Source organism: Nocardiopsis sp. EMB25 (genome assembly GCF_026797795.1).
Lineage (GTDB): Bacteria > Actinomycetota > Actinomycetes > Streptosporangiales > Streptosporangiaceae > Nocardiopsis > Nocardiopsis lucentensis.
In genome coordinates, this window is sequence record NZ_JAMTDN010000001.1 from 4,028,566 (window position 1) to 4,141,358 (window position 112,793).

The window sequence follows — 112,793 nt, forward strand, 5'->3', positions numbered from 1 at the left end:
GGATCCAGTGCGGGTCGTAGATGGTGTCCGCGCCCGGCCACGGCAGCAGCGCGGGAACCCCGCCCGAGGCGGCGCACTCCGCGGGCGCCAGGTGGAACGACTCGTCGTCGCTGGTGGAGAGCATGAACCCGACCCGCCGCAGCCAGGTGGCCACGTCCGGACCGAACGGATCGAAGACCACGGCCTGCGCGAGCCGCTCGTCGCGCTGGATCCGCCGGTAGACGCCCTCGAAGTAGGCGCGTTCCTCGGGCCGGTTCCAGATCCACCAGTAGTCCCACGGCTGCTTGGTCTTGATCGACAGCGTGTACCGAGGGTCCATCCGCCGCAGTTCCGCGAGTACGTCCAGCCCGCGGTCCAGGCGCTTGCGCGAGGGCGCGATCCCGATCATGCCCAGGGAGTACTCCGCGCCCGCGAGCTTGGGACGGCGCAGCTGTTCGTCGTCCACCCAGTTGGGCAGCACGACCACCTTGTCGGCGGGCCAGCCGGTGATCTCACGGGTCAGGTCGGCGTAGTGCGGGCTGACGCACACCACGGCGTCCACCTTGTCGATGTCGAGTCTGCGCGGCCACTCGGCGTAGAGCTCGAACCGGTGCAGGCGTACGACCAGCCGCTGGTCGGGGCGTTTCCACTTGGCGTAGAACAGCGCGTTGGGACCGCACCACTCGCAGATCACCACGTCCGCCCACCCGGCCAGCTCGCGGGAGCGGTACTGGTCGTGGGTGCTCAGGCCCTCCCACTGGTCGATCCGCACCTCGAGCCCGGGCAGTGAGTCGAGGTAGTCGGCCAGGCGGGTGAAGAACTTCAGGTCGTGCCCGGCCACGACCACCTTGAGCGGGCGCTCCGGGTCGGTCCCGGCGGGCGCGGGCGGGAGCGCCTCGGTCAGGCAGCGGCGCAGCCGCTCGGCGGCGCGCTCCAGGGTGTGGTCGGCCGCGGCCCGACGGCAGCGCTCGGCCGCGTCCGCGTAGACGGAGCGGTCGGCGTGGGCCCGGGCCACGACGGCGGCGACCGAGTCCACCCCCGTGCCCGCGAAGAGGGGGTAGTCCCCGCCCAGCATGGCCTCGTGCATCGGGGTGCGGTTGAGGACCACCGGCAGGCCGAGCGCGCCCAGTTCGAGGACCTTGGTGGACAGTTCGAGGCTGGCGTCCATGGACGGGTCGCGCCAGGAGAGCCCGAAGTCGCACTCGGCGGCCTGACGGAGCGCGTCAGCGCGCGACATGCCGCCGCGCCAGTCCACGCCGTCGGTGTCCTCCAGGCCCCTGCGCATGCGCTTGGCCCAGTCGGCCGGGTCGGAGTGGATCTTGTCGCCGATCATCACCACCTCGGCCTCCACGCCGAGCCGTGACAGCTCGCCCGGAAGCTCGGTCATTTCCAGGGTGTTCCACCTGGGCGCGAACTTGCCCGTGTAGGCGAGACGGGCGCGGGCGTGCACCTCTCCGTCCGAGCGGACGTCGTCGGGGACCACGACCACGGGTGGGAACAGGACCGAGCGCCCGCAGGCGGCGGGCACCGACGACTCCAGGAAGGCCCGCAGTTCCTCGGTCTGGCAGAGCAGGAACCGGGAGGCCAGTGCGATCTCGGTCAGCTCCGCGGTGGCGGTGGCGGTGAACTCCGCGACGCCGTGCGGGAAGTCGGTGAGGTAGGTCCACAGCCGACCGGACAGGGACTCCTCCTGCGCGGCCAGCCCCGCCAGGCGCCTGCCCCGCACCACCACGAGGTCGAACCGCCTACGCTCGTCCTGGCCGGTGATCAGGGTGACGGCCTGTTCGGGGGTGAGCCCCCTGGGCCCGAGGTCGGGCAGAAGCTTGTCCTCATAGGGCCGCAGCAGCCGGACGCCGGGCACGTCCGTCAGGGGCGCGGTCAGCCGGTCGGTGCGCACGGGCGCCTTCAGAAGGAGGGTGACCTCGCATCCGGCGGCGGCCAGGGCCTGCGCCATCGACTGCGCCCAGACCGCGGAACCGTCGATGATGTTGAGGTCCACGTCCCCGTACAGGAGTGCGCGCGGAGGAGGTGTACTCACGTTCTTCCCTTCGGATGCTTTCGGGTTGCCCGTGCGGGGCGGTCGGCGCGGTCGGGGGTCAACCGACGGCGCCGGTCTGGGCGGCGGAGTGGGAGGACCCGTCGCCGCCGGGGCCGGCTCCGGTGCCGTGGTCCGGGCCCAGGGCGAGGAGACGGCTGCCGCGGCGGTTCCACTCCCTGGGGCGCCAGCCGCGGCGGAGGAGTTCGGTCCGGGCCAGCTCCGGGGTGATGGCGCTGACGAACACGTACTGCTGGCCGCCGCTGTCCGGACGGTCGAAGAACCCGCGCTCCCCCGCCCCCGTGAGCGGGTCGTCGGTGTCCGGCCCGGTGTCCGCCGTCCCGACCGCGTCGGCGCCGGAGCACTCGGCGGCGCACACGAGGTCGACGAGCCGGTGATCGCCGAGCGGTCCGGTCCACGGGTGTGCCCAAGGGGACGTGGCGCGCTCGGCCAGGGCGGCCCACCGCTGGTGGGAGAGCCCGCCGTGCGTGTCACCCGGGACCCGGTCGACCTCCCGGGTGAGCTCCTCGGGGGTGTCGGGCGCGCTGACGCGGACGGTGCGCACGGTCACGCCCTCCGACCGAAGCCGCTTGACCCCCGTCAACTTGGCGGCCGTGCCGGGGACGACGACCTCGGCGGGACGGAGCCGGGCGGTGAGCAGGTCGGTGGCGAGCTGGTCGGCGTCGGCCTCCCCCGCCGGGTCGGCGAGGACGGCCACGGCGCGGCCGCGCAGCGGCAGGTCGGTTCCGGCGGTGCCGGAGGCGAAGTCGAGCCCCTCCAGGACCGCGGACAGGCGGACCGGGGTGGCCTCGTCGAGGAACACCCGGCGCAGGAGTTCGCGCTGCTCCGGGCCCGTGGGCCGCTCGGCGCGCAGGCGCGGCACGGACACCGCCAGGTCCTCGCCCGTGGGGCGGGGCAGCGGGGAGTGGGTGACCACGCGGGCGCCGCAGGCCCAGGCCCGTCGGCGGAGGCCGTCGGTGTCCGGCGAGGTCTCGGGAACCACCGCGACGTTGGCCGCGCGCAGGGCGTCGGGCAGGTCGGCGGCGTCGACGTCGACGACGCGCACTCCGAGGTCGGTGAGGACGTCCGGGACGGGTTCGTCGCGCGCGGCCCGGACGTAGACCGCCGCGGGGCCGGGCGCGAGTTCGGCGGCGACCGGGTTGAACAGGTGGAGGGGGACTCCGGCGTCGCCCGTGTGGACGCGGTCGAAGCCGAGTCCGCGTAGGGCGGGGGGCGCCGGCGCGTCGTCGAGCAGGACGGCGGGGATGCCGCGGGCCGCGGCCGACTCCAGGACCCAGTGCAGGGCGCGGGTGCGGTCGGTGGCGGCGGGGTCGCCCACGTGTGCCCAGGGCGAGCCGGGGGCGGCGGCCGAGGCGGACACCAGGACGAGGTCGACGTCGACGCCGTCCATGACGATCTGTGCGTCGTGCGGACGCAGCGGGACCGTGCGCACGTACGGGTCGATGGCGGACTGGATGGCCGGGCCGACGACGGTGGCGGCGATGAGCCGGTCCTCGCGACCGCCCACGACTCCGGTGAGCAGCCGGGCCTCCTGGCGTTCGGCGTCGAAGGAGCGGACCGGCTCGCTGGCGGGGCGGCGGCGCTCGCTGTGGTTGGTCTGGCCGCTGCGGCGCCAGAGGCGGTAGAGATCGCGCGGGAGGCGGACCAGGGAACGGCCGGGCTTCTTGGCGGCCGCGGTGAGGGCGCGGCCGACCTGGAGGGAGGTCGAGCCCTCCACGGCGGCCAGACGTGCGCGCGCCTCCTGGAGCTGGGCCTCGCGTTCGGCCAGCGCCTGCTTGAGCTGCTCGGTCTGGCTCTGTTCACGCCGTTTCACGGTCTGCCACCTCGTGTTCTGATCGGATCGGCGTCGCCGCCGCGTCCATCGGGGGCCTGGGGGCTGGAACGGTCGGACGGCGCCGGGGGCGTGCGCCGGGCCGGGCGTGGGCGCCCGTGGTCGGATGCGTGGCGGACCCCGTGTGACGTCTGGGTGGTGTGGGGATCGGCCGGTGGAAGTCTGACATGGTGATCACCTCGTCCACTGGGTGAGGATGGCGGCGATCCGCTCTCCGGCGCGGCCGTCCCACAGCGGCGGGACGTCGTCGCCGAGCCGGTCGGGGCCGCGCCCGTCCAGGGCCTTGCCGAGGGCCTGGAGGAGGTCGTCCTCGGTGACGAGCTGGTTGGTCCCGTGGGTGATGGTGACCGGCCGTTCGGTGTTGGGGCGCAGGGTGAGGCAGGGAACGCCGAGGATGGTCGTCTCCTCCTGCACGCCGCCGGAGTCGGTGACCACGGCCGCGGCGCCGCGGGTGAGCGCCACGAAGTCGAGGTAGCCGAGCGGTTCGAGGAGGCGGACACGCGGGTGGTCGCCGAGCCCGGCCCGGTCGAAGGCGGCCTTGCCGCGCGGGTGCACGGGCATGACCACGTCGGTGGTGTCGGCGATCTCGTGCAGGCGGGCGACCAGGCGCGCCACCGTGTCGGGGTCGTCGACGTTGGCGGGCCGGTGCAACGTGGCCGCCACGTAGCGCTCGGGCAGGTCGAGGCGGGCGCGCAGCGCGTCGGCGTCGAAGCGGTCGAGGTTGGCCAGGAGGGTGTCGATCATGGGGTTGCCGACCAGGTGGACGCGGCTGGGCGGGACGCCCTCCGCCGCCAGGTGGCCGACCGCCTCCGGGCTCGTGGCGAAGCACAGGTCGCTGAGCTGGTCGGTGACGCGGCGGTTGATCTCCTCCGGCATCGTGTCGTCGAAGGACCGCAGCCCGGCCTCCACGTGCGCGACGGGGATGCGCAGCTTGGCGGCGACCAGGGCGGCGGCCACCGTGGAGTTGACGTCGCCGTAGACGACGACCATGCCGGGCCGGCGTTCGGTGAACTCCTTCTCCAGGCCGACCATGAGCGCGGCGGTCTGGGCGGCGTGCGAGCCCGAGCCCACGCCGAGGTCGACGTCGGGGGTGGGCAGGCCCAGGTCGCGGAAGAAGACGGCGGACATGCGGTCGTCGTAGTGCTGCCCGGTGTGGACGACCGCCTGGTGCGCGCCGCGACCGCGCAGAGCCGAGACGACGGGCGCGGCCTTGACGAAGTTGGGCCGTGCCCCGACCACGTGCACGATCCCGGTGTCCTGACTCCCGAGGGGAGCGCTCGATGCCACGTCTCTCACGTTTCCTTCTGTTGGGGTGGTGTGCCCACCGAGGGGGTTGGTGGGGCGGATCCGACCTGGTGGAGGTCGCTGTGACCGGTGCGGGTCCGGGACGGTCCGACCGGTTCCTTGCCCGAGCCGTCCCGTCCGTGTCGCCGTGGTGTCACCACCTGGTCACGTCCGCGTGGTTGTGTGACTGACCGTGCATGACACCCAGACTTCCGAATCCCACGTCCCGCGTCCGCGCGCCCGCTGGGTGCGAGCGGTGACGTTCACCGTCACGTTGGCCTGGCGACACCTGCGGTCCGATCCCGCGCGGTTGCCGCTGCTGGCGCTGCGGTTGGCGCCCGGTCCGCTGCGGCGCGCGATCCGGGCCGCGGCCACCCGGTTGGGCGGCCTGGCACGGGCCTACGCGCTCTGGGACCGGGGCCTGCGCGGGGAGGCGCGCGCGGCGGTGCTCACCGCCGCGGAGGGCGCCTCCCCCCGCCGCGTCGGCCGGCTGGTGTCCGCCAGCCTGGCCGCAGGTGACGCGGACACCGCACGTGAGCTGGTCGGACAGCTCCCGGAGGGTCCGCGCCGAGACGCGGCGGAGTATCGGACGGCCCTGGCGACAGGACGCGCTGTTCCCGCGTCCCCGTCCACATCGCCCGACCATCACGGGATCACGTTAACCCGTGGTCACCGAACGCGGCCCGACGACACGGTGAACGCTCGGCGACCGGCACGCCCCGCCGGTGAACGGTGGCGTGTGGCCGAGGACCCGTCCACGCCCGGGGCGGGGCTGCGGGTGCTGCATCTGGTCACCAACGCGCTACCCCATACCAACGCGGGGTACACGCAGCGCACCCACCGCATCGCCACCGCGCAGCGGGAGGCGGGGATGGACGTGCACGTGGTCACCCGGGCCGGATACCCGCTCACCAAGGGGGTCGCCGACCCGCGCACGCTGGTGCGGGTGGACGGGATCCCCTACCACCGGCTGCTGCCGTGGACGGCGCCCGCCGACCCGCGGGCGGAGCTGGAGGCCGGACTGCGGTTGGCGGAGCCGCTGGTGGAGGCGTTGCGGCCGAACGTGCTGCACGCGGCGAGCAACCACCACAACGCGCGGTTGGCGCTGGAGTTGGGCCGCAGGTACGGACTGCCGGTGGTGTACGAGGTACGCGGCTTCCTGGAGGAGTCCTGGCTCTCGCGAGATCCGTCGCGGAGCGTGTCGGACGCCTTCTACCAGGCCGAACGGGCGAGCGAGACGGAGTGCATGCTGGCCGCCGACCTGGTGGTGACGCTGGGCGAGACGATGCGCGCGGATATCGAGGCCCGGGGGGTGCCGCGCGAGCGACTGCTGGTGGTACCCAACGCGGTGGACGCGTCCTTCCTCGATCCGCTTCCACCGCGCGAGGAGGTGCGCGAGGCGCTGGGGATCGGCGCGAACGAGTACGTGGTCGGCACGACGACCAGCTGTTTCGGTTACGAGGGCCTGGACGTCCTGTTGGACGCGGTGGCGCTGATGCGGGAGCGCGGGGAGGGGGCGCACGCCCTGGTGGTCGGTGACGGGCCGGAGCTGCCCGCGCTGCGCGCCCGCGCCGAGGCGGCGGGGCTGGAGGGGGCGGCGCACTTCCCCGGGCGCGTGCCCGCGGGGGACGTACGCCGGTACCACGCGGCGCTGGACGTGTTCGTGGTGCCGCGTCGGGACGACCGGGTGTGTCGTCTGGTGACACCGCTCAAACCCGTGGAGGCTATGGCCGGAGGACTTCCCGTTGTGGCGAGTGAGTTGCCTGCGTTGCAAGAGATTGTGGAACCGGGAGTGACTGGTGAGTTAATTCCGGCTGGCGAATCGGCGGGGCTCGCCGATGTGCTGACAAAACTCGCTTACAGTCAGGAAAAGCGCGTTTCGTACGGTCTCGCTGGCCGGAACCGCGTCGGCACCGATCGGACCTGGGCGGAAGCCGCATACCGCTACAACCGGGCGTACCGGGCTCTTATCCGGAAATTGTCCGAACCAGGCCAGATCCCGTAACCGGGAACGACATCTGCCTACACTCGGATGCCCCACCTTCCCTCCCCAGGCTGTCCCCGAAACAGTGCGCCCGTTCACCCAACGAATGCGAGTGTGACCGCGAAGTGGATGCCGCAGCCTCCAACCCAGTCTCCATTCCCGAGCAGTCCTCCGGCGGAACCAGCGACCTCGTCATCCTGGGCCTCGGCTACGTCGGCCTGCCCCTGGCGGCCGAAGCCGTGTCCGCCGGGTTGCGGGTGGTCGGCCTCGACGTGAACGAGGGCGTCGTCGCCGGACTCAACGGCGGCGTGTCGCACGTGGACGACCTCGCCGACGAGGACGTCGCGGCGATGCGCGACGGCGGGTTCACCGCGACCACGGACGCCTCGTGCCTGGCCCGGACACGGGTGATCGTCATCTGCGTGCCGACCCCGCTCTCCCCCGAGGGCGGCCCCGACCTGGGCGCGGTCACCTCCGCGGCCACGTCCATCGCCACGCACCTGACGCCGGGGACCCTGGTCATCCTCGAGTCGACCACCTACCCGGGCACCACCGAGGAGGTCGTCCGGCCGTTGCTGGAGGAGTCCGGCCTGGTCGCCGGAGCCGACTTCCACCTGGCCTTCTCGCCCGAGCGGATCGACCCGGGCAACCCGACCTTCGGCGTGGCCAACACCCCCAAGGTGGTCGGCGGCCTCACCGAGGAGTGCGGGGCGGCCGCGGCGGAGTTCTACGGGCGCTTCGTGGAGACCGTCGTCCGGGCGCGCGGCACGCGCGAGGCGGAGATGGCCAAGCTGCTGGAGAACACCTACCGGCACGTCAACATCGCCTTGGTCAACGAGATGGCCATCTTCTGCCAGGAGCTGGGCGTGGACCTGTGGGACGCCATCGCCGCGGCCTCGACCAAGCCGTTCGGCTTCCAGGCCTTCTACCCGGGGCCGGGTGTGGGCGGCCACTGCATCCCGATCGACCCGAACTACCTGTCGTACAAGGTCAAGACGCTGGGCTACCCGTTCCGATTCGTGGAGCTGGCCCAGGAGATCAACGGCCGGATGCCCTCCTACGTCACCCAGCGGGCGCAGGAGCTGCTCAACGAGTCGGGGCTGGCGCTGTCCCGGTCGAAGGTGCTGCTGCTGGGCGTCACCTACAAGGCCGACATCGCCGACCAGCGAGAGTCCCCGGCGCGTCCGGTGGCCCGCAAGCTCGCGGCCAAGGGCGCCACGCTGACCTACCACGACCCGCACGTGGAGGCGTGGGAGGTCGATGGAGCGGACATCCCCCGGGCCACCGACCTGGACCAGGCACTGGCCGAGGCCGACCTGACCATCCTGTTGACCGACCACGGCGAGTACCGGCCCAAGCGGTTGTCGGAGTACGCGCGGCTGCTGCTGGACACCCGGGGCGTGCTCCGGCGCTCGGAACCCGAGGCCGACACCGAGGTGCCCGCGCAGGCCCGCCGGTCCGTCGAGCGCGAGGGGCTGCGGGTGCTCTGAGCGCACCGGGGTCCGCCCGAGGGGCACGTCGACCACGAACCCACCGCGGTTCATCGGCGTGCCCCTTGTCGTTCATCTTCGGACCATGCAAGGTTCACCCGTTTACCCCCTTGTGTCCACCGTGGTTTATTCGCACCGTTTCCGCTGGTGATTACCGTGTCGGACAGCTGGTACCGCGCATATGAGGCGGATCATCGCTGTAGACGGACCCGACCGGTGACACTCGTAGGTGATGTTCGATGCACGCACTCGTGGCCACGGTGGTCCACCATCCCGAGGACGCCCGGATCCTGCACCGGCAGATCCGCGCCCTCCTCGACGCGGGACACCATGTGACCTACGTCGCCCCATTCCGGGAGTGCGGCGTCACACCGTGGGGCGAGGTCGACTCGGTCGACGTGCCCCGGGCGGTCGGCCGTGAGCGGCTGACGGCCCTGCGCGCGGCGCGCACGGTACTCGCCGAGCACGCGCCCCGCGCTGACCTCCTGCTCTTCCACGATCCCGAACTCATGCTGGCGCTGCCCTCGCGGCGCCCCGCGACGGTGTGGGACGTGCATGAGGACACCGCGGCGGCCATCCTGACCAAGCCGTGGGTGCCTGGGCCGGTGCGCCGACCGCTCGGCGCGGTGGTCCGCGCCCTCGAACGGCGGGCCGAGCGCCGGATGCGGCTGCTCCTGGCCGAGGAGGGGTACCGGTCGCGGTTCCGGTACGACCACCCTGTCGTGCCCAACACGACCGAGGTACCGGTGGAGCCCGCGCGGGAACCGGGCGACGACCGGGTGGTGTACCTGGGGCACGTCTCGGTGGCGCGCGGAGCGCACGAGCTGGTCGAACTGGGACGAAGGCTGCGCCCCCGAGGCGTCCGGCTGGAGGTGATCGGCGGCGCGGACGCGGGTGTGCGGCCGCTGCTGCGCCAGGCCCAGCAGGACGGCGACCTCCAGTGGTACGGGTTCGTGCCCAACGACCGGGCGCTACGGATCTGCGCGGGGGCGACGGCCGGGGTGAGCCTGCTGCACGACACACCGAACTACCGGCACTCGATGCCGACGAAGGTCGTGGAGTACATGGCGCACGGCCTACCGGTGGTGACGACCGCCAACCCGATGGCGAAGGACCTGGTCACGGGGCGCCCCGAGGGCGACGCGGGCCTGGTGGTACCGTTCGGCGACGTGGACGCGGCGACGGAGGCCGTGCTGCGGCTGCGCCGGGACGCGGACCTGCGGCGGCGGATGGCGCGCACGGGACACGAGATCGCGCGGACCTCCTACCACTGGCCGGTCCAGGCGCGGATGTTCGTCAAGCGACTGGAGGAGTGGGCGGACGCCTCCACCCCTGACGTGCCGGAGGTCCCGAGGCAGCGGGTCCGACGCCGTCTCGCGCCGAGCGAGTGACCGCGACCACATTTAGTCGCACAGGAAATATCTTCCTGGATAACAATGTTGGTGCTCCCGAAAGACCGTTCCGGTGGCCACACCGGCGACGCCCGCAGAGCACGACAGAGGTTATGACATGAACGAGGCGCTGGTTCTCGACAAGGCGACCCAGGACCTGCTGTTCCGGTCCGCCCGCACCGCCAACACCTTCACCGACGAGCCCGTGACCGACGAGCAGGTCCGCGCCATCCACGACCTCGTCAAGTTCGGCCCGACCGCGATGAACAACCAGCCCCTGCGGGTCACCGCCGTGCGCTCCCCCGAAGCCCGCGAGCGCCTGGTCAAGCACATGGCGGGCAACAACGCCCCCAAGACCTCCACCGCACCGCTGTCCCTCATCCTGTCCGCGGACACCGACTTCCACGACCGGCTGCCCAACGTCTTCCCGGTGCTGCCGGGCGCCCGGGACATGTTCACCGGCGACGACGAGAGCCGGGCGAGGATCGCGGAGCAGAACGCCTTCCTCCAGGCCGCGTACCTGATCATCGGCGTGCGCGCCGCCGGTCTGGCCGCTGGGCCGATGGTCGGGTTCGACGCCGAGGGCGTGCGCAGGGAGTTCTTCGGCGAGGACTCGCCGCTGCGCCCGGTCGTGGTGATGAACGTCGGCAAGCCCGGCCCGGACGCGTGGTTCGACCGCCTTCCGCGCCTGGACTACGAGGACGTCGTCACCGAGGTCTGATCGCGAGAGCGACGGGGGCCGGACGCCGGGAAGGACGCCCGGCCCCCTCGTCGGCCGACCTCGGAACCGGACCCCGTCAGGACGCCTCGGTCCCGGACCCGAACACCCGGAGCCGCCGCGCCGTCATCCCTCCGGAGGCGGACCGTGACGGAACGGGTACGGACGGCGAGGCTCGACCGGCTCCCTCGGCAGGGGAGCCCGGAGGTCGCGCACCACGAAGAAGGTCATGAGCGCCGACAACGCGGTGATGACCACCGCGACGAAGCAGATCGCCGTGAGCGCCACCATCGAAACCGCCCCCTCCGCCGTCATGTCGGCACCGCGCCCGGTGTCGTGGCCCCACGATGGCACGGTCCGCGGACGGGGCGCCGTCGGGCTCCCGGTCCGGCCTCAGATGACCGGCGGGCGCCCCGCGCGCGTCATCCGCCAGGCGGTCGACCACCGGATCGGCGTGCGCGGCCCCGCGTCCTCGCGCCACCCCTCGCGGAAGCCGCCGAACCACGACCGCAGCGCCGCCCGGTCGCGCTCGCGCAGCACCGTCAGCCCGACCCAGGTCCCCAGGTAGGCGAAGGCCAGCGGCCACGGAAGGTTGCGGCGGGCCAGCCACACCCGGTTGCGGGCGTTGAGCCGGTAGAAGTTCTCGTGCCGGGTCGGCGCCACCGCCGGGTGGTACATGACCGCTTCGGCGTCGTACTCGATCGTGTAGCCCGCGTCCATGATCCGCCAGGCCAGGTCGGTCTCCTCGTGGGCGTAGAAGAACTCGCCCGGCAGACCGCCGCCCTCCTCGAACGCGGTGCGCCGGATCGCGCACGCGCCCCCCAGGAAGGTGGTCACCACACTCGACTTGCGGGAGTCACCCACCCGGAGCCGGGGCACGTGGCGTCGCTGGTCGGGGCCCCCGTCCGGGTCGGCGATCCGGAAGGACAGCGCGCCCAGCTCCGGGGCCGCGGCGAACCGCTCCCGCACGTGCCGGGCCAGGTCGGTCGAGCGGTACCATCCGTCGTCGTCCAGGAACAGCACGACGTCGCCCTTGGTCGCGCGCACCCCGTGGTTGCGGCCCTCGGGGATGCCCACGTTCTCCGGCAGCCGCACCGTCGTGACGCCCTCGGGCAGCTCGGGCAGGTCCGCGCCGTTGCCGACCACGACCACCTCGACGTCCGCGCCCTCCTGCTCGAACACACTGGTGATCGCCCTGCGCAGCTCAGCGGGGCGGTTGCCCATGGTGAGCAGGACACAGGACAGCGTGGGCTGGATGGGACCGGACACCTCGGGACGGCTCCGTTCGGCTCGCGGCGCTCGGGAGCCCTCCTCCGCGGACGCGCCGGAGACCGGTGAGGACGGGATCACGGATGTGGCCATGCTTGCGACCGTTCAGTGGACGATGGACTTCGAGCAGGTTGACTCACGCCAACATTCGCACGAACAGACTAACGAGAGAATAAGAGAAAGGTGTACGGGGCCGTGACGCGGGCAACACACACGGCCCCGTATGTGACAGTAACGTCACTGACGCGTTATTCCAGGCGTCGCGAGGCGACCACGCTCACGAAGTGGGCGAAACTCATCACCACGCCCACGACCGCGCACGCGACCACGAGCACCCGGGTCGCGGCCAGGTCGCCGAGGAAGGCGTCCGCGACCGCCGCCACCACGACCAGCAGCGACAGTTCGACCGCCTGGATCACGCGGTGGACCTTCAGCGCGGAGGCCAGCCGCCGGGCCAGGCTCAGCCCGGACGAGCGCGGACGCATCGCCTCGGCCGTGACCTCCTCCGGCAGCCCCGCCTTGGCCCGGGCCACCACGACATTGTCCGTCTCGGCCTTGATCAGCGCGACACCGATCGCCGCGGCCATCCCGAGGATGACCCAGCCGCCCGGCTCGAACTCACCCTGGGCACGCACGCCCAGGCCGATGAGCAGGGCGATCTCCGACACGTAGTGGCCGATCCGGTCCAGGTAGATCCCCGCCACGCTGGTCCGCCCCGTGTACCGGGCGACCTCGCCGTCGGAGCAGTCCAACAGGAGGTAGACCTGCACCAGCAGGGCCGCGAGGATCGCCGACCACAGCCCGCCGAAGGCCACGACCACCCCGGCCAGGACACCGAACACCATCATCAGGTAGGTGATCGGGTTCGGCGGGACGCGGAGCCGGACGAACAGCGTGCTCAGGTAGGGCGAGACGTCCCGCATGTAGTAGCGGCCGGCCCAGTGCTCCTCGTTGACACGCTCCTTGATCCCCGCGGGCTGACCGCCCGCGCGGACCTCAGCGACCGACGGCTTCGACATAGTCCGCGACACTCCGCTTGATCTCGTCCTCGGAGAGGTTCAGGTGTTCAAGGATGGTGAAGCGGCCGGGACGCGTGCCCGGGGCGTGGACGACGGCGCGCACGAAGGCCTCCTCGTCGAGCCCCACGTCGGTGGGGAGGATCGGCAGCTGGTGGCGGAGCAGGCAGGAGCGGATCTCCTCCAGCCGCCGCTGCGACCAGCCCAGATGGCGCACCCGCAGGAAGGACGCGTACAGCGCGCCCAGCCCGGCGAGCTCGCCGTGGTTGCTGGTCCCCGGGTAGAGCTGGGTGACGGCGTGCAGGATCTCGTGGCACGCACCGCTGGCCGGGCGGCTGGACCCGGCCACCGACATCGCCATCCCGGACAGCACCAGGCCCTCGGCGAGCACGGCGAGGAAGGCGTCGGACTCGATCGAGTCGGGGCGGTGCAGGACCGCCTCGGCCGCGACCCGGGCGAAGGTGACCGCCATGCCGTCGACCGGCTCGTCGGCGACCCGGCCCGCCAGCTCCCAGTCCTCGATGGCCGAGATGTTGCTGACCACGTCGCCGATACCGGAGCGGACCAGGTGCGCGGGGGCGGCCTGGACGTAGTCGACGTCGATGACCACGGCGATGGGCATGGTCACGCCGATGGACGGCTTGCCGCCCTCGTGTTCGAGGGAACTGACCGGGGAGGCGATCCCGTCGTGCGCCAGGTTGGTGGCCACGGCGACCATGGGGATGCCCGCCATGGTCGCGGCGAACTTGGTCACGTCGATGGTCTTGCCGCCGCCGATGCCCGCGACCGCCTCGTAGGCGCCCGACCGCAGCTTCTTGCCGAGATCGGTGGCGGCGTCCACGGTGCCCTCGTCGACCTGGAACACCTCGCACTGGGGCAGGTCGAGGTCAGCGGCGATGTGCGCGCCCTGCCCCGGACCGACCGCGACCGCGATGCGGCCCTCGGTGGCGATCCGACGGTCGGCGAGCACGGACCCGAGGGAGGCGATGGCCCCCCGGCGCACGTCGATCGCCAGGGGGGAGGGGAGCATTCGCGCTAGTAGCGGCACGCGATCTCCCTCGCCTTGGCCAGGTCGTCGTGGTTGTCGACCTCGACCCACTGGACGTCGCCGATCGGGGCCACGGAGATCTTCTCGCCGCGGTTGACGAGCTCCTGGTAGCCGTCCTCGTAGTACAGCTGCGGGTCGCGCTCCCAGGTGGCCTTGAGCGCGTCGGCCAGGCGGGCGTCGAGCGAACCCTCGATGAGGGTGGCGCCGATGTACTCGCCCGCGGCGGTGGCCGGGTCCATCAGCTTGGTGATGGTCTTGATGTGGCCGCCCTCGTCGAGGGTCACCTTCATCTCCTCGTCGGCCAGATTTTTCACGTTGTCCACCGCGAGGAGGAGTTCCGGACCCCGCGCGGCGAGTAGCGTTTCCTCGACACTCACGGGGTGCACCGTGTCACCGTTGACGAGGAGGACGCCCTCGGAGAAGAACTCGCGTGCGGTCCACAGGGAGTAGGCGTTGTTCCACTCCTCGGCCTTGTCGTTGTAGCTGAGGGTGATCTTGACGCCGTGGCGCTCCTCCAGCGCCTCCTTCCGCTCCTCCACGGCCTCCGCACGGTAACCGACCACCACGACGACGTCGGTGAGCCCGGCGGCGGCGAGGTTGCGCAGCGAGATGTCCATGATGGTCGTCTCGCCGTCGACGGGCACCAGGGCCTTGGGCAGGGTGTCGGTGTAGGGGCGCAGACGCCGTCCCGCGCCTGCGGCGAGAACCATTCCGAGCATGAGGGCGTGTTCCTCCTTAGTTCGGGGAGACGCCTCACGCCTCCCCGTTCGTTCCGGCGGCCGGTCGGCCCCCGTCCTCGTGGCCGGGTGGGGTCGTCCGAGGACCTCCCCGGTCCGTGTCGCCTCCGCGGGGGAACGCGTCGGCGGTCGTGCAGACCTCGGTCACGGGTGTCGCGCACCAGGAGCGCACGGCTTCGCGGACGAGCAGCACCACCAGGTATCCGGCGAGTGCCCCGTAGGCGGGTCCGAGCACGTGGAACGCGCCGCCGACCGCGATGACGAGCATCCGCCCGTCCCATCCGAGCGCCGCCCCGCGCACCCATGCGGGCCGTGCGACGCCGACGGAGGGACGTGCGACGTCGTCACGGTGGTGGCAGACGACCACCATCAAGAGTACGAACACCAGGGGACCGGGTACACCGGACGCCAGCCCCAGAACCGTCAGGTACCCGTACTCGGTGACGCGGAGGACGGGCGGCACGAGCCAGTCGAAGCGCCCGTCGTGCGGGTGCCCCGAGGCCAGACCGGACAGTAGCAGGGCAGCGACCGGTGCGAACAGGGTAATGCCTGCCAGCTGTCCCCGAACCGCCACGAGCAGTGTCGCGACGACGAGCAGTCCGGTGAGCGCCGGGAGCAGGGGCGCGACGGCCCCCGGGGCGACCCGACCGAGCAGCGCGCAGACGTGACTGTCGTCACGTAGCGCCCTCAGGTCGGGGACGGCGGCGCGCAGACGCTCGCGCGGCGCTCCGTCGGTGGCGTCCGCGAGTCGTTCGGTCACTTGCCCGCCTCCCGGGCGGTGGGGTCGACGAGTTCCCCGGTCACGGCCAGGGCGCAGCCGACGATGAGGGTGAGGAAGGCGACCCGCGCGTCCCAGGCCGTGGCCGCGACCGCGATGACCAGGAAGCGCGTGGGCTGGGTGAAGACCATGACCCGGCGGATCGCGATCGGCAGGGGCGCCCCCGCGGTGCGCGGGGGCCGGGTGTCGTGGTGTTCGGGGCCGTCGGACCGCGTGCGGTGGTCCGGGTCCTCCGTGGCGGTCGCCCGGGCGGACGCGTCGCCGAGCAGGCGCCCGGTGAGGCGCGGGTCGTTCTCCCGGGGCTCCCGGCGCGGAGGCGGCACGAGGCCGGCCGTGAGCCCGCCGCGGCCGTCGGTTCCGCCGTTCGAACCCGGTGTGGAACCCTCGCCTTCGAGGGCGGCCTCCAGCCCGTGTCCGGGCGCGGCGGGCGCCGAACGGGCCACCAGGAACGCGTCCCGCAGCGCCAGGGCGATGAGCGCTCCGGCGGCCCACCCCCAGGCGCCCTGGACGCCCTCGGCGACCGCGCCGAGGGTGAGGCCGACGTAGACGACGTACTCGCGCAGCTGGCCGAGCATCGCGGCCACCCACATGGTGAGCGCGTCGCGGCGGTCGGCGCGGATGCGCGCACGGACGGCGTCGCAGAACAGCACGGCGCCGAGGAAGGCGGATCCGACGAGGCATCCCAGGGTGTCGGCCTGGGAGAACCAGACCGCCGCCGCGAGCGCCGCCAGGACGCTGATCCGTGTCACCCCGGACCGGGTGACGCTCCTGCGTTCCAACATCCGCGCGGTCGACCGCGCCACCGTGCCCTTGGCCATGGTCGTGCCTCCTCCAGCAGTACTGGGAGCCACCGTTTCTCACGGAGAGTAACCAATCAACCACTGACACGCACATAGCGCCTGTAAGACGTGGCGAGGCCCGAGCGGCCTCGTTTCGGGCATGCCCGGACAGACACGAGCGCACCACCGAAACAGGTCGGAGGTGCGCTCATCGCCGCGAAGACGGCCGTCGGGGGACGTCGGGCGGTCAGGCCGCCTGGCCGCCCGTGGGGCCTTCGCCGTCCTCGCGCCCGGCCTCGGCCGCGCGCTTCTTCTCCGCCTCGCGCTTCTTGCGCTCGGCGATCTCGACCTTGGTGTCCTCGTTGTAGGCGTCCAGGGCCGCCTCGATGTCGGTGTCCAGGGCGAGCCCGCCGCCCTTGATGTACAGGCCCCGGTTGCAGAACCTGCGCAGGTCCTTCTCACTGTGGGAGACCAGGACCATGGTGCGCTGGTTGGCCAGCATCCGGTCGATCGCCTCGTAGCACTTGCGTTTGAACGCCTTGTCGCCGACCGCGAGCACCTCGTCGACGAGCATGATCGGGTGCTCCAGCTGGGAGATCAGGGCGAAACCGAGCCGGACCTTCATCCCGCTGGAGTAGTGGCGCACCGGGGAGTCGATGAACTTCGGCTTGATCTCGGCGAAGTCGACGATCTCCTCGAAGCGCTCGTCGATCTCCTTCTCCGACATGCCGTGCAGCGAACCGACCAGATACACGTTCTCGCGACCGGTCAGGTTGTCGTTGAACCCGGCGCGCAGCTCCAGCAGCGGCGCGACCTTGCCGCGCACGTGGACCTCGCCCTCGTCGGGCATGAGCACCCCGGCGATGAGCTTGAGCAGGGTCGACTTGCCGGTGCCGTTCTTGCCGACGATGCCCACGCAGTCACCGCGGGCGACCTCGAAGGAGACGTCGCGCAGGGGCCAGAACTCGTCGCCCTCGGCGTTGGGGTCGCGCTTGGACCCGTGGATGAACATCTCACGCAGGCTGCGCTTGCGGCGCCGGTTCACGGCGAAGCTCACGCCGAGCCCCTTGGCCTCGATGACCGGTCCGCCGGTGCCCTCGGCGCCGTAGGTGGTCTGCGCCATCACAACTCCTTCAGGACGGACATCTCCAGGCGGCGGAACGTCCAGTATCCGATGATCAGCATCAGGACGGAACCCACCACCGAAGAGGTCAACGCCAGGGCGGTCGGCGTGAGTTCCTCGAACCCAGCGAACCACACCGTCCGGTGCATCTGGAAGATCCCCATCAGGGGGTTGAGCTGGAAGACCGTCGCCGCCCAACCCGGAACGTCCTCCGAGTCCAGCACCATGGCGGCGGGGAAGAGGATCGCCGACCCGTAGAAGAGCAGACGCGTGAGGATGCGCGTCAGGCGCTCCACGTCGCGCAGCAGGACGTTGACCGAGGACAGGAACAGGGTGACGCCGAGGCCGAACATGAACGTCAGCACGACCGCCAGCGGCAGCCACAGGAGCAGGCCCTCGACCGAGGGGCGCCCGCCGAGCGCGAACACGAAGACCAGCAGGACGGGCCAGGTCAGCAGGTACTCGACGAACTTGGTTCCCACCGTCGCCAGGGGGAAGATCTCCCGCGGCACCTTCATCGTGGTGATCAGCTTGGAGTGCGTGATCATCGCCCGGGGGGCCTCGCCGAGGATCTGACCGAACGTCGTCCACGGCAGGATGCCCGCGACCAGGAACAGCAGGAAACCGCCGTAGGCCCCGGCGTCGTCCGGCATTCCCCGGTTCGCCTCGAGGATGACGCCGAAGACGAAGAAGTAGACCAAGGTCATGGCCATGGGTTCCAGCATCGTCCAGGCGTACCCGAGTACGGACTGCTGGTACTTGACCTTCAGGTCGCGCCGGACCAGGAGGCCGACGACCTTCCGGTGCTCCCAGACGGCCAGCGTCCTTGACGCCACCGCCACCTCCAAGGGTTGATTCACGTCCGGGTGCCGAAGGTCTCCGGACGGGCGTGTAGGTACTCACCTGCGCGCACCGGGCCGACATTCGCGGTCCCGCCCTCACCGGCCCACGGCACGGTGGGGGCGTGTCCGAGCGAGTGGGGGATGTCGCGGACCGCGCCCGGCCTCGCGACCGTGTCAGAGATGAGGAGGTCCGGGCCGGGCACGCCATACAGGCGTCCATAGGGTACCGCCGGGAACGACGGGTCGGACCACCGGCCGGGTGCGCATCGCAGGTGTCCGGTAGGGCATGCTCGGTGGATGCTACCCGTCGCGAGCGGCGTATCCAGTGCGGCTCTCGCAAGGCCGAAGAGGGAGTAAGGGTGGGGGTCCTTTCGACTGATGAGAACGCCGCGAGAGTTGTGCTGGGGCGTCGCGCAGCAGGGTGTGTATCCGCTGAGCATGCCCTAAGGTCGGCGACTGGATTCCCCGTACGCGCTCCCCTAGCGCGCGCACGCGTCCCGAGAAAGGCGAAGAGATGTCCGCAGCTCCGCGCGTGATCGCCGCGGTCCTGGCCGGAGGGGTGGGCTCGCGCATGGGCGCGGCCACGCCCAAACAGCTGCTCCCGCTGGCGGGACGGCCCATCATCGAGCACTCGGTCGCCGCCTTCGAGGCCTGTCCCGAGGTGGACGAGATCGTCGTCCTGATGGTCGCCGAGCACGTGGGCCGGGTGGAGGACATCGTCGCCGGCGCCGGGTTCACCAAGGTCAGCCGGGTACTGCCGGGCGGCGCCACCCGGACCGAGACCTCCTACGCCGCTCTGACGGCGATGGCGTCGGCCGCCGACACCGACCTGGCCCTGCTGCACGACGCGGCGCGGCCGCTGCTGCGCCCGGCCACGGTCACCGCGTGCGTGTCGGCACTGGGTGAGGCGGGCGCGGTCGGAGTGGCCGTGCCCAGCACGGACACGACCGTGCGGGTGGCCCCCGGCCGGACCGGCGGGGAGGCGATCGTGTCCGTCCCCCCGCGCGCCGAGCTGCGGCGGATGCAGACCCCGCAGGGGTTCCGGCTGGGTGTGCTCCGCCGCGCCTACGAGCTGGCGATGGCCGATCCCGGGTTGGTCGCCACCGACGACTGCGGGGTGGTGCTGCGGTATCTGCCCGAGGAGGAGGTCCGGATCGTGCCGGGTGACGAGGGCAACATCAAGGTGACCAACCCGGGCGACGTCGAGATCGCCGAGACCCTGCTGCGTCGGACCGGCGCCCGGGCCGGGAGCGCCGGCGAGGAGGCGGCGCGATGAGCGGGCTGTTCACGCCGACCGAGGTGATCGGCCACCGGGGCGCCGGGCGCGGCGTGGTCGACGGGGCCGCCGAGAACTCTCCGGCCTCCTACGCGGCGGCGGCCGGGGCCGGGGCCGACTGGGTGGAGATCGACGTGCGGCGCACGGCCGACGACGCCCTCGTCCTGTACCACGACGCGTCCCTGGCCGACGGGCGGGCGATCGTGGACCTGACCGCCGAGGAGTGCGCGCGGGCGGGGCTGGCCGGTCTCGAGGAGGGGCTGGCGGCGATCCCGTCCGGGGTGGGTGTGGACGTGGACGTCAAGTCGGTGATGGAGGACGCGGTCGACGCGCCGTCGCGCCGCACGGTGGCGCTCCTGCTCCCCCACCTGCGTCGGGAGGCCCGACGGCGCCGCGTGTTCGTGTGCTCCTTCGACCCCGGCGTCCTGCTCGCCGTGCGTGAGGGCGCTCCGGAGGTGCCGACGGCGTGGATGCCCTATGTGCGCAACCCGCTGGACCAGGCGGTGGCGGGAGCCGCGGGGATGGGCTGCCCGATCGTGGCGATCGACGCGCGCTCGCTCGGCCGGACCGGGGACGCGCCGCGGCCCGGCCGTCGTTCGGTGGCCCACACCGTCGACCTGGCGCACCGCGCCGGGCTGGAGGTGGTCTCGTGGTGCCCGGACCCGGTGGACGCGGCCCTGTTCGCCGAGGCGGGGATGGACGCCGTCGTGGTGGACGACGTGCCCGGAACGGTGTCGGCGCTCAAGGCGGCCGCGCAGGACTGACCGGGCGGGACGGGGTGAGCGCGCCCCGCATCGGAACGCCCGTGCCCCCGCCCGGCCCGGGGCTCAGGAGCTCGTCGCGCGCGACGCCCGCGCGGTGCGCGAGTCGGCGCCGAGCCCGGGCGGGCTGGTGATGAACCCGACCCCCCAGGACATGTGCATCGTCGCGAGGGCCAGCGGGATCATCGGCACGCTGGCGGCGGGCAGCCCCTTGGCGAGCGGCACCGACGCCGCCGTGACCAGGGCCAGGTAGGCGGCGGGCACGAGGAACAGCGGCCACCAGAACACGCCGCCGACCAGCCCGGCGACGATCCCGGCCACCGCGACGGGCGGGGCGAGGTAGCGCAGGTTGATCGTGCCCTTGTGCTGGCGGGCGACCACGCGCCGCCAGCGCCCGTAGTGGAAGTACTGCTTGGCCAACAGGCGCACGTTGCGCCTGGGGCGGTAGGAGACCCGCATGCGCGGCTGGAACCACACCGTTCCGCCGCTGACGCGGATGCGGTGGTTCATCTCCCAGTCCTGGGCGCGCAGGAACGCCTCGTCGTAGCCGCCGACCCGGTCGAGCGCCGACCGCTGGAAGACGCCCAGGTAGACGGTGTCCGCCGGACCGCCCTCGCCCCCGGTGTGGAAGCGCGCGTTGCCCACACCCACCTTGGAGGTCATCGCCGCCGCGACGGCCCTCTCCCACGGCGTGGTCCCCTCCGCGGCCATGATTCCGCCGACGTTGTCCGCCCCCGTCTCCCGCAACGTCTCCACGGCCACCCGCAGGTAGTCCGACGGCATCATCGCGTGCCCGTCGATACGGGCCACGATGTCGTGGCTGGAGGCGCCGATGGCGGCGTTGAGCCCGGCCGGGGTCCTCCCGGTGGGGTTGTCCACCACCTTGACCCGGGGGTCGGCGGCGGCGATCCCGTCGGCGACCTCGCGGGTGCGGTCGGCGGAGGGACCCACGCCCAGCACGACCTCGAGTTCTCCCGGGTACTCCTGGGCGAGGACGTGCTCCACCGCGGCGGCGAGGTGGCGCTCTTCGTTGAGGACGGGCATGACGACGGAGACTGGCGGCCAGGACACGGGCACTTCCCAAGGTCAAGACGTGTCGGGACTGGGGGTACGCGCGTCAACGGTACTGCACGCCCGGGGTCCGCTCCGCCGACCGCTTCCGGGGCCCGCAGGACCGGCCGCCGCGCCCGGAGGTTTCGGCCCGTTCATTCCGCCGTGAACGGTTCCCGCCCCGGCCGCGTCACACCCAAACGGGAGAACAACACGCCGGGGGTTGACATCCCGCGCCCTTCGGCGGATCGGGTGACAACCTAAGGATGATGGACACCGCTGCACGGGTGGGACGGGGACACCGATGAGCGACGACAACGCCGGTCGGCAGGGACCGCCGAAGGAGTTCCGGCGCAAGCGTTCCCAACCGCTCCCGCCCGACCAGCGCCGTTCGCCCCGGTCCGGCCGGGTGACGGTGCCCCCGGCCGCCGTGCGCCGCCGCCGGACCGGTCTGATGGTCATGGGGGCGCTGTCGACGCTGGTCCTGTTGGCCTCCGGCACGTCGTGGGCGATCACGGGGTGGATGTCCGGGGCGCTCAACCGCTTCGACGTGTTCGGAGCGCTCTCCGAGGACGGCCGTCCCCAAAGCGGCTCCGGCGGGCTCACCTTCCTGGTGATCGGTTCCGACGCGCGCGGGGAGATGAGCCGGGAGAACCAGGACGCGCTGAGCGTGGGCTCCGCGCCGGGCCGCCGGTCCGACGTCATCATGCTGGTGCGCGTCAACGACGACCGCGACCGCGTCAGCGTGGTCGGCATCCCCCGCGACTCGTGGGTCGACATCCCCGGCGAGGGCGAGGACAAGATCAACGCCGCCTACGCCTACGGGGGGCCGACGATGACCGTCCGGACCGTGGAGGCCCTGACGGACGTGCGCGTCGACCACTACGTCGAGGTGGACTTCGAGGGCTTCGTGGACGTGGTGGACGCCCTCGGCGGCATCGAGGTGTGCCTGCCCGAGGCGATCGACGACCCCAAGGCCCACCTGGACATGGCGGCGGGCACGCACGAGGTCGACGGCGCCGAGGCGCTGGCCTTCGCCCGTACCCGCGCCACCGCGCGCGGCGACCTGGACCGGATCGACCGCCAACAGCAGGTGCTGTCCGCCATGCTCGACCGGGCGATGAGCACCGAGACCCTCACCGACCCCGCGCGTCTGGCCGCGTTCCTGGAGAGCGCGCTGTCGTCGGTCACCGTCGACGAGGGGCTGGACGGGAGCTCGCTCAACGAGCTGGCGTACCAGTTGCGCGACCTGGACCTGGAGGAGGTCACGTTCACCCAGGTGCCCATCGCCGACATGAACCACTGGACTCCGCGCGGGGACGTCGCACTGCTGTGGGACGAGCCCGCGGCGCGCGACCTGTTCGCCGACGTCCGTGCCGACCGTCCCATCCGCGAGGGGGAACCGTCCGCGGACGCCTCCCCCGAACCGCCGGACCCGTCCGACATCCGGATCAGCGTGTTCAACGGGACCGCCACCCCGGGCCTGGGCGCGCGGACGGACCGCAACCTCGGCCAGGTCGGGTTCGACGTCATCACCCCGGCGGCCAACTGGGACCGCCGCGACCTGGCCACCACGCAGATCCGCCACGCCCCCGGGGACGAGGCCGAGGCGGAGTTCGTCTCCGGGGTCTTCCCCGGTTCGGAACTGGTGGAGGACCGTGCCCTGGAGGACGAGGTCCAGGTCGTCCTCGGCTTCAACTACACGACGTTCAACGCCCCCGAGCTCCCGGAGCCCACGCCGGAGGAGACTTCGGCGGAGGACGGTCCGCTGGCCACGACGACCGCCCGGGAGAACATCTGCGGGTGAGCCCCGAAGGAAGGTGACCCGTGCTCCGTCGTGTCCGCCGCGACGGCGTCGACGGCGTTCGCTGGGAGGGCGACGGCGCGGAGCCCGGCCGGGAGGGGCCCGCGGGGCACCCGAGGCCCGCTGTGACCGACACCATCGGGGCGGAGCTGCGGGCCCTCGACGACGACGGCCGCTGACGCCTTCCTCGTCCGGCCCGGCGGACCACCGAACCCGACCCGGTGCATATCGCCCGCTTCGCACCGGTAACCTGTGCGCCTGACTGTTCACGCCCTGTTGGGGCACACGCCACACCCCGGCGCGTAGGGTGATGCGACCCCAATGCAGCACCCGTCGGTCCCAATGTCCGTTTTCTGCCCCCACCCGGGGTGCTGACCACATCAAACGGGCACAACCAGCACACGAGCGCGAACGGCAAGCACGGAAGGACTCCACCAGTGGTCGAAGCGGAACGAATGCGCGTCTCGGTCATCGGCACCGGCTACCTCGGCGCCACGACGGCGGCCTGCCTCTCGGAGATGGGCTTCGAGGTTCTCGGACTCGACGTCGACGAGGCCAAGATCGACCTGCTCCGCTCCGGTCGCGTCCCCTTCTACGAGCCCGGACTCGACGAGCTGCTCACCGCGAACCTGCGGACCGGTCGACTGTCCTTCACGACCTCCTACGCCGAGGCCGCCGAGTTCGCCGACCTCCACCTCATCTGCGTGGGCACGCCCCAGCGCGACGACTCGGGGGCGGCCGACCTCACCTACGTCCACTCCGCGATCGACCGGCTCGCCCCCCACCTGACCCGCCCCACGGTGGTCGTCGGCCGCTCCACCGTTCCCGTCGGCACCGCCGCGACCCTCACCGCCCGCCTGCGCGAGCTCGCCCCGGTCGGCGAGGAGGCCGAGCTCGGCTGGAGCCCGGAGTTCCTGCGGGAGGGCTTCGGCGTGGAGGACACGCTGCGGCCCAACCGGATCGTGATCGGCACCGACTCCCCGCGCGTGGAGAAGGCCGTCCGCGAACTGTGGCGGCAACAGGTCGACGACGGCGTCCCCTTCCTGGTGACCGACCTCCAGACCGCCGAGCTGGTCAAGGTGTCGGCCAACGCCTTCCTGGCCACGAAGATCTCCTTCATCAACGCCATGGCCGAGGTGTCCGAGGCGGCCGGCGCCGACGTCATCCAGCTGGCCGAGGCGCTCTCCCACGACGACCGCATCGGCGGCAAGTTCCTCGGCCCGGGCCTCGGCTTCGGCGGTGGCTGCCTGCCCAAGGACATCCGCGCGTTCATGGCGCGCGCCGACGAGCTCGGCGTGGAGCCCGCCCTGTCCTTCCTGCGCGAGGTGGACGCGATCAACCAGCGCCGCCGGGCACGGACGATCGACATCGCGCGGCAGCTCATCGGCGACGGTTTCGCCGGGCGTACGGTGACGGTCCTGGGCGCCGCGTTCAAACCCAACTCCGACGACATCCGCGACTCGCCCGCCCTGGACGTGGCCTCGACCATCGCCTCGCTGGGCGCACAGGTGACGGTGTACGACCCCGCCGCGCTGGACCGGGCCCGCGAGGCCCACCCGGAGCTGCGGTACGCCCCCTCGATGCTGGAGGCGGCGCGCGGCGCCGACGTGGTCCTGCTGCTCACGGAGTGGGCGGAGTTCCGCGAGGCCAACCCGGACGAGCTGGCCGAGGTGGTGGCCGCCAAGCGGATCGTGGACGGCCGCAACGCGCTCGACCCGACCTACTGGCGCGCCTCGGGATGGACCTACCGGGCCCTCGGGCGCCAGTAGCCCACCCGCCCCCGTCACCCCGGTCGACGCCTGACAGCACCCCCTTCCCCCTCCCCGCCTTTTCCGGACACCCCTTCATCGAGGCGCCGCGACCGGCCGGTCCCATCGGATCAGCCGGTCGTTCTCCTCCCTTTCCGTGCGTTCCTCCTCCCGCCGGGATCCCCCGTGGTTCACTACTTTCCGTAGTGTTTCCGTGACGCCCGGCGCTGTCTGGGCGTCCGAGCATCGAACGGAGCCCGATGGTGAAGATCGCACCGGTGGTCGGCACGGCCGTCGCCCTCCTCCTGGTCGGGGCGCCCGCCGCCCACGGGGAGACCGCTCCGGAGCGGCCCGTGCCGGCGGCCGCACGGGAGTGTCCGCCGCTCGACCCGCCGCCCGCTCCCGGGGACCTGGAGACGTACGTGTGCGGCGACCGCCGCCTGGGGCCGGCGGAGCTGCCCGAGGAGGGGCCGGTCGCCGTCCTGGTCAAGGGGTACGAACCGCTCGGCGGCCTGTCCCCCGTCGAGTTCCTGGACCGGTGGTGGGTGGAGGACCAGGTGGACCCGGAGACCGGCGAGACCTGGAGCGGCTGGGACTACCCCGAGCACAACGGCTTCGTGGTGGTGGACGGCGAACCGGTCAACGAGCTCCGGACACTCGAACCCGGGGCGATGCTCGACCGCTTCGGCTCCCCGTGGGGCACGTTCATGGCCCCGGCGGGTGACCCGTACCAGGCGCGTGCCCTGCCGCCGGACTCCCTCAACACCTGGCCGGACGGCCCCGAGCACAACTACAACTGCTACGCGGTCACGACCGGGATCACCGCCCTGGTGGGACCGATCGCCCCGCACTTCGAGCAGCCCGGTGGCGGTGAACAGCTGCTCGTGCCCGCCGAGGAGATCCCGGAGAGGGGCGGCGACGGGTTCGTTGCGGTGAACGAACTGCTGGAGTGGGACTACCTGGAGCGGCGCCCGGCCGAGGAGTGCGTGCCGAACGACCGGTACTACCTGGCGGGCTGACCCCGTACGGGCGGGGTGCGCCGGGGCCTCAGACCCCGCGCGCCTCCCGCCCGCCCGCCTCGGCCGCGACGGCCGGGGACCGCGCCTCCTCGCCGATCCCGGCGGGCAGCCGCCACAGGGCGACCAGCGCCAGCAGCGCGACCCCGGCCAGGGCCAATGCCCCGGTCATGGCGCTCGCCGAGAGCCCGCTCGTGTAGGCCGCGAAGGCGGTGTCCAGCAGCTCCCCCGCCTCGGGAGCCGCCAGTTCGCCGGCCGCGGCCACGGCTCCGGTGACGGTCTCCGTCGCGGCGGATCCGGCCTCCGGCGACTCCTGTTCCATCGTCGCGCGGTAGATCGCCGTGGACACCGTGCCGAGGGTCGCGATGCCCAGCGCGGCGCCGAGTTCGTGGCTGGTCTCGGAGATGCCCGCCGCCGACCCCGCGCGCTCCGGCGGCGCGGTGGCCAGGACCAGCGTGTTGGCGATGGTCGACACGACCCCGACGCCGAGCGTGACCACCGTGTATCCGCCGACGAACACCGGCAGGCCGGTGTCGGGACCGACCGACCCGACGATCGCGAACCCGGCCGCCGACGTCAGCAGGCCCGCCGAGACCAAGGGCGCCGGGCGGACCCGTCCGGCCAGCGCGCCCGCCCCGGCCGCGCCCAGGAAGGTACCGACGAAGGTCGGCAGCGCCCACAGAGCGGCGGCCAGCGGGCTGAGGCCGTGCACGGTCTGGAGGAAGGTGAAGGTGAGCAGCCCCAGTCCGGCGGCGGCGAAGGAGACCACGGCGCCCCCGCTGACGGCGGCGGCGAAGGCGGGCCTGGCCAGCAGGGAGAGGTCGATCAACGGGTGCTTCGCGCTCCGCTGGCGCCACGCGAACAGCGCGAGGAACGCCGCTCCCGCCCCGAGGGAGGCCAGGGCCGGGGCGTCGGCGCCGTGCTCGGCGAACCGCTTGAGCGCGTAGACGAGGCCGAGGACCGCGACGAGCGAGGCGCCCGCGCCGAACAGGTCGAAGGAGGCCGAACCGGGGTCGCGGGATTCGGGGACGGTCCACGGAGCCGCCGCGAGCAGGAGGAGCATGAAGGGCAGGTTGACGAGGAAGACCGAACCCCAGGGGAGGAACTCCATGAGGACGCCGCCGAGGATCGGCCCGGCGACGGCCCCTCCGGTGAACGCGACCGTCCACAGCCCGACCGCGAGTCGGCGCCGCGCCCCGTCGGTGAACAGCGCGCGGATGAGGGAGAGCGTGGAGGGGGCGAGGGTCGCGGCGGCCGCCCCCAGCAGGACCCGACCCGCGATGAACAGTGCGGGTGAGGAGGCCAGCGCCACCAGTGCGGAGGCCGCCCCGAACAGCGCCGCACCGCTGAGCAGCAGGCGGCGACGGCCGATCCGGTCGCCGAGGGAGCCCATGGTGACGAGCAGCCCGGCCATGACGAAGCCGTAGACGTCCATCATCCACAGCCACTGGGATCCGGTGGGGTCGAGGTCCTCGGCGATGGCCGGGGCGGCGACGAAGAGCACCGAGATGTCCATGGACACCAGCAGCGCGGGTATCAGCAACAGGATCAGCCCCACCCAGGTGCGGGCGGCGGGTCGGTCGTGGGTGCGCATGGCGATGATCGTACGTACGTCAAAATAGTCCGTCAATACGTACGTCCGTTCACATCGGTGGAAACCCGATCCTCCCCACCGGCCGGAGTCCAGCGATACGTACGTACGTCCTCCTGCTACCCTCCCCGCATGAGCCAACGCGAGGACCTGCTGGAAGGCGCGAAGAAGTGCCTGGTCGAGAAGGGCTACAGCCGCACGACGGCACGCGACATCGCCGCCGCGTCAGGGGCCCATCTGGCCTCCATCGGCTACCACTTCGGCTCCAAGGACAACCTCATGAACACCGCCGTGCTGGAGGCGGCCAGCGAGTGGGGCGACACCTTCGAGGCCGCCGTGCGCACGGCTGAGGCGAGGAATCCGCACGACCGGGCGCGGGCGCTCTTCGAGGCGCTGTTCGGCACCATCCCCGACCGCAGGCCGATGCTGCTGGCGAGCGTGCAGGCGGTCGCCCAGGCCCAGTTCGACCCCGACATCCGCGAGCGGCTCGACGCGGGGTACGCCCAGGCGCGCCTGTCCATGGCGGCCATCGTCCTCGGGGTCCCGGAGGAGGAGGTGGACGAGCACGCCGCCGCCTCCCTCGGCTCGGTCGTGTACAGCCTGGTCAGCGGGTACGTGCTCCAGGCCGTGATCGACCCCGGCTCCCTGCCCACCGTCGACCAGGCCCTGGCCGGTCTGCGGACCCTCGCACCGGAACCCGGTGGGAACTGACCTTCGCACCGGCCTCGCGGACGGGGAGCGAACCACGCCCGCGAGGAGGACACGGGGATCCGCCCCGCCCGCGGCTCCGGCGAAGCGGGTGCCCGGCATCCGGAGAACCCGCCTCGCCGGACCGGGCTCAGGCGGTCACCTGGGTGATGCGGATACGGTTGCCGAACGGGTCGCGAAGGCCGCAGTCGATGCCGTACGGGCGCTCGGTGGGCTCCTCGGTGAACTCGACGCCGCGCTCCAGCAGCGTCTCGTGGGTCTTGGGGTGCCGTTAACGAACATGACACCAGCCGCAAACGTGACCGAACCTCACTGGTCGACGGTGAGCGCGTTCAGGGCGGCGGCCTTGTCGGCGTCGGTGGGCAGGGCGTAGCGGCGAGTGGTGTTGATGTCAGCGTGGCCCATCAGCTCGGCGACGGTCACCAGGTCGACCGGCTCCTTGGCCAGGTCGCCGCGCCCCCGGACCAGGTCGGTGCCGAAGGTGTAGCGCAGCACGTGCGGCCCGAACGGCTCCCCGTTGTCTGAAGGGCCGATCCCCGCCGTCGCGCCCAGCTCGCACACCGCGGTGTTCGCCGCCCGGGTCGACAGAGCCCCGCCGTCGCGGTTGCGCACCAGTGGCCCCGAGGCCGGTCCGCCGAGTTCGCCCAGGAGGCGTTCCAGGGAGGTACGAACTTCGGCGTGCAGCGGGACGGTGCGGTCCTTGCCACCGAACTTCCCCTTGCCGCGCACCCGCACGGTGCCGGGGGTCGAGGAGGATTACTACAGGATTTGGCGGTAGCGACGATCCGAAGCTGACAGCATGGGTTCACTGAATGTGAAGGAGGGCCCGTGCCGAGCCCGAAGTTCCGAAGGCTGGAGATCACCCGCCGCTACACCCTGCCCACCCAGGCCGACCTCGAAGCCGCGGTCAGCAACCTTCCTGCGGACGAGTAACCCTGTGGGCCCTTAGCGCGGGTTTTCGTTCCGATGTTCCTCGACCCCCTGATCCGTGACCTCGGACCGCCCCCAGAAGCTACTCACCGGTTACTTGTCCTGTTGCCGGGCATTCGGGAGAACTGGGCCTCGTAGGCGGTTTTCTCCCGGGATCGGTCCTCGGGCAGGCGCCCTGGGTCGATGCCGAGCTGGTCGGCGACGAAGGCCACCGCCCGCTCGGGAACGCTGGTGGGATGGTCCGGGCTGGAACACCCCGAGCATGCGGACCGTGCCCCACTGCACGGCCCATCCCAGCCGGGTGGCGGGAGTGCGTTTGCTTGAGGCCAAGGCCAGCGCATCGGGGGTGAGGCGGAAGCACTGTTCCAGGTCGCCCACCGACAGCTTCTCGGGGAAGCGGCCGTAGCGGGCGATCTGCTCATTGGAGAGGGCCACCGGCCCTCACCCCGCGAAGCAGGCACTCGGCCCCCGGCTTGGTCTTTGAGGGTCCCGCCGGATTTGGCTCCGAAACGATTCAGTAGCCCGACCCCACCGGCACCCCTCCAACAGACGGCCTGCTCTCTTTCCGGTGCGTTTCACCGGGCCCCGTTCGCTCCCGGGGCGCTGGCGGGTGCCTGCTCGTGCGGAGAAGTATCCCGCGGGGCGCTCGATGGTTCGGCGCCTGTGCCCGGCGGGAACTGCGGCGGGTTCATCAGCGTGCCCCTGTGCAGGTAGCCGCGTGCCTGGTTGTGCTCGTTGATCGCCTCCTCCCACCACTGAGCGGACTGCCAGAGCGCCCTGAGCTGTGCAGTCTCACTCCTGGCCTGCGCGGTAGGGGGCGGCCCTACTGGTGCGGGCGAGGGCGCCTGAACCGGCGGAGTAGGCGCAGTTGGCGCGGGAGCCGGGTGGCTGGGGGCGTCGGAGGTAGGGGTGCGCGAGGGCGCCTTCGGTCCCGTGCGGGCTTTGACGGGGGGCACGGAGGAGTCCTGCTCGACCGTGCCGTCGGGGTGGATGATCAGTGGCCAGACGCCGTCAGGATCGGTGGTGGTGGCCTTGACCGGGCGGCCGATCTTGTCCGCGGTGGCGGAGATCGTCGCGACGATGCGGGTGCGGACGTCGTTGATACCCTCGCCGGTGATCGGATGGGAGATGCCGTTGATGCTCACCTCCCCCGTCGCATCGTCGGCGATCTGCGCCGTGATTTTGGGGAATGCTGGAATCCTCTTGTGGTCGATTGACGGACTATTCATGGATTGGCCTGGCTCCCGCTGGTTCCGGGGTTATGGGTGGTGGGATACGTGGATGTGGTCATAGTGATCGGTCGTCAGATCTCCTGTGGCGTATAGCGGATTCCAGCGCTTTACTGTTTCCCAACTGCCCACGGGATCACCATATCCTGGGTTCCAGATATGGCCCTCGTAGATGATGTACTTGATTTTGAGAACTTCATGATGCTGGATCAGCCAATTGATGACCTCGATGGCTTGCTGATGCATTTCAGGGGTTGGGATCTTCCCTTGGGCTGCGGTGGCGACCATGTAGTCGCAGGCGAGTCCCTTGGGGTGGTCCATTGGTGGGATCTCCCACGGCCGCGGGTGATAGCACCCGACGCCACCGGGCCAGTTGATGCCGAACTCGGTCTGGATCGCCGCGTACCCTCGACATGTGGATGTCTCGAGTCTGGCGTGGGCCACGGGTGCGCACTGGTCGCTGATCTGCGGGGCCCCTCCCCCGCTGATGGCAGCGCAGGACTGGGAGGCGGCGTAATTGTCGGGCACTCCGGGCAGGTCGATCCCGGCCAAGGCGTTGAAGACCTCCTCAGCCTCATCCCAGTACGACTCGTAGTGGTAGGGGTCAGCATTGACCTGCACCGCGTGCGCGATGAGACTCATTTGGCGGGCGACGACGTCTTCGTCCCCGATGGCCTCCTCCTCGTCGACCTCCATGAGCGCGAGAAAGAAGTTCGTCGCGCTGATGGTGGGGTCCATCCGGTCCTCAAGCGACCCCCAGGCTCCGTTGTCTCGCTGCTGAAACAAGCCGCGAGAGTCGGGCCCGGCAGCATCACCCGTGTCTAGAACTCGTAGCGCGGACTCTCCCATGGCCGTCATCACGCCGATCTTCTGATCACGCGCGTCCAGATTCAGGGCCGCCCCTGCGTTGATGATGTACGCGGCGTTGAGGAGCTGCTCGTCGTAGTAGCCTGCGACGTTGCCCTCGGGCAGAGAGTCGGTGTCGATCATGACTCCTGGCCCCCCCGCCCCCGGAACACAGCCGTCACCTGGGCTGACCATCAGCACCAGCATCATCAAGCACCCGGCGAACACCGCGAGGGGCGCGCAGCCGGTGGCCAGGAGTCCAACCCCCAGACCCTTGGAATCGGACATGCGAGTACAGTCCTCCAGGTCATTTGTCACGAAGTGCGGTGTTCACCCTGATTGGGCGCGCTCAGTCTAGAGAGCCTGCGCCCGGTGCATCGCGGAACCAGGTGCCACCTGCGTGGTGAAACATGCGCTGATGTCGGTATTCTTCGCATGTTCTGTGCCACCAGTGACAAAACAGGTCGCACAGCGGCCGGTGCGGCTGGTGGGGTGGTTGGTCACATCCCAATGACACCCTTCGGGTGCCGCATGTCCTGGTGCCGCTCTCGTGCTGTGGAGGGACACAGCACAACGATGTTGAAAGGAGGGTGGTTGCGTCATGGTGGAGAACAACCCGTGGTTGACCTCGGCAAATGCTGATAACGACGGTGTTGAAGCTGAACCGGTGGAAGTCGTTTCAGGGCCTGCGCACCCCAGTGGCCCCACTGCCCCACAGGCTGGGATCACTGCTTCCGGGGCTCTCCTTCCTCGGCGTCCGGTGACGGTTCCGGCGCGGCTGTGGTGGGTCGGCGTGCACGGAGGAGCGGGCGAACGCACCCTGGCCGCGCTGCTGGAGGGCAGCCGTGCGGCCGTTCATGCGTGGCCGGAAGTGGCCATTTCGGTCACCTTCCGTCCGCAGGCGGTGTTGGTCGCACGCACGCACGCACGTGGTCTCCTGGCGGCACAGGCAGCCGCCACGGAGTGGGCCTCCGGCTACAGCGGCGTGGACCTACTGGGCTTGGTCCTCATTGCTGACGCGCCTGGGCGGCTTCCCCGCCCGCTCAGGGACTTGGCCAAACTCGTCTCTGGTGGTGTTCCTCGTGTGTGGAACGTGCCCTGGATCGAGGCCTGGCGTCTGGGAGAGTCCCCGACCTTGGACGCCGCGCCCAAACCCGTACGTGCGATGATCTCCGACCTCGCTGATCTCGCGCCAATAGTGGAGTAGAAAGAAACCCCTGATGATTGCCGAAATGCTCCCCCAGGCTGCCCAAGTGGCCGCCGACTCCTTTTATCTTGCTGATGCACAGCCGTCCGCTCCCGGCGTCGTGCCCGACCCTGGGACCGGGTCCGCTCCTCCCGGATTCGAGGGATTCATCACCCTGCTGGAGTGGACCAAATGGATCAGCCTGGGCATCTGCGTGGTGGGCCTCATGATCGCGGGCGCCACCATGGCCATCAACTCCCGCCGCGGTGAAGGCGGAGAGCACCTTGGCAAGCTCGGCATGGTGCTCGGCGGCGTGGTCGTGATTTCCGCAGCCGCGTCGATCATCAGCTTCCTCGTGACCGGTGGAGAACCCGCTTAACAAAGGAAGAGGCGCAAGATCATGGCTTATGATGAGCGCAAAAGCGACCATCCCTTTGCGTCAAAGACCTTTATCGCTTCGGCCGGAGTCGTGGGTCTGATTGCTGTCTTGGGGATCGGCGTGACCGGAATCATCCTGTGGCCGGATAGCGAAGAGGAAGCAGCACCCTCGGCGACGGCTTCCCCTACCTCCGACCCTGTCCCGGAAACCCAGACCGCGCCAGCTGAAGGTGCAAGCATGTGCGGCCTGCCCGGCAGCGATGAGACCGAAATCCAGGAAGCCCCCACCGACGTCGAGTGGGAGTTCGTCGGCAGTACGCAGGCGCCCTCTCATCCGGACGCGGGCCCTGGGCTCATCGCTGACAACGGGTTCCGCCAGTGCTACGCCCACTCCCCCGCCGGGGCTCTGGTGGCCGCCGCCAACGTTTTGGCGATGGGGACCGACCCCGACCTCGTCCAGGACCTGAACGAGGAACTGGTCGCTGAAGGGCCTGGGCGCGAGGCGGCACTGGAGTCTCTCGAAGAGAACGGGCCCTTCGATGACACCGGGCTGCGCATGTCCATCGCCGGATTCCAGGTCGTGGGATACGGGCCCGTCTCAGCTCGTGTCGACCTGGCAGTGGAAGCCAGCAACGGAGTATTCGCGTCCGTGACGACTGACCTGAAATGGGAGGAGGGAGACTGGAAGGTCGAACTCCGCCCAGACGGTCAGCCCATCATCCCTGTGGCCCAGATCCAGGACGCCTCCGGACACATCCCTTGGTTCGCGGAGGGCTGAGATGTTGCCGACCGATGCGGCTGAGGAAGGCTGCGAGTGGTATCAGCCGATCTGCAACATGGGGGCGTTCGGCGAAACCGTCGTCGGCAACGCCGTGGAGAACCTCGCCTCAGCCGTCATGGAAGGTGTGGGAACCACGGTCGGGATCATGGCCACCCAGTGGGTCTTCGTAGGCACCTTCGATCTGACCAGCGGTGGCCGCGTTGACGGAGCGGTGGCCGAAGGCGAGATCGTCGATATCCGGGAACCGCCTCCTGCCGCTCGTCCCTCTGGCCTCGAAGAACTCCTGGGGTACGCCGCCTGGATCTCACTGGGTATCTGCGTCCTGGCGCTGATCTTCCTTGGCGCGATGATGGCACTGAACCAGCGCCGGGGTGAGGGGGCGGGCCACGTCAGCAAGATTGGCCTCGTCCTGTTCGCGACGGTGCTGATCTCGGCCGCCTCGGGCATCGTCACAGGAGTGTTGCCCTCGACCGGACCTGAGAACGCTTCTCGCCCGGTGGAGTTCCTGCAAAGCTCCCTGTGGTGGTACATGGGCGCGGCCGCGGTGCTGTCGGTCATCATCGGGGCGGTGCGCATGGTGTGGGAACAGCGCGCCGAACCCGGCAAGGAACTACTCAAGTCGCTGATGACACTGGTGGTCGTGACCGGAACCGGGGTCGCCGGGATCGGCGCGGCGATGGGTGCTGCTGACGGGTTCGCCCGGTGGATCATCCTGGAGTCGACGGATGCCGACTTCGGCGAAGCGATTACCAGCATGCTGGTCGTTGATGCCGCCACGACCGGCGGCATCGGCGCGTTCCTGGCGATCTTCGTCGGTATCTTCATCATTTTCTTCTCGATGTTGCAGATGATCCTCATGATCGTCCGGGTGGGGATGGTCGTGATCCTCGCGGGTGTCTTCCCGCTGGCCGCGTCCTTCACCAACACCGAGATGGGCAAGCAGTGGTTCAAGAAGTGCATCGGCTGGCTCATCGCGTGGATTCTCTACAAACCGGCCGCGGCCATCATCTACGCCGCCGCGTTTCAGCTCGTGGGAGGTAACGACCTCTTCTACAGCGAGGATGAGACCGGTCTGATGGGCGTCCTGGTCGGCGTGACGATGATGCTCATCAGCCTGATCGCGATGCCCGCCCTGATGAAGTTCGTGGCCCCGATGGCCTCTCTCGGTGCGGGCGGTGTCGGAGGCGCTATGGCCGGAGCCGCGAGCCTGGTCGGCGGCAAGATGGCCGACGGGGCGATGAAGCTTGGTCAGGACCAGGCCAACACCGGAACCAGCGGTGGCGGTGAGGCACCCACAGGTGGTCCACCGGGCGCAGACGACGCCGCAGGGGAAGGGTCAGGAGCCGAACCGGCCCCTGCTGACACCACGACCGAACCGGCCCCCGCGGACCCAGGCCAGGGCAACGGAACCGAGAGTCCCGCTAACGATGGCCCAGACGCAACCGGTCCCGAGGGCGCTGGAGGCACCGAAGCCATGGGAGCCGACGCCTCGACGGCGGCGACGGGTGGTGTCCCGGTCACGGAGCTTGCCGATCGAGCACAGGCACCGGCCGAGGGTGCGAAGAGCGACATGGCGGGGGCAGTGAACGACGGGACGGACTCCTGATGGCAACTGAGACACACACGCCGCGCACGTACGGCAACTGGCGCAAACCCACCTCCCCCGGGCTGATGGGGCTCGGGTCGCTGGGCACCATGCTCCTGCTCGGCGGGCTGATCTTCATGGTGTTCGTCGTCATGGCCGCGGGCCTGGCGGCCGGGATCGTGGTCGGTGCCTCCTTGGGGGGCATGCTGCTGGTGCTGCTGGTCAAGGACAAGCACGACCGCAACCTGCTCTCCCGCATGGCTGACCGGGTGGGCTGGTGGAACACTCGCTCGGCCGGATCGCACCTGTACCGGTCCGGGCCGCTGGGGCGCACCGCCTGGGGCACCTTCCAACTGCCCGGACTGGCCGCACCCTCACGGTTGAGCGAGCACACCGACTCCTACGGGCGCCGCTTCGCCCTGATCTACGTGCCCTTCACCGGCCACTACACGGTCGTGCTGGGCACCGAACCCGACGGGGCGGCGCTGGTGGACTCCGAACAGATCGACATCTGGGTCGCCGGATGGGGGCGCTGGCTGGCCAACCTCGGCGACGAACCGGGGATCGAGGCCGCCTCGGTCACCATTGAGACCGCCCCCGACACTGGTACCCGGTTGCGCCGGGAGGTCACTACCCACATCGACCCGGACGCACCCGAGTTCGCCAAGGCCATGCTCAACGAAGCGGTCAACCGGTACCCGGCCGGGTCCTCCACGGTCAAGGCCTACGTCGCCGTCACCTTCTCCGCCTCCGCCCGCTCCGGGGGCAAGCGCCGCAAACCCGAAGAGATGGGGCGCGAGCTTGCCGCCCGGCTGCCCGGCCTGACCCAAGGGCTCGGCTCCACCGGCGCAGGAGCTGCCCACCCCCTCACGGCCCAGGAGCTGTGCGAGGTCGTTCGTATCGCCTACGACCCGGCATCGGCCGTGTTGATCGAGGAAGCCCACGCCGCCGGACAGGTGCCGGAACTGACCTGGCCGGACGTGGGCCCCACCGCGCACGAAGCGTCCTGGGGCTCCTACGTCCACGACGGGGCGCTGTCGGTGTCGTGGTCGATGACCGCCGCCCCGCGCGGCAACGTCCAGTCCGGCATCCTCTCTCGCCTGCTGGCGCCGCACCGCGACATCGCACGCAAGCGCATCGCACTGCTCTACCGCCCCTTGGATGCCGCACGCGCCGCGGGCCTGGTGGAGGCCGACCTGCGAGCGGCGGAGTTTCGCCAGACCTCGAGCAGCAAACCGTCGGCCCGCGATGCGTTGGCCACCCGCCAGGCTCGCGCGACCGCCGCAGAGGAGGCTGCCGGGGCGGGCCTGGTCAACTTCGGCATGGTGGTCACCGCCACCGTGCTGGACTCCGACAAGAAGCCGGACGCCGTCGCGGCGATCGACAACCTCTCAGCGACCGCCCGACTGCGGCTGCGTCTCGTCCATGGCGCCCAGGACAGCGCGTTCGCCGCGGCGCTCCCGCTTGGCCTGGTGCTGCCCAAGCACCTGAAGGTGCCCGTCGAACTCAGAGAGCAGCTGTGATGGCCAAGAACGACAAGAAGAAAGCAGCGAAGAAGGAGAAGCAGCCCAAGGGCCCGTCGGTGCGCCGTCCAGGCCCGCGCGGCTGGGCAGGCCGCGGCGGCGGCATGGCGACCATGGTGCAGATGGCCGAGGAGTGGCGCGGCACCACCGTGCAGGTGTGCGGTTTGTGGCCGTTCGCCGTCGGTACCGGTACCCCGATGATCGGGGTACCGATCGGCCGCAACCTCCAGTCCGGCGCCACCCTGTGCTGTGACCCCATCTCCTGGTTCCAGCGCGCCAAGCTGATCTCGAACCCGTCAGCGTTCGTGCTCGGCAAACCCGGCCTGGGCAAGTCCACGATCGTGCGACGGATGGCCACCGGACTGGCCGGGTACGGGGTGCAACCCCTGGTCCTTGGGGACTTGAAACCCGACTACGTCGACCTCATCGAAGCACTCGGCGGACAGGTCATCTCCTTGGGCCGCGGCCGCGGTCACCTGAACATCCTCGATCCCGGAGACGCCAGCGCGGCCGCCCAACGCCTCACTGGCAAGGCCCGTAGCCAGGTCATCGCCGACGCCCACGGGCGCCGCCACACTATGGTCTCGGCCCTGCTGACCATCATGCGCGCCGCCCCACCCACCGACCGGGAGGAAACCATCCTGGACCGGGCGCTGAAGGTCCTGGACGACCGCCACGACGGCGTCCCCATCCTGGCCGACCTGCTCAAGGTCATTCAGGACGCCCCGGACGAGGTACGCCACGTCGCCCTCGACCGCGGCTCCCTCGACCGCTACCGCGAGATCACCGAAGGTCTCGAAGCCTCCCTGATCGGCCTGGTCGGCGGCGGCCGGTTGGGCGAGACCTTCGCCCAGCACACCACCACCCCCATGCACCGCGACCGCCCTGTGGTGTTCGACGTGTCCGCGATCGACGATTCGGAGACCGACCTCCAGGCCGCCGTGCTGCTGGCGTGCTGGTCGGCGGGGTTCGGCACCATCAACGTCGCCAACGCCCTGGCCGACGCCGGGCTGGAGCCCAGAAGGCACTACTTCGTCATCCTGGACGAGCTGTGGCGGGCCCTGCGCGCGGGGAAGGGCATGGTCGACCGGGTCGACGCCCTGACCCGCCTCAACCGGCAGCGGGGTGTGGGGATGGCGATGATCTCCCACACCATGAGCGACCTGATGTCTCTGACGGCCGAAGAGGACAGGATGAAGGCCAAGGGGTTCGTCGAGCGCTCCGGCATGGTGATCTGCGGCGGCCTGCCCTCAGCGGAGATGCCGATGCTCAACACCGCCATCCCCTTCTCCCGCGCCGAACAGCGCATGCTCATCGGTTGGCAGGACCCGCCCGCCTGGGACTCGGCCACCGGCGCGGAAGCCGCCCCGCCCGGGCGCGGCAAGTTCCTCGTCAAGGTCGGCGGGCGCCCCGGTATCCCGGTCCAGGTCCAACTCACCTCCGTGGAGAAGAGCATCAACGACACCAACAAGCTCTGGCACGAGACGTCCCGCGTCTCCCAGCGCGTCGATCAGGAGACGGTCGCGTGAGCAACCAGTCCAACCGGCGCAAACGCGGCCCGAGCGCGACCAGCCCCGAAAACATCATGCTCTGGTGCGGACTGATCCTGTTGGCCTTGCTGGTGGCGGGCACCTGGGTTCCCCTGCACGTGAGCAACCTGATCACCGGTGGCTCCCAGGATCTGCCGCTGGACCCCTTCGGTCTGTTGCTCGGTCTGTTCTTCGGCTCCCTCTTTTGGACCGGCGCCGCCACCGGCGTCCTGATCGGCCTCCTCGTCCTGGCCGCGGGGATCGCGACCCTGATCGTGTGGTTCGTGCGCCGCCGCGGTCACAAGCGCACCCGCGTCGACGCCTCGGCCGCCTACATGGGGCGCGGCCAGGACCTGGCCGCGCTCACCGAAGCGGGCGCCTCGGCCACCGCCGAGCGCCTGGGTGTGAAGGACTCCCCCGGCGTTCCGATCGGCCGCACCGTGGCCGGAAAGCAGATGCTGTACGGGTCCTGGGAGGACATGCACGTCGACATCTGGGGGCCGCGCACCGGAAAGACCACCTCCCGGGGCGTGCCCGCCATCATGTCCGCGCCCGGCGCGGTCCTGGTCACCTCCAACAAACGCGACATCCTCGACGCCACCCGCGGCCCCCGCGCCGGCAAGGGCCTGGTGTGGCCCTTCGACCCCCAGCAGATCGCGCTGGAAGAGCCCTCCTGGTGGTGGAACCCGTTGAGCTATGTGACCGACGAGGTCAAGGCCGCCCAGCTGGCCGGGCACTTCGCTGCCGGGTCACGCGAAGCCGGTGCCCGCTCAGACGCCTACTTCGACGGCGAGGGGCGCAACCTGCTTGCCAATCTGCTGCTTGCGGCCGCGCTGGACTCCCGGCCCATCACCGGTGTCTACACCTGGCTGACCCGCCCCACTGATGACACCGCCGTGCACATCCTCACCGAGCACGGCTTCCCCCTTCAGGCCGACGGGTTGTCGGGCATCATCGAGGCCCCCGACAAACAGCGTGCGGGCGTGTTTGGCACCGCCATGCAGATGGCCTCCTGCATGACCAACCGGCGTATCGCCCCCTGGATCACCCGCACCGGGCCCGACGACACACGCCCGCACTTCGACCCCCACGAGTTCGTCCGTGAGGGCACGGGCACCCTCTACAGCCTGTCCAAGGAAGGAGCCGGAACCGCCGGGCCGCTGGTGACCGCGCTGACCGTCGCCGTGGTGGAGGCCGCCGAAGAACTCGCGGCCACCATGCCCGGCGGGCGCCTGTCCAACCCCATGCTGGGCGTCCTCGACGAGGTCGCCAACGTGTGCAAGTGGTCTGAACTGCCCGCCATGTACTCCCACTACGGGTCGCGCGGCATCGTCCTCATGGCGATCCTCCAGTCCTGGTCTCAGGGCGTGGAGGTGTGGGGTCAGGAGGGCATGCGCAAGCTCTGGTCGGCCTCCAACATCAAGGTCTACGGCGGCGGCGTGTCCGAGACCCAGTTCTTGCAGGAGCTGTCCCAGCTCATCGGTGACTACGACCGCGAAGCGGTCTCGGCCAGCGTTAGCCGGGACGGGCGTTCCACCAGCCACCAGCTCACCAGTCAGGCCGCGATGGACGTCGCCGACCTGGGCGCGATCCCCCGTGGCCGGGCGGTGGTCATCGCTTCCGGAGCGCCACCGACCCTGATTGAGACCGTGCCCTGGATGCAGGGCACGCACGCCGACGCCATCAAGAAGTCCATCGCTGACCACGAACCCGGGGGAATCCGGTGACGATCGACACCGACGACCAGAGCTATCAGGACGCGCTGGCCGACATGATGGCCTTCGTCGAAGGCACGCCCGCCGACAGCGACCCAGCACCGTCACCACCGGCCGCACCCGACCCGGGCGGGTGGGAGGACGACGACGAAGCCGACGCTGAGCTGTACTACGGGTCGGTGGACGAGTTCGTCCGCGAGGTCATCCTCCCCATGTACCGGCGCAAGGTCGGCGCTCGCGGCTCCCGCCGCTGGTCGGCCGAATGGTGGCGCTCGGCAGAAGCGGTCTCCCGTCTGGAAGCCCTGTGGCGGTCTTGGGAGAACCTGCGTCTGGACGGCGCCACCGGCATGAGCACCTGGTGGCGCGACCACGCCGACTACCAGATGAACATCCTCTTCGACCCGGACGGCCCGTTCGGGCGTAGCGAAGACGAGAACAAGCCCGGCGCCCCCCTGCCGTATACCCCGCCGCCGCCGGGGCTGTTCACCGACGCCCGCAATGACCGCTGACTTGGAGGCCAGGTGAACGAGTCCGACGGCATCGACGAGGCGCTCGGCCGGAGCCTGCGCGGGATGATGCAGCTGGCCGAACAGAACGGGCGCCAGTGGTCCGAGGTCCTCCGGCGGATGCGCGAGATCGCCCGCCTCCGCCAGGAGGAGGCCGCGCGCCGGGCTGAAGCCCGAGCCCGTTACCAGGCCGCATGGGAGAAGGCTCAGGAGAAGCTCGCCGTGGTCGACGACCCCGAGTGGTGGGACCAGGCCACCCCGGAGCAGATCGCGGAGGTCTATGAGGTCGCGGTCAGCTGGCGTGAGCACGAGGTGGAAGCCGCCCGCGTCGACGACGTGATCTACGACGAGGTCCTGGAACGCTACGACCACGACCTGCGCACCCCCTCTGCCGAGCAGGTCCGCGAGGACCTGGAGAAGATTGAGGCGCAGCGCAAGGAACAGGAGCAGGAGTCCGACGCCGAGCGCGGTGAGGAAGGCTCGCTCGTACCGGAGCCCGAGGCCAAGGAAGAAGCTAAGGCAGAGGCGGCCGAGACCAACCCGCCCACCTGGGACTCCGAGGAACGTCGCACGCTGGTCGAACAACAGATGCGCGATGAGGGCGTCGCCCCCGAGCTTGTCGAGACCCGCATGCGAGTGGACAGGATGAATGCCACGCACCCGCGCGATGCCATCCAGGGCAAGCATGCGGCCACCCGGCTGCGCGGCCCCCGCGGCCGCTCCCGAACCCGACAGGCCGAAAGCGCCATGGGTCGCTGAACCCCACACAGCAGGGTGGGCCACCCCGGAGAACGGGGTGGCCCACCCTGCTGTTTCACGGGATGCCACCGGCCAATACCCCGATTGCCTGCTGACCCTCGTCTGCCATGGGACAGAGTCAAACAAAACCCCCTAAACGGTGTTCGGATCATGGAGGCTTGGGCTGGCCGGAACCGACCATAGGTGTCTAACGTTCGATGTCAGGACCCTTTTCTCTGCCCTGGCGGTGCTCAGAAGAAGCTGTAGGAAGTGCGGAGGGCGACGTGCGGATCGTGGGAGGTGCCGCCCCCTGCTGTGCTCGTCTCACCGCTTCCACGGCGTCCTCTGGCAAGCTGGGACTGCTTTTCCCTGCGTCCCGCAGCGCTGTGAAGAACTGCGTTTTCTCCGCAGCATCGGCATGGAGAAACTCTTCGGGGTGATGTGGCAGATCTGCGTTGGGGGCACCTCGCTCCCCGGCCATGAACACCACCTTCTGCACTTTCTGCCACTGCTCATGCTCGGCGAGCCTGTCCGCGTCGCCCGCGTAGGCGACCTGGGCCACCCGGTCGGCCCGTTCGTGCAGGGCCAGCATCGTGGGGGCGGTGACCGCGTTCAATTCGTCGCGATTGAGGAGATGTTTAGAGTATTGCCAATACTGCGACAGCCACATCCGCGCATCATCGTGACTGAAGGGCACGCGGCCGTCACCACGGATCTCCTGTAAGACCTGGCTTGCCTGTGGTTTCTGCTCCCATCGGCCATCAGAGGCTCGCTCGTTATTGTAGTGAATGACACCGTCCCGATCGGTGACGATGATCCGATCTACATCAGCGCAGGTCTCCAATACCTCTACCGAACGTGGCAATTGATCGAATGAGAAATCGTGGAACTCAGCATCGGACCACCGGGCCTTCTCGGGCGGCTGGCTCAGATATCGACCGACCAGGTCTAAGCAACTGCGATCGGAGGGGGTAGCCACGACTACGGACTCGACCTCAAACCCACGATGAACCTGGACCGTGGCACCATCTTCTCTAGTGGTGTCAACCGGTTTGGACAACTCCTCTGCGTATTTGAGTAGGTACTCGGGCCGACTGTAGGTGTTCTCGATGATCAGCCCATAGCCTTTGGCGTGAGCGTAGTTGCGGGTCATGTCGGACCATGCATACATCGCCTGTGCGGTATGTTCCAGCATCGCATGCGGATCATTCCGCATAATCTCGTCTAGATCTGGATGGAAAAGTCGGAATTCATCCGGCTTGATTTCAGCGATATTCCCACCATGGCGGTCCATGATTCCGTGAAAGGCGCTCGACTTACCCGCTCCGGTCTGTCCTCCTAGGAGCACCACGACTGGCTTGTCTCCGGGGGGCACCGGATCGACGTCCCCGAACACCAGGTCCTTGATGTACTCGTCGAAGATCTCCTGGAGCCGCTCCGGGCGCACCTCGTAAGGGGGCGGCATCGCTCAGGCCTCCCGCAGCTGGTCGATCTCTCCCTGGAGTTGCTGAATCAAGGCGATTATTTCGCCGCGACTCAGGTCGTGATTGCTCTTGATCCTCCAGGCTCGCTTCATCTGCTGCTTCGCCTCCTCCTTGACTTCGGGGGTGGTGGCGGCTTCAGCCACCCGCATGTATGCGGCTGCGGCGCGGGTGGCGGTCTCTCGGAGGGCCTCGAAGATCACTGCCTCGGGGGTTTCCGGGTCGTTCAGGGTGATGTTGTCCACGGTCGTCTCCTCTTGTTGGGGGGCGCGGATGCGCAGTGTCTTTCCGTCATGTGCCGCGTACTCTCCGGGCGCGATGAGTTCGCCGTCGGCCAGGGCGATGCCGGTCAGGTCGAGTTCGGTGAACGCCAGCACAGGCAGGCGGCGGATGAGCGCAGCGGCTGTGGTCTGATCCACCAACACTGCCAACAGGTTCTTGTGGTGGGTCAGCCCTTGGGGGCCCTCGGCGGCAGCCCGGATGCGGGTTGCTCCCCAGTGAGCACGGGCTTCACGTACTCCCTGCTCGCTCACGGATGCCAGTCCGGCCTCGACCAGCAGGCCGGGTGAGACCAGGGCCCCGTCGGGGGTCCCACTGTCGGTGATGACGAGGATGCCCCCGGTCTCGCTCACCCATGCCATGCGGCTGCCCAAGGTGTCGCGAACCTGGTCCGACGGCAAGTACTGCACAGGTTTCTCGGTTCGGCTGTCCATTTCACCCCCCTTATTGCGTTCCTTAGCCTACACAAAAAAGTGTAGGTTAAGGTATACATTTTGTCGAGGGGCAACCTAGGTTGAAGAACAACCGCCTACGAGCCACGTAGTCGCAGCAAGTGGAGGAGCCGCCCATGACGACGTCCAACAGTGCACGCATCACTCTTTTGGTGTGCGGGTTGGCCACGTTCGTTGGGCACCCCTTCCGATTCAGGGACCGTCGACGAAGAGCGGTTCTTCCACGGCTGCTGGACTGAAACTTCGGGGCTGGCGGCTCGGCAACGGCAGCCCTCTCCAGGCCGCAACCTGGGTCTGGCACACTCGCCCGGGTCCCCGCCCCACCTGCGTCCGCTCATCTGGTGGAGGTCGGCAATCGATTGGTTGGTATTCATCCTTGTTTAACGGCTGATCTCACTCTGCGTGGTTGTCGAGGGCGTAGTGAGACCACGGGCTTCCCGTCTCGGCCGCCAGGGCGGTGATGTGAACGTGGTGGTAACCGAGCATCCGGGCAACGACCGGTACCGGGGCCTGGGGGGGCGAGCTGGCGGATGGCCGCGGTGCGCCTGGTGAAGGTCGGGAGCCCCTTCTTGCGCATCCGGTGAGCGAACGTGCTGGTGTCCATGGGCTGTCCGGCTCGGCGCCCGGGGAAGAGCCAGCGCGCCCCGGGCTTGGTCGCGGTGGTCAGGTTCGGCCTCCGGGCGGCGAAGTCGCGCAGCAGGTCGGCGAACGGCTCGGGGACCGGGGCTGGCGGGTCGCCGAACCGGATGCTGAGACGTTTGTCCTCTTCGACCAAGTCGTCGAGGGTGAGCCGACAGATCCGGCTGAGTGGTTGGGCGAAGAGCAGCGCCAGCACCACGACCACCCGGTCCATCAGATCCAGCTCCTCGTCCTCGACCGCCCGGCGCAGCAACTGCATCCGCTTGTCGTGGCCGATGGGGGCTGGGTTCGCCGTGTTGCGGTGCGGGATGAGCAGCCGCGGCATCAGGCGTGAGGTCATGGTCCAGCGCAGGAATTTCTGGGCGGGGCGGCGGGTGCGGAACAGGATCGCGTTGATGACCTTGCGGTGGTCGGCCCACTTCTTGCCTTTGGGGGCATCGTCGGGCATGAGCGGGGCGAGCAGGGCCCACTCGGCATCGGTGAGTTCATGACGTCCGGGCACGTTCACCAAGCCTGCCAGGGCAGACCCTGCTCCACTCCCACTTCCAAAAAACAGGGCCTACTGAGTTTTTCGTTAGTTCTTCGGGTATGAGGGGATTGGTCGTGCGAGCATCACGGCATGCCCCTCACAACCGAGCCCCCTGCTTCTGAGGAAGCCGTCCCGCCGCTGACCCGCCCGCAGCTGGCCGAGGCCCGGCGTATGCGCGCAGCCGAACTCTTTGACCAAGGCGACCATTCCCAGGCCGAGATCGCCCGGATGCTCGGCGTCTGCGCGGACAGTGTCCGGCGCGGGAAACGCCTGTGGGAACAGGGCGGGGTGGCGGCGCTGCGTCGTCGCCCGCCTACGGGGCGGCCTCCCAAGTTGGCCGAGGAGCAGGTGAAGCAGGTCCGTGCCGCCTTGGAGCAGGGCGCCCAGGCCCACGGGTTCGCCTCCGAGTTGTGGACCTTGGAGCGGGTGGGGCTGGTGGTCGAGCGCGTGACGGGGGTGGAGTTGGCCCCTGCGTCGGTATGGCGGCTACTGACCGTGCGGTTGGACTGGAGCCTGCAACGACCCCAGCGCACGGCCGCCGAGCGCGACGAGTCTGAGATCGCCCGGTGGGTGGCGCACGAGTGGCCACGCATCAAAAGGGGGCACTGAAGAATCGGGCATGGATCGTGTTCTTCGACGAATCGGGCATCTCGCTGCTGCCCCAGGTGCGCCGCGCCTACGCACCCCGCGGCCGCACCCCCACCCTGACCCACCGGTTGAACTGGAAACGCGCCTCGATGGCCGCCGCGTTGGGATACCACGCCGCCGAGGCCGGACGCGGGGCCCGGTTGTGCTTCGACCTGCGTCCGGGCAGCTATGACGCCGACGCGCTGATCGCGGTACTCGAACAGCTCAAACGCTTCTACGAGGGCGAGCGGGTGGTGCTGGTCTGGGACGGGTTGAGCGCGCACTGGAGCCGGGCCATGCGCGCCTGGGTGGCAGACCAGGACTGGCTCACCCTGGAGCGTCTGCCCGCCTACGCCCCCGAACTCAACCCCGTGGAGATGCTGTGGTCGGCCATCAAGGCGCGGGAGTTGGCCAACGTGGCCGGTGACCACCTGGCCGACGTCGCCGACGCAGCAGAACAAGGCATCAACCGCATCTGCGCGGACGAGCGGCTCGCGTGGTCCTTCCTGACCCACACCGGCCTGGAGATCCACCCCTCATACCCGAAGAACTAACGAAAAACTCAGTAACTACCCGGCCTTGGGGAAACTCCCAACGTTCGTACTCAGGGCGGCCTGGGACCTGCCCCACCTGTTTCCCGATCTGAACCTGGGGTTGGGCGAGGTCAACCAGCTGGCCGGGATCGCCTCCCTGGCGGTGGCGGTGGCCACCGGGGCCGTGACGGTGTGGGCGGTGCTCCACCCACCCAACCCCCACACCCCGAAGGCCCCAGCGGGTGGGGGCGCGGGCAACACGATCACCGGTGCCCCCTCCGGGACCACCGTGCAGGCCCACACCGTCGAGGGCGGGGTCGGCAACACCACCCACCACAGTGGGGGCGGGGACCATATCGACTTCTCCGACGGCACCTTCCACGACAAGGTCGTCGGAAAGCACGAGGAACACCACCACCGTCCCGACACCCCGGATGACACGGGCCGCTGATGACCGACCCCACCCCCCGCGACCACGTCGACTTCTCCGGCGGCACGTTCCACGGCCCCGTTACCGGCAAGCACCAGGAGCACCGTTACCACGGGCCTCGTCGCCCTGGTGACACGGACCACCGATGACCGAACCCACTCCCCGACCAGATGCCAGTGTGCCTGGTGCGCGTAACACCATCGAGGGTGACCCGTCGGGCACTACAGCCCAGGCCGGGGTCATCCACGGCGGGGTGGGCAACCACACGACCACGATCGTCAACCAGGGTCCCGCCGCGGTGAGGGCGTTGTTCGCGGTGCCGGCCCCACCGGATGGGTTCACCGGACGGGCCGAGCAGCTCCAGGAGGTGCTGGACCGTCTCACCCCCACGGGTACGGGCGCGGTCGGGGATCGACCACCGCGGGGGTCGGGTGCGGTGGTGGTGTCGGCTCTGGCGGGGATGGGCGGGGTGGGTAAGACCGCTCTGGCGTTGCAGGCCGCCGCGGTGGCGGCGGGGCGGGGGTGGTTCTGCGCCCAGTTGTTCGTGGACCTGCACGGCTACACCCCCCACACCCCACCCGTCGAAGCCTCCGCTGCCCTGGACGCCTTGTTGCGGCAGGTGGGGGTGGATCCCGACGACATCCCCACGCACCTGGAGGAGCGGGCGGCGTTCTACCGGGCGGCGCTCCACGCCCTGGCCCAGGCCGACGAACGGCGTCGTCCGGTGTTGGTGGTGGCCGACAACGCCCACAGCCTGGACCAGATCGAACCCCTCCTGCCCGGGCCCGGTGGGCACCGGTTGGTGGTGACCTCCTGCGAACGGTTGACCGTCAACGGCCACCAATCCCTGACCCTGGACACCCTGGACGAGAACGAGGCCGTCGAACCTGCCGGTCCACCCGCAGGGGGTTGGGCACCGTGATGTGCCACGACACCCTGACCTGACCGGGTTCACCCTCCTGAGGATACTGTGACTTTGGTCATATTTCAGGGGAGTTCGAGCGGATGCGGACACTGACACGCTGGCGTCTGGGCTTCCTAGAATGGGATTCGTTTTTTGCAGAATAAAACAACTTGGGCCACAAAAAGCGACAGAAGGCCCTGAAGTCGCAAAATAGACAAGGCTCCACTTGCCCACGCGTGGAATAAATCGATTGAAAATTAACGCTGTTCGGTTTTTGTGTGCTTGTGAAGCGATGCATATCGACTGTTCTCCCTGCGCATGCGGTGGTATTCCTTGAAACGTCATGCCCTTGCCATAAAAAGGAAACGGAGGTTCAACGGGATGGCGAAGAAACAAAGGAGTGTCCGTATCCGCCGAATGCTGGCCGCGGGGGCGGCTTCCGTCCTGGGGGCGGCGCTCCTGACGGCGGCACCGGCTCCGGCCGCAGCGGCCGGATGCTACGACCAGGGCTGCAACGGTGAAGACCCTTACGCCATGGGGTGCGTGAACGACGCGGTCATGGTGAGCCTGGACTACGTCCAGACCAGCACCGGCACCGGGCGAGCCGAGCACTGGCACTCGCCGGCATGCATGGCCGACTGGGCCACGACCCGGATCTACTCCGGGCCGACCGACAACGCCTGGGCGGGTATCCAGCAGGCCCCCTGGGGCGTGGGTGCCCTGTATGGCCAGTACTCCGACACCACTCGCTACGACCTGTACACCTACCCCTGGGTAGTTACGCCCCTCCTGCCCGGTTCGCAGGTTAACTGCGCGGCCGGGACCGTGACCAACAACGGGTCCGAGCCCTACGCCTACCCGGCCTGCGCCTGAGGCCGATCACCACCGGGCCCGGCGCGCACCGCGTGCCGGGCCCGCCCCCTACCCGAAGGAGGGACACATGGAGCCCGGAGCGGAAGGCCAGGGTGAAAAGCAGAGCCAGAAAGGACAGGACCAAGGCGGGGGCGCTGCGTCTGCACACAGCAGCGGCGTAGTAGCGGCTGCCAAATGGGGTGCGATCGCGGCTATCGTGGCGGCGCTCCTGGGGGCGGTGGGTGTTCTGGGACCGCCGGTGGTCGAGGCCCTGGTGACGAAGTGGGAGGAGACCCCGAACCCCGCACCGAGCGGCACGCCGACCCCTTCGCCGGAGGTCTCCTCCCCCGTCCCCGTCACGGACACCCCCGATGATCCACCACCTGCGCCGGAGCCGGTTGGCTATGACTGTTCACCGGTCCCGGGCCGGGAGACGGTGCTGGCCACCGTGGTCTACACCGAGGGCTTGGGGCTCAACGCGTTCTGCGGGCCGGCGAACTCCTACCCGCGCGCGCAGCCGAGCAACTACCCCGAGTCGGAGACCCTCACCATCGTCTGCCAGGTCCGCGATGGCCAGTCCGTGGACGACACCGACGACGTCCCGGGCCGGTACACCGGCGCATGGGCGGTGTGGAACAAGCTCTCCAACGGGGCGTGGGTGTCGGACCTGTACGTGGACACCCCCAAGGTCGAGGGCGACACCCCACCCGAGGGCATCCCCCTGTGCGAGGACGTATAGAACTCTGAGCCGACGCGCGGGTCCGTCCCCGGCAGGCCGGGGACGGACCCGCGCGTCGGCCGGGGTCGAGGAGGATTACTACAGGATTTAGCGGTAGAGCCGTGACCTGAGTGACGGTTCGGTGACGGGGCCGATTTGCCCAGTTCGCGGCCCCTACGTTCGTGGCCATGCCGCATGAGTACCTCTCCGACGACCAGATCACCCGCTACGGCCGCTTCCCAACGAGCTGTCGGTGGCTGACCTGGAACAGTGCTTCCGCTTGACCCCTGACGCCCTCATCTGGCCCGCAGCAAACGCACCCCCGCCACCCAGCTCGGTTGGGCGGTGCAGTGGGGCACCGCGCGCATGCTCGGCGTCTTCCAGGCCGACCACCCCACTCGGGTGCCCGGACGAGCGGTGGCCTTCGTCGCAGACCAGCTCGACGTCGACCCCGGGGTCCTTCCCGACTACCGCGTCAGGGGCCCATCTGGCCTCCATCGGCTACCACTTCGGCTCCAAGGACAACCTCATGAACACCGCCGTGCTGGAGGCGGCCAGCGAGTGGGGCGACACCTTCGAGGCCGCCGTGCGCACGGCTGAGGCGAGGAATCCGCACGACCGGGCGCGGGCACTCTTCGAGGCGCTGTTCGGCACCATCCCCGACCGCAGGCCGATGCTGCTGGCGAGCGTGCAGGCGGTCGCCCAGGCCCAGTTCGACCCCGACATCCGCGAGCGGCTCGACGCGGGGTACGCCCAGGCGCGCCTGTCCATGGCGGCCATCGTCCTCGGGGTCCCGGAGGAGGAGGTGAACGAGCACACCGCCGCCTCCCTCGGCTCGGTCGTGTACAGCCTGGTCAGCGGGTACGTGCTCCAGGCCGTGATCGACCCCGGCTCCCTGCCCACCGTCGACCAGGCCCTGGCCGGTCTGCGGACCCTCGCACCGGAACCCGGTGGGAACTGACCTTCGCACCGGCCTCGCGGACGGGGAGCGAACCACGCCCGCGAGGAGGACACGGGGATCCGCCCCGCCCGCGGCTCCGGCGAAGCGGGTGCCCGGCATCCGGAGAACCCGCCTCGCCGGACCGGGCTCAGGCGGTCACCTGGGTGATGCGGATACGGTTGCCGAACGGGTCGCGAAGGCCGCAGTCGATGCCGTACGGGCGCTCGGTGGGCTCCTCGGTGAACTCGACGCCGCGCTCCAGCAGCGTCTCGTGGGTCTTGCGGCAGTCATCCGTCGTCAGGATGAACCAGCCGCCGATCGCGCCCTTGGTCACCAGGTCGCGGACCTGCTCCGCCGTCTCCTCGGACATCCCCGGGCCGCCCGGCCTCTCCAGCAGGATCTCCCGCTCGGGCTGGCCGGGGACACGGACGGTCAGCCACCGCATGGCCCCGAAGTCGATATCGGCGCCGACCTCCAGGCCGAGCTTGCCCACGTAGAAGTCGAGGGCCTCGTCCTGGTCGAGGACGAACATCTGTGAGTGCGTGATCGCGTTGAACATGTGTACGACTGTAGTGAGCAGGCCTGGAGAAGACTTATCCGAAACCGCTCAGTCGTCGGCCGGCGCTGAGGGCGCCCGACTCGGTCGCGCCCACGCCATCGTGAAGCACGTCGGCACGACCGGGGCCGCCGCCTCCCGCCGGAACTCCCTCGGTGACGTCCCGACGATGGCGCTGAACGTGCGGCTGAACGTCCCCAGGCTCCCGAAGCCGACCTCGAAGCAGATGTCGGTCACGCTGCGGTCGGTCGCGCGCAGCAGGAACATCGCGCGCTCGACGCGGCGGCGCTGGAGGTAGCGGTGCGGGCTCTCCCCGAAGGTGGCCCGGAAGGTGCGTGAGAAGTGCGCCTCGGACACGTGGGCGATCCGCGCCAGGGCCGGAACGTCCAGGGGCTGCGCGTAGGCGCGGTCCATCGCGTCCCGTGCCCGGAGCATGCGGCGGTTGCTGTCCTCCACTGCGCGGTTCATGCGACCATCATGCCCCCGCGCCCGCTGTGCCCACGCCGCCCCGTTCCCCGCACTCGACGCGGACGACGAGACGGCCGCCCGGGGCAGGACCCGAACGGCCGTCATCACGTGGTCGGTCCGCCGATCGGCACCGGCCGGTCAGCGCCCGAGGCCGAACCCGGCGGGCTTGCCGTCCTCGGCGACCTCCCGGCGCAGCCGCTCGCCCTTGGCGTAGGCCTGGGACCTGAGCCCCTCCTGGAACCGGGCCATCCGCTCGGACAGCTCCGGGTCACCGGCGGCCAGCATGCGCACGGCCAGCAGGCCGGCGTTGCGGGCGGCGCCCACCGCCACGGTCGCCACCGGCACTCCCGCGGGCATCTGCACGATCGACAGCAGCGAGTCCATGCCGTCCAGGTACTTGAGCGGTACCGGGACGCCCACCACCGGGAGGGTCGTCACCGACGCGAGCATGCCCGGCAGGTGGGCCGCGCCGCCCGCTCCGGCGATGATCACCTTCAGGCCGCGGTCGGCCGCCTCCGTCCCGTACTGGATCATCTCGTGCGGCATCCGGTGCGCGGAGACGACGTCGGCCTCGAAGGGGACGTCGAACTCCCGCAGAGCGTCCGCGGCCTCACGCATCACCGGCCAGTCGGAGTCCGATCCCATCACGATCCCCACGGCGGGGCCCCGCCCGTTGGCGCTGTCGGTCACTGGTCGTCTCCTCGAAGGTAGTCGGCGGCGTCGCGGGCGCGCTCCAGGAGGTCCCGGTAGTCGTCGCCCGTGACGGTGACGTGCCCGATCTTGCGGCCCGGACGCACGTCCTTGCCGTAGAAGTGCACCTTCACCTCGGGGTCCTTGGCCATGACGTGCAGATAGCGGCGGTAGACCTCGGGGTCCCCACCGCCCAGCAGGTTGGCCATGACGGTGTAGGGGGCCGTGGTGCGCGGGGCGCCCAGCGGCAGGTTCAGCACCGCGCGCAGGTGCTGCTCGAACTGGGACGTACGGGCGCCCTCGATGGTCCAGTGGCCGGAGTTGTGCGGGCGCATCGCCAGCTCGTTGACGACCACGCCGTCCGCGGTCTCGAACAGCTCCACGGCCAGGACGCCCGTGACGTCCAGGGCGTGCGCGATCTCGATCGCCAACTCCTGGGCCCGGGTGGCCTTCTCCTCGTCGAGGCCGGGAGCGGGGGCGATCACCTCGTGGCAGATGCCGCCGCGCTGCACGGTCTCCACGACCGGGTACACCGCGACCTGCCCGTGCGGGGAGCGGGCCACCTGGACGGCCAGCTCCCGGGAGAAGGCCACCTTCTCCTCCACCAGCAACGGGACCTCCTCCTGGACAGCGCGGTCGACGACCTTCGCGGCCTCCGCGGGGCCGTCGACGATCCACACGCCCTTGCCGTCGTAGCCGCCGCGCGCCGCCTTGAGCACGACCGGCCAGCCCGTGTCCTCGGCGAAGGCGCTCACGTGGTCGGCGGTGGTGACCGGACGCCAGCGCGGGGAGGGCGCGCCGAGTTCGGCCATCCGGGTGCGCATGCGCAGCTTGTCCTGCGCGAAGCGGAGGGCGTCGCGGCCCGGGCGCAGCAGGCCGCCCGCCTCCTCCACGGCGCGCAGGACGGGTTCGGGTACGTGTTCGTGGTCGAAGGTCACCACGTCGCAGGCCTTGGCGAAGGCCAGGACGTCGTCCAGCCCCCGGTCGTCCCCCAGGGTGACGTCACCGCAGACCAGGGCGGCGCTGTCGGTCGGGCTGGCGGCCAGGACCGAGAAGTCCACTCCCAGTCCGATGCCCGCTTGGTGAGTCATCCGGGAAAGTTGTCCGCCTCCCACCATTCCGACACGGGGGACAGTGCGGTTACGCTCGCTCACAGTTCCTCAACTCATGCTCGTCCACCGCGGTGACGGGACGGCTCCGCGCGATGCGGAACCTGGCCGTTTCGGCTCGGAACCCGCGGCCGGGGTCCTGCTCCAGTCCCCGGCTAGAGTCTAGGGCGTGCCCGCTCCGTGCCCCGAGGGCCCACCCCCGCCCCAGGTGAGCGGCCCGCCGGGCCGGGACACGAGACGAGCAGACCCCCAGACCGACGGGAGATCCAGTCCGTGCGTGAGTTCCTCCAGCGGCGCCCCCGGGTCGCCAGGCTCACCGCCGAGGTGGGCCGGTTCGGCTCCGTGGGGGCCATCGCCTACGTGGTCCAACTCGGTGTGACCAACCTCCTGTGGGGGGTCGGCACGGACCCCCTCGCCGGCCAGGTGGTCGGCACCGCGTGCGCGATCGCGATCGCGTTCGTCGGCAACCGGTTCTGGACCTACCGGGACCGGGCGCGCACGGGGTACGCGCGCGAGACGGTGCTGTTCCTGGTGATGAACGGGGTGGGGATGCTCCTCCAGCTCGGCTGCCAGGGTTTCGCGGTGTACGTGCTGGCGTTGGAGGGCCAACTGGCGCACAACGTCGCGGGGAACGTCGTCGGTGTCGGGCTGGGCACGCTGTTCCGGTTCTGGTCCTACCGGACGTGGGTGTTCCCGCCTCAGGAGCCGATCGTGTGGGAGGGCTCCGACGAGGCGGTGCGGAGCCGGGCCTCGAGCCCGTCGGGTGCGGATCCGGCACGGAACCCGAACCTCTGACGGTTCCCCTCCTCGGCGACGCGCGCCGTGGTGAGGAACCGGATCGTCGGTCCCGGGTGCGACACTGACCGCGTACCCGACGACCCCACAGCGGAGAACCGATGACGACGGACCCACGCCCCGCGACCACCGCGACCGCCGGCATCGTGCGGGGGGTGCGCGACGACCAGCTCACGTACCCCACCCCGTGTACCGGTATGACCGTCGGCGCGCTCCTGGACCACCTCGACGGCCTGTGCGCGGCCTTCACCGCGGCGGCGGTCAAGGAGTTCGGCGCGGCCGACGACGCTCCCCCGGTCCCGGACGCGTCACGGCTGGCCCCGGGCTGGCGCACGCGGATCCCCGCCCGGCTCGACGGACTGGCGCACGCGTGGCTCCGGGAGGCGGCCTGGACCGGCATGACGCGGGCGGGCGGTCTCGACTTCCCGGCCGCGGACGCCGGAGCCGTCGCGGTCGACGAGGTCCTCATCCACGGCTGGGACCTGGCCGTCGCGACCGGTCAGGCCTTTCCCGGTGACGATCCCGCGCTGGCGGAGGCGGTGCGGACGGCCCACGGCTGGGCGCGGTCGGTCGTGGCCGACAACCCCGAGGGCACTCCCGGCCTGTTCGGGCCGCCGGTGGTCGTGGCGGACGACGCGTCCCTGTTCGAACGGTTGCTCGGGTTGACCGGCCGGGACCCCTCCTGGCGCCCGGACGGCGGCTGAGCCCCGGCACCGGCGCCGCCCGCTGAGCGGGTGCCCTCAGGCCCGCGCGACCGCGCTCGTCCGGCGCAGACCGGCGCGCCGGGCGAACCACGTCACCGTCAGGGCGTAGCTGACCATCACCCCCACCGCGAGGGCCAGCCCGAACGGTCCGCCCATCCCCGGCGGTCCGGCACCGATCACGACCCCCGTGCCGATCGCCGCCGTCCGTCCCTCCAGCACGCACAGGACGAGCTGGACGAGGCCGTTGACCAGGTGCAGCCCGATCGCCGCCTCCAGGCCTCCGGTGCGCCAGGTCAGCCACGCCGTGCTGGTTCCCATGACGGTGAGCGTCGCCGTGGTCCACACGTCGCCGGGGTAGGCGGAGGCGTACAGGGCGGCGAACAGGGTCCCGCTCGCGAGGATCGCCGGGGCGGGCGAGCGCAGCACCCGGGCCACGGCCCGGTCTCCGCCGGGGCCGTGGGCGGGCGCGCCCAGTGAACCGACCCACTGCATGACCAGGCCCCGCAGGGTGACCTCCTCGGCCACCGACTGGAAGGGCACCAGCAGCAGGATGACGAGGATCGACACCGACACCGCCGCCACCTCGGCCCCGCTGGACGCGCCGCCGGACATCGTCCCCGTCCGGAAGTCGTCCGACAGCGACAGGTAGAGCAGCACGCTCACGGCGACGGGGGCCACGGCCAGGGCCACGCAGCGCCCCAGCCACGGCCACCTCATCCGCCCCTCGACCGACATCAGCGTGCCCACGCGGCGCCACTGCACCACCCGTACGACGAGCAGCACGATCGGGATGAGCAGCGCGGCCGAGACCAGGCCGATCGCCAGGCTCGCGATCTCCCCCACCCGGACCGAACCCGTACCGAGTCCGCCGCCCTCGGCGAGGGCGACGATCGTCAACGCCAGGGCGACGGCGACCCAGAGGAAGAACAACAGGAACGCCAGGACCAGGAGCGACAGGGGCGGCACCCACCAGCGGTATCGCGAACCGCGCGCGAGTCTGTGATAGGGCTCACCCTCCGGCGCCTCGGCGGGGGCGAACCCGCTGGTCCGCACCGGTCGGGGCGGCGGCCAGGCCCAGACCGCGGGATCCGGGTTGACCGCCGGGTGCCCTCCCGGGGGCGTCAACCGCCCTCCCCCAGGCGGTCCCGCCCAGGTCTGCTCATGGGTCCACGCACCATCAGCCCGCCCCTCCGGCCCCTCAGGGGCGGCGGGCCAGGACGAACCAGGCGGTGGTGGCGCATTTCCCATGGTGCGCAGAGACTACTATCCGGGCTTGTATTGCCAGCGTTAAGGGCACGCCGTTAACGCCTGGTCACGGTATGGACCGACCCTTCCGGACCCCTGTTCGACACCCCTCGGGCCGGCCCCGCCCGAACCCGCGCGCCCCGCCGTCGCCCCGGAATAGGTCCGTGGCCGCCCCCCGTTGCAACGGATGGCAGGTGGGAGAGACGCCACAGGCCAAGATCCCGTTCCGCTGACCTACGATTGGGTACATGTCCTCCACACCATCCACCGAGCAGGTGCACAAGGCCCTGGCCACGGTGCAAGACCCGGAGATCCGCCGCCCCATCACCGACCTCGGCATGGTCAAGAGCGTCGACATCGCCGACGACGGTGCCGTGCGCGTCGGCATCTATCTCACGGTGGCCGGTTGCCCCATGAAGGGCCGTATCGAGAAGGACGTGACCGAAGCGGTGACCAAGGTCGCCGGGGTCACCTCCGTCGCGGTCGAACTCGACGTGATGAGCGACGAGCAGCGCAAGGAACTCCAGACCAAGCTCCGCGGCGGCCAGGCGGAGAAGGAGATCCCCTTCGCCAAGCCGAACTCCCTGACCAGGGTCTTCGCCGTCGCCTCGGGCAAGGGCGGGGTCGGCAAGTCGTCCGTGACCGTCAACCTCGCCGCCGCCATGGCCGCCCAGGGCCACAAGGTCGGCGTGGTCGACGCCGACATCTACGGCCACTCGGTGCCGCGCATGCTCGGCGCGTCGGACTTCCCGACCAAGGTCGAGGACATGATCCTCCCGCCGACCGCGCACGACATCAAGGTCATCTCGGTCGGCATGTTCACCCAGGGGAACCAGCCGGTCGTGTGGCGCGGCCCCATGCTGCACCGCGCGCTCCAGCAGTTCCTCTCCGACGTCTTCTGGGGCGACCTCGACGTCCTGCTGATGGACCTGCCCCCGGGCACCGGTGACATCGCCATCTCCGTCGCGCAGCTCCTGCCGTCGGCCGAGCTCCTCGTGGTGACCACTCCGCAGCAGGCCGCCGCCGAGGTCGCCGAGCGCGCGGGCGCCATCACCGCCCAGACGCACCAGCGCATCGCCGGTGTCATCGAGAACATGTCGTACTTCGTCCCGCCGGAGGGCGGCGAACCGCTGCACCTGTTCGGCGAGGGCGGCGGTCGAACCGTGTCCGAGGCGCTGACCAAGACACTCGGCACCGACATCCCGTTGCTGGGCCAGGTTCCTCTGGACACCCGCCTGCGTGAGGGCGGCGACGAGGGCAAGCCCCTCGTCCTGACCGACCCCGACGCCGAGGCCAGCACGGTGATCTCGTCGATCGCCGAGAACCTGGTCGGCAAGCCGCGCGGGCTGGCCGGTATGCAGCTGGGCATCTCTCCCGCCGGTCGCTGATCCGTGCTCGTTCTGGGCCCGCCGCTTCGCTTCGGCCCGTGTTCGGGCGACCGTTCCCGGAGGCCGGACCGCTCCGGCTGGTGAACGGCCGGGCCGCGGGCACGACGGCGGCGCTCCGTGGAAGTGGGCGACGTGGAAGGAGGCCCCGGAACCGCGTTCCGGGGCCTCCCGTCGTCTCCGTGTTCCTCGGCCGGGCGTCAGTCGTTGGAGGAGCCGAGCACGATCGTGGCCGTCTCCTGGCCGCCGTCGCGCTCGTAGACGACGTCGATCTCGTCTCCTGGGGAGCGGTCGCGCAGCATGGCGAGCAGCTCCTGCCCGGAGTTCACCCGGCGCCCGTCGAAGGACGTGATCACGTCGCCCGGTTCCAGACCCGCCTCGTCGGCCGGGCCGCCGTCCTCCACCGCGCCGGAGCCGTCCGCGATGACCGCGCCCGCCGTGGGGCTCTGGAGGTCGAGTTCCACACCGATGTCGGCGTAGGCGGTCGACTCGTTGCCGATGAGCCGCTCGACCACGCTCTGCGCCTCGGAGGACGGGATCGCGAAGCCCAGGCCGATGTTGCCGGACCCCTCGCCCATGGAGCCGCCCATGGTGACGATCATCGAGTTGACCCCGATCACCCGCCCCTCGAGGTCGACCAGCGGTCCCCCGGAGTTGCCCGGGTTGATCGCGGCGTCGGTCTGGAGCGCGTAGAACCGGCTGGCGTTCTCCCCCTCGGGGCTGACCGGCCGGTCGGTGGCGCTGATGATGCCCTGGGTGACCGTGCCCGCCAAGCCCAGGGGCGCCCCGATCGCGATGACCTCGTCGCCCACGATGACCTCCTCCGAGTCACCGAACTCCAGCGGCTCGACGTCGATCGGGTCCGCCAGGGACAGCACCGCGAGGTCGGAGCTGGGGTCGGCGCCGACGATGGTCGCGTCGGACAGGCTTCCGTCGCTGTACTCGATCTGGATGCCGTCCTCCTCCAGCACCGAGGACACGTGGTCGTTGGTGACCACGTAGTCTCCCTCGATGACGAAACCCGAGCCGCCTCCGGGCACGCTGGGGTTGGCGCTGCCGATGTACACGACGCTGGGGCTCACACGTTGGGCGACGCCCGCGATGGTGTCGGGGTCGCGCTGGGGTGCCTCGGGCGGCGGCTCGTTCATGACGGGCCCCTCGTCCTCGGGCGCGGCCTCCTGACCGGACGCCGGACTGAACAGTGAGCCCGCGACCCCGCCCGCGCCACCGGCGATGAGGGCCACGACGAGCATGCCGGACAGCGCCATCCACACGGGCACGCCGCGCCTGCGCCTCTCGGTCCCGAACTGCCGCGGAACCTGGCCACCCGTCGGGCCCGGTTGGGCCAGGACCTGCTGGGTGTGGAACTGCTGTCCCTGGGGCTGCTGAGCCGTGGTGGCGAACTGCGGGGGCTGGTTCGGCTGCGCCTGTCCTGCCTGTTGACCGTGTGCCCCCTGTGATCCCTGTGCCACCTGCTGCTGAACCTGGGGCGTCTGCTGGTGGGTCATCCGCGTCGCCTGGACGGGCTGGGGCTCGATCTGGCCGGTGCCGCCCGGTGAGGGCCGGCCGTACGGATGCGCGGCGGCCGGGTCTTGCTGGATCCGTCGCGGTGCCGGGTTCGGCGGGGTTGCGGATGGGTCTCCCGGGCCTGGGGACGGGGTGGGGTTCATGGGATCTCCGCTGCCGGGGGGCGAGGGCTGGGGGGAGGCGTTGCCGTGGCCGGGGGGACCGGCCGTCTGTCGGGGGGCCGCGGTCGCGGTGGGAGCGCGCGCGGGCGGGCAGGCACCGGCGAGAGCGCCCTCCTCCCGGTTCGCGTGCTCGGGGTGGGTGGGGGACCGGTGGTCCCCGGGGACCGGGGGCGGAGTGGCCGGAACCGGCCACTGGGGGAGCTCCGCAGGTTCCTGGCCCGAGGCGGACACCACGCTGTGCCCGCCCGGATCGGGGGGTGTGCCGCCGCTCGGCGGGGTGGCCGCGTCCGGCCCTGCCCCCCGCGCCGAACGGCCATAGTCCTCGCTCAAGACCTGCTCCGTACGTCTGTGTGGTCGGGGTCGGCGCACGGCGCGTCCGGGTGGGCGTCAGGGGAGCCCCCACCTGGACAGACCGCGCTGCACTCTGGCCCAGAACCCGGAGCCCTCGGGCTCCGGCAGCGCGGTCACCGCGGAGGAGGCCAGACCTGCGGGTGCGTCCGCGAGAACCGTGAAGACGAACCCGTCGGACTGCCACACGCTCTGGTACTGACCGACGTCACCGCCGAAGATCGTGTCATGTTGTGTTGTGACGTCACTTCCCCCCGTTCCGGTTCCGGCGTATCCGTCACGAAGTGTGGAGGGATGTTCCGTTCCCAGCTTCCCACGCTGAGTGAAGACGGACACCTGGGACAGACCATCCGAATAGATGGCGTGCACGACACGTTGCTCTCCCAGGTACGTCGACCTGGCGTCCACCAGCCGCAGGTTCCACGTGAGGTGTTCGGGGAGGCACCAGCCGCGTTCGCGCAGCCCGTCCCGTTCGGGGACGGTCAGGGCGTCGCCCCAGGGCTCACCGCCGACGGCCTCCTCCGGCCAGTCGCCCTCGCCGAGGCGCACGTCGGTCAGCCGCGAACCGAGCGCGACCGCGCCGGACTCCGTGTGGACGGTGCGTCCGACGAGGACGCCGGTCTCGTCGTCCACCCAGAACCGACCCGCGACGGAGCCGTCCGAGCGGCCGGCCTCGACCAGTCTGACCGGGCGGCCGCCCAGCTCGGCCGGACCCTCGTCGGTGACACGGTAGGTGTCCTCCAGCATGCGCAGCAGTCGGTCGTCGAGTGACTGCAGAGCCGAGGAGTCGCGCACGACGAAGGCGTCCTCGTGGTCGTCGAGGGGCGCGAGCGCGATCCCCTCCCCCGGACGGTTCACCAGGCGCAGACGGACCTCCCGACCGGTGTCACCGCCGTCCGCGCGGTTCCCGGCGGCGGCCCCCGAGACCGTGCGCACCGCCGTGTAGGCGAGTTCGTCGTCGGCCTCCGCGGCGCGCCGCAGCACCGGCATCCCGTCGTCGACGCCCTCGGCGGGCACCCCGGAGGAGTCGGGGTGCGTCGCGGCGGTCAGGCACAGGACACACAGAGCCACCAGGACCACCAGGGTCACCGGTACGGAGAACGGACGGGAGGAGGGCTCCTCCGCGCTCACCGGGTGGTGTGGGTCCGGCCGGTCGGGTTCGGCTCCCCGATGGTCTGGGACTGGCCGTCCAGGGTCGCGAGGGCCTCGGCCCCCTCCGGCTGCGGCTCCGTGGTCGAGGGCCCGACCACGGGCATGTTCCGGCTGGTCACCGCGTGTTCGACCGCGTAGTCGGCGAGCCGGGGTTCGACGACCGGGGTCTGGTCGTCATCCCCTCCGGCGACGAAGGCCGAGCCGAGCAGGGCCGTCACCACCGCTACCCCGGCGAAGGCGTAGCGGCCGCCCGGGATGGGCGGGAACAGGTGGGCGAGACGCTCGGCACCGCGACGGCGCGCGGGCCTGGCCTCGGCCCCGGTCTCCGGGGCGGCGGTCGTCCGTGCGCCGGAGGGACGCGTCGCCACCGCGCCGGGATCGGCCGCCACGGGACCGGAATCACCCGCCTCCGCGGCGAACGGACCGCCGAGGGGATGGCCGCCCAGGGGGTGGCCGCCGAGCGGCCGGGAGGATCCGAGGGGCGGACGCTGACCGAACCCGGCTCCACCGGGCGGCGGCCCCGGACGGCCCCGGTCGTCCGTGGAACCCCCGGTGTCCCGGGACAGGCTGGTCAGGCGGCCCAGGAAGTCGTGGTCCGGCTCGGGCTCACCGAGGCCGGTCAGGCGCCTTTTGAGTCTGCGCATCATGTCGGCCTCGAACCGGCACGACTCGCACTTGGCGAGGTGGATCAGGGCGCGCTCGTGCTCAGCCTGGCCGAGTTCGCCGTCGACGAGCGCGGAGAGCCGCTCTCCGAGATGGTCCATGCTCACTCCGCCTCCCCGTTGGTCGCGTGTGCGCCGCGTGCCTCCGTCTCGGCGGCCAGCGCCCGCCGGTGTTCCAGGGCACGGCGCAGCTGGGCTCGGCCCCGGTGGATGCGGCTGCGGACGGTGCCGAGCTTGACGTCGAGCGTCGCGGCGATCTCCTCGTAGGAGAGGCCCTCGATGTCGCACAGGACCACGGGAGCGCGGAACTCGGCGGGCAGGGCGTCCAGGGCGCTCTGGACGTCGGCGTCGAAGTGCCGGTCCTCGTAGCGCTGGGCGGGGGAGGGCTCCCGGCCCTCCAGGCGCTCGTCGGCGTTGTCGGCCAACCCCTCGAAGCGGATGCGCGCCTTGCGGCGCGCCGTGTCGAGGAAGAGGTTCGTGGTGATGCGGTGGAGCCAACCCTCGAAGGTTCCGGGGGTGTAGTTGGCCAGGGAGCGGAACACCCGGATGAAGACCTCCTGGGTGAGGTCCTCGGCGTCGTGCTTGTTACCGGTGAGCCGGTAGGCGAGCCGATACACCCGGGGCGAGTGGACCCGGACGACCTCTTCCCAGCTCGGGGGTTCCCATGCCTCGAATTCCACGGCTGGGCCGGTCTCTGGCACCGCTGCTCCCTTCATCCCTTCGAAGCGACGCACGAGGCCTGGTCGGGGGAAGGTGGTTCGTGGCGGTCAACGTGCGTTCCTCCCGATTCAACGCCGGGAGACGCCTGTTAAGTTCCCGCGGCCACGCTCGGAGTTCGCGCCGGATCAGGCTAATCTTGCGCCAGGGACGTGATCCGATCGCGAAGAACACACCACGGTGTGTGACATATCGCTGGTCAGGGAGTCCGACCACAACGTGACCACCGCAGCGGGAGGCCGTCATCACGAGCACGGATCAGAGCGCGGCCCGGATCACCTGGGTCCGCACCGAGCAGAACCGGTTCGCCCAGGACGCCGTGGGGGACGGTCCCCTGGCTGACGCCTACGCGGTGGCGAGCCGGTCGTCGGCCCCGCCGGTGGATCCGATCACGGGGGCGGCGCTGCGCTTCCTGGCCGCCGCCATCGGGGCGCGGTCGGCCGTCGAGGTCGGCACCGGGTGCGGTGTGTCCGGGGTGTGGCTCCTGCGGGGCATGGCCCCGGACTCGATCCTGACGACCGTGGACACCGACGCCGAGTACCAGAACCACGCCCGCGCGGTGTTCGGCGGGGAGGGGTTCGGCACCGGCCGGGCACGGCTCATCCGCGGGCGGGCGCTGGAGGTGTTGCCACGGCTCACCGACGGCGGGTACGACCTCGTCTTCGTGGACGCCGACCGAGAGGCCTACCTCCACTACCTGGACGAGGCCCGGCGCCTGCTGCGCCCGGGCGGTGTGATGGTGTTCCACGGATCCCTGACCGCCTCCGCCGAGCCGGACGGACCGCTGCGCGTGCCCGACCCCGCCGAGACCGTCGCCCGCGAGCTGGTCCAGCGGGTACGGGAGGACGGGGCGCTGGTGCCGCTGCTGATGCCCGTGGGTGAGGGGCTGCTGGCCGCCATCCGCCCCTGAGGCCGACCCGCGGCCGCGTCCGTCCGCGTCGTCGGGAGGGCGCGTTCGGGGCTCCCCGAGCCGTGGCCGCCCCGACCGATCCGTCGTCCGCCCCACTCTTTCCGCCGTCCGGGAACCCGGGAGCCGTCGGAGTCGACCGTCGTGCCGAGGTTCCAGCGGACCCCGGGGACGCGAGGCCCCCGGGCACGACGGAAGGCGGACACGATGCGAGCACGAACCCGGCTGCGGCGGACCCGGTGTGTGGGCCGGACGGGGACCGGCGGACCTGCGGACCGGATCCGGTTCGCGGCGCTGTTGGCGGCCGGAGCCCTGACGCTCTCGGCCTGCTCGACAGGCTCGGTCGGCGGCGTCCCCGATCCGGCGAGCGGGTCCGGGGAGAACGGGTGCCCCCGGCTGCCCGAACCGACCGGGCCGCCGGAGCGCGTGGTCACCATGGACGGCGGGTCCGCCGCGATCCTGCGTGAACTGGGCGTGGCCGACTCGGTCGTCGGTACCGCCGCCCCGGACTTCTTCACCGCCTTCCCCGAGGAGGACCGCGCCGAGTTGGAGCGCGTCCCCGTCATCGACGAGGGCGTCGGCAACCGCGAGGCGGTCATCGCCGCCGAGCCCGACCTGGTCATGGGCGTCTCCCCGTACCAGTTCGGGGCCTTCGACGGCACGCCCACCCCCCAAGAACTGACCGAGGCGGGCATCGCGGGCCTCACCGCCTGCGACACCCCCGGCGCCACCACCGACCTGGCGGACACCTTCGCGTTCGTCGAGCGCGCCGCCGAGGTCTTCGGTGTGCCGGAGCGCGGCGCGGAGCTGGTGGATCGGATGCGCGAGGACGTGGACGCCGCCGCCGCGCTGGCCGCCGACGCCGACCGCCCCGTCCGCGTACTGGCCGTGTCCGTCGTCCCCGGCGCGGGGCAGGGTGTGTCCACGCTCGGCGCGACCGGCACCGCCAACGGGGTGATCACGCTCGCCGGGGGCGAGAACGTCGCGGGTGACGTGGAGCAGGTGGTCACGGACCTCTCGGAGGAACAGGTGGTCAGCCGTGACCCGGAGGCCGTCCTCGTCCTGACCGGTTTCTCCGACCTGCCCGAGGAGGAGCTGGTCGAGGCCCTGCTCGGCTCCCCCGCCGTCGCGGGGTCGACGGCGGTGCGTGAGGAGCGGTTCGTGGTCATGCCGCAGTCGGTGGTGACCTCGCCCAGCGTGCTCAACGCCGAGGCGGTACGGACCCTGGCCGAGACCCTGCACGGTGAGGGGGACGCCCGGTGGTGACGTCCCGTGCTCGGGGGCGGGCCCGAGACCGTGGCCGGGACCGTTCCGGAGCCTCCGGCCGCGCGCCCGGTGGACGCCGTGTGCCCCTCGGCCACCGCGTCCCCCTGGCCCCGCTGTTGGCCGGGCTCACCGTCGTGCTCACGGTGTCCTGTCTGCCCGCGATCGGCGTCGGGTCGGTCGACGTACCACCGATGACGGTGGTGCGCGTCCTGGCCGACCGCCTCGCCGCCCTCGCGGGCGCTGACGGCGTCCCGGGGAACGGGCCGGTCCCGGAGGCGGAGGACTTCATCGTGTGGCGGCTGCGCGCTCCACGCGTGTTCCAGGCCGTGTTCGTGGGCGCGGGACTGGCGGTCGCGGGCGCGGTCGTGCAGGCCCTGGTGCGCAACCCCGTGGCCGACCCGCACATCCTCGGCCTGTCCTCGGGGGCCAGTGTGGGCGCCGTCCTGCTGATGACCACCCTCGGCTCGGCGGCGCTGGGCGCTCTGGCGCTCCCCCTCGCGGCGTTCGCCGGTGCGCTCGTGGCCGGGCTACTGGTGTTCGCCGTCGCCCGCACGCGCGGAACCCTCGAACCGCTGCGCCTGATCCTGGTCGGCGTGGCGATCGGCCAGCTCCTCGGGGGCGTCACGTCGTTCCTGGTGCTGCGCGCGCAGTCGGGCGACGCCCAGCAGCAGGTCCTGTTCTGGCTGCTCGGCAGCCTGTCCGGGGCGCGGTGGTCGTCGGCGCTGGTGTGCGCGGCGGCGGTGCTGGCGCTGTCGGCGCTGCTCACCGCCCGGGCGGGATCCCTCAACGTCCTGGTGCTGGGTTCGGAGGGCGCGGCGTCTCTGGGTGTGGACGCCGATCGCTCCCGGGCACGGCTGTTCGCGGCCGCCGCCCTGCTGACGGGGACGACCGTGGCCGTGGCCGGCGCCATCGGGTTCGTGGGACTGGTGGTCCCCAACCTCGCCCGGCTCCTCGTCGGAGCCGACCATCGCAGGGTGCTGCCGGTGTGCGCGCTGTCGGGCGCGCTGATGCTCGTGTGGGCCGACCTGGCCGCGCGCACGGTGCTGCGCCCCACCGAACTGCCCATCGGCGTCCTGACCGCCGTCGTCGGGGTGCCGTTCTTCGTCGCCGCCCTGCGCGGGGCGCGGGGCGCGACCGCCGGACAGGCGTGAGGAGGAGGAACCGTGAGGCTGCGCCTGAACGGTGTGACCGCCGGGTGGACCGACGTGCCCGCGGTGCGCGGGGTCGACGTCGACGTCGCGGACGGAACACTGACCGCGCTCGTCGGGCCCAACGGGAGCGGGAAGTCGACGCTTCTGAAGACCGTCTACCGAGCGCTACGGCCGATCGGGGGTGATCTGGTACTGGGCGGGGACGACCTGCTCGGGCTGTCCCGTCGGGAGGCGGCGCGCCGGGTGGGGGTGCTCGGACAGGACCAGCACGGCGGGTTCGACCTCACCGCCGAGCAGGCCGTCGCCCTCGGCCGGACACCGCACCTGGGGCCGTTCGGGGTCATGGGGCCCGACGACCGGGAGGCGGTGGCGTCCGCCCTGTCCAGGACGGGGTGCGGGGAGCTGGCGCGGCGGCCGCTGTCGACGCTCTCCGGCGGGGAACGGCAGCGGGTGCTCCTGGCCCGTGCGCTGGCGCAGCGGCCCCGGTTGCTCGTGCTCGACGAGCCGACCAACCACCTCGACCCGCGCCACCAGTTCGAGGTCCTGGAGCTGGTGGCGGGGATGGGCACGACCGTCGTGGCGGCCCTGCACACACTGGACCTGGCCGCCTGCTACGCGGACACGGTGGTCGCGATGCTCGGGGGCCGTGTGGTGGCGGCGGGGCCGCCGACGGAGGTGTTCGCCCCGGAGGTGCTCCACGAGGTGTTCGGTGTGGACGGCACGCTGGTCGACGATCCGGTGACCGGCCGCCCCCGACTCATCACCCGTCCCCTGGGGCCCGAGAAGGGTCACCGTTCGGGCGCCGGCGGGGTTCTCGAAGGTCGAGACCGCGCCGGCGGCGTCCGTTGAGGGTGGTGGCGGGGACGGGCGGGCCGAAGCCAAGCGGCGGGCCCGAGGGCGGCACCGCCGCTAGCGGGAGGCGAGCCAGCGCAGCAGGGCCCGTGTGGAGAACGCGGTTCCACCCTTGCTGAGGATGCCGTCCTCCCTCATGGATCGGCCCGGACCGGCGATGTCCAGGTGGGCCCAGGGCACGTCGCCGGTGAACTCGCGGAGGAACAGGGCGGCCTCGGTCGCGCCCGCCGGGCCGAAGTCCCTGCCCCGGGTGCCGATGTTGGCGAGGTCGGCCACCCGGGACTCCGTGGTCTCGGTGTAGGCGTCGGTGAGCGGCATGCGCCACAACGGCTCGCCCGAGTCCCGGCCCGCTCGCTCCAGCTCGGCGGCGACGGTGTCGTCGTCGCTGTAGAGGGCGCCCGTGCCGGTGCCGAGCGCGACCTTGGCCGCGCCGGTCAGCGTCGCCACGTCCACCAGGAGGTCGGGGGCGAGCTCGGAGACCGCGTAGCCGATGGCGTCGGCCAGGACCAGGCGGCCCTCGGCGTCGGTGTTGAGGACCTCCACGGTCGTGCCCGAGTAGGTGGTCAGCACGTCGCCGACCCGGGTGGCGCTTCCGGAGAAGGCGTTCTCCGCCAGGGGCAGCAGACCGGTGACCCGGACCGACGCGCCGACCGAGGCCAGCGCCGACAGCACGGCGAGCACGACCGCCGAACCGCTCATGTCGGTCTTCATGAGCATCATGTTGTCGTTGGGCTTCAGCGACAGGCCGCCGGTGTCGAACGTGATGCCCTTGCCGACCAGCACCACGTGCTCGGTCGGATTCTGCGGTGTGTAGGAGAGCTGGACCAGTCGCGGCGGCCGCGAGGAGCCCTGGCCCACGCCCAGGATGGCGCCGAAGCCCGCCTCGGCGAGGGCGTCCTCGTCCCAGACCCGTACCTGGAGGCCCTTCTCCGCGGCGACCTCTCGGGCGCGGGCGGCCATCCACTCCGGGTCCTTGGCCAGGGAGGGGGTGTTGATCAGGTCGCGGGCCAGTGCGGTGGCCCCGGCGAGGTCGGCGCCGCGGCGCAGGGCGTCCGCGAGGTCCCCGCCACCGTCACCCACCACGTCGACGGCCTCGGCCGGGCGCTTGTCCTCGGGCGTCTCACCCGTCTTCATGCTGAACGTGTACGAGGCGAGCAGAACGCCCTCGGCGAAGGCGGTCGCCGCCTCGGTGTCCGAGCCCGGCCAGGCCAGGGCCACACGGCTGCGGCCCCTGGCCGCCCGGGACAGGGCCGCTCCGGCCTTCCGGAGGTCGTCGGGCGATCCCGACCCCACTCCCAGAAGCGCCAGCCGCGCCAGGCCCTCGTCCCGGGACACCGGGAACTGGACGAGCTCGCCGGACTTGCCGGTGAGCGAGTAGTGCGTGAACAGGTCGGTGAGCGGCGCGGGGAGGTCCCCGCCCAATCCGCTCTCGGCCACCCCTTCGGCCGCCTTGGGTCCGTCGTCCGCGAACACGGGAAGGACCAGCAGGTCCGCGGTGGATTCGGCGAGGTTTCCCGCTCGGGACTGGATCTGCGTGGCGAAGGGCACCGGCTGCTCACAATCGTTCACTCAGTTGGGAGGTGTACAACCTCGGGGGTCGTCAGGGGTCTCCGGCCCGGGGTGGGGGTCACGGGCACGGAACGTCATGGCCAGGGCGTGTCCTAGCCGACGACTCCCTTGAGCGCGTCCCGGAGCTCGACCGCCTCGTCCGGTGTCAGTTCGACGACCAGGCGTCCGCCGCCCTCCAGGGGGACTCGCATGATGATGCCGCGACCCTCCTTGGTGACCTCCATCGGCCCGTCGCTGGTCCTCGGCTTCATCGCCGCCATGCCATTCCCCTTTCTAGATGTTCCTCGCAGGTGGCCGGGGCCGACCCACGGCACCGGCGCCGATCCGACGAGACGGTTCGGTTCCGGAACCGTGGGCCGGGTCCGTGTGACTCGCGCCCGCGTGAGGACAGGGACGTGAACCACTCCTCGACCATTATCTCGGAGGTTGGCCCCGGTGTGTGCGCCAGGCGAAGGCCGCGCGAACGCGCGGGCGTCCACCGGCGAGGAATCGTTGGTCAGTAAAGGTTATATCGGTCCTGACCGAATTCCGATGTGAGCGTGGGTGGCCGAACCCTCTCCTGCCCCGGCGCGTCCGGTCGAAACAGGGATCCGGCGATATCGCCGCGGCCGGGGGCCTCCTCCGGGACGGGTCAGTCCATCGCCCCCGTGGAGGTCATCCGGGTCCCCTCGTCCGTGACGGAGGACCACTCGGCCATCAGGCCGTCGTCGTCCGGCCACAGGGTCAGCTCCGCCTCGTCGACGCAGCGGTCCTCGGGGTCGGCGAGCTCGGTGTAGGCGTACACGACGCGGTCGCCGTCACGCGCGGACAGCTCCAGCGTCCCCGAGCAGTTGAAGGTCGTCCAGGCGGTACCGCCGCGCTCGGCTCCCTCCTCGACGCGGACCTCGGCGTGCCAGTCGGCGACGTGCTCGCCCTCGGTGTCGACCTGGGTCATCTCACCCGCCCAGGATCCGACGAACCGCTCCAGGTGCGCGGCCTCCTCCGCCGCGTCGGATTCGTCGCCCCCCGTGAGGGCCCACGCGGTGGCGATGCCGCCCGCGAGCACGAGGACCGCCGCCACCACGCCGGACACGACGGTGATCCGGCGGCGGCGTCTGAGGGTGTTGCGGGTCGATCGGGGGGGTTGCCACAGGGACATCTGGCGGACGGGGGTGGGAGAACCGTTGCTCCCGCCCTCGGGTCCCGGATCGAGATCGGCTGCTGTGTCCATCCTCGCCATCCTGACCAAAACTCCGCCCGCTCCGGTGGAACGGGGGGTACGTGTGTACAGCGAACGAGAATAGGGCACCGAAAACCGACGCGGCGGACGACGACGGGACGTCGGCTGTGACACACGACATATCCGATGCCCGGGGGTCCTACTCCGAGGGGCGCCACCGGACCGCGGACAAGCGGTGTCAGCCCTGGCCGGAGGTGGTGGGGGCACTCTCCGCCGACGCGTCGACACCGTCCTCGACCACGCCGTCCGGGGCGGTGGCCTCCGCGGATCTCTCCGGGGCGTAGGCGTCGCCGGGCAGGCGCTGACCGTCAGTGGGACCGTGCCCCTCGGGGACGTACGGGGCGTCGAGCCGGGCGAGCCGCCACTCCAGGTCCTCGATCCGCGCCTCACGTTCGCGCAGGGTGGCGGTGAGGCGCGCGAGGAGTTCGTCGACGGCACGGACGTGGTAGCCCCACAACGACAGGGGCAACAGGAGCCGACCGAGGTCGGCCGACCCGACCGGGCGGTCGGCGGGCAGGTCCAACGGGGGGTAGTCGGCCTCGAAACGGGCGAGCTGACCACCCTTGCCGAGCACGACGTAGACGACGCCGACGAGCACGGCCAGGGCAGCGGCACCGACCAGGATCATGATGAAGACAGGCACGGTTAGATGCTCCCACGCCCACCCGTCACCCGCCACCACCTGTGGACGACCGCTTCGCGAAGGAGCACAGGCCCACCCTCAACCGACGCCTCACGGCGCAGCACCACCCACTTCGTCACCCGCCACCACCTGTGGACGACCGCTTCGCGAAGGAGCACAGGCCCACCCTCAACCGACGCCTCACGGCGCAGCACCACCCACTTCGTCACCCGCCACCACCCGTGGACGACCGCTTCGCGGGAGCGCTCAGCTGGCGCCCGGCGGGACCTCGCCGTTGCGCTGGGCGATGTCCAGGTGCGACTTGCGGATGATGTCGACGATCTCGTCGGGGTCGTCGGTCAGCTGGAGCAGCTCCGTGTCCGCCGGGCTGATCAGGTTGTTCTCCAGCAGGCGGGACTCGACCCACTCGTACAGGCCGCCCCAGAACTCCGTACCGGCCAGGACCACGGGGAAACGCGTCACCTTGTTGGTCTGGACGAGGGTGATCGCCTCGAACAGCTCGTCCAGCGTCCCGAACCCGCCGGGCAGCACCACGAAGGCCTGCGCGTACTTCACGAACATCGTCTTGCGGACGAAGAAGTACCGGAAGGTCATCCCCACGTCGATGTACGGGTTGAGGGACTGCTCGAACGGCAGCTCGATCCCCAGCCCGACGGACATGCCGCCCGCCTCCTGGGCGCCCTTGTTCGCGGCCTCCATCATCCCCGGACCGCCACCGGTGATCGTGGCGTATCCGGCCTCGGCCAGCCTGGCGCCGACCTTCACACCGAGCGCGTAGTGGTCGCTGTCCGGCTTCACCCGGGCCGACCCGAACACGCTCACCGCCGACGGCAGCTCGGACAGCAGGCCGAACCCCTCGACGAACTCCGACTGGATGCGCAGCACCCGCCAGGGATCCGTGTGGACCCAGTCCGTCGGCCCCCGCTGATCCAGCAGGCGCTGGTCAGTGGTGGTCTGGGGGATGGCCCGCCCCCGGTACGTCAGCGGACCCGCGTGCCGAATGTGTTCCTCTTCCGTCATGCTCGTAAAGCTATCCGAGCAGGAGCGGATCGCGCCTGAACCGCACGTGTACCCGCGGTGACCGGAAGCGGCCGATTCGCCCCCCGGGCACCTCGAATCCCCTGGTCGCGTGCGGCGGACACCCACGACCGGTGACACTCCGTCAGCGCGAGCCGCCGAGCCAGGCGACCATCCGCTCCTCGGCCTCACGGATCCTCGCGATCTCGGCGTACTCGTCCCTGGTGTGGGCCAGCAGCGGGTCGCCGGGGCCGTAGTTCACGGCGGGGACCCCCAACTCGGAGAAACGCGACACGTCGGTCCACCCGAGCTTGGCGCGCGCCCGCCCCTCCCCCACCGCGGCGACGAACGCGGCGGCGGACGGGTCGTCCAGCCCGGGACGCGCCGGGGCGGCGGCGTCGGTCACCATGACCTCGAAGCCGTCGAACACCTCGCGCAGGTGCGCCTCGGCGTCCGCGACGGACAGGTCCGGGGCGAAGCGGTAGTTGACCGTGACAGCGCACTCGTCGGGGATGACGTTGCCCGCGACACCTCCCTCGACGGCCACCGCGTTGAGCCCCTCGTGGAAGCGCAGCCCCTCCACCTCCGGCTCGCGCGGGGTGTAGGCGCGCAGGACGTCGAGGACCGCCCCGGCGCCGTGGATCGCGTTCTCCCCCATCCAGGACCGGGCGCTGTGCGCGCGCTTGCCCCGGGTCACGACCCGCACGCGCATCGTGCCCTGGCAGCCGCCCTCGATGACACCGTCCGTCGGCTCCATGAGGATGGCGAAATCACCCGCCAACCACTCGGGGTGGTGCAGCGCCAGACGGCGGAGGCCGTTGCGGGAGGCGTCGACCTCCTCGTTGTCGTAGAACACGTACGTGACGTCGTGCACCGGTTCGGTGACCAGCGCGGCGAGCTTGAGCTGGACCGCGACCCCGGCCTTCATGTCGGAGGTGCCGCAGCCGTACAGGCGACCGCCGTCCACGTGTGAGGGGACGTTGTCGACGATGGGGACGGTGTCGATGTGACCGGCGATCACGACCCGGCGCGGACGGCCCAGGTCGGTCCGGGCGACGATCGCGTCACCGTCGCGGGAGACCTTGAGGTGCGGCAGGTCGGACAGGGCCCGCTCGACCGCGTCCGCCAGGATCCGCTCGTCACCGCTCTCGGAACGGATGTCCACGACGGCGGCGGTCAGGTCCGCCACGTCGGAGGTCAGGTCCAGCATCGTCTCGCCCCGTTCAGGTCGTCGTCCGTCGCTCGCGCCGCACCGCGTTCCCGGACGCGTACGCGCCGTCCAGCCTAGACAAACACGAAGCGCCCCCCGAACCGTGTGGGAGGGCGCTTCGGGAGTCGCGCGTGCGTCAGGCGTTGACGCCGTGCTCGCGGAGCAGGTCGTTCAGCGCGAGCTTGTCGTGCTCCTGCCCCTTCTCCAGTCGCTTGAGCACCAGCAGGACGGGCATACCGAAGTCGCCGCCCGGGAAACTCTTGACGCGGTTGGCGGTCACGCAGACCGACCAGGCCGGGGCCTCGCCGCGGGGCAGCTCCTCACCGGTCTCGGCGTCGAAGACGCGCGTGGAGGAGGTGAGGATGGTACCCGCGCCGAGCTTGGCGCCGGTGCGCACCCGTGCGCCCTCGACGACCATGCTGCGGGAGCCGAGGAAGGCGTCGTCCTCGATGATGACCGGGGAGGCCTGCGGCGGCTCCAGGACACCGCCGACGCCGACACCGCCGGACAGGTGGACGTTCTCGCCGACCTGGGCGCAGGAGCCCACGGTCGCCCACGTGTCCACCATGGTGCCGGAGCCGACGTGGGCGCCGATGTTGGTGAAGGACGGCATGAGCACGACGCCCGGGGCCAGGTAGGAGCCCCAGCGGGCGATCGCGCCCGCGACGACGCGGACACCGTCGAAGCGGGTCTTCAGCGGCATGCGGTCGTGGTGGTAGAAGTCGCCGACGTGCGACTCCTTCATGTCCAGGACCTTGAAGCCGAGCAGGATGGAGCGCTTGGCGCGCTCGTCGACCACGACCTCGTCGGTGCTGGGGTCGACGAAGGCGACGCGCGCCTTGCCCTCGTCGATCTGGTCGATCGCGCCGATGATGGTCTCGCGCGCGTCGGTGTGGCCGGGGGTGAGTTCGGAGCGCTGCTCCCAGAGTTCGTCGATCTGGTCCGGCAGCGGGCTTGTGTACGAGCTGGTCATGTGCACCCACGTTAGCGGGTTGGGGAGAGGACACCGCTGAGGCCCCGTCCCGTACGCCGCGGACCACCCTGCGTGACGCTCCGTGCAGGACCGTACCGGCGACTACAATGCGGCCGAGGCGCGCGACGCGCCCCACGCGCCGCACATATGACCCCCCGTCCCGTGCGACGTGCTCCACCCGTCACCGACCCGTTGGTTCGCCCGTGCCCAGTAAGCGTCGGAAAATCTCCGCGTTCGTCAAGATCCTCCTGGCCCTGTTCCTCGTGTGCGGCGCCCTCGTGGCCGGGGGCTACTACGTGCTGACCACGGTCGAGCCGCTGGACACCGTCGAGGAGGCGCCGGACCCTGCCTGCCGCCTGGACCTGGCACAGGGTGAGTACGTCCTCGAGCCCGAGCAGGCGGTGAACGCCGCCACGGTCGGAGGGGTGGCGTTCAGCCGCGACCTGCCGGAGGAGGCCGTCACGGTGGCGTACGCGACCGTGTGGCAGGAGTCCACCTTCTACAACCTGGAGTTCGGCGACCGCGACTCGGTGGGCCTGTTCCAGCAGCGGCCGTCGCAGGACTGGGGCGACCCTGAGCAGATCCTCGACCCGGTGTACGCCAGCGGCGCGTTCTACGACGCGCTTGCGGACATCGGCGGCTGGGAGGAGCTGCCCGTGTTCGAAGCGGCCCAGGCGGTGCAGCGCAGCGCCGACGGCTACGCCTACGACCAGCACGAGACCCTGTCGAAGGACATGGCCGAGGCGTTCACCGGCGCCCTGGGCCCGGCGATGACCTGCTGGCACGACACCGCCAACCTGGCGTCCACGCGGACCGCGGACGTCACGGGCGCGGAAGCGGAGATGGCCCGCGTGTTCGGCACCGACCCGGCTGAGCTGCCCGTGGCGGAGGACCCGAGCACGGGTGACCTGGGATGGGCGATGGCGCTCTGGGCGGTCGCCCACGCGGAGGAGTACGGGCTCACCTCGGTGACCTACGGCGACCAGCGTTGGCGTGCCTCCGACGGGCTCGACGACGCCGAGGCGTGGACCACCGTCGACGACGGTACCGACACCGAGGGCCGCGTCGTCCTTGACTAGTGCTGTGGCCGGAAACGTTCGTCCGGGTCAGTGATCGGTGTCAGGGTTGACCGCAACACCAGCAGTCGACCCTGGGAGCCGCGGTGTCCGCACCCCTCAAAGCCCGCAGACTCACCGATCCTGAGGGCCAAAAACTGCAACGCATCGTCCGCCGGGGCAGCACCAACACAGTCCGCTACCGGCGGGCGATGATCATCCTGGCCTCGGCCAGCGGCAACACCGTCCCCGTCATCGCCCGCCTGGTCGCCGCTGACGAAAAGACCGTGCGCGAGGTCATCCACGCCTTCAACACCCAGGGGCTGGACTGCCTGGACCCTAAATGGGCGGGAGGCCGTCCCCGCCTGCTCACCCCCGACGAGGAAGACCTCGTCATCCAGACGGCCACCACCCGCCCGGCCAAGCTCGGCCGACCCTTCACCCGCTGGTCGCTGCGCAAACTCACCGACCACCTGGCCCGCCGCGGCGGACCGGGCCCCCGCATCGGCCGCGAGACCCTGCGGGCTCTGCTGCACCGGCACGGCATCACCTTCCAACGCACCACGACCTGGAAGGACTCGCCCGACCCCGAGGCCGATGCCAAACTCGATCGCATCGAGCACGTCATGGAGTACTTCGCCGACCGGGTCTTCGCCTTCGACGAGTTCGGGCCCCTGGGCATCCGCCCCACCGCTGGGGCGGGCTGGGCCCGCAAGGGCCGCCCGGACCGCATCGCGGCCACCTACCGGCGCACCCACGGCATCACCTACTTCCACGGCTGCTACTCGGTGGGCTCCGACACCCTGTGGGGCGTCAACCACCGGCGCAAAGGCGGCGCGAACACGCTCAGGGCACTCAAGTCGATCCGGGCCGCCCGCCCGGACGGCGCTCCGATCTACGTGATCATGGACAACCTGTCCGCGCACAAGGGCCCCAAGATCCGGGCGTGGGCCCGGCGCAACAAGGTCGAGTTGTGCTTCACCCCCACCTACGCCTCCTGGGCCAACCCGATCGAGGCGCACTTCGGGCCGCTGCGCCAGTTCACCATCGCCAACTCCCACCATCCCAACCACACGGTGCAGACCCGGGCGCTGCACGCCTACCTGCGGTGGCGCAACGCCAACGCCCGCGACCCGCACGTGCTCGCGGCTCAACGCCGCGAGCGTGCCCGGGTGCGCAGCGAGAAGGGCCTGCGCTGGGGAGGCCGACCGCTACCCATCGCGGCGTGAGAGCACCCGGGCGAACGTTTCCGGCCACAGCACTAGCTGACACGGTGGCCCCGGGGGTTACCGTTCGGGCGCCCGAACGAGGTGAATGCCGCGCCGGAGGCGCCGGTCGAGGGTGCCCGCCCCTCCGCGGAGCGGCGGGCCCGCGAAGAACACCGCTACGACGCCAGGCGCTTGACCGCCGCCTCGATCCGCTCGTCGGTCGCGGTGAACGCCACACGGACGTGCCGGGCGCCCGCCGTGCCGTAGAAGTCGCCGGGAGCCACCAGGACGCCGAGGTCGGCGAGGGTCGACACGGCCCCCCACGCGTCGTGCTCGGAGTGGCTCGCCCACAGGTACAGACCGGCGTCGGAGTGCTCGATCCGCCACCCCGCGCCCTCGAACGCGGTACGCAGGCGGGTGCGGCGCGCGCGGTAGCGCTCCTTCTGCTCGGCGGCGTGGCCGTCGTCGTCCAGCGCCGCCCGCATCGCGGCCTGCACCGGGGCGGGGACGATCATCCCCGCGTGCTTGCGCACCGCGAGCAGCTCCCCGACCAGGGCCGGATCACCGGCGACGAACGCGGCGCGGTAGCCCGCCAGGTTGGAGCGCTTGGACAGCGAGTGCACGGCGAGCAGGTTCTCGTGCGAGCCGTCGCACACGTCCGGGTGCAGGATCGAGACCGGCTCCCTGTCCTCCCAGCCGAGGTCCAGGTAGCACTCGTCGGAGGCGACGACCGCCCCCCGCTCACGCGCCCACTGGACGACCTTGCGCAGGTGGGGCACCTCGAGCACGCGTCCGGTGGGGTTGCTCGGCGAGTTCACCCACACGAGCCCGACCGGCGCCGGTCCGAGCGCGGTCAGCCCGTCCGAGGCGACTGGAGTGGCACCCGCCAGGCGGGCGCCGACGTCGTAGGTGGGGTAGGCCAGTTCGGGGTGGACGACCGTGTCGCCCTCGCCCAGTCCGAGCAGGGTGGGCAGCCAGGCCACGAGCTCCTTGGAGCCGACGGTCGGCAGTACGGCGTCCTCCTCGACGCGGACGCCGTGGCGGCGCGCCAGCCATCCGGAGATCGACGCGCGCAGCTCCGGGGTTCCCCAGGTCATCGGGTAGCCGGGGGAGTCGGCGGCGTCGGCCAGGGCCTGACGCAGGTTCGGTGACACCGGGTCGACGGGGGTGCCGACGGAGAGGTCGACGATGCCGTCGGGACTGGCCGAGGCCGTGCGCTTGTACGGGGCGAGCCTGTCCCACGGGAAGGTCGGGAGCCGGTCCGTCACGCGTCGCCGTTCGGCCATCGGTGCGTTCTCCATCCGGGTCGGAAGGGGTAGGGAGTCGGGGTTGGAACAAGCGTCGCGCCGACCCCCGGCCCGGGGGGGTCGGCGCGACACTCACGTTCGGCTGTCCGCTCGGGGACAGCACCCTCTGCGCCAAGGGGGTGCGTATGACCGGCCGGTGTGGGCGGCCGGTTGCCCGGGCGTCCTAGGCCTGCGGCGGGAGCTTGGCGACCAGCGGGTGGTCCCGCTCGATCTTGCCCACCTTGGAGGCGCCGCCCGGAGAGCCAATCTCGTCGAAGAAGTCGACGTTGGCCTTGTAGAAGTCCTGCCACTGGTCGGGCAGGTCGTCCTCGTAGTAGATGGCCTCGACGGGGCAGACGGGCTCACACGCACCACAGTCGACGCACTCGTCCGGGTGGATGTAGAGCATGCGCTCGCCCTCGTAGATGCAGTCCACAGGGCACTCGTCAATGCACGCCTTGTCCAGCACATCGACACAGGGCTGCGCGATGACGTAGGTCACGTCGAACTCCTTGATCTCACCCCCGCGCTCCGGCGAGGGAGACGGGGACCTTCGGAAGGCCCGGGGAGGGATCGGCGTGCGGGCGCCGATTCCCCCGGTTCCCGGGCTCCGCAAGCTATTGGCACAGATGTCGTTCTCCTAGTATGGCGTCGGAGAATACCCAGCGCACAATCGGGGGTGGCGTTCGATGCACTTGAGGGGTCGTCTGGTGCACCGGATCACCCGTGACGACGTAGGAAAACGGGTCTCCGTCCGAATCCACCTCCCCGATCAGGGTTTCACCGATATCGTCGGTGTCGTGGAGTCCTGGACGGACGGCGTGTTGACCCTGCGCCGCCGCGACGACTCGGTGGTCGAGGTCGCCGAATCCGACATCGCCGCCAGCCGTGTCGTTCCCCCCGTGCCCCCGCGACGACGTGACGGGCGTCCCCCACAGGCGCCCTGACGGTCGCGGCCGTTCCCGGTTCCACGACGGCAGCCCGAACAACCGGCGACGCCCCCGGACGACACCGGGGGGCGCCAGATCAGGCCTGAACACAGGCATTCTTCGCCCCGTCCGGGGTAGGAGACGGCAGAGTCCCGCCGTGAGCGCGAGCCAGCTCCGCGCGGGACGCAGGAGAACACCGCGCCCCGGCGTCACCCCACGCTGAGCGGGCGCCCGGCACGGCGGGAGGTGGTGAGCGCCCATCATGCGCGAAGTAGTCGCGTCCGCCCTCGCGGAACTGGCCGGACGGGACGAGCGGGCGGCCGGGGCCGCGCGTCAGGCGTTGGACACCCTGTCCCCCGACCACGACATCGAACGACTCGCCCAGTACTCCGTCCAGCGGTTCTGCTGGTTCGAGCTCCCCGCCCGGTTTCCCCGGTCCACGGACGACCGGCTGTTCACGGCCCGCTCCCTCGGCACGCTCTTCTCCCTCCTCGAACTCCACCGCTACGCCCAGGTGTGCTCGGCGCCGGAGACGGTCACGTTGCTGTCCGTCCGCGACGACGACCACGACACCGCGTTGGCCATGTACGAACGGCTTATGTGGGAGTCGGGCGTGGAACCGCCGGACCTGCCCGAACTGACGTGGGGCAGCGCGGTCGGCGACGCCGAGATCCGGGCGCGCCACGAGACCGCCGCCGCGCTGGAGATGGCGATCACGGTTGGTGACGTGCGCCCGGGAAAGCACGGGTGGCGAACGGCGCAGGAGCGGTTCACGCGGTCCTTCCTCACCCAGCCCGACCGTCGGGGGCTGAGCCACCTGGACCGGATCCGTGAGGAACGGGTGCGCGCGTGGATCGGATCGCCCGTGCATCCGCACAGGCAGCGCCTGTGGCCGCTGGTGGGGCAGATCATCGCCGGGACGGACGTACCGCGTGCGGCGGACACGGCCCTGACCCCGCTGCGGACACTGCTGGACCTGGCGGCGGACGGGATCGCGCTCACCCAGATCGGGTACATCACCCCTGGCGTGGTCCGGCAGATGTGCGCGGACTTCGGGTGGCGCACCTCGCCGGAACCCCCGCGCAGCGAGACCGACGCCACCCAGTTGATCGCCCTGCACCAGGTACTGCGCGGGATGCGCGCGGTACGCAGGTCGGGTCGGCGACTGGTGCTGACACGGCGTGGTCGGCAGCTGCGGGAGGACCCCGAGGCGCTGTGGTGGGCCGTCACCGAGACGCTGTGCCGGACCGGCGGGATCGAACAGGCGGCGGCGGAGACGCTGCTGGGCATCCTGCTGGCGCGGTCGCCGCAGGGGGCCGGATCGCACGCCCGACGCGGGGAGTCGGACGTGGTGGCGGCGGAACGGGCGCTGACGGAGTCGGGGTGGGTGCCCGCGGAGGTCCCGGTGTCCGCGGGGCGGCACGCGGCGGCGCACCGAAGGACCGCGGAGACCGCGTCGGACCAGGTACGCGCGCTGGTGATGGCGGTCGGTTGGCTGTTGGAGACGCTGGGGCTGCTCACGGAGGGCGACAGCGAGGGGCGCAGGGAGCTGACCGCGCCGGGGCGGGCGTTCGCGATCGCGTGCCTGCACAAGTCGGCGGTGGCGCCGCGCGCGGTGGTCTAGGGAGTGTTCTGCCGGGCCTTGGCGCTCGCTCTGGCCCTCCGCTCCGTTTCGGACCGTGTTCGGGCGCCCGAACGACCAATCCCCTCGGGTGACCGCGCCGCAGGCGTCCGTTGAGGGCGGTGGCGGGCGACGGGAGGGCGGCAGCCCCCACCCTCTCGCGAAGCGACCCTGGGCGATGGCGGGTGACGGGAGGAAACCACTGCGGCCGAAGGCCGTCCGTTGAGGGTGGCAGCCCCACCCTCTCGCGAAGCGACCCTGGGCGATGGCGGGTGACGGGAGGGCCTAATCTGGACCGCGAACCACCCACAAGCAGCAGGAGCACCATGCCCACGCCCGAGACGCCGCGGAGTGCGGACACGACCGACGGGCCCGGACCGAACACGGCCCCGGACACCGAGGACGCGCGCGGTACGGACCCGTGGGAGCGGATGCCCCAGGACGCGCTCAACGTCCCCGACCTGGATGAGGACACCGAGGACGGAAGCGTCGTGGACGCGGACCCCACCGTCGTCACCAAGCCGAAGGCCGGCGGATCCGGCGGCCGGTCGGACTTCCTGCCCAGCCCGGTGTTCGTGCTGCTGTTGGGCCTCATCGGCTTCGCGGGCTGGCTGTCGTGGACGGCGGCCGAACTGGACTGGGCCGCCGAGGGGACGAGCGTCACACCACTGGTCCCGCCCCTGCTCATCGTCCTCGGGTGGATCGCCTCGGCGACCGTGCACGAGTTCGGGCACGCGCTCGCCGCCTACCTGGCCGGTGACCGCTCCCTGCGCGGCAGTGGCTACCTCAGGCTCAACCCCTTCGCCTTCCGGGAGACCTTCGGCGGCCTGATCCTGCCCCTGGTCTACCTGTGTCTGGGCGGGCTGGGGCTGACCGGCCCGCCCACCTACGTGAAGTGGGACCGCATTCCGGCCTCGCGCCGTGCCGTGGTGGCGCTCGCCGGTCCGCTGGCCAGCCTCGTGGTGGCGGCGGCGCTGACGGTCACCGTGTCGGTCCTCGTTCCGCCGGACAGCGACACCACCAACTGGGCGATCTCCTCGATGGCCTTCCTGTCCCTGGCGAACCTGACGGCGGCTGTGGTCAACCTGCTGCCGGTCCCCGGTCTGGACGGGTTCGAGCTGCTCACGCCCGCGCTGTCGGACAGGGTGACCGGTTTCCTCCGCGTCAACGCGCTGTACTTCTCGATCGCGATCTTCGCGCTGTTGTGGTTCCCGAGCGTCAACGACGCCTTCTTCAACGCCTTCTACCGGTTCTACGACCTGGTCCTGCCGAACCCGGCGTACCCGGGCATGGCGTTCTTCGGTCAGCTGCTGTTGCAGTTCTGGACCTGACCCACCCTCGGACCGCTAGCTGTACTGACCTGAGAGGTTAGGAACACGGGAGGCGGGAGGGCCGCCGAGTGCGGTGTGGAACCGGTGGTGATTGTAGTGATGCAACCACTGCCCGAACGCCTCCCGCCGCTCGGCCTCGCTGGTGTAGGGGCGGGCGTAGGCCCACTCCTCGACCAGGATGCGGTTGAACCGCTCGACCTTGCCGTTGGTCTGGGGCCGGTAGGGGCGGGTGCGCTTGTGCTTGATCTTCTGGTCGGCGAGCACATCGCGCCAGGCGTGGGACTTGTAGCAGGCCCCGTTGTCGGTCAGCACCCGCTCCACCGTGATGCCGACCGACGCGAAGTAGGCATGCGCGCGTTCCCAGAAGCTGGTCGCGGTCTCCTTCCTCTCGTCGGCCAGGATCTCGCTGTAGGCCAACCTGGTGTGGTCGTCCACGGCGTTGTGGATGTAGGCGTACCCGACCTTGGAGCGGTGTTTGCGGCCCTGAGCGCGCCCCAGGGTCTTGTGGCCGCCGCCGGTGGGGATGTTGCCGAGTTTCTTGATGTCCACGTGCACCAGCTCGCCGGGCCGGGCCCGTTCGTAGCGGCGCACCGCCCGTCCGGTGGCTCGGTCGGTGTGGGCCAGACGGGCACAGTGGTAGCGGGTCAGGATCCGGTGCACGGTCGAGGCGTGCATGCGAAGGTGTCCGCCGATGCGGGCGGGTCCCCATCGGCGGGTGAGGCGGAGTTTGATGACGCGGCGTTCGCGGCGGGTGGGGGTGCGTCGGGGCGAGTGGTGGGGGCGGCTGGAGGCGTCGTGCATGCCCGCCTGGCCCAGCATCCGGTAGCGGGTGGCCCACCGCCTGGCGGTGGTGGTGCTGACCTGGAAGCGTTCGGCGGCCCGTCGCAGGGGCCAGCCGTCCTCGACGACACAGCGGGCCAGGGCCAGGCGTCCGGTGGGTGTGAGTTTGGCGTTGGTGTGGGTAGCGTGGGGCATCGAGGGCCTTCTGGTGCTTGGTGTAGACGTCGCAATCCACACCGTTACCGAAGGCCCTCTTGTCGTGTGTCAGCCGGGGTGGGTGTTACCAACCTCCGTGGTCAATACAGCTAGCGGCCGCCGCCGAACCCGGCGAGGACGCCGCCGCGCGCGCCGCGGACCGAACTCACCACCACGGCCGCCGCCAGGGCCAGCATCGATCCGAGTTGGTAACCGTTGTGGATCATGTGACCGGTGAGCACGATGTCGCCGCCGGGCGTGTAACCGATCACGGCGAAGAGGGAGAGCACGAACCCGATCGTGAAGGCCATCGCGGCGTCCGGCGTCCCGCTCCCCCACGCCAGGAGTCGGCAGCCCGCGTACAACAACGCCACGTAGACCACGAGCGCGGCCACCGCGATCGTCGGCACCGGCTGTCCCGCCTCCCAGTACCGGGTCAGCCACCCCGCACACAGGGAGGACACGAGCCCGACCACCGCGCCCAGCGGCGCCACAACGGCGAGCGTCCCCAGGTACAGCAGGACCGAGGCGCCGCGCGCCCGTTCGGCCCCCGTGGCGGTGTCGGACGTGGTCATGTCAGTGGAGGATACGCGGCCGGTCCCACCGGGTCCGCCGGCGCCGCTCACAGGCCCGCGAAGAGGTCGGTCTCGAACTCCCCGCCGACGGTCCGCGGCGTCGGCCCCATGATCAGGGTGAAGTGCTCCACGGCGTCGATCTCCTGGGCGATGCCGTTCGACAGCGCGAACCGCTCGCCCTCCACCGTGATCTGGGTGACGTGCGCACGCATCGCGAGCGCCTTGGCCGCCCAATGGTCGGTGGCGTCGATCCGCGTGGTCACCGCGGAGTCGGGTGTGCCCAGGGCGATGTCGGACACCTGGGAGGGCGGTGTGAAGGAACCGGACTCCTCGGCCAGGCGGGAGATGGACGCCTCGATCCGCGACACGGGCTGGGCGATCGCGTAGAGCTTGCGGACCCGCCAGGGGGTCCCCGGCATCGTGCGCTCCCCCGCCTTGACGCAGGCCCGGCGCGTGACCCGGTGCGCCTGGATGTGGTCGGGGTGGCCGTAGCCCCCGTTCTCGTCGTAGCTGACCACCACGTGCGGGCGCGCCGCACGGATCATCTCCGCCAGGAGGGTCGCGGCCTCCTCGACATCGGCCCCCCAGAACGCGCGGGGGTGGTCGTTGGCGGGTCCGCCGACCATCCCCGAGTCACGGTAGTGGCCGGGACCGCCGAGGAACCGGTGGTCGCGCACGCCCAGCGCGACACAGGCCTTGTCGAGTTCACCGACACGGTGCTCGCCCAGCGTGTCGTCGCGATCGGCGGCCAGGTGCGCGAGGTCGTCGGGGATGACCTCTCCCTCCTCGCCCAGGGTGCAGGTCACGAGGGTGACCTCCGCGCCCTCGGCCGCGTACTTCGCCAGTGTCGCTCCCGTGACGATGCTCTCGTCGTCGGGGTGTGCGTGCACCATCATCAGTCGCCTGTCCATCACGTAGCGAACGATACCGGGCCGGTCGCCCCCTCTCCGCCCCGACGAGCCCGGAGCCCGAGCCCCGGGCATGGGGGCTCGCCACGACGGGCGCGGCGGGCGGCCCGGTGATGGGACACAATCGCCCTATGAGCTTTCCTCGCCAACTGGCCCGAACCCATCGCTTCACCATCGGTGTCCCGTACGCGTTCGAGATCTCCCCGGACGGGCGGCGTGTCGCCTTCCTCCGGGGACGGGACGGTGTGGACACCGCCACCTGCCTGTGGGTGCACGAGACCGAGGAGGGTACGGCCTGGGTGGCCGCGGACCCCCGGGAGCTCGGCGCCGACGACGAGAACCTCCCCCCGGAGGAGCGCGCCCGCCGCGAACGGCTGCGGGAGAGCGGCGGCGGCATCGTCTCCTACTCGGTGGACGACGCGTTCACCCGTGCCGTGTTCACCCTCTCGGGGCGCCTCTTCTACGTGGACCTGGTGGGCGACGACAACACGCCCCGCGAGCTCCCCGCGACCCAGCCGGTCGTGGACCCCCGGATCAGCCCGCGCGGCGATCGCATCGCCTACGTGAGCGGCGGCGCGCTGCGCGTGATCGACATCGACGCCGCCGAGGAGGACCACGGGGACCGCGCCCTGGCCGAGCCCGACGGCGAGCACGTGACGTGGGGCCTGGCCGACTTCGTCGCGGCCGAGGAGATGAGCCGGTACCGCGGCTTCTGGTGGGCCCCCGACGGTGGGGCGATCCTGGCCACGCGGGTCGACGAGGCCGACGTCGCCCGCTGGCACGTGGACGACCCCGCCAGCCCGGAGCAGGAGCCGACCGTCCTGCGTTACCCGGCGGCCGGGACGGCCAACCCGGAGGTGCGGATGGCGGTGCTGTCCGTGGCGACGGCGGGTCAGCACCGGGCGAGCGGTCCGGGCGCGCCCGCGTGGATCGAGTGGGACCGTGCGGCGCTGCCGTACCTGGCGCGCGCGGGCTGGACCACCGGCCCCGACGGCACGCCGACGGTGGTGTTCACGGGGCAGAGCCGCGACCAGCGCACGATGACGCTGTTCAGCGCCGACCCGGTGACCGGTCTGGTCGCGGACGTGCGCACGGACACCGACGACGTGTGGTTGGAGATCGTGTCGGGGGTGCCCGACCACACCGCCTCCGGTGACCTGGTGTGGGTGGCGCGCGACCCCGAGCACGGTGAGCGGCGGGTGTACGTGGGCGGCCAGCCGGTCAGCCCGCCCGACGTGTACGTGCGCTCCGTGGTCGACGTGGACGGGGACCGAATCCTGTACTCGGGCTCCCCGGCCGGGCGTCCCGGGGACGTGTCCCTGTGGCTGGTGGACCTGCCGACGGGTCTGGCCGCACCGGTGGAGGTACCCGGGCACGGGTGTTCGACCACCTCCGACGCGGAGGCGCACAGCGGGGTGCGGTCGGGGCGGCTGCGCGGTGACACGCTCGTGGTGCAGCACCGGTCGATGGAGTTCCCGGGCGTGCACACGCTGGTGTTTCGCAACGCCAGCTCGGAGACGCAGCGGGTGCGGACCGAGATCGAGAGTTTCGCGCAGACCCCCGACCTGCCGGAGCAGCTGCGGGTGAAGAGGTGGCGGGCGGGTGAGCGGGAGATCCCGACCGCGCTCGTGCTGCCGTCCTGGTACCGGGAGGACCTGCGACCCCTGCCGGTGCTCATGGCGCCGTACGGGGGGCCGCACGCGCAGCGGGTGCTCAACGCGCGGGGGGCGTACCTGACCGCGCAGTGGTACGCCGAGCAGGGGTTCGCGGTGCTGATCGCGGACGGTCGGGGCACCCCCGGTGTCGGGGTGGAGTGGGAACAGGCGATCCACCTCGACCTGGCCACACCGGTCCTGGAGGACCAGGTGGCGGCGTTGCGGGACGCGGCGGAGAGGTACCCGTTCCTGGACACCTCGCGGGTGGGGATCCAGGGGTGGTCGTTCGGCGGGTACCTGTCGGCGCTGGCGGTGCTGCGCAGGCCGGACGTGTTCCACGCGGCGATCGCGGGCGCACCGGTCATCGACTGGGAGCTGTACGACACGCACTACACCGAGCGGTACCTGGGCACACCGCAGGACCGGCCGGAGGCCTACGAGGGCAGCTCGCTGCTGACGGACGCGGCGAAGCTGGAGCGGCCGCTGATGATGATCCACGGCCTGTCGGACGACAACGTGGTGTTCGCGCACACGCAGCGGATGTCGTCGGCGCTGCTCGCGGCGGGACGCAAGCACACGGTGCTGCCGCTGTCGGGGGTGACGCACATGCCGTCGGACCCGGTGGTGGCGGAGAACCTGATGCTGCTCCAGGTGGAGTTCCTCAGGGACAACCTCACCGGGGAGTAGGCGCGGTGGGCGGGGCCGGGCGCGGGTCGTGGGAGACCGGCGCCCGGCCCGGGCCCGGGTATCAGGACCCGAAGCCCTGGGCCTGCGACCGGCTCGCCGCGATCTCGGACTCGTCCGGCAGTTCGATCTCCACGGGCTCGCCGAACTGGACGAAGACGAGGTCGTAGGTGGCGGTGCCGAAGGGGTCCCCGGCCTCCGTGGGCCCCTCCCAGCGCAGCTCGGTGCGGTACGTCAACGGGTACCCGTCGTCCCCGACCCAGAGCTCGAAGGTGACCTCCGGCTCGTCCCCCTCGTACACCGGTTCGCGCATGAAGGACCCCGTGTAGTGGTGGCCCTCACGCGAGGCCAGATCCCTGTCTCCGGCCATGCTCCCGGGAAGGAAGTCGGCGCGTGCGCGGTCGACACCCTGGTAGGTGACCTCCGCGCCGTCCTGGACGGTCTCGTCGAGCTCGTCCAGCGCCGTCTCCCACCGGTCCCGGGGACGCGCCGCGGAGTCCGCCGCCACCGCGTCCCGGTAGAAGTTCCGATCGTAGCCGGTGCTCTGCTCCCGGCCCGACTCGATGAACCCGAGGACGTCGTCCGGCCCCTCACCGACCTCCACCCGCCCGTCGGTCATCCCTCCGACCACCACCAGGTCCAGGTACACGGGTTCGGGGTCCTCGGTGTACTCGTAGTACACGGACTGCCCGTCGCCCACGTCACCGCTGTCCTGTGAGCTGAACGCGGCGAAGCTCGGCGCCTCCCGGGCGAGCCTGACCGCCTCCGCCAGGACGGCGTCGAAGTCCTCGGGCGAGGTCAGGACGGCGGGCCCGCCCTCGCCCCCGTCCGCCTCCGGCGACGGCGAGGCCTCCCCCGCGGCCTCGGGCGCCCCGTCGGACCGCGGCGGCACCAGCCACGCGGCGACGATCGTGACGGCCACGAGCGCGGCCGTCACGGAGGTCACCAGTGCGATCCTTCGACCGCGCCGGGGGCGGCGCACGGGCCGGGGCTCCGGGGCCGTCACCCCGCGCCACTCGGTCGCGAGCAGGTCGGGCACGATCCGCGTGGGCGCAACGTCGCGCGCCGGTTGGACGCGGGTGGCGTTCCATCCGTCGGTGAGCTCGGCGAGCGCCCGCGCGGCGGTGGGCCGCGCCTGCGGGGACTTGTCCATCGCCCGGCGGACCAGGTCGAGGAGTTCCGGCGGCACCCCCTCCAGGTCGGGCTCCTCCTCGCGGGTGCGGTGGATCAGGACCTCCGCGTTCCCCGTCCCGAACGGGTTGCGGCCGGTCGCGGCGAAGGCGACCAACCCGCCCCAGGCGAACATGTCCGACCGTGCCGTGGCCTCCTGCCCGAGGTACTGCTCCGGAGCCATCCACCCGGGCGTCCCCATGAGACCGCCCGTCCGGGTCAGGGCGGTCGCGTCGGCGGCACGGGCGATGCCGAAGTCGAGCACCTTCGGCCCCTCCGGCGAGAGCATGATGTTGCCCGGTTTGAGGTCCCGGTGCACGATGTCCGCCTCGTGGACGGCCGCGAGGGCCTCCGCCAGACCGACCGCGAGAGAGAGCAGCATGCCGCCCGTCAGGGGCCCGTTGGCCCGGACGTGCTGGCGGAGGGTCAGTCCGCGCACGTACTCGGTGGCCAACCATGGGGCGCTGGCACGCACGTCGGCTCCGTAGAACGCCGCCGTACAGGTCGCCCGCACCCGCGACACCAGTTCGACCTCGCGGGCGAAGCGGGCGAGGAACTCGGGGTTGGCCGCGAACTGCGGATGGATCACCTTGACCGCGGCACACGCGCCCGCCGGGTCGACGCCCGCGTACACCGCGCCCATGCCGCCGGCGCCGATCCTGCCGACGACACGGTAGTCCCCCAGCTGTCGGGGATCGGTGGCGCCGGGCGGGTCGATGCCGGGCGGGAGGTGGTCCTGGTCGAACGGACGGGGGGAGTCAGGGGACATCGGTACCTTCACGTGAGGGAACGGGGAGTCGGGGGTCATGGTCGATCAGCGCAGTGGTCGATCCGGCCTCCTTCGACGACGGACGGCCTCAGTGGTTCGAGTTCGAAGTCGTAGGCCCCGTCCTCGACCACGTTCTCCGGGCGGAAGCAGACGCCGCCGGGGTAGTCGACGGTGATGGCCGCGTCTGCGTCCCGGACCTCGTCGGGCACGTAGTACACGGGCCCCGCCTCCGTGCCGTCGACCTCGACGAGAAGGTCGGCCGTGGGATTGCGGGCGCTCAGCACGTACACGCTGTTGGTCTCCGGCCGGGTGACGTCCAGGACGCCCTGGTCAGCGGTGATCCGCGGGGCCCGGCCGAAGTCCCACTCGGCGATCTGCAGCTCTCCGAAGTCCGGCAGGTACTCGGCCCTGACCTCGACGAGCGCGGTGTCGCCGACCAGGTCCGTGGCGGTGAACGAGAGCCGCAGCTGGTCCAGTCCCTCCCCGTCGCCGGAGGCCGGTTCGAGTCGGCGGACGAGCTCGGGAGCGGTGTCCGACGCGGACGCCACCATCACGCGGCCGCTCTCGTACAGGTCGCGGTACTCCTCGGGAACGTCGGAGGGCACATCCGCCCCCCGCGCGTCTCCCGCCTCCGCCACCGGCACCTGGTCCTGCGCGCCTCCCGGCGTGCCGCCGTCCGCCGCTCCGGGGTCCGCGTCCTCGCGGGCCAGCGTCCCGGCCACCGTGCCGACCAGCACCGCCAGCGCGGCCCCCGCGGCGCCGACCGCCAGCGGCACACGCCGCCGCACCACCCACGAACGCCTGCGCGGCGCGTGGCGCCGCCACTCCTCCACCGGCGGGTCGACGACCCCTGTTCCAGGCCACGCCCGACCCATGACACGAGGGACGTCGACGTCGCCGCCCCCGCGCACCGCGGCGGCCGTCTCGTCGGGGAACAGCGCCGACGCGACCTCACGCATCGCGGTGGCCGCGTCCGGGCGCCGCTCGGGGGCCTTGTCCAGCGCCCGTTCCAGCACCTCCCGCAATCCGGCCGGGACACCGTCCAGGTCCGGGGGCTCGGACAGGATCCGCGCGGCCATCGTGCTCGAGGTCCCCGAACCGTGCGGGTGGCGGCCGGTCGCGGCGAAGGCCACCAACCCGCCCCAGGCGTAGATGTCCGAGCGGTCCGTGGCCGGGGCGCCCCGGTACTGCTCCGGGGCGATCCACCCCGGAGTCCCGACCAGGCCGCCGGTGCGCGTCAGCGCGGTCTCCTCCACCGCCCGCGCGATACCGAAGTCGAGCACCCTCGGCCCCTCGGGCGACAGGATCACGTTTCCCGGCTTCAGGTCCCGGTGCACCACACCCGCCGCGTGGATCGCGGCCAGCGCCTCGGCCGACCCGATCGCCAGGGCCGGGAGGGCGTCCCCGGCCAGGGGACCGTTCCCCCCGACGTGCTCGTGCAGGGTGGGCCCGGGAACGTACTCGGTCGCCAACCAGGGCAGGTCGGCCTCGGGATCGGCGTCGACGAAGCTCGGCACGCAGACAGCGCTCACGCGGCGGACCAGCGCGACCTCGCGCGCGAAGCGCTGGCGGAACTCGGCGTCGGCGGCGTAGACCCGGTGCACGCACTTGACCGCCACCCGCCGGTCGGCGTCGTCCAGGGCCGCGTACACCGACCCCATCCCGCCCGCCCCGATCCGCCCGACCACGCGGAACGAACCGACACGACGGGGCTCGTCGGCCGTGAGCGGCCGCAACCCGAGGGGCGGGGCGGAACCCGGTCCAGCGGGCGGTACCGGCGAGGACTGGCGTGGGGGCATGCGTCGGCCGATCTGTCACTCGGTGGCGGGGCGGGCTGGAAGCTCGACGGGACCGGGGAGGGTCCGGGTACCCGTGGGCGTGGGGCGGTCCCGTGGCCGCCCCAACGGGGATTGACGCGTGTGACTCGCGTGTGGTTCACGTTATGACCAGACGGTGTCACCCGACGCTCCCGGACCGCCCGGAGCCGATCGGAGCCAGTCGGACCCGCCCGGTCCCCGAGGCCGCCGGGGACCCGCCCGGGACACCCCGTCGCCTCCACCGCCCGACCCGCCGGAAGGCCCGCCGGCGGCGGCCATAGCCTTGGGGTATGCGTTCCTTCACGGCGCCGCTCGCTCTGGCGGCCGACCTGGTGTGCGTGCTCGCCTTCGTGGTGATCGGCAAGGCCGACCACGAGACCGGACTCGCCCTCCCCGCGGTGGCCTCGACCGCGTGGCCGTTCCTGGCCGCCCTCGTGCTGGGCTGGGTGGTCACCCTGGCCTGGCGCTCCCCTGTCCGGATCTGGCCAACCGGTCTGTTCGTCTGGGCGGTGACCGTCGCCGGAGGCATGGTGTCGCGCCTGGCCACCGGGGAGGACGCGCCGCTCAGCTTCGTCCTGGTGACCTCCGTCTTCCTGGCCGTGACGCTCCTCGGCTGGCGCGCGGTGGCACTTCTGGTCGCGAGAAGGCGACAGCGCACCGCCTGACGGGGAAGACTGGGGAGCGTACACACCCCTCGGGAGGAGAGCCCCCATGCCCGACCCTTCCACCATCGCCCTGGCCACGGCCGTCGCCACCGGCACCGTGGCCAAGATCGCCGAGGTCGTCAGTCAGGCGACGATCGACGACTTCAAGTCCTTCCGCAAGACGGTCTTCCGGTACTTCCGCGGCGACCCCGAGGCCCAGGAGGCGCTGGACGAGGCCCTGCTCGAGCCCGACGACGAGGCGGCGATCACCGCGGTCGCCGGCCACCTGGAGCGCGCGGCCGAGGCCGAACCGGAGATCCGCCGTTTCATGGACGCCCTGGCCGCCCAGCCCGGGCAGGTGACCTACGGCCCGGTGGTCAACCGCGCCGACGACGTCAGCGGCACGGTGATCCAGGTCGGACACGTGCACGGCGGGAACGTCCACGGATCCGGACGCTGACGAGGTCCGTAAGCTGGAACGGATGAACGAGTACTCCGCGCCAGCGACCGCCCCGACGCCGTCTCCCGCCCCCGGTGAGGACGAGGCACGCGAGGTGGGCGTGGGGCCGTGGGTCGGCCCCTGGCCGGAGGACGACCGGTACGACCCCGAACTCCTGGCCGGGGGCGACCGTCGCAACGTCGTGGACCGCTACCGCTACTGGCGGCGGGAGGCGATCGTCGCCGACCTCGACGCCGTGCGGCACCCGTTCCACGTCGCCGTGGAGAACTGGTCGCACGACTTCAACATCGGTTCGGTCGTGCGCACCGCCAACGCCTTCGGCTGCGCGGCCGTGCACATCGTCGGCCGCCGCAGGTGGAACCGCCGCGGCGCCATGGTGACCGACCGCTACCAGCACGTCCACCACCACTCCGACACCGCCGCGCTGCTGGGGTGGGCCGGGGAGCGCGGGCTCCCGCTGGTCGGGATCGACAACCTGCCGGGGGCGGTCCCCCTGGAGACCCACCCGCTGCCCCGCGAGGTCGTCCTGGTGTTCGGCCAGGAGGGCCCGGGGCTGTCGGAGGAGGCCCGGAAGGTGTGCGAGGCGGTGCTGTCGATCGCGCAGTTCGGGTCGACGCGGTCGATCAACGCGGGCGCCGCCGCGGCGGTGGCGATGCACGCCTGGGTGCGGGCGCACGTGTTCGACCAGTCGGTGTGAACGCGCGCCCGATGTGAGCTCGGCCACCGCCACCCGCCCCCGAACTCGCCGTGACAGTACCGTGATCTACCATGTGCGGAGCGCCCCCTAGCCGGAGAGTTCTTGGGATGAGTCCGATCGTCACCGCCGCAGCCCGCCCCGCCACGATCGACGACGTGCCCGCCGTGGCCCGGGTCCTGAGCCGGGCGCTCCACGACGATCCGCTCTTTCGGTGGCTGTTTCCCGACGACGAGCAGCGGATGGCCCGAACCCGGCGTTTCCTCGCGCTGACGGCGGGCTTCGGCTACGTCCGGTCCGGGGACACCCGCGTCGCCGAGGTGGCCGAGACTCCCGCGGACCCCCCGGTGGTCCGGGCGGCCGCGCTGTGGGCGCCCCCGGCCACCAACCCGGAGGGGCCGCTGGTGTCGCTGCGCACCTGGCCGCACTGGGGTGCGCTGATCGGTCGGGCCCGGATGAGCGCCTTCGTCCGGGTCTTCGCCGAATGGAAGATGGCCGCACCCCAGGAACCCCACCTGTACCTGGCGGCCCTGGGCGTCGACCCCGCCGTCGAGGGCGCCGGACTGGCCCGGGAGCTGCTGTCGGCGGGCCTGGACCGGGCCGACGCCGAATACACCCCGGTCTTCACCCAGACGCTCGACCCCACCGTCGTGGCCTTCTACAAGCGGTTCGGCTTCGAGGTGGTCCGCGAGGTCGAGCACCCCGGGATCGGCACCAGCCACTTCCTCTCGCGTGCTCCGATGTGACGGGACGTCGCCAAGGGTCTACGCACAGCCGCGTCACGCGCCTAGCATGAGCCGTGACCCGGACCCGGCTCCACGGGAATGAGGCGGCGCGCATGACCCCCACGACTCCGGCGGACGTTCGCGTCCGCACCGCGACGATGAACGACGTTGCGCGTCTGGTCCGCGTCCTGGGGCGCGCCTTCCAGGACGATCCGCTCTTCCGGTGGTTCTTCCCCGACGGGGAGGACCGCCTCGCCAGGAGCATGCGCGTGTGCGCGCTGAACGCCGGGTTCGGCCACGTACCGGGCGGAACGGCCTGGGTCCACGAGTCGTGGGAGACCGCCGGCGGGACACCGGTGATCGGTGGGGCGGCGCTGTGGACGCCGCCGGGCGAGACGGCGGAGGGACCGTTGACCGCACTGCGTTCTCTGCCCCACTGGGTGCGGCTGATGGGGGTGGCGCGGGTCCTCCGGGTCTTCCGGTTCCTGGGGGCGGTGCGGGCCACGGCTCCGGAGGAGCCGCACTGGTACCTGGCGGTGCTCGGCACCGATCCGGCGGTGCAGGGGACGGGTGTGGGCTCGCGCCTGCTGCGCGACGGACTGGCCCGCGCGGACGCCGACGGGGTCCCGGTCTACCTGGAGACGATGAACCCCGCCAACATCGGCTTCTACGAGCGCCACGGCTTCCGGGTGGTGCGCGCGGTCAACGAACCGTCGGCGCCCCCGACCTACTGCATGCTGCGCCCCTTGGCGGTCTGACCCGCGCACGGCCGAACCCCCGACCGGCGCGTCGACCGGCGGCGGTCAGGCGGACAGGGAGCCGACCACCAGATCGCGCGCGGCCCGGCCGTAGTCGGCCGCGGACAGGTCGGGATCCCAGGCGCGCTGGAGGATGTACCCCTGCACGAGGCCGAGCAGCACTCGCGCCGTGGCCGCCGGATCCACCCGTTCCGGGATCTGGCCGTCGGCCCGCCCGAGCTCCACCCGGGCGCGCAGCTGGTCGAGCACCCCGTCGAGCCCGGCGCTCAGCGCGTCGCGCAGCGCCGTGTCGCGCAGCGCCTCCCCCCAGGCCTGGACGGCCAGGCGCGTTCGGGAGTCGGCCCGGTCCATCGCCTCGATCGTCGCGGGCAGCTCCCCGACGAGCTCCGGGAACGGTCTGCGTCGCGCGATCGACTCGCGGACGACGTCCTGCACCGCGCCGATCGCGTCCAGGGCGATCGCGACGATGATGTCGTCCTTGCCCCGGAAGTAGCGGTAGACCGCCCCCGGGGACAGCCCCGCCTCGTCGATCACGTTCCGCATGGACGTGCGGTGAAAGCCGTCCCGGGCGAAGCAGGCGGCCGCCGCCGTCAGGATGTGCTCCCGGCGCTGCGCCAGGTAGGCGTCGGAGACTCGTGGCATGCGCACATCGTAGAACGAACGACCGTTCTTGACAGACGCACCCTCCGCGGGGGATTCTAAAAAGAACGAACATTCGTTTTTGGAGATGCCATGACCGACGTCCTCATCGTGGGAGCGGGCCCGACCGGGCTCGCCCTCGCCACGCGCCTGCACGACCTCGGTGTCCGCGTACGGATCATCGACAAGCACGACGGCGTCCTGGAACTCACCAAGTCCGCCGCGCTGCACGCCCGCACCCTCGAGCACCTGCGCGACCTCGGCGTGGCGGACGCCGTCCTGGCCGAGGGCCAGCGCGTGGACGTCCTCGCCCTGCGCACCGGCCACCGCGACCGGATCGCCGTGGACTTTCGCACCCTCGCGGACACCGCCTATCCGTTCATGGTCGACATCCCCCAGGCGCGGACCGAGCACCTGCTCATCGACCGGCTCGCGGAACGCGGGGTACGGGTCGAGCGCGGCACCGAGTGCGTCGCGATCGAACAGCGCACCGACGGGGTGCGCGCCACGGTCACCGCCGACGGCCGGTCCCGCACCCTGGAAGCCCGCTGGCTGGTCGGCTGCGACGGGGCGAGGAGCACCGTCCGCGGACTCCTCGGCATCGAACGGACCGGCGCCCCCTACGCCGACGACTGGGTGCTGTGCGACGCCGTCGTCGACTGGCCCCTGCCCCGGAACGAGATGACCTTCTCCGGGGACACCGAGGGGATCTTCGGCGTCTTCCCGCTGCCCGGTGACCGCCGCTACCGCCTCGCCTACACCGCCACACCGGGTGTGGAGCCGAGCATCGAGGACGCCCAGCGCTGCATGGCCCGCACCGGCATCGAGGGGACCATCCACGCCGTCGACGAGTTCTGGACCTTCTCCCTCGCCCACGAGCAGGCCGTCCGCTACCGGGGCGGGCGGGTGTTCCTGGCCGGGGACGCGGGGCACGTCCACACCCCGTTCGGCGGCCAGGGCCTCAACCTGGGCGTCGGCGACGCGATGAACCTGGCCTGGCGGCTGGCCGCCGTCATCGACGGCGCGGACGCCGGACTGCTCGACGGCTACCAGGACGAACGCCACCCGGTCGCGGCCGAGGTCATCGCCTTCACCCACCGGGGCGCCCAGGCCATGCTGCTGCGCGGCGACCCGCGCCGCCATCTGCGCGACGCGGCGCTGACGCTTCTGCGGTCCTCCGACCGCGCGCGACGCGCACTCGCCCGCAGGTTCTCCCAACTCGACCACCGCTACCGCCGCGCCTCGGGCACCGGGGGCCGCGCGGGCGACCTGGTCGGCGGCGACCGGCTGCCGGACCCGGAGTTCTTCGACGGGCTCACCCAGCGCACCCGCCGCCTGCACGACCTGCTGCCGCACGACCGGCACACCCTCCTGCTCACCGATCCCGCACAGGCCGAGGGGCTGTCCGTGCCCGACTCCTGCGCCGTCCGCCTCATCACCCCGGACTGGGCCGCGGCCCACACCACGCGGGGCGTCGCGACCGCGCTCGACCGGGGGCGCGCCACCGCCCGCCTGCACGGCTCCGCCTACCTCGTCCGGCCCGACCGGCACATCGCCCGGATCGGTTCGCCCGGGGAACTGACCTCCGCCCCGCCCGTGCCCGCCGCCCGCGAGGAGTCCCGATGAACACCCCCGTCGTCCCGCTCCCCCTGGGCGCGTCCGCCGCCTACGCGATCCGAGGCGAGCGCACCGTCCTCGTGGACACCGGTTTCGCCGGAGGCGAGGACCGGCTGCTCGGCCGCCTGGCCAAGGCGGGGATCGCCTCCGCCTCGATCTCCCTCATCGTCCTGACCCACTGCCACCCCGACCACGCGGGAGGGGCCGCCGCGCTCCGCCGACGGCTGGGGGTCCCGGTGGCGGTGCACGAGGCGGAGAGGGAGTGGGCGGAGTCCGGGACGAGTGAGCTCTACACGCCGTTGAACCCGTTCGGAAGGATCCTGCGGCGCACCCTGGACACCGGGTTCCCGGCGTTCACCCCGGACGTGGTCCTGGGCGACGGCGCCGACCTGGACGCCCACGGGGTTCCGGTGGACGTGCTGCACACCCCGGGGCACACCCCCGGTTCGGTGAGCCTGCGGCACCGGGAGAGCGGGGAGGTCCTGGTCGGGGACCTGCTGGCCGGGAGCATGACGCGGCGCGACCGCCCCGGGCTCCCCTTCCTCGCCCAGGACACCGGGCGACTGCGGCGCAGTGCCCGCCGGGTCCTGGACGCACGGCCCACGCGGTTCCTGTTCGGGCACGGACGACCGGCCTCGGCCGCCTCGGTCCGCCGTTTCCTCGACTCCGGCTGAGGCACCCGGACACCCCTGGACGACCGGACGGCGAGCGGGGACCCGTGACCGCCCGGGACACGCGAGGGGCCGCGCCCCCGGTGTTCACCGGAAAGGAGCGCGGCCCCGTGCGACGCGTGGGGTCGGCGGTCAGCCGATGCCCTTGCTGAGCGAGCCCAGCAGGTCGCGGTTGAGCTGGGAGATGGTGTCCAGCGGGATGCCCTTCGGGCAGACCGCGGCGCACTCACCGATGTTGGTGCAGCCGCCGAAGTCCTCCTCGTCGTGCTGGTTGACCATCTTCACCACGCGCGAGGCCCGCTCGGGCTGCCCCTGCGGGAGCATGCCCAGGTGGGTGACCTTCGCGGCGGTGAACAGCATGCCGGAGGCGTTCGGGCAGGCCGCCACGCACGCGCCGCAGCCGATGCAGGTCGCGGCGTCGAACGCGCGGTCGGCGTCCGGCTTCGGGATCGGGTTGGCGTGGGCGTCCGGGGCGGTACCGGTCGGGGCGCTGATGTAACCGCCCGCCTGGATGATCCGGTCGAAGGCGCCGCGGTCCACGACCAGGTCCTTGACCACCGGGAACGCCTTGGCGCGCCACGGCTCGACGGTGATGGTGTCGCCGTCCTTGAAGCTGCGCATGTGCAGCTGGCAGGTGGTGGTGACCTCCGGGCCGTGGGCCTCGCCGTCGATCACGACACCACAGGCACCGCAGATGCCCTCACGGCAGTCGTGGTCGAAGGCGACCGGGTCCTCGTCCTGAAGTGTGAGCTTCTCGTTGAGGACGTCGAGCATCTCCAGGAAGGACATGTCCGGCGAGACGTCCGAGAGCTCGTAGTTGACCATCCGGCCCTCGTCGCCCGGGCCCTTCTGGCGCCATACGCGCAGGGTGATGTTCACTTGTAGCTCCGCTGCTTCATCTCGACGTACTCGTACTCCAGGGCTTCCTTGTGGAGCACGGGCTTGCTGTCCTGGCCCCCGAACTCCCAGGCCGCGACGTAGGCGAACTCGTCGTCGTGACGCAGCGCCTCGCCGTCCTCGGTCTGGCTCTCGGAGCGGAAGTGGCCGCCGCAGGACTCGCGGCGGTGCAGGGCGTCGATGCACATGAGCTCGCCGAGCTCCAGGAAGTCGGCCACGCGGCCGGCCTTCTCCAGGGCCTGGTTGAGCTCGTCGTTGGTACCGAGCACCTTGACGTCGCGCCAGAACTCGGCGCGCAGCTCGCGGATGCGCTCGATGGCCTTGGTCAGGCCCTCCTCGTTGCGCTCCATGCCGCAGTAGTCCCACATGATGTGGCCGAGCTCCTTGTGGAAGGAGTCGACGGTGCGGGAACCGTTGATGGAGAGCAGCTTCTCGATCCGGGAGGTGACCTGCTCCTTGGCCGCGGCGGCGTCCGGGTGGCTCTCGTCGAGCTGCTCGAACGGGCCGTCCGCCAGGTAGTCGTTGATGGTGTTCGGCAGGACGAAGTAGCCGTCCGCCAGACCCTGCATCAGCGCGCTGGCGCCCAGGCGGTTGGCGCCGTGGTCGGAGAAGTTGGCCTCACCGGTCACGAACAGGCCCGGGATGGAGCTCTGCAGGTCGTAGTCGACCCACAGACCGCCCATGGTGTAGTGCACGGCCGGGTAGATGCGCATCGGAACCTCGTACGGGTTCTCACCGGTGATGCGCTGGTACATGTCGAACAGGTTGCCGTACTTGGCCTCGACGGCGGCCCGTCCCATGCGCTTGATCGCGTCGGCGAAGTCCAGGTAGACGCCCAGACCGCCGGGGCCGACGCCGCGGCCCTCGTCGCAGACGTTCTTGGCGGCGCGGGAGGCGATGTCACGCGGCACGAGGTTGCCGAAGGCCGGGTAGATGCGCTCCAGGTAGTAGTCGCGCTCGTCCTCGGGGATCTGGCGCGGGTCGCGGTCGTCGCCGCCCTTCTTGGGCACCCAGATGCGGCCGTCGTTGCGCAGCGACTCACTCATCAGGGTCAGCTTGGACTGGTAGTCGCCGCTGACCGGGATGCAGGTCGGGTGGATCTGCGTGTAGCACGGGTTGGCGAAGAGCGCGCCCTTGCGGTGCGCCCGCCAGGCGGCCGTGACGTTGCAGCCCATGGCGTTGGTCGACAGGAAGAACACGTTGCCGTAACCGCCGGTGGCCAGGACCACGGCGTCGGCGAAGTGCGTCTCGATCTCGCCGGTGACCATGTCGCGGGCGATGATGCCGCGCGCCTTGCCGTCCACGACGATGACCTCGAGCATCTCGTGGCGGGTGTTCATCTTGACGGTGCCCGCCGCGACCTGGCGCTCCAGGGCCTGGTAGGCGCCGATCAGGAGCTGCTGCCCCGTCTGGCCGCGCGCGTAGAAGGTACGGGAGACCTGGACACCGCCGAAGGAGCGGTTGTCGAGGAGGCCGCCGTACTCACGGGCGAAGGGCACGCCCTGGGCGACGCACTGGTCGATGATCTCGACCGACGTCTGCGCCAGGCGGTAGACGTTCGACTCGCGGGATCGGAAGTCGCCGCCCTTGACGGTGTCGTAGAACAGCCGGTGGATGCTGTCGCCGTCGTTGCGGTAGTTCTTGGCCGCGTTGATGCCGCCCTGCGCCGCGATGCTGTGCGCGCGGCGCGGGCTGTCCTGGTAGCAGAAGGATGTGACGTTGTAGCCCGCCTCGCCCAGGGTCGCGGCGGCCGAGGCCCCGGCCAGACCGGTGCCGACGATGATGACGGAGAGCTTGCGCCGGTTCGCGGGGTTGACCAGCTTGGCCGAGAAACGGCGCTTGTCCCAGCGCTCGTTGATCGGGCCCTCGGGCGCCTTCTCGTCCCGGACGGGCTCGCCCTCGATGTACAGGTCGTTCTCAGACAATTAGCTCACCAGTCCAAAGGTGACCGCCAGAGGCGGGAGAAGGAAGCCGACGGTCACGACCAGCGCGATGGTCACGGCCACGGCGTTGATCTTGCCCTGGCGGCTGGCCTTGTTGGCGCCGAGCGTGGCGGCGCCGCTCCAGATGCCGTGCCGCAGGTGGAAGCCGGCCGCGATGACCGCCGCCACGTAGAACAGGGTCACGTACCAGAACTCGGGCTGGAAGCCGTTGACGAGCCGTTCGTAGGGGCTGTCGGAGGCACCGCCCGGAGCGATGACGTTCACCGTCAGGTGCAGGATGTGGAAGATCACGAAGAGCGCGATCAGGACGCCGCCCCAACGCATGGTGTAGGAGGCGTACGAACGCTGCACGCGCTTCGTCACCTGGTATCGGCGGACGCCGCCGCGCGCGCGGTTGTCGCGCGCGGTGAGGACGACCGCGCAGTAGATGTGGATGAGGACGCTCGCCAGGAGGACGAGGCGCGCGATCCAGAGGAAGCCCTCATGCGGCAGGAGCGGGTAGCCGAGCTCGCGGAGTCCCTCGGCGTAGCCGTCGAAGGCCTCCTGGCCCATGAAGACTTTGAGGTTGCCGTACATGTGCGCGATCAAATACAGCACAAGGATCGCACCGGTGACCGCCATCGCTGACTTGAGCGCCACCGTGGACCCGTAGGCCGTAGACCGCTTCTTGGTCAAGGTACTGTTCGCCACAGCCTGCCACTTTAAAATCGAGTTAAGTCTGACGTCCAAGTCATCAGGACGCTGGTGTCCATAGCTCTAGGCTATGGAGCATGCAGTTCCAGCAGCTCGCGTACTTCGTCGCGGTAGCCCGTACACGCCATTTCACCCGCGCAGCCGAGCTTTCGCGCGTCGCGCAGCCGAGCTTGAGCAAACAGATCCGCAGCCTTGAGCGGGAGTTGGGCGCACCGTTATTCAGTCGTGCCAGGGGAAACATCACACTCACTCCGGCGGGTGAGGCGCTCCTGCCGCTGGCCCAGCGCATGCTGACCGACCTGGAGACGGCCCGCCGCGAGGTGGCGGAGCTGGCCGGGGTCCGCAGGGGCCGGGTGCGGCTGGGCGCGACCCCGTCCCTGTGCGCGGGGCTGCTGGCCGACGTGCTCGCGGACTTCCACACCCGCTTCCCGGGGATCGAACTCCAGGTCGAGGAGAGCGGTTCGCGCGACCTCATCCGCGACCTGGGCCGCGGCGAGCTGGACCTGGCGCTGATCATCCTCCCCCTCCAGAGCAGCGATCCGGACTTCGCCACCACGCCGATCCTGCGGGAGAACCTGGTGGTGGCCAGCCCGATGAGCCAGCCCTCGCCGAACGGCCGCGCCTCGATCCGCATCACCGAGCTGGAGGGCCGCCCCCTGGTCATGTTCCGGCGGGGGTACGACGTGCGCGAGGCCACGCTGCGCGCGTGCCGGGCCGCCGGGTTCGAACCCGAGCTGGCCGTCGAGGGCGGCGAGATGGACGCCGTGCTCCGGTTCGTGGAGGCGGGCCTGGGTCTGGCGGTCGTGCCGAGCATGGTGCTGCGCAACCGTCCCGGCCTGCGCGGAACCCCCCTCGCGCGTCCCCGCCTGCTGCGGACGGTGGCGCTGGCGCACCGCAAGGACGTGGAGCCCTCGCACTCGGCGGACGCCTTCCGCCGCCACCTCAACCGGTACCTGCTGGGTCTGACGCCGCAGGAGCTGGGACCGGACCTGGAGGTGCTGATCTCGGCCACGGACGCGGGCGCCCCCGGGGAGGTTCCGGACGACGACGAGGGAGCGGACACCGGGCCACGAACCCGAAAAAAGGGCCGAAGCTAACAGGTTCCCCTCAGTTCACTCCAATACCACAATGGGTGAATTTTCCAAAAAGACCATTTGCGACAAATAACGCAAACGTCACCAAAACCCCAACCCAGAGTGGCGTATTTCACACACGTTCACCCCGCGTTTCTTCGGCACTGGAACGTGACCGTGATCACAGCACCCTAACGTTGCGTTGCAGACCGGCTTCGCTACTGCTTCTCCCCAGCCGTCCAGCACGCACGGAGAGCGGCCGCGGCCACGGGGAGCACGACGGCCCGCCCGTGCGCCCGGGGCTCTCCACAGAGAGGTGGAGACCACGGTGACCTCGACCGAAAGAGCGCGACCGGGCAGCGGCCGGGCGCGCATCGCACCGCGCACACTGCGCACCGACCGGTGGTGGCTCGGCCCGACCCTCACCACACTGGGCCTGGCCGCCTTTCTCGTCTACGGAACCGTTCGCGTGTTCCAGCAGGACCACTACTGGGTCCAGGAACACCACTACCTGACCCCGTTCTACTCGCCCTGTCTGGCGCAGCAGTGCGCCCCGGACGCGGCCCTGTTCGGGCGGCTCCCCTTCGAGTTCCCGCCCCTGATCCCCTACGCCCTGGTCAGCCTGCCGATCCTGCTGCTGTTCCGGGTGACCTGCTACTACTACCGCAAGGCCTACTACCGGTCGGTCTGGCAGGCGCCCACCGCCTGCGCCGTGCGCGAGCCGCACCGCTCCTACACCGGCGAGACCCGGCCGCTCATGCTCCCCCAGAACGGCCACCGTTACTTCTTCTACGCCGCCTTCGCCATCACCGCGATCAACACGTGGGACATGGCGGTCGCCTTCGCGCACGGCACCGACGGCGGTTTCGGGATCGGCGTCGGCAACCTGGTCATGCTGCTCAACGTGCTCATGCTCTGGGGCTACACGCTCAGCTGCCACTCCTGCCGCCACGTCTTCGGCGGGCGTCTGCGCACCTTCCGCACCCACCCCGTCCAGTACTGGGTGTGGACCCGGCTGTCCACGCTCAACAACCGGCACATGTACTTCGGCTGGTTCAGCATCGCCACGCTCATGGCCACCGACGCCTACATCGCCCTCGTCGCCAGCGGCACCATCACCGACCTGCGGATCCTCAACTGAGCCCCGGGGAAGGAAGACACCGGCACATGCCCTCCACAACAGAACCCGACATCACCCGGTACGGCTACGACGTCGTGGTGATCGGCGCGGGCGGAGCCGGGCTCCGCGCCGCGATCGCCGCCCGCGAGCAGGGGAAGCGCACCGCCGTCATCTCCAAGTCGCTGTTCGGCAAGGCGCACACCGTCATGGCCGAGGGCGGGGCCGCCGCCGCGCTCGGCAACGCCAACCCGGACGACGACTGGCGGACGCACTTCCGCGACACCCTGCGCGGCGGCAAGTTCCTCAACGACCCCCGCATGGCCGAACTCCACGCCCGCGAGGCGCCCGAACGCATCCTGGAGCTGGAGTACTGGGGCGCGCTGTTCGACCGCACCAAGGACGGGCTGATCAGCCAGCGCAACTTCGGCGGCCACGAGTATCCCCGCCTCGCGCACGTGGGCGACCGCACCGGCCTGGAGATGATCCGCACCCTCCAACAGCGGATCGTGGCGCTCCAGCAGGAGGACGCGGCCGAGTTCGGCGACCCGGACGCCCGGCTGCGGGTCTTCGCCGAGACCGCCGTCACCAGGCTGCTCACCGAGGGGTCCACCGACGGCGGGCCCGGTCGGATCCTCGGCGCCTTCGGGTACCGGCGCGTGGACGGCGGCTTCGTGGTCTTCGAGGCGCCCACCGTCATCCTGGCCACCGGCGGGATCGGCAAGGCGTTTCGCACCACGTCCAACTCCTGGGAGTACACCGGGGACGGGCACGCGCTCGCCCTGCGCGCCGGGGCGTCCCTCATCAACATGGAGTTCGTCCAGTTCCACCCGACCGGGATGGTCTGGCCGCCCTCGGTCAAGGGCATCCTCGTCACCGAGTCCGTACGCGGCGACGGCGGGGTGCTGCGCAACTCCGAGGGCGCCCGGTTCATGTTCGACTACGTGCCCGACGTGTTCCGGTCGCAGTACGCCGAGACCGAGGAGGAGGCCGACGGCTGGTACGACGACCCCGCGAACCACCGCAGGCCGCCCGAACTGCTGCCCCGCGACGAGGTGGCGCGGGCGATCAACAACGAGGTCAAGGAGGGCCGGGGCTCCCCGCACGGCGGCGTGTTCCTGGACGTGTCCTCACGTCTGCCCGCCGAGGAGATCCGCAGACGGCTGCCGTCCATGCACCACCAGTTCAAGGAGCTGGCGGACGTGGACATCACCGCCGAACCCATGGAGGTGGGTCCCACCTGCCACTACGTCATGGGCGGGGTGCGCGTGGACGCCGACACCGCCGCCTCCGACGTGCCCGGGCTGTTCGCGGCGGGCGAGGTCGCGGGCGGGATGCACGGGTCCAACCGGCTCGGCGGCAACTCCCTGTCCGACCTGCTCGTGTTCGGGCGGCGGGCCGGGCTCGGGGCGTGCGGCTACCTGGACGCGCCCGACCGTCCCGAGCCGCGGCGCTCCGCAGTCGACGGAGCGGTCGACCAGGCGGTCGCCGAGGCGTTGTACCCGCTCAAGCAGGGGGACGGGGTCAACCCCTACGACGTGCACGGTGAGCTCCAGGACACCATGAACGACCTGGTCGGCATCATCCGGCGCGGCCCCGAGATGGAGCGGGCGCTGGAGCGGCTGGACGAGTTGGAGGAACGGTCGCGGATCCTGAGCGCGCCCGGTGACCGGGTGTACAACCCCGGATGGCACCTGGCGCTGGCGCTGCCCAACATGATCCTGGTGTCCCGGGCGATCGCCACCGCCGCGCTGGAACGGACCGAGTCGCGCGGCGGGCACACGCGCGACGACCATCCGGACATGTCGCCGGAGTGGCGGCGGGTGAACCTGGCGGTCCGGGCGGACGGCGGCGATCAGGTCGTCCTGACCCGGCGTCCGGTCGCCGACGTGCCGCCCGAACTGCTGGCCCTGTTCGAGCGTGACGAACTGGCCAAGTACCTGACCGAGGAAGAGCTGCCCGAGGAGGAGCGGTCATGAGTGAGCGGAAGTTCCGGGTGTGGCGCGGCTCCGGCGAGGGCGGCGGCCTGACCGACTACACGGTGGACGTGCACGAGGGCGAGGTGGTGCTCGACGTGCTGCACCGCCTCCAGGCCACCCAGGCGCCCGACCTCGCCGTCCGGTGGAACTGCAAGGCGGGCAAGTGCGGGTCGTGCTCGGTGGAGATCAACGGCAGACCCCGGTTGTCGTGCATGACCCGGATGAGCGTGTTCGAGCCGGACGAGGTCGTGACCGTGACGCCGATGCGCACCTTCCCCGTCGTTCGGGACCTGGTGTGCGACGTGTCGTTCAACTATCAGAAGGCTCGGGAGATCCCGTCGTTCACGCCCGATCCCGCCACCCGCCCCGGAGACTTCCGGATGGCCCAGGAGGATGTGGAGCGGTCGCAGGAGTTCCGCAAGTGCATCGAGTGCTTCCTGTGCAACAACGTGTGCCACGTGATCCGTGACCACGAGGAGAACATGGAGCACTTCTCCGGGCCGCGGTTCCTCATGCGGGTGGCGGAGTTGGAGATGCATCCCGAGGACACCGCGGACCGGAGGAAGATCGCGCAGGACGAGTTCGGGATGGGGTACTGCAACATCACCAAGTGCTGCACGGAGGTGTGCCCGGAGGGGATCCACATCACCGACAACGCGCTGATCCCGCTCAAGGAGCGGGTGGTGGACCGCAAGTACGACCCGCTGGTGTGGCTGGGGTCGAAGATCGGCGTGCGTCCCAAGGACACCCCGATCGTGCCGAACACCCGGCGGCCCGCCGACGAGGGCTGATGTCCGGTTCCCTGTGGGGCGGCGGTGTCGTCCGCCGCCCCACCCGGTTTGTTCCCGGATCAGTCGGCGGGCACGAGGGGGCGCAGTCCGGAGCGTTGGGCGTGCCAGGTGCGGACGAGGCTGGCGAGTTCGTCGAACTCCCCCGGTTCCCGGGTCGGCGGGGCGGCGAGCAGATCGCCTTCGGGGGCCGGGCGCGGGGCGGGAACCCTCGGGGGCGCGGGCACGGGGGCCGCGTGTTTGGGGGTGTAGGCGGGGTTCACCACCCGGGGGCCGTCGGCGGTCGGCTGGGTCGTGCGGGCGCGCAGGCGGCGGGCGGGGTGTGCGTCCGCGTAGGCGAGTTCGCGCTCGTGGGCGAGGAGGTAGGGCCGGATGAAGGCGGCGTCCCTGACCGGAGGGGTCGGGCGCGGCGCGGGAGGGACACTGACCTGCGGGGGATCGGGCGTCGGCTCGGGGGTGATCGGGGCGGGCGTCGGCGCGTAGGGGCGGACCCGGGTGGAGCGGCGACGGCGGGCGCTGTGACGGCCGCGCGCGGGAGCGAGGAGGGCTTTGGCGGTCTCCAGGGCAGACCTGAGGACCGCACGACTAGAATCAGTCATGTCGGCAAGTCCTTGCTGTAAAGATCGAAGTTGCTGACCACGACCCCGGGCGGTTTCCTACCGTCGCGGGGTCTTCGTCGTATGGAGTTGTGTTCGCAAAGAAGAGTAGGGCACCCGGGGCTCGGTGGCGAACGTTTTCGGGAAACAGGACCTACCGACCACCAGGTTTCGTGTTTGCGCAGCTCAGGCCAATACTCGAAAAGAACCAGGTCGGTTCGCGCACATCACGCCAAATACCCTCTTTGCCCGAAATAAGAGCATCGAACCTTATGGCACAACACCGGCGGAACACCCACTCCGCAGCCAAAAGAACATTGCCGGAACGAGAATCATTCTGCACCAGCAATCACTTCCTCGGGGAATATGCGGCACCCACCCCCACAATCGTGTTACATTTCATTCGCATCGCGCGATCACTTCCGGCCGAGAATGACTCGGAGCGAACGCCGTCGCCGGTGCGGGTTGATCTCCGCACACTATTCGACCTGCGGCGAACAACCCGACACGACCGTACCGAGGAAGGAATTCATCGTGAGCCTGATCCAGACCGGCAAGATCGACCTGAACTCCACCGACGCGGTGGAAACGACCGCCGGCGAGACCGCTACCTTCACCCGAGTCACCTTCCCCACGCCGTTCCCGGAGGGCGCGGAGGTCGTCGTGCTGCCGCTCACCCAGACCTTCAACGGCCCGCAGACACCGGGCATCCGCATCCATGACGTGAACCGCGAGGGCTTCCTGATCCGCCTGAACGAGGTGTTCATCGACAACAACACCCAGAGCGACGGCAAGCACAACACCGAGACCATCGGATGGCTCGCCACGACCGTCTGACACGCGCGCCACCCGAGCGCGGCGGTTTCTCCTCCGCCTCAAAAAAGGGCCGCCCCGACCGGGGCGGCCCGCTGTCGCACACCTTATTTCCACCGCAGCCAAAAACGAATCCAGAACGGAAATGGAATCCGCGCACAGGGCGGTTCCTACAGCGGTGGTTTCGCGTCCCGCGCCTCATGCATCCACGCCAGCGATGACCGCTCCAACGCAGCCTTCGCCAACCGCTGTGCCGACGCGGTCCTCAACGCCGCCAACGACGAATCCACCCACGCCCGCGTGTCCGTGCCCCGCTGCTGGTACTCCACCGCCTGCAACAGGCACTCCAGCTTGTCGGCGTCCTTCGCGCACGCCGACTCCGGAGATTCCTTCGCCTCGTACTCGGCCACCGCGCCGCTGACCATGTCAGCCACCACCTCAGGCAAATCCGCGACCTGGTCGGCGGTCACCGACTCGGGCGGTGCCGCCTTCAGATACCGCTTCCCGATGTAGGGCACGTCCATCGTGCGGGTCTCCTGCGTGTCATGGAACAACGCCAGGAACGCCGCCCGCTCCGGGTTCGCGCCCTCCATCGACGCGAGCACCGCCGCGACGACCGCCGTCCGGTGCGAGTGGTCCGCGATCGACTCCGCGTCAGGTACCCCGGCGATCACCCACCCGGTGCGCTTGTACCGCTTGAGCAGGCCGATCTCGTACAGGAAATCCACAGTGGGGGTGTCCTGCTCGTCTGCCATCAGAGGCCTCTCTAGCTTCGGTGGGTCATCCTGCCGCCCACGCCCTGACACCTACGCTGCCCGCATGGCGAAAACCCTCTACCTCGTCGTCTCCGGCGCCTCCGCCCCCGAAGGCGTACCCGATCTCGTGCGCCGACTGCAAAGCGACGGCTACACGGTGGTCTGCCTGTCCACTCCCGTCGGCACGAGGTTCCACGCCCCTGACGAACTGGAGAAACTGACCGGCGAACCCGTCCGGGTCGAGTACCGGATGCCCGGCACCGGCAAGAGCCTCCCACCCGCCGACCTCGTCGTGGCGTGCCCGCTCACCTTCAACAGCGTGAACAAGTTCGCCAACGGCCACGCCGACAACTTCGCGATCGGGCTTCTGTGCAAAATGGTCGGTTACAACGTGCCCACCATCGTCGTCCCCCACTGCAAACCACAACTCGCCGCACATCCGGCGTTCCAACGGTCGCTCGACACCCTCAGAGACATCCCCGCCGTCACACTCGTCTACGACCACGACGCCCCCTACGAGTCCCGCCTCCCCACCTGGGAACACCTACTGCGAGCCATCCGGGACACCATGGACAGGCCGCCCTCGTCGGTCACGGACCGATCGCACCCCTGACACGGCGAAGGCCCCAACGTAGGCTGAGCGGTGCGACCAACTCAGACAGGATGAGGCCCGATATGCGCGAGCCCGCCCCCACTCCTGACAGCCCGGATCTCTCCTTCGGGCAGCGCCTGAAGATCCAACGCACGCGCCGAGGCATGACTCGTGAGGTTCTCGCCGGGCTCGTCGGTAAATCCGCGAGCTGGGTCAAGGCCGTGGAGAACGGCCGCCTCCAAACCCCGAAACTCGCCATTCTCCTCCGGCTCGCCGAAGCACTCCGCCTCCGGGACCTGTCCCAGCTCACGGGCGACCAGTCCATGCCCATCTCGCTGTTCACCGGCCCCGGGCACACCCGGCTGCCCGCAGTGCGGACCGCGATCAACGCCATGCCCGCCCTCACCCAGCGCGAAGCACCCCCTGTGGAACACCTTCGCGCCCGCCTCACCCACGCGTGGTCAGCTCGGCACTCCTCCCCCAACCACCGAGAAGTGCTCGGACAACTCCTCCCGGACCTGATCGAGGACGCGCAGCTCGCCGCCCACCAGGTAGACGACCGCACCACACGCAGGGCCGCGCAAGCCGTCCTCTCCGAGGTCTACGCCCTGGCTCAGTTCTTCATCGCCTACCAGCCCGCCCAGGACCTCCTCTGGCGGGTGGCCGAACGCGGCATGGTCGCCGCGCAGGACTCTGGGGACCTGCACGCCATCGGTGTCGCCTCCTGGCTCATGGCCCAGGCCCACCGGGACGCCGGAGACTGGGACGCCGCCGACGTCGTCACCTCCCAGACCCTGGCGCTCCTCGGCCGGTACACGGATGTCGCCAGAACCGACGTCGCGGCGATCCACGGCGCGACCCTGTTCGAGGACGGGTACACCGCCGCCAGACGAGGTGAGATCGGCACCGCGTGGGGCCGATGGGACGCGGCCAACGCCGTCGCCGAACGCCTACCCGCCTCGTACTATCACCCGGTGACGAGCTTCTCCCGCGCGATCATGGGCGCGCACGCCGTCACGATCGCCGTGGAGCTCCGCGCTGGGGGAGAGTCGGTACGTCAAGCCGATCGAGCGTCGGAGGCACCCATCCCGTCCCGGCCGCGCCGTGCCCGCCACGAGATCGAACAGGCACGCGCCTACCACCTCGACGCACAACCCGAGGCCGCGCTCCGGGTCCTGGAAGCCGCGCACGAGGCCGCCCCCGAGACGATCCGCTACAACGGGTACGCCCGCCGCATCCTGCTCGAAGAACTCGACGAGCGGGACGGACGACGACAGCGGCGCGTCTCGGTGCTGGCGGAGAAGATGGGGCTGCTCACAGTCTGACATCGAGGGGGCACATTTTGTGCCCTTCCCCGCGCGGTATGACTCCTACGGTCGTCTCACCCCGACATCCCCGAGGTGAGGCCGATGACCTGTCAACGCGTGGCGCCACCCGACGCGCCACGGATGACGAACGACTCCGACCGTCGCGTCGCCGCGTTCCGCCGGGACTTCCCCGGGTGGACGGCGTGGGAGGCCGACGGCTCCTGGCGGGCCCTGCGCGTCGACGGCCGCGACGGGCTGGTCGGCCTGACCGCCGCCTCTCTCACCGAACTCCGGATGAGGCTCGCCGAAGCGCTGCGGGTCGCCTCATGAGCGCGAGAGCCGACCTCGCCCGCCTCCGGGCCGAGTACGGGGACCGGTACTGGATCCGGTGCACGGAGCACACCTGGATCGCCACCGACCGGGCCCCGCACACGACCACCGAACCGACGCTCATGGCGGACACCCCGGGCCAGCTCGCCAAGAAGCTGGCCAGCCCGGGGCCGTGCGTCGGCATGCCGTTCCCGACCGGGGTGTACGGGGCCGACCCGCAGGCGGCCCCGATCGCCCCCGCGCCGCGCACCCCCGACTCCCGCCCGGGAAAGGCACCACGACGATGACCGCCGAGCACGGCTCCGCCCCGGCCGCCGGAACCCTCATAACGCCGAACGAGGTCGCCGCCCTCTTCCGGGTTCACGCCAGCACTGTCGTCCGCTGGGCCAGGGAGGGCCACCTGACCAGCCTCACGACGCCGACCGGACGCCACCGTTTCCCCGCCGAACACGTCCACGCCCTCCTCACTCGGGAGGCCCGCACCGGCACTGAGCGCCCCTGACCCGCCCACGAACGACCAGGAGCCACCCGTGCCCCACGCAACCCGGCAGGACCACGCGCCCCTCCCCCGACGGGTCCGCCGTTCCGCACCGCTCGCCACCGTCCGCCCCCTCGCGGTCCACCCGTACGGCCGAGCGAACACCACCGGCCCCGACGATCTGTCGGACCTGGCCGAGGCCGTCCGAACCCTCCTCCGTCACCGCCCCGACCTCGCCCACCCCACCCCCACGACCGGGAGGACACCACCCATCACCGACCTGCTCATCTCCCTGGCCGAGGTCCACCGGCTCGCCCTGACCATCGACGCCGACAAGGAGGCGGCCGACATCGCCCGCCTTGTCGGCACCCTCCGCACCAATCCCTGAACCGGCCAGGGGCCCACGCCTACCCACGCCCGCCCCGGGACACACACCGCAGACCATTCCCGGCCAACGCTCTGACTCAGCGTGCTGATCGAGTTACCGTCATCTCAATCCTTCCCCTCACCCCCGCGGAGGCCCTGATGGGCAAACACGAGGACAACTCCACCAGCGACGGACACAAGCCCGACCGCCCGATCCCGCCACCAACCCCCGATGACGGCGGCAGCGGAGACGGAAAGCACGAGCGCGACGACAAATGACCAGCGCCGAAGACCTCCGGTCCCGCCTCGTCGAGGAGGTCAGCCCCTCCTCAACCTGGCGGGACACCTTCATGCGGGTACCTCGCCACCACTTCGTCCCCGACCGGATCTGGGTCGAGAGCGAGGATGACCTGACGCCCCTCACCAGGGTCGAAGATCCTGAGGCGTGGTTACGTGCCTGCTACAGCGACAGGCCGCTCATCACCCAGATCGACGACGGTGACGCGACCAGGCGCGGATACCGGTCCTCCTCGGCGTCCATGCCGAGCATCGTGGCGATGATGTTGGAAGCCGCCGATCTCGCCGCTGGGCACCGAGTGTTGGAGATCGGTACTGGGACCGGGTGGAACGCCGCCCTACTCGCCGACAAGGTCGGCCGTGGGAACGTGACGTCGGTGGAGATCGACCCGGCCGTGGCCAGGCAGGCAGAGGAGGCCCTTGCTGGCTCTGGCGTTCACGTGGTCACTGGGGATGGTGAGAAGGGCTATCCGCCTGACGCTCCCTACGACCGAGTACTGGCGACCGCCGCCGTCCAGCGTGTTCCCTACGCGTGGGTCGAGCAGACGTCGCCTGGCGGCCGCGTCGTCACCCCTTGGGGGACCAGTTTCCACAACGGCACGCTGCTTCGGCTCCAGGTGGAGGCGGACGGGACCGCGTCCGGGCGGTTCGGCGGGAACGTGGGGTTCATGTGGGTGCGCGGTCAGCGGACGCCACACGGCTCCCTCGAAGACCGCGTTCGCCCCGAGCACGAGTACACCGAGACATCCACGGACCTGCACCCGTACGAGCCGATCAGCGACTTCGACGCGAGCTTCGCGATCGGACTGCGGGTACCCGGTATGAAGGACCTGTTGGTCTTCGATGACGACGTCCCTGGCAACCCGAACTACACGGTGTACCTGATGGATCCCGGTTCGGGTTCCTGGGCCTCGTGGCGTGTTCAGCCTGGCCCCCATGACTACAGGGTTCGGCAACACGGCCCGCGCCGCCTCTTCGACGAGCTGGCCGAGGCGTACTCCTGGTGGCGGAAGGCGGGCCGCCCGGAACACACCCGTTTCGGCGTGACCGTGACCCCCGAGGGTCAACGGGTCTGGTTGGACGCCCCCGGAAACCTCGTTTCCTGAACGGAGCCGCCCCGATGACCGAACCGCACGAGGACGCCTGGAGACCGCTGGCCCGCGAGTTGGTCCATTCGCCTGCCCGCACCCGCGTCCCACCGCTAACCTTCCGTGCTCTCGCCCCCTGAGAGAAGAGGCCCTGTGGAGCCGCTGCCCGAGCGCCCGCTCACGCTGGCCGGAATCCAGACGTACGTGGCGGAGATGGAGGTCGAGCGCGGAGCGGGACAAGGAGCTGGTCAACGCCGAGCGCACCTGGAACCGACCCTCTCCTCCTGGAGATCGAGGTGACCGCCCCGCGCGACGCCTCACTCCCCGGCGTACAGGTCGGGGCGCGCGGTGCGCAGGATCTGCGACAGATTCTCGTACTGCGCCCTGTCCAACCCGATCCGAATCTTCCTCCAGTCGAGGAGGACCCACGTCGGGTACCGCTCTTGGGCCAGGGCACCGGTCAGTTCGATGTCGACGAGATAGCTGGTCCCGTAGCGGCTGCGGATCACCTCCCTGCTGATCCGCGTCACACGTGACCAGGCGAAGTGCGTGGTACGCCCCCGGAACCACCACTTCGACTCCTGGACGAGCGTGATCCCGGCCCCGTCCACGGCCACCCCCTGGCGGGTCGAGTAGCGCGGCGCCATGTGCAACAGCGCCCAGCACAGCGGCACGAGGATCACCAACAGGACGAAGGGAAACGCGTTCGACCCCGGGAGCCCGGTCACCACCGCGTCGACCGCCAGCACGGCCATGAGGATCGTGACGCCGACACACCCTCCCGTCCAGGCGAGCCACTCCCAGGCGAGCCGCCACCGCATGTCCACCCAGTGGGAGGGGCCGGATTCCGGCGTCATGGGGGACTCGTGCGGCATGGGGCGGTCCTTCCTGGGCGGAGGGCGGATGGGTGGCGTCCCAGTATCCGACGTGGTCCGCGGGTCCCCGGTTCCGGAAGCGACCGGCTCCCTCAGCGCCCCCGCACCAACGCGGCGTGTCCCCTCAGCTGGACCGAGGCGGCGAGTTCCGTCCGGAGCGCGTACCGGAACGGCCCGCCGGGGGTTCCGGGCGCCCAGCCCTCGCTCAGGGCCGCGCGAACGGCCTCGGCCACGCGGGCCGGGGTGACGGGCTCCGGGTCACGGCCCTCCGACGGCGGGCCGAAGGGGCAGCAGCCGTCACCGGAGGGACGCGGATGGTCGAGCGTGACCACCAGCGGGTGTCCGGGGGTGTCGACGGCCTCCACCGCGAAACCGAACCGTCCGTGGGCCCGGGCCAGCTCCGCGCGCGTGGGACGGGCCCGCACCCGCCAGCGGTAGGCGACACCGTCGACGGTGATGCGACGGGTGCCCTTGCGCGGCATGGTCATGTGTGTCCTCCCGGGTCGGTGTGCGGCCAACCTACGGGGACTCCAACACCGCGCGCCACGGGTTTTCGCGTCCGCGGAAGCCCCGTCCCCTCCACTGGTCCGGATACCCGCCCAGCCGTGGACGTCCGCCGACCCGGCCCATGGCGCGCGGCTCCCTCCGTCCCCGTGTGGAATCGGGTCGCGGGGGTAGTGCTCATGGTTTGGGGGCCGGGCGACCGGCGCTCGGTGTTCGCCCCCAGGAACGAGAGGAACCGGATGGCGACCAGAGATCGTGTGCACCTGACCATCACACTGATCACACTCGTGGCACTGATCTGCACCACCGCCCTCGGCGGTGTGACCTGGCTGGTCGCCCTGCTCTGGGTTCTGTGGCTGGTGGGAGCGGTCGTGTCCACGGGGGTGGCGCGGGCGTGGAGGCGCAGGGAGAGGGAGGGCTGAGCCACGGGCCGGGGTCTCCCGACGTTCTCGATGCCACGACACGCCCCCGCCGGTGCGACCGTGACGGCCGCTCCGACGGGGGCGGGTGTCCCTGGCGGGTTACGAGCCGACCGTGGTGCCGACGGGCTCGGGGGTCTCCTCCTCCCGACCGGAGTCCGGGGTGTGCACCCGCTCCAGGCGGGCCCCCTCCACGTCGACGTCCGGCAGGATCCGGTCCAACCAGCGCGGCAGCCACCAGGCCTTGTCACCGGCCAGGTGCAGCAGCGCGGGGATCAGCGTCAGCCGCACCGCGAACGCGTCCACCAGGACGCCGAACGCCAGGGCGAAGCCCACCGGCCTGATCATGGTGGTGTGGGAGAAGATGAACCCCGCGAACACCGAGATCATGATGACCGCGGCCGCCGTGACCACCGCGCGCCCGGCGATCAGCCCCTTCTGGACCGCCGACCGCGCCGGCGCCCCGTGGACGTACGCCTCACGCATCCCCGACCCCAGGAACAGCATGTAGTCCATCGCCAGCCCGAACAGGATGCCGACCATGATCGTCGGCAGGAAGCTCAGCACCGGGCCGGGGCTGTCGACGCCGAACACGCCGCCCAGCCACCCCCACTGGTAGATGGCCACCACGCCGCCGAGCGCGGCGGCGAAGGACAGCACGAACCCGAGCGTGGCCACGACCGGCACCAGGAGCGACCGGAACACCACGAGCAGGATGACCAGTGAGAACCCCACGACCACCGCGAGGTAGCCGGGCAGGGCGTCGCTGAGCTTGTCGGAGATGTCGATGTTGCCGCTCGCGGTCCCCGCCACGCCCAGCTCCGCGCCGTCGTCGAACGGGTCCAGTCCGCGCAGCTCGTGGACGAGCGCCTCGGTCGACTCGCTCGACGGCCCCTCGGTCGGCACGACCTGGAAGACGGACACGCTCCGGTCGTCGGACAGCGCCACGGGCGCGACGGCCGCCACCGCGTCCTGGTCGGCGATCTCCTCGGCGACCCTCAGCTGCTGCCCGGCGGCCTCCTCCTCGTCCTGCGACCCCGGCAGGTCCGCCACCACGACGAGCGGGCCGTTGGCCCCCGCTCCGAACGCCTCGTCCACGGCCGTGTAGGCGCGGTACTGGGTGGAGTCGTGCGCCTCGCTGGATCCGTCCGGAAGCCCCAGACGCAGGTCGAGCGCGGGCACGGCGACCACCAGCAGCGCGCCGGTCACCAGCACGACCTTGACCAGGGCGCCCAGGGTGCGCATCGGGCGCGCCGTGGCCTCGTCGTGCCCGGCGGTGGCCGCCCCCGCCGAGGCCCGCTCCTTACGGGAGAGGATGCGCCCGCCCACCAGCGACAGCAGCGCCGGGGTGAGGGTCACCGCCACCAGGACCGCGACAGCGACGGCGAGGGCCCCGACGTTCCCCATCATCCCGAGGAAGTCGATGCCGGTCAGGTTGAGTCCGAGCAGCGCCACGAGCACCGTGGCACCGGCGAACACCACGGCGTTGCCCGCCGTGCCGTTGGCCAGGGCGATCGACTCCCGGATGTCGAGTCCGCCCCGTGCCTGGCGGCGGTGCCGGTGGATGATGAACAGCGCGTAGTCGATCCCGACCGCCAGGCCGAGCATCATGCCCAGGATCGGTGTCACCGACGACATGGCCACCAGGTCCGACAGCGCCAGCGCGGCCAGCAGTGCCACGCCCACGCCGACGAGCGCCTGCACGAGCGGGAGTCCGGCGCCGACCAGGGTGCCCAGCATGATGACGAGGACGACCG

The 112,793-nt window shown here is 70.9% G+C and carries 114 protein-coding genes (2 of these 114 only partly in view); 61 read left to right on the plus strand and 53 right to left on the minus strand.

Annotated elements, in window-relative coordinates:
- The 3 genes from KIK06_RS17405 to wecB all read right to left on the minus strand — a co-directional run.
- Positions 1-2,017, minus strand: the 5' portion of a protein-coding gene (locus KIK06_RS17405; RefSeq protein WP_268644104.1) for a glycosyltransferase. It extends 191 nt beyond the left edge of the window; the window shows 2,017 of its 2,208 coding nt (coding positions 1-2,017); it begins with the start codon at positions 2,015-2,017; its stop codon lies beyond the left edge, outside the window.
- A gap of 58 nt (positions 2,018-2,075) precedes the next feature.
- Positions 2,076-3,848 (minus strand): hypothetical protein, encoded by a 1,773-nt coding sequence (locus KIK06_RS17410; RefSeq protein WP_268644106.1) that lies wholly within the window; start codon positions 3,846-3,848, stop codon positions 2,076-2,078.
- Between the two features lie 192 nt (positions 3,849-4,040).
- Positions 4,041-5,153: a non-hydrolyzing UDP-N-acetylglucosamine 2-epimerase gene (wecB, locus tag KIK06_RS17415; protein ID WP_268644108.1), complete on the minus strand. Its 1,113-nt coding sequence runs from the start codon at positions 5,151-5,153 to the stop codon at positions 4,041-4,043.
- A gap of 253 nt (positions 5,154-5,406) precedes the next feature.
- Here wecB and KIK06_RS17420 point away from each other — a divergent pair, with 253 nt between their 5' ends.
- From KIK06_RS17420 to KIK06_RS17435, 4 genes are all read left to right on the plus strand, one after another.
- Complete coding sequence (locus tag KIK06_RS17420) at positions 5,407-7,155, plus strand: glycosyltransferase family 4 protein (protein WP_268644110.1); 1,749 nt, start codon at positions 5,407-5,409, stop codon at positions 7,153-7,155.
- Between the two features lie 104 nt (positions 7,156-7,259).
- Entirely contained in the window at positions 7,260-8,624 is a 1,365-nt protein-coding gene (locus KIK06_RS17425; protein ID WP_268644112.1) for a nucleotide sugar dehydrogenase, read from the plus strand.
- Positions 8,625-8,863: 239 nt separating this feature from the next.
- The gene (locus tag KIK06_RS17430; protein WP_268644114.1) at positions 8,864-10,015 is read left to right on the plus strand and encodes a glycosyltransferase; all 1,152 of its coding nucleotides are present in this window, start codon (positions 8,864-8,866) and stop codon (positions 10,013-10,015) included.
- Between the two features lie 118 nt (positions 10,016-10,133).
- On the plus strand, positions 10,134-10,736 hold the full coding sequence (locus tag KIK06_RS17435; protein WP_017596941.1) for a malonic semialdehyde reductase: 603 nt from the start codon (positions 10,134-10,136) through the stop codon (positions 10,734-10,736).
- Positions 10,737-10,859: 123 nt separating this feature from the next.
- Here KIK06_RS17435 and KIK06_RS17440 read toward each other — a convergent pair whose 3' ends face one another.
- From KIK06_RS17440 to KIK06_RS17480, 9 genes are all read right to left on the minus strand, one after another.
- Entirely contained in the window at positions 10,860-11,024 is a 165-nt protein-coding gene (locus KIK06_RS17440) for a hypothetical protein (RefSeq protein ID WP_268644116.1), read from the minus strand.
- Between the two features lie 102 nt (positions 11,025-11,126).
- The gene (locus KIK06_RS17445; RefSeq protein WP_327084687.1) at positions 11,127-11,957 is read right to left on the minus strand and encodes a glycosyltransferase family 2 protein; all 831 of its coding nucleotides are present in this window, start codon (positions 11,955-11,957) and stop codon (positions 11,127-11,129) included.
- A gap of 293 nt (positions 11,958-12,250) precedes the next feature.
- Positions 12,251-13,021, minus strand: a complete 771-nt coding sequence (locus tag KIK06_RS17450) for a CDP-alcohol phosphatidyltransferase family protein (protein WP_268644118.1) — start codon at positions 13,019-13,021, stop codon at positions 12,251-12,253.
- The gene (locus KIK06_RS17455) at positions 12,999-14,048 is read right to left on the minus strand and encodes an iron-containing alcohol dehydrogenase family protein (RefSeq protein ID WP_268644119.1); all 1,050 of its coding nucleotides are present in this window, start codon (positions 14,046-14,048) and stop codon (positions 12,999-13,001) included. The genes KIK06_RS17450 and KIK06_RS17455 overlap by 23 nt, the downstream gene beginning before the upstream one ends.
- 5 nt (positions 14,049-14,053) lie before the next feature.
- A complete protein-coding gene (locus KIK06_RS17460) occupies positions 14,054-14,785 on the minus strand; it encodes a phosphocholine cytidylyltransferase family protein (RefSeq protein WP_017596947.1) in 732 nt (243 codons plus the stop codon).
- A gap of 34 nt (positions 14,786-14,819) precedes the next feature.
- Positions 14,820-15,563 carry a DUF5941 domain-containing protein gene (locus tag KIK06_RS17465; RefSeq protein WP_017596948.1) on the minus strand — a complete coding sequence of 248 codons (744 nt, stop codon included), beginning with the start codon at positions 15,561-15,563 and terminating at the stop codon, positions 14,820-14,822.
- Positions 15,560-16,399 carry a hypothetical protein gene (locus tag KIK06_RS17470; RefSeq protein ID WP_268644121.1) on the minus strand — a complete coding sequence of 280 codons (840 nt, stop codon included), beginning with the start codon at positions 16,397-16,399 and terminating at the stop codon, positions 15,560-15,562. Before KIK06_RS17470 ends, KIK06_RS17465 begins: the two co-directional genes overlap by 4 nt.
- 208 nt (positions 16,400-16,607) lie before the next feature.
- Entirely contained in the window at positions 16,608-17,483 is an 876-nt protein-coding gene (locus KIK06_RS17475; protein ID WP_017596950.1) for an ABC transporter ATP-binding protein, read from the minus strand.
- Entirely contained in the window at positions 17,483-18,331 is an 849-nt protein-coding gene (locus KIK06_RS17480; protein ID WP_268646048.1) for an ABC transporter permease, read from the minus strand. The genes KIK06_RS17475 and KIK06_RS17480 overlap by 1 nt, the downstream gene beginning before the upstream one ends.
- A 508-nt stretch (positions 18,332-18,839) precedes the next feature.
- Here KIK06_RS17480 and KIK06_RS17485 point away from each other — a divergent pair.
- Complete coding sequence (locus tag KIK06_RS17485; protein ID WP_268644124.1) at positions 18,840-19,601, plus strand: IspD/TarI family cytidylyltransferase; 762 nt, start codon at positions 18,840-18,842, stop codon at positions 19,599-19,601.
- A complete protein-coding gene (locus tag KIK06_RS17490) occupies positions 19,598-20,365 on the plus strand; it encodes a glycerophosphodiester phosphodiesterase (RefSeq protein WP_268644126.1) in 768 nt (255 codons plus the stop codon). The genes KIK06_RS17485 and KIK06_RS17490 overlap by 4 nt, the downstream gene beginning before the upstream one ends.
- A gap of 63 nt (positions 20,366-20,428) precedes the next feature.
- Here KIK06_RS17490 and KIK06_RS17495 read toward each other — a convergent pair whose 3' ends face one another.
- Positions 20,429-21,433 (minus strand): glycosyltransferase family 2 protein, encoded by a 1,005-nt coding sequence (locus tag KIK06_RS17495; protein ID WP_268644128.1) that lies wholly within the window; start codon positions 21,431-21,433, stop codon positions 20,429-20,431.
- Positions 21,434-21,716: 283 nt separating this feature from the next.
- Here KIK06_RS17495 and KIK06_RS17500 point away from each other — a divergent pair, with 283 nt between their 5' ends.
- The 4 genes from KIK06_RS17500 to KIK06_RS17515 all read left to right on the plus strand — a co-directional run bounded on the left by KIK06_RS17500 (position 21,717) and on the right by KIK06_RS17515 (position 25,983).
- Entirely contained in the window at positions 21,717-23,219 is a 1,503-nt protein-coding gene (locus tag KIK06_RS17500; RefSeq protein WP_268644130.1) for an LCP family protein, read from the plus strand.
- A gap of 20 nt (positions 23,220-23,239) precedes the next feature.
- Positions 23,240-23,395 carry a hypothetical protein gene (locus KIK06_RS17505; RefSeq protein WP_268644132.1) on the plus strand — a complete coding sequence of 52 codons (156 nt, stop codon included), beginning with the start codon at positions 23,240-23,242 and terminating at the stop codon, positions 23,393-23,395.
- A gap of 258 nt (positions 23,396-23,653) precedes the next feature.
- Positions 23,654-24,985, plus strand: a complete 1,332-nt coding sequence (locus KIK06_RS17510; RefSeq protein ID WP_017596958.1) for a UDP-glucose dehydrogenase family protein — start codon at positions 23,654-23,656, stop codon at positions 24,983-24,985.
- 239 nt (positions 24,986-25,224) lie between these two features.
- Entirely contained in the window at positions 25,225-25,983 is a 759-nt protein-coding gene (locus KIK06_RS17515) for a TNT domain-containing protein (protein ID WP_268644134.1), read from the plus strand.
- 28 nt (positions 25,984-26,011) lie between these two features.
- On the opposite strand, the gene KIK06_RS17520 is transcribed toward KIK06_RS17515, so the two are convergent.
- Entirely contained in the window at positions 26,012-27,574 is a 1,563-nt protein-coding gene (locus KIK06_RS17520) for an MFS transporter (protein ID WP_268644136.1), read from the minus strand.
- A gap of 129 nt (positions 27,575-27,703) precedes the next feature.
- Between KIK06_RS17520 and KIK06_RS17525 the strand changes: the two genes are divergently transcribed.
- Complete coding sequence (locus KIK06_RS17525) at positions 27,704-28,282, plus strand: TetR/AcrR family transcriptional regulator (protein WP_268644138.1); 579 nt, start codon at positions 27,704-27,706, stop codon at positions 28,280-28,282.
- 306 nt (positions 28,283-28,588) lie between these two features.
- On the opposite strand, the gene KIK06_RS17530 is transcribed toward KIK06_RS17525, so the two are convergent.
- The 4 genes from KIK06_RS17530 to KIK06_RS17540 all read right to left on the minus strand — a co-directional run bounded on the left by KIK06_RS17530 (position 28,589) and on the right by KIK06_RS17540 (position 31,428).
- Positions 28,589-29,008, minus strand: a complete 420-nt coding sequence (locus KIK06_RS17530; protein ID WP_327084649.1) for a tyrosine-type recombinase/integrase — start codon at positions 29,006-29,008, stop codon at positions 28,589-28,591.
- Between the two features lie 294 nt (positions 29,009-29,302).
- The gene (locus KIK06_RS29400) at positions 29,303-29,644 is read right to left on the minus strand and encodes a DUF4158 domain-containing protein (RefSeq protein ID WP_442789778.1); all 342 of its coding nucleotides are present in this window, start codon (positions 29,642-29,644) and stop codon (positions 29,303-29,305) included.
- Between the two features lie 140 nt (positions 29,645-29,784).
- Complete coding sequence (locus KIK06_RS17535; RefSeq protein WP_268644142.1) at positions 29,785-30,438, minus strand: hypothetical protein; 654 nt, start codon at positions 30,436-30,438, stop codon at positions 29,785-29,787.
- 30 nt (positions 30,439-30,468) lie between these two features.
- On the minus strand, positions 30,469-31,428 hold the full coding sequence (locus KIK06_RS17540; RefSeq protein ID WP_268644144.1) for a hypothetical protein: 960 nt from the start codon (positions 31,426-31,428) through the stop codon (positions 30,469-30,471).
- A 457-nt stretch (positions 31,429-31,885) separates the two neighbouring features.
- On the opposite strand from KIK06_RS17540, the gene KIK06_RS17545 reads away from it, so the two are divergent.
- From KIK06_RS17545 to KIK06_RS17585, 9 genes are read left to right on the plus strand one after another with little or no spacing between them, the layout of a single operon-like run.
- Positions 31,886-32,491, plus strand: a complete 606-nt coding sequence (locus tag KIK06_RS17545; RefSeq protein ID WP_268644146.1) for a DUF6668 family protein — start codon at positions 31,886-31,888, stop codon at positions 32,489-32,491.
- A 13-nt stretch (positions 32,492-32,504) separates the two neighbouring features.
- The gene (locus KIK06_RS17550) at positions 32,505-32,849 is read left to right on the plus strand and encodes a hypothetical protein (protein WP_268644148.1); all 345 of its coding nucleotides are present in this window, start codon (positions 32,505-32,507) and stop codon (positions 32,847-32,849) included.
- Between the two features lie 21 nt (positions 32,850-32,870).
- Positions 32,871-33,626: a hypothetical protein gene (locus KIK06_RS17555; protein WP_268644150.1), complete on the plus strand. Its 756-nt coding sequence runs from the start codon at positions 32,871-32,873 to the stop codon at positions 33,624-33,626.
- A 1-nt stretch (position 33,627) separates the two neighbouring features.
- A complete protein-coding gene (locus tag KIK06_RS17560) occupies positions 33,628-35,235 on the plus strand; it encodes a hypothetical protein (protein ID WP_268644152.1) in 1,608 nt (535 codons plus the stop codon).
- A complete protein-coding gene (locus KIK06_RS17565) occupies positions 35,235-36,737 on the plus strand; it encodes an SCO6880 family protein (protein WP_268644154.1) in 1,503 nt (500 codons plus the stop codon). The genes KIK06_RS17560 and KIK06_RS17565 overlap by 1 nt, the downstream gene beginning before the upstream one ends.
- Entirely contained in the window at positions 36,737-38,266 is a 1,530-nt protein-coding gene (locus tag KIK06_RS17570) for an ATP/GTP-binding protein (RefSeq protein WP_268644157.1), read from the plus strand. Before KIK06_RS17565 ends, KIK06_RS17570 begins: the two co-directional genes overlap by 1 nt.
- Positions 38,263-39,993 (plus strand): type IV secretory system conjugative DNA transfer family protein, encoded by a 1,731-nt coding sequence (locus KIK06_RS17575; protein ID WP_268644159.1) that lies wholly within the window; start codon positions 38,263-38,265, stop codon positions 39,991-39,993. Before KIK06_RS17570 ends, KIK06_RS17575 begins: the two co-directional genes overlap by 4 nt.
- The gene (locus KIK06_RS17580; protein ID WP_268644161.1) at positions 39,990-40,490 is read left to right on the plus strand and encodes a DUF4913 domain-containing protein; all 501 of its coding nucleotides are present in this window, start codon (positions 39,990-39,992) and stop codon (positions 40,488-40,490) included. The genes KIK06_RS17575 and KIK06_RS17580 overlap by 4 nt, the downstream gene beginning before the upstream one ends.
- A gap of 12 nt (positions 40,491-40,502) precedes the next feature.
- Complete coding sequence (locus KIK06_RS17585) at positions 40,503-41,246, plus strand: hypothetical protein (RefSeq protein WP_268644163.1); 744 nt, start codon at positions 40,503-40,505, stop codon at positions 41,244-41,246.
- 187 nt (positions 41,247-41,433) lie between these two features.
- Here the strand turns inward: KIK06_RS17585 and KIK06_RS17590 are convergent, their stop codons facing one another.
- From KIK06_RS17590 to KIK06_RS17600, 3 genes are all read right to left on the minus strand, one after another.
- Positions 41,434-42,690: a zeta toxin family protein gene (locus KIK06_RS17590; protein WP_268644165.1), complete on the minus strand. Its 1,257-nt coding sequence runs from the start codon at positions 42,688-42,690 to the stop codon at positions 41,434-41,436.
- A 3-nt stretch (positions 42,691-42,693) separates the two neighbouring features.
- A complete protein-coding gene (locus tag KIK06_RS17595; RefSeq protein ID WP_268644167.1) occupies positions 42,694-43,419 on the minus strand; it encodes a hypothetical protein in 726 nt (241 codons plus the stop codon).
- 388 nt (positions 43,420-43,807) lie between these two features.
- Entirely contained in the window at positions 43,808-44,578 is a 771-nt protein-coding gene (locus KIK06_RS17600; protein ID WP_268644173.1) for a transposase, read from the minus strand.
- Between the two features lie 117 nt (positions 44,579-44,695).
- Between KIK06_RS17600 and KIK06_RS17605 the strand changes: the two genes are divergently transcribed.
- The 8 genes from KIK06_RS17605 (at position 44,696) to KIK06_RS17635 (ending at position 49,630) form a co-directional block, all read left to right on the plus strand.
- Entirely contained in the window at positions 44,696-45,214 is a 519-nt protein-coding gene (locus KIK06_RS17605; RefSeq protein ID WP_268644175.1) for a winged helix-turn-helix domain-containing protein, read from the plus strand.
- Positions 45,187-45,786 (plus strand): IS630 family transposase, encoded by a 600-nt coding sequence (locus tag KIK06_RS17610; protein WP_268643002.1) that lies wholly within the window; start codon positions 45,187-45,189, stop codon positions 45,784-45,786. Before KIK06_RS17605 ends, KIK06_RS17610 begins: the two co-directional genes overlap by 28 nt.
- A 25-nt stretch (positions 45,787-45,811) precedes the next feature.
- Positions 45,812-46,216, plus strand: coding sequence for a hypothetical protein (locus KIK06_RS17615; protein ID WP_268644177.1), 405 nt, complete (start codon positions 45,812-45,814; stop codon positions 46,214-46,216).
- A 124-nt stretch (positions 46,217-46,340) separates the two neighbouring features.
- The gene (locus KIK06_RS17620) at positions 46,341-47,117 is read left to right on the plus strand and encodes an AAA family ATPase (protein ID WP_268644179.1); all 777 of its coding nucleotides are present in this window, start codon (positions 46,341-46,343) and stop codon (positions 47,115-47,117) included.
- A gap of 363 nt (positions 47,118-47,480) precedes the next feature.
- Complete coding sequence (locus KIK06_RS17625) at positions 47,481-47,972, plus strand: hypothetical protein (protein ID WP_268644181.1); 492 nt, start codon at positions 47,481-47,483, stop codon at positions 47,970-47,972.
- A gap of 196 nt (positions 47,973-48,168) precedes the next feature.
- Positions 48,169-48,690, plus strand: coding sequence for a hypothetical protein (locus KIK06_RS17630; protein ID WP_268644182.1), 522 nt, complete (start codon positions 48,169-48,171; stop codon positions 48,688-48,690).
- 324 nt (positions 48,691-49,014) lie between these two features.
- Positions 49,015-49,269: a DUF4158 domain-containing protein gene (locus KIK06_RS29405; RefSeq protein WP_442789779.1), complete on the plus strand. Its 255-nt coding sequence runs from the start codon at positions 49,015-49,017 to the stop codon at positions 49,267-49,269.
- On the plus strand, positions 49,199-49,630 hold the full coding sequence (locus KIK06_RS17635) for a TetR family transcriptional regulator C-terminal domain-containing protein (protein WP_268644184.1): 432 nt from the start codon (positions 49,199-49,201) through the stop codon (positions 49,628-49,630). The genes KIK06_RS29405 and KIK06_RS17635 overlap by 71 nt, the downstream gene beginning before the upstream one ends.
- 127 nt (positions 49,631-49,757) lie before the next feature.
- Here the strand turns inward: KIK06_RS17635 and KIK06_RS17640 are convergent, their stop codons facing one another.
- The 4 genes from KIK06_RS17640 to KIK06_RS17655 all read right to left on the minus strand — a co-directional run bounded on the left by KIK06_RS17640 (position 49,758) and on the right by KIK06_RS17655 (position 52,477).
- Entirely contained in the window at positions 49,758-50,168 is a 411-nt protein-coding gene (locus KIK06_RS17640; protein WP_268644185.1) for a VOC family protein, read from the minus strand.
- A gap of 48 nt (positions 50,169-50,216) precedes the next feature.
- On the minus strand, positions 50,217-50,633 hold the full coding sequence (locus tag KIK06_RS17645; RefSeq protein WP_026127302.1) for a helix-turn-helix domain-containing protein: 417 nt from the start codon (positions 50,631-50,633) through the stop codon (positions 50,217-50,219).
- 138 nt (positions 50,634-50,771) lie between these two features.
- Positions 50,772-51,323, minus strand: a complete 552-nt coding sequence (gene purE, locus KIK06_RS17650; protein WP_268644189.1) for a 5-(carboxyamino)imidazole ribonucleotide mutase — start codon at positions 51,321-51,323, stop codon at positions 50,772-50,774.
- Positions 51,320-52,477: a 5-(carboxyamino)imidazole ribonucleotide synthase gene (locus tag KIK06_RS17655; protein WP_040687818.1), complete on the minus strand. Its 1,158-nt coding sequence runs from the start codon at positions 52,475-52,477 to the stop codon at positions 51,320-51,322. Before KIK06_RS17655 ends, purE begins: the two co-directional genes overlap by 4 nt.
- Before the next feature lie 228 nt (positions 52,478-52,705).
- Between KIK06_RS17655 and KIK06_RS17660 the strand changes: the two genes are divergently transcribed.
- On the plus strand, positions 52,706-53,227 hold the full coding sequence (locus KIK06_RS17660) for a GtrA family protein (protein WP_017596966.1): 522 nt from the start codon (positions 52,706-52,708) through the stop codon (positions 53,225-53,227).
- Between the two features lie 101 nt (positions 53,228-53,328).
- The gene (locus tag KIK06_RS17665; protein ID WP_268644193.1) at positions 53,329-53,931 is read left to right on the plus strand and encodes a TIGR03086 family metal-binding protein; all 603 of its coding nucleotides are present in this window, start codon (positions 53,329-53,331) and stop codon (positions 53,929-53,931) included.
- A 36-nt stretch (positions 53,932-53,967) separates the two neighbouring features.
- Here KIK06_RS17665 and KIK06_RS17670 read toward each other — a convergent pair whose 3' ends face one another.
- Complete coding sequence (locus KIK06_RS17670; RefSeq protein WP_268646050.1) at positions 53,968-54,984, minus strand: CPBP family intramembrane glutamic endopeptidase; 1,017 nt, start codon at positions 54,982-54,984, stop codon at positions 53,968-53,970.
- Between the two features lie 440 nt (positions 54,985-55,424).
- Here KIK06_RS17670 and KIK06_RS17675 point away from each other — a divergent pair, with 440 nt between their 5' ends.
- A complete protein-coding gene (locus KIK06_RS17675) occupies positions 55,425-56,564 on the plus strand; it encodes an Mrp/NBP35 family ATP-binding protein (RefSeq protein WP_017596969.1) in 1,140 nt (379 codons plus the stop codon).
- Between the two features lie 197 nt (positions 56,565-56,761).
- On the opposite strand, the gene KIK06_RS17680 is transcribed toward KIK06_RS17675, so the two are convergent.
- The 4 genes from KIK06_RS17680 to sigE form a co-directional block, all read right to left on the minus strand.
- A complete protein-coding gene (locus tag KIK06_RS17680; protein ID WP_268646051.1) occupies positions 56,762-57,829 on the minus strand; it encodes a S1C family serine protease in 1,068 nt (355 codons plus the stop codon).
- Between the two features lie 807 nt (positions 57,830-58,636).
- Positions 58,637-59,728 carry a transcriptional regulator gene (locus tag KIK06_RS17685; protein ID WP_268644196.1) on the minus strand — a complete coding sequence of 364 codons (1,092 nt, stop codon included), beginning with the start codon at positions 59,726-59,728 and terminating at the stop codon, positions 58,637-58,639.
- Positions 59,725-60,513, minus strand: coding sequence for a zf-HC2 domain-containing protein (locus tag KIK06_RS17690; protein WP_083924009.1), 789 nt, complete (start codon positions 60,511-60,513; stop codon positions 59,725-59,727). The genes KIK06_RS17685 and KIK06_RS17690 overlap by 4 nt, the downstream gene beginning before the upstream one ends.
- 2 nt (positions 60,514-60,515) lie before the next feature.
- A complete protein-coding gene (gene sigE / locus KIK06_RS17695) occupies positions 60,516-61,127 on the minus strand; it encodes an RNA polymerase sigma factor SigE (RefSeq protein ID WP_268644199.1) in 612 nt (203 codons plus the stop codon).
- Positions 61,128-61,447: 320 nt separating this feature from the next.
- Here sigE and KIK06_RS17700 point away from each other — a divergent pair, with 320 nt between their 5' ends.
- The 4 genes from KIK06_RS17700 to KIK06_RS17715 all read left to right on the plus strand — a co-directional run bounded on the left by KIK06_RS17700 (position 61,448) and on the right by KIK06_RS17715 (position 65,301).
- On the plus strand, positions 61,448-62,038 hold the full coding sequence (locus KIK06_RS17700) for an O-methyltransferase (RefSeq protein ID WP_268644201.1): 591 nt from the start codon (positions 61,448-61,450) through the stop codon (positions 62,036-62,038).
- A 204-nt stretch (positions 62,039-62,242) separates the two neighbouring features.
- Positions 62,243-63,301 carry an ABC transporter substrate-binding protein gene (locus KIK06_RS17705; RefSeq protein ID WP_268644203.1) on the plus strand — a complete coding sequence of 353 codons (1,059 nt, stop codon included), beginning with the start codon at positions 62,243-62,245 and terminating at the stop codon, positions 63,299-63,301.
- An 80-nt stretch (positions 63,302-63,381) separates the two neighbouring features.
- A complete protein-coding gene (locus tag KIK06_RS17710; protein ID WP_268644205.1) occupies positions 63,382-64,452 on the plus strand; it encodes a FecCD family ABC transporter permease in 1,071 nt (356 codons plus the stop codon).
- A gap of 12 nt (positions 64,453-64,464) precedes the next feature.
- On the plus strand, positions 64,465-65,301 hold the full coding sequence (locus tag KIK06_RS17715) for an ABC transporter ATP-binding protein (RefSeq protein ID WP_268644206.1): 837 nt from the start codon (positions 64,465-64,467) through the stop codon (positions 65,299-65,301).
- Positions 65,302-65,361: 60 nt separating this feature from the next.
- On the opposite strand, the gene KIK06_RS17720 is transcribed toward KIK06_RS17715, so the two are convergent.
- From KIK06_RS17720 to KIK06_RS17750, 7 genes are all read right to left on the minus strand, one after another.
- Complete coding sequence (locus KIK06_RS17720; protein ID WP_268646052.1) at positions 65,362-66,852, minus strand: leucyl aminopeptidase; 1,491 nt, start codon at positions 66,850-66,852, stop codon at positions 65,362-65,364.
- Positions 66,853-66,965: 113 nt separating this feature from the next.
- A complete protein-coding gene (locus KIK06_RS17725) occupies positions 66,966-67,133 on the minus strand; it encodes a DUF3117 domain-containing protein (RefSeq protein ID WP_017596980.1) in 168 nt (55 codons plus the stop codon).
- A gap of 371 nt (positions 67,134-67,504) precedes the next feature.
- Entirely contained in the window at positions 67,505-68,083 is a 579-nt protein-coding gene (locus tag KIK06_RS17730; RefSeq protein ID WP_017596981.1) for a hypothetical protein, read from the minus strand.
- A gap of 187 nt (positions 68,084-68,270) precedes the next feature.
- Positions 68,271-68,735 carry a hypothetical protein gene (locus tag KIK06_RS17735; protein WP_268644209.1) on the minus strand — a complete coding sequence of 155 codons (465 nt, stop codon included), beginning with the start codon at positions 68,733-68,735 and terminating at the stop codon, positions 68,271-68,273.
- Between the two features lie 246 nt (positions 68,736-68,981).
- On the minus strand, positions 68,982-69,755 hold the full coding sequence (locus KIK06_RS17740) for a TIGR00730 family Rossman fold protein (protein WP_017596983.1): 774 nt from the start codon (positions 69,753-69,755) through the stop codon (positions 68,982-68,984).
- Between the two features lie 142 nt (positions 69,756-69,897).
- Positions 69,898-70,962 (minus strand): succinyl-diaminopimelate desuccinylase, encoded by a 1,065-nt coding sequence (gene dapE, locus KIK06_RS17745; protein WP_268644213.1) that lies wholly within the window; start codon positions 70,960-70,962, stop codon positions 69,898-69,900.
- Positions 70,963-71,098: 136 nt separating this feature from the next.
- Positions 71,099-71,935 carry a 2,3,4,5-tetrahydropyridine-2,6-dicarboxylate N-succinyltransferase gene (locus KIK06_RS17750; protein ID WP_017596985.1) on the minus strand — a complete coding sequence of 279 codons (837 nt, stop codon included), beginning with the start codon at positions 71,933-71,935 and terminating at the stop codon, positions 71,099-71,101.
- Positions 71,936-72,138: 203 nt separating this feature from the next.
- On the opposite strand from KIK06_RS17750, the gene KIK06_RS17755 reads away from it, so the two are divergent.
- A complete protein-coding gene (locus KIK06_RS17755; protein WP_268644215.1) occupies positions 72,139-73,014 on the plus strand; it encodes a hypothetical protein in 876 nt (291 codons plus the stop codon).
- A gap of 83 nt (positions 73,015-73,097) precedes the next feature.
- The gene (locus KIK06_RS17760; protein WP_017602426.1) at positions 73,098-74,219 is read left to right on the plus strand and encodes an IS630 family transposase; all 1,122 of its coding nucleotides are present in this window, start codon (positions 73,098-73,100) and stop codon (positions 74,217-74,219) included.
- Positions 74,220-74,374: 155 nt separating this feature from the next.
- Here the strand turns inward: KIK06_RS17760 and dapC are convergent, their stop codons facing one another.
- Together dapC and fdxA are read right to left on the minus strand one after the other, a co-directional pair.
- On the minus strand, positions 74,375-75,484 hold the full coding sequence (dapC, locus tag KIK06_RS17765) for a succinyldiaminopimelate transaminase (protein ID WP_268644218.1): 1,110 nt from the start codon (positions 75,482-75,484) through the stop codon (positions 74,375-74,377).
- Between the two features lie 184 nt (positions 75,485-75,668).
- Positions 75,669-75,986: a ferredoxin gene (gene fdxA, locus KIK06_RS17770; RefSeq protein WP_017596988.1), complete on the minus strand. Its 318-nt coding sequence runs from the start codon at positions 75,984-75,986 to the stop codon at positions 75,669-75,671.
- Positions 75,987-76,173: 187 nt separating this feature from the next.
- Between fdxA and KIK06_RS17775 the strand changes: the two genes are divergently transcribed.
- From KIK06_RS17775 to KIK06_RS17785, 3 genes are all read left to right on the plus strand, one after another.
- Positions 76,174-76,431 carry a putative acetyltransferase gene (locus tag KIK06_RS17775; RefSeq protein WP_026127307.1) on the plus strand — a complete coding sequence of 86 codons (258 nt, stop codon included), beginning with the start codon at positions 76,174-76,176 and terminating at the stop codon, positions 76,429-76,431.
- Between the two features lie 244 nt (positions 76,432-76,675).
- Positions 76,676-78,037, plus strand: coding sequence for a hypothetical protein (locus KIK06_RS17780; RefSeq protein ID WP_268644220.1), 1,362 nt, complete (start codon positions 76,676-76,678; stop codon positions 78,035-78,037).
- A gap of 323 nt (positions 78,038-78,360) precedes the next feature.
- Complete coding sequence (locus KIK06_RS17785; protein WP_268644222.1) at positions 78,361-79,365, plus strand: site-2 protease family protein; 1,005 nt, start codon at positions 78,361-78,363, stop codon at positions 79,363-79,365.
- Positions 79,366-79,380: 15 nt separating this feature from the next.
- Here the strand turns inward: KIK06_RS17785 and KIK06_RS17790 are convergent, their stop codons facing one another.
- The 3 genes from KIK06_RS17790 to mshB all read right to left on the minus strand — a co-directional run bounded on the left by KIK06_RS17790 (position 79,381) and on the right by mshB (position 81,829).
- Positions 79,381-80,340, minus strand: a complete 960-nt coding sequence (locus tag KIK06_RS17790) for an IS481 family transposase (protein WP_268643050.1) — start codon at positions 80,338-80,340, stop codon at positions 79,381-79,383.
- 110 nt (positions 80,341-80,450) lie between these two features.
- Positions 80,451-80,915 carry a hypothetical protein gene (locus KIK06_RS17795; RefSeq protein ID WP_017596993.1) on the minus strand — a complete coding sequence of 155 codons (465 nt, stop codon included), beginning with the start codon at positions 80,913-80,915 and terminating at the stop codon, positions 80,451-80,453.
- Between the two features lie 47 nt (positions 80,916-80,962).
- Positions 80,963-81,829, minus strand: a complete 867-nt coding sequence (gene mshB, locus KIK06_RS17800; RefSeq protein ID WP_193789727.1) for an N-acetyl-1-D-myo-inositol-2-amino-2-deoxy-alpha-D-glucopyranoside deacetylase — start codon at positions 81,827-81,829, stop codon at positions 80,963-80,965.
- 125 nt (positions 81,830-81,954) lie between these two features.
- Between mshB and KIK06_RS17805 the strand changes: the two genes are divergently transcribed.
- The gene (locus KIK06_RS17805; protein WP_268644228.1) at positions 81,955-84,165 is read left to right on the plus strand and encodes a S9 family peptidase; all 2,211 of its coding nucleotides are present in this window, start codon (positions 81,955-81,957) and stop codon (positions 84,163-84,165) included.
- A 61-nt stretch (positions 84,166-84,226) separates the two neighbouring features.
- On the opposite strand, the gene KIK06_RS17810 is transcribed toward KIK06_RS17805, so the two are convergent.
- A complete protein-coding gene (locus tag KIK06_RS17810; protein WP_268644231.1) occupies positions 84,227-86,101 on the minus strand; it encodes a serine/threonine-protein kinase in 1,875 nt (624 codons plus the stop codon).
- Between the two features lie 35 nt (positions 86,102-86,136).
- Positions 86,137-87,900, minus strand: coding sequence for a serine/threonine-protein kinase (locus KIK06_RS17815; protein ID WP_268644233.1), 1,764 nt, complete (start codon positions 87,898-87,900; stop codon positions 86,137-86,139).
- Between the two features lie 308 nt (positions 87,901-88,208).
- Between KIK06_RS17815 and KIK06_RS17820 the strand changes: the two genes are divergently transcribed.
- The 5 genes from KIK06_RS17820 (at position 88,209) to KIK06_RS17840 (ending at position 91,199) form a co-directional block, all read left to right on the plus strand.
- Positions 88,209-88,583, plus strand: coding sequence for a DUF3054 domain-containing protein (locus KIK06_RS17820; protein WP_268644235.1), 375 nt, complete (start codon positions 88,209-88,211; stop codon positions 88,581-88,583).
- Positions 88,584-88,629: 46 nt separating this feature from the next.
- Positions 88,630-89,022, plus strand: a complete 393-nt coding sequence (locus KIK06_RS17825; protein ID WP_017597000.1) for a hypothetical protein — start codon at positions 88,630-88,632, stop codon at positions 89,020-89,022.
- Between the two features lie 22 nt (positions 89,023-89,044).
- On the plus strand, positions 89,045-89,719 hold the full coding sequence (locus KIK06_RS17830) for a TrmH family RNA methyltransferase (protein WP_268644237.1): 675 nt from the start codon (positions 89,045-89,047) through the stop codon (positions 89,717-89,719).
- Between the two features lie 107 nt (positions 89,720-89,826).
- The gene (locus KIK06_RS17835; RefSeq protein ID WP_268644239.1) at positions 89,827-90,462 is read left to right on the plus strand and encodes a GNAT family N-acetyltransferase; all 636 of its coding nucleotides are present in this window, start codon (positions 89,827-89,829) and stop codon (positions 90,460-90,462) included.
- 92 nt (positions 90,463-90,554) lie between these two features.
- Positions 90,555-91,199, plus strand: a complete 645-nt coding sequence (locus KIK06_RS17840; protein WP_268644241.1) for a GNAT family N-acetyltransferase — start codon at positions 90,555-90,557, stop codon at positions 91,197-91,199.
- 45 nt (positions 91,200-91,244) lie between these two features.
- Here the strand turns inward: KIK06_RS17840 and KIK06_RS17845 are convergent, their stop codons facing one another.
- On the minus strand, positions 91,245-91,841 hold the full coding sequence (locus tag KIK06_RS17845; protein WP_268644243.1) for a TetR/AcrR family transcriptional regulator: 597 nt from the start codon (positions 91,839-91,841) through the stop codon (positions 91,245-91,247).
- A 90-nt stretch (positions 91,842-91,931) separates the two neighbouring features.
- On the opposite strand from KIK06_RS17845, the gene KIK06_RS17850 reads away from it, so the two are divergent.
- Positions 91,932-93,464 carry an FAD-dependent monooxygenase gene (locus KIK06_RS17850; RefSeq protein ID WP_268644245.1) on the plus strand — a complete coding sequence of 511 codons (1,533 nt, stop codon included), beginning with the start codon at positions 91,932-91,934 and terminating at the stop codon, positions 93,462-93,464.
- The gene (locus KIK06_RS17855) at positions 93,461-94,129 is read left to right on the plus strand and encodes an MBL fold metallo-hydrolase (protein WP_017597007.1); all 669 of its coding nucleotides are present in this window, start codon (positions 93,461-93,463) and stop codon (positions 94,127-94,129) included. Before KIK06_RS17850 ends, KIK06_RS17855 begins: the two co-directional genes overlap by 4 nt.
- A gap of 129 nt (positions 94,130-94,258) precedes the next feature.
- Here the strand turns inward: KIK06_RS17855 and KIK06_RS17860 are convergent, their stop codons facing one another.
- The 3 genes from KIK06_RS17860 to KIK06_RS17870 are packed head-to-tail and all read right to left on the minus strand — an operon-like array spanning position 94,259 to position 97,605.
- The gene (locus KIK06_RS17860) at positions 94,259-95,005 is read right to left on the minus strand and encodes a succinate dehydrogenase/fumarate reductase iron-sulfur subunit (RefSeq protein ID WP_017597008.1); all 747 of its coding nucleotides are present in this window, start codon (positions 95,003-95,005) and stop codon (positions 94,259-94,261) included.
- Positions 95,002-96,948, minus strand: coding sequence for a fumarate reductase/succinate dehydrogenase flavoprotein subunit (locus tag KIK06_RS17865; protein ID WP_017597009.1), 1,947 nt, complete (start codon positions 96,946-96,948; stop codon positions 95,002-95,004). The genes KIK06_RS17860 and KIK06_RS17865 overlap by 4 nt, the downstream gene beginning before the upstream one ends.
- On the minus strand, positions 96,949-97,605 hold the full coding sequence (locus tag KIK06_RS17870) for a succinate dehydrogenase cytochrome b subunit (protein WP_086002991.1): 657 nt from the start codon (positions 97,603-97,605) through the stop codon (positions 96,949-96,951).
- Between the two features lie 131 nt (positions 97,606-97,736).
- Here KIK06_RS17870 and KIK06_RS17875 point away from each other — a divergent pair, with 131 nt between their 5' ends.
- From KIK06_RS17875 to KIK06_RS17890, 4 genes are all read left to right on the plus strand, one after another.
- A complete protein-coding gene (locus tag KIK06_RS17875; RefSeq protein ID WP_268644248.1) occupies positions 97,737-98,756 on the plus strand; it encodes a LysR family transcriptional regulator in 1,020 nt (339 codons plus the stop codon).
- Between the two features lie 304 nt (positions 98,757-99,060).
- A complete protein-coding gene (locus tag KIK06_RS17880; protein WP_268644250.1) occupies positions 99,061-99,873 on the plus strand; it encodes a hypothetical protein in 813 nt (270 codons plus the stop codon).
- A 26-nt stretch (positions 99,874-99,899) separates the two neighbouring features.
- The gene (locus KIK06_RS17885; RefSeq protein WP_268644252.1) at positions 99,900-101,828 is read left to right on the plus strand and encodes a fumarate reductase/succinate dehydrogenase flavoprotein subunit; all 1,929 of its coding nucleotides are present in this window, start codon (positions 99,900-99,902) and stop codon (positions 101,826-101,828) included.
- Positions 101,825-102,619, plus strand: a complete 795-nt coding sequence (locus KIK06_RS17890; protein WP_268644254.1) for a succinate dehydrogenase/fumarate reductase iron-sulfur subunit — start codon at positions 101,825-101,827, stop codon at positions 102,617-102,619. The genes KIK06_RS17885 and KIK06_RS17890 overlap by 4 nt, the downstream gene beginning before the upstream one ends.
- Before the next feature lie 59 nt (positions 102,620-102,678).
- On the opposite strand, the gene KIK06_RS17895 is transcribed toward KIK06_RS17890, so the two are convergent.
- A complete protein-coding gene (locus KIK06_RS17895; RefSeq protein ID WP_268644257.1) occupies positions 102,679-103,215 on the minus strand; it encodes a hypothetical protein in 537 nt (178 codons plus the stop codon).
- A 531-nt stretch (positions 103,216-103,746) separates the two neighbouring features.
- Here KIK06_RS17895 and KIK06_RS17900 point away from each other — a divergent pair.
- Positions 103,747-104,049 carry a hypothetical protein gene (locus KIK06_RS17900; protein ID WP_017597015.1) on the plus strand — a complete coding sequence of 101 codons (303 nt, stop codon included), beginning with the start codon at positions 103,747-103,749 and terminating at the stop codon, positions 104,047-104,049.
- 146 nt (positions 104,050-104,195) lie between these two features.
- On the opposite strand, the gene KIK06_RS17905 is transcribed toward KIK06_RS17900, so the two are convergent.
- Positions 104,196-104,780 carry an HD domain-containing protein gene (locus KIK06_RS17905; RefSeq protein WP_268644259.1) on the minus strand — a complete coding sequence of 195 codons (585 nt, stop codon included), beginning with the start codon at positions 104,778-104,780 and terminating at the stop codon, positions 104,196-104,198.
- Positions 104,781-104,844: 64 nt separating this feature from the next.
- On the opposite strand from KIK06_RS17905, the gene KIK06_RS17910 reads away from it, so the two are divergent.
- The 7 genes from KIK06_RS17910 (at position 104,845) to KIK06_RS17940 (ending at position 109,256) form a co-directional block, all read left to right on the plus strand.
- Positions 104,845-105,393: a flavoprotein gene (locus KIK06_RS17910; RefSeq protein WP_268644261.1), complete on the plus strand. Its 549-nt coding sequence runs from the start codon at positions 104,845-104,847 to the stop codon at positions 105,391-105,393.
- Positions 105,394-105,455: 62 nt separating this feature from the next.
- Positions 105,456-106,697 (plus strand): helix-turn-helix domain-containing protein, encoded by a 1,242-nt coding sequence (locus KIK06_RS17915; protein WP_017597018.1) that lies wholly within the window; start codon positions 105,456-105,458, stop codon positions 106,695-106,697.
- Positions 106,698-106,781: 84 nt separating this feature from the next.
- Positions 106,782-107,009: a hypothetical protein gene (locus KIK06_RS17920; protein WP_241479543.1), complete on the plus strand. Its 228-nt coding sequence runs from the start codon at positions 106,782-106,784 to the stop codon at positions 107,007-107,009.
- Entirely contained in the window at positions 107,006-107,296 is a 291-nt protein-coding gene (locus tag KIK06_RS17925; protein WP_268644263.1) for a hypothetical protein, read from the plus strand. The genes KIK06_RS17920 and KIK06_RS17925 overlap by 4 nt, the downstream gene beginning before the upstream one ends.
- Complete coding sequence (locus KIK06_RS17930) at positions 107,293-107,511, plus strand: helix-turn-helix domain-containing protein (RefSeq protein WP_017597021.1); 219 nt, start codon at positions 107,293-107,295, stop codon at positions 107,509-107,511. Before KIK06_RS17925 ends, KIK06_RS17930 begins: the two co-directional genes overlap by 4 nt.
- 28 nt (positions 107,512-107,539) lie before the next feature.
- A complete protein-coding gene (locus KIK06_RS17935) occupies positions 107,540-107,875 on the plus strand; it encodes a hypothetical protein (protein ID WP_017597022.1) in 336 nt (111 codons plus the stop codon).
- Positions 107,876-108,128: 253 nt separating this feature from the next.
- Positions 108,129-109,256, plus strand: a complete 1,128-nt coding sequence (locus KIK06_RS17940; protein ID WP_268644266.1) for a methyltransferase domain-containing protein — start codon at positions 108,129-108,131, stop codon at positions 109,254-109,256.
- A gap of 299 nt (positions 109,257-109,555) precedes the next feature.
- Here KIK06_RS17940 and KIK06_RS17945 read toward each other — a convergent pair whose 3' ends face one another.
- Together KIK06_RS17945 and KIK06_RS17950 are read right to left on the minus strand one after the other, a co-directional pair.
- Positions 109,556-110,113 carry a hypothetical protein gene (locus tag KIK06_RS17945; protein ID WP_017597025.1) on the minus strand — a complete coding sequence of 186 codons (558 nt, stop codon included), beginning with the start codon at positions 110,111-110,113 and terminating at the stop codon, positions 109,556-109,558.
- 92 nt (positions 110,114-110,205) lie between these two features.
- Positions 110,206-110,601 carry a hypothetical protein gene (locus KIK06_RS17950; RefSeq protein WP_268644270.1) on the minus strand — a complete coding sequence of 132 codons (396 nt, stop codon included), beginning with the start codon at positions 110,599-110,601 and terminating at the stop codon, positions 110,206-110,208.
- Between the two features lie 255 nt (positions 110,602-110,856).
- Between KIK06_RS17950 and KIK06_RS17955 the strand changes: the two genes are divergently transcribed.
- Positions 110,857-111,039, plus strand: a complete 183-nt coding sequence (locus KIK06_RS17955; protein ID WP_083924020.1) for a hypothetical protein — start codon at positions 110,857-110,859, stop codon at positions 111,037-111,039.
- Positions 111,040-111,138: 99 nt separating this feature from the next.
- Here KIK06_RS17955 and KIK06_RS17960 read toward each other — a convergent pair whose 3' ends face one another.
- A protein-coding gene (locus KIK06_RS17960) for an MMPL family transporter (RefSeq protein ID WP_268644273.1) crosses the window boundary here: on the minus strand, positions 111,139-112,793 show its 3' portion. Its footprint extends 802 nt past the window's final position; only the last 1,655 of its 2,457 coding nucleotides appear in the window; its start codon lies beyond the right edge, outside the window; it ends in the stop codon at positions 111,139-111,141.

Excerpts from the sequence above, each read along its gene's own strand:
- KIK06_RS17515 (WP_268644134.1), top strand. The coding sequence starts at position 25,225 with ATGGTGAAGATCGCACCGGTGGTCGGCACGGCCGTCGCCCTCCTCCTG.
- KIK06_RS17895 (WP_268644257.1), bottom strand. The coding sequence starts at position 103,215 with ATGACTGATTCTAGTCGTGCGGTCCTCAGGTCTGCCCTGGAGACCGCC.
- KIK06_RS17485 (WP_268644124.1), top strand. The coding sequence starts at position 18,840 with ATGTCCGCAGCTCCGCGCGTGATCGCCGCGGTCCTGGCCGGAGGGGTG.
- dapC (WP_268644218.1), bottom strand. The coding sequence starts at position 75,484 with ATGGCCGAACGGCGACGCGTGACGGACCGGCTCCCGACCTTCCCGTGG.
- KIK06_RS17795 (WP_017596993.1), bottom strand. The coding sequence starts at position 80,915 with ATGACCACGTCCGACACCGCCACGGGGGCCGAACGGGCGCGCGGCGCC.
- KIK06_RS17690 (WP_083924009.1), bottom strand. The coding sequence starts at position 60,513 with ATGGACCATCTCGGAGAGCGGCTCTCCGCGCTCGTCGACGGCGAACTC.
- KIK06_RS17525 (WP_268644138.1), top strand. The coding sequence starts at position 27,704 with ATGAGCCAACGCGAGGACCTGCTGGAAGGCGCGAAGAAGTGCCTGGTC.
- KIK06_RS17520 (WP_268644136.1), bottom strand. The coding sequence starts at position 27,574 with ATGCGCACCCACGACCGACCCGCCGCCCGCACCTGGGTGGGGCTGATC.
- KIK06_RS17430 (WP_268644114.1), top strand. The coding sequence starts at position 8,864 with ATGCACGCACTCGTGGCCACGGTGGTCCACCATCCCGAGGACGCCCGG.
- KIK06_RS17885 (WP_268644252.1), top strand. The coding sequence starts at position 99,900 with ATGCCCTCCACAACAGAACCCGACATCACCCGGTACGGCTACGACGTC.
- KIK06_RS17675 (WP_017596969.1), top strand. The coding sequence starts at position 55,425 with ATGTCCTCCACACCATCCACCGAGCAGGTGCACAAGGCCCTGGCCACG.
- dapE (WP_268644213.1), bottom strand. The coding sequence starts at position 70,962 with ATGCTGGACCTGACCTCCGACGTGGCGGACCTGACCGCCGCCGTCGTG.
- KIK06_RS17815 (WP_268644233.1), bottom strand. The coding sequence starts at position 87,900 with ATGCCCCCACGCCAGTCCTCGCCGGTACCGCCCGCTGGACCGGGTTCC.
- KIK06_RS17705 (WP_268644203.1), top strand. The coding sequence starts at position 62,243 with ATGCGAGCACGAACCCGGCTGCGGCGGACCCGGTGTGTGGGCCGGACG.
- KIK06_RS17775 (WP_026127307.1), top strand. The coding sequence starts at position 76,174 with ATGCACTTGAGGGGTCGTCTGGTGCACCGGATCACCCGTGACGACGTA.
- KIK06_RS17535 (WP_268644142.1), bottom strand. The coding sequence starts at position 30,438 with ATGAATAGTCCGTCAATCGACCACAAGAGGATTCCAGCATTCCCCAAA.
- KIK06_RS17910 (WP_268644261.1), top strand. The coding sequence starts at position 104,845 with ATGGCGAAAACCCTCTACCTCGTCGTCTCCGGCGCCTCCGCCCCCGAA.
- KIK06_RS17565 (WP_268644154.1), top strand. The coding sequence starts at position 35,235 with ATGGCAACTGAGACACACACGCCGCGCACGTACGGCAACTGGCGCAAA.
- KIK06_RS17540 (WP_268644144.1), bottom strand. The coding sequence starts at position 31,428 with ATGATCGACACCGACTCTCTGCCCGAGGGCAACGTCGCAGGCTACTAC.
- KIK06_RS17445 (WP_327084687.1), bottom strand. The coding sequence starts at position 11,957 with ATGGGCAACCGCCCCGCTGAGCTGCGCAGGGCGATCACCAGTGTGTTC.
- KIK06_RS17850 (WP_268644245.1), top strand. The coding sequence starts at position 91,932 with ATGACCGACGTCCTCATCGTGGGAGCGGGCCCGACCGGGCTCGCCCTC.
- KIK06_RS17595 (WP_268644167.1), bottom strand. The coding sequence starts at position 43,419 with ATGGACAGCCGAACCGAGAAACCTGTGCAGTACTTGCCGTCGGACCAG.
- KIK06_RS17560 (WP_268644152.1), top strand. The coding sequence starts at position 33,628 with ATGTTGCCGACCGATGCGGCTGAGGAAGGCTGCGAGTGGTATCAGCCG.
- KIK06_RS17450 (WP_268644118.1), bottom strand. The coding sequence starts at position 13,021 with ATGTCGAAGCCGTCGGTCGCTGAGGTCCGCGCGGGCGGTCAGCCCGCG.
- KIK06_RS17620 (WP_268644179.1), top strand. The coding sequence starts at position 46,341 with ATGACCGAACCCACTCCCCGACCAGATGCCAGTGTGCCTGGTGCGCGT.
- KIK06_RS17645 (WP_026127302.1), bottom strand. The coding sequence starts at position 50,633 with ATGAACCGCGCAGTGGAGGACAGCAACCGCCGCATGCTCCGGGCACGG.
- KIK06_RS17805 (WP_268644228.1), top strand. The coding sequence starts at position 81,955 with ATGAGCTTTCCTCGCCAACTGGCCCGAACCCATCGCTTCACCATCGGT.
- KIK06_RS17945 (WP_017597025.1), bottom strand. The coding sequence starts at position 110,113 with ATGCCGCACGAGTCCCCCATGACGCCGGAATCCGGCCCCTCCCACTGG.
- KIK06_RS17455 (WP_268644119.1), bottom strand. The coding sequence starts at position 14,048 with ATGCTCCCCTCCCCCCTGGCGATCGACGTGCGCCGGGGGGCCATCGCC.
- KIK06_RS17740 (WP_017596983.1), bottom strand. The coding sequence starts at position 69,755 with ATGACGGAAGAGGAACACATTCGGCACGCGGGTCCGCTGACGTACCGG.
- KIK06_RS17625 (WP_268644181.1), top strand. The coding sequence starts at position 47,481 with ATGGCGAAGAAACAAAGGAGTGTCCGTATCCGCCGAATGCTGGCCGCG.
- KIK06_RS17555 (WP_268644150.1), top strand. The coding sequence starts at position 32,871 with ATGGCTTATGATGAGCGCAAAAGCGACCATCCCTTTGCGTCAAAGACC.
- KIK06_RS17460 (WP_017596947.1), bottom strand. The coding sequence starts at position 14,785 with ATGCTCGGAATGGTTCTCGCCGCAGGCGCGGGACGGCGTCTGCGCCCC.
- KIK06_RS17605 (WP_268644175.1), top strand. The coding sequence starts at position 44,696 with ATGCCCCTCACAACCGAGCCCCCTGCTTCTGAGGAAGCCGTCCCGCCG.
- KIK06_RS17780 (WP_268644220.1), top strand. The coding sequence starts at position 76,676 with ATGCGCGAAGTAGTCGCGTCCGCCCTCGCGGAACTGGCCGGACGGGAC.
- KIK06_RS17435 (WP_017596941.1), top strand. The coding sequence starts at position 10,134 with ATGAACGAGGCGCTGGTTCTCGACAAGGCGACCCAGGACCTGCTGTTC.
- KIK06_RS17570 (WP_268644157.1), top strand. The coding sequence starts at position 36,737 with ATGGCCAAGAACGACAAGAAGAAAGCAGCGAAGAAGGAGAAGCAGCCC.
- KIK06_RS17930 (WP_017597021.1), top strand. The coding sequence starts at position 107,293 with ATGACCGCCGAGCACGGCTCCGCCCCGGCCGCCGGAACCCTCATAACG.
- KIK06_RS17920 (WP_241479543.1), top strand. The coding sequence starts at position 106,782 with ATGACCTGTCAACGCGTGGCGCCACCCGACGCGCCACGGATGACGAAC.
- KIK06_RS17490 (WP_268644126.1), top strand. The coding sequence starts at position 19,598 with ATGAGCGGGCTGTTCACGCCGACCGAGGTGATCGGCCACCGGGGCGCC.
- KIK06_RS17785 (WP_268644222.1), top strand. The coding sequence starts at position 78,361 with ATGCCCACGCCCGAGACGCCGCGGAGTGCGGACACGACCGACGGGCCC.
- KIK06_RS17955 (WP_083924020.1), top strand. The coding sequence starts at position 110,857 with ATGGCGACCAGAGATCGTGTGCACCTGACCATCACACTGATCACACTC.
- KIK06_RS17925 (WP_268644263.1), top strand. The coding sequence starts at position 107,006 with ATGAGCGCGAGAGCCGACCTCGCCCGCCTCCGGGCCGAGTACGGGGAC.
- KIK06_RS17825 (WP_017597000.1), top strand. The coding sequence starts at position 88,630 with ATGCCCGACCCTTCCACCATCGCCCTGGCCACGGCCGTCGCCACCGGC.
- KIK06_RS17810 (WP_268644231.1), bottom strand. The coding sequence starts at position 86,101 with ATGTCCCCTGACTCCCCCCGTCCGTTCGACCAGGACCACCTCCCGCCC.
- KIK06_RS17440 (WP_268644116.1), bottom strand. The coding sequence starts at position 11,024 with ATGGTGGCGCTCACGGCGATCTGCTTCGTCGCGGTGGTCATCACCGCG.
- KIK06_RS17590 (WP_268644165.1), bottom strand. The coding sequence starts at position 42,690 with ATGCCGCCCCCTTACGAGGTGCGCCCGGAGCGGCTCCAGGAGATCTTC.
- KIK06_RS17680 (WP_268646051.1), bottom strand. The coding sequence starts at position 57,829 with ATGGCGCTGTCCGGCATGCTCGTCGTGGCCCTCATCGCCGGTGGCGCG.
- KIK06_RS17905 (WP_268644259.1), bottom strand. The coding sequence starts at position 104,780 with ATGGCAGACGAGCAGGACACCCCCACTGTGGATTTCCTGTACGAGATC.
- KIK06_RS17725 (WP_017596980.1), bottom strand. The coding sequence starts at position 67,133 with ATGGCGGCGATGAAGCCGAGGACCAGCGACGGGCCGATGGAGGTCACC.
- KIK06_RS17635 (WP_268644184.1), top strand. The coding sequence starts at position 49,199 with ATGAACACCGCCGTGCTGGAGGCGGCCAGCGAGTGGGGCGACACCTTC.
- KIK06_RS17875 (WP_268644248.1), top strand. The coding sequence starts at position 97,737 with ATGCAGTTCCAGCAGCTCGCGTACTTCGTCGCGGTAGCCCGTACACGC.
- KIK06_RS17890 (WP_268644254.1), top strand. The coding sequence starts at position 101,825 with ATGAGTGAGCGGAAGTTCCGGGTGTGGCGCGGCTCCGGCGAGGGCGGC.
- KIK06_RS17840 (WP_268644241.1), top strand. The coding sequence starts at position 90,555 with ATGACCCCCACGACTCCGGCGGACGTTCGCGTCCGCACCGCGACGATG.
- KIK06_RS17470 (WP_268644121.1), bottom strand. The coding sequence starts at position 16,399 with ATGGCCAAGGGCACGGTGGCGCGGTCGACCGCGCGGATGTTGGAACGC.
- KIK06_RS17730 (WP_017596981.1), bottom strand. The coding sequence starts at position 68,083 with ATGGACACAGCAGCCGATCTCGATCCGGGACCCGAGGGCGGGAGCAAC.
- KIK06_RS17830 (WP_268644237.1), top strand. The coding sequence starts at position 89,045 with ATGAACGAGTACTCCGCGCCAGCGACCGCCCCGACGCCGTCTCCCGCC.
- KIK06_RS17820 (WP_268644235.1), top strand. The coding sequence starts at position 88,209 with ATGCGTTCCTTCACGGCGCCGCTCGCTCTGGCGGCCGACCTGGTGTGC.
- KIK06_RS17550 (WP_268644148.1), top strand. The coding sequence starts at position 32,505 with ATGATTGCCGAAATGCTCCCCCAGGCTGCCCAAGTGGCCGCCGACTCC.
- KIK06_RS17845 (WP_268644243.1), bottom strand. The coding sequence starts at position 91,841 with ATGCCACGAGTCTCCGACGCCTACCTGGCGCAGCGCCGGGAGCACATC.
- KIK06_RS17665 (WP_268644193.1), top strand. The coding sequence starts at position 53,329 with ATGACGACGGACCCACGCCCCGCGACCACCGCGACCGCCGGCATCGTG.
- KIK06_RS17475 (WP_017596950.1), bottom strand. The coding sequence starts at position 17,483 with ATGGCGCAGACCACCTACGGCGCCGAGGGCACCGGCGGACCGGTCATC.
- KIK06_RS17950 (WP_268644270.1), bottom strand. The coding sequence starts at position 110,601 with ATGACCATGCCGCGCAAGGGCACCCGTCGCATCACCGTCGACGGTGTC.
- KIK06_RS17915 (WP_017597018.1), top strand. The coding sequence starts at position 105,456 with ATGCGCGAGCCCGCCCCCACTCCTGACAGCCCGGATCTCTCCTTCGGG.
- KIK06_RS17500 (WP_268644130.1), top strand. The coding sequence starts at position 21,717 with ATGAGCGACGACAACGCCGGTCGGCAGGGACCGCCGAAGGAGTTCCGG.
- sigE (WP_268644199.1), bottom strand. The coding sequence starts at position 61,127 with ATGAAGGGAGCAGCGGTGCCAGAGACCGGCCCAGCCGTGGAATTCGAG.
- KIK06_RS17835 (WP_268644239.1), top strand. The coding sequence starts at position 89,827 with ATGAGTCCGATCGTCACCGCCGCAGCCCGCCCCGCCACGATCGACGAC.
- KIK06_RS17640 (WP_268644185.1), bottom strand. The coding sequence starts at position 50,168 with ATGTTCAACGCGATCACGCACTCACAGATGTTCGTCCTCGACCAGGAC.
- KIK06_RS17855 (WP_017597007.1), top strand. The coding sequence starts at position 93,461 with ATGAACACCCCCGTCGTCCCGCTCCCCCTGGGCGCGTCCGCCGCCTAC.
- KIK06_RS17790 (WP_268643050.1), bottom strand. The coding sequence starts at position 80,340 with ATGCCCCACGCTACCCACACCAACGCCAAACTCACACCCACCGGACGC.
- KIK06_RS17545 (WP_268644146.1), top strand. The coding sequence starts at position 31,886 with ATGGTGGAGAACAACCCGTGGTTGACCTCGGCAAATGCTGATAACGAC.
- KIK06_RS17940 (WP_268644266.1), top strand. The coding sequence starts at position 108,129 with ATGACCAGCGCCGAAGACCTCCGGTCCCGCCTCGTCGAGGAGGTCAGC.
- KIK06_RS17750 (WP_017596985.1), bottom strand. The coding sequence starts at position 71,935 with ATGACCAGCTCGTACACAAGCCCGCTGCCGGACCAGATCGACGAACTC.